We start from the raw sequence: 115,343 nt of genomic DNA, 5'->3' as shown, positions 1-115,343 counted from the left end.
TGGTGGGAAGGCCTGGAGGGCGAGCCCGATCACCTCATCGACTGGAAGGGCAACGACTGGATCCTGCGCGAGACGGAGAGCAAGGCCGCGCACCCGAACTCGCGGTACTGCACCCCTATGTCGCAGTGCCCGACGCTGGCGCCGGAGTGGGATGACCCGCAGGGCGTGCCGATCTCGGCGATCCTGTTCGGTGGGCGCCGCAAAACGACGGTGCCGCTGGTGACGGAGGCCCGCGACTGGCAGCACGGCGTCTTCATCGGTGCCACGCTGGGCTCCGAGCAGACCGCCGCCGCCGAAGGCAAGGTCGGTACCGTCCGGCGTGACCCCATGGCGATGCTGCCGTTCCTCGGCTACAACGTCGGCGACTACTTCGCGCACTGGATCGACATCGGCAAGAACGCCGACGAGTCGAAGATGCCGAAGATCTTCTTCGTCAACTGGTTCCGTCGCGGCGACGACGGCCGCTTCCTCTGGCCGGGCTTCGGTGAGAACAGCCGCGTGATGAAGTGGATCATCGACCGCGTAGAGCACAAGGCGGACGGCAAGACCACGCCGATCGGTATCGTGCCGTCGGCAGAGGATCTGGATCTGTCCGGTCTGGATGTCGACCCCGCCGATGTGGACGCCGCGCTGGCGGTCAACGTCGACGAGTGGCGCCAGGAGATTCCGTTGATCGAGGAGTGGTTCGAGTTCGTCGGCGAGAAGCTGCCGACCGGCATCAAGGACGAGTTCGACGCGCTGAAGCACCGCTTGGCCGAGGCCGAGTAGTTCTCGCGAGCTGGGCCCACTACGCGCAAGGAGGGGAACGCAAAACTGCCATTTCTCGACGAAATTGGGCAGTTTTGCGTCTTTCAATAGCCCGAGTTGGGCGCGATCTGGGTGATGGTAGGCGGATTCGTCTTACGGACGAAAGCGCTTCTGCGGACATCCGGCGGCTGGCAGGCGTCCATGCTCGGCAGCAGCGCGCACACGTTGATGGGGCTTTGCGGGGCAGGTGCGGTCAGAACGACGACCATCGCGGCAGTTGCTACGGCAGTAGCCCCGAGCATGGCGAAATATCTACGCACTCAGGCGAATTTACCGCCGTTGCCGCGCTGAAATGATCCGGCACAGACGCTTGGTGGCAGATCCACAGGGCGCTTTACGTTTGCTGTAACCGGGCTCGCGTGATGTCGATCTGCTCGAACGCGAAAGCGATCAGCGCCGCGTCGGTCTTGGCCTCCCCGATGCTCCTGAACGACTCGTAGGTGTCGTCACCCAGGACTTCACGGAGGTGGCCGATCGTCCCTTGGAGTTCGGGATAAGTGGAGACCGCAAACGGGTTGGTGCCGCATGCGCTGAGAATCGCTGCGGCTTCGTACTGTTGCAGCCGGTCGAAAAGGCCGGACAGTACTGCAAGGCCACTCGCTGCAAGCCAAAAGCTGCCGGAATTGTAGAAACGGCGGACCGCGGACGTCGCGTAGTCGAGCGCGTCGATCGGTTCGCCATGGAAGGCGGCGATCCGCGCGAGGTTGCCTGCGTGGAACGTCTCGAGTTGGCGATTGCCGGTGTCCTGAGCGATCTTCGAGCCCTTGCGATGGGCGTCATACGCCGCTTCCGGGTCGACATCCCGCTGGGCGATTCCGTAGGCAAGCAGGATGTAGCTGGCGACTTCGGGGTTACGGGCAGCCTCGGCGACCGTCGGCAGTGCCTTTGACAACTCCACCGCTTCGTCGGGCGCGCCCATTGTCGTCAAGGCCAACGTCAAACAAGCGAGCGCAAAATGGTTGTCGGGATGCCGCGCGATCATGTCGCGGCACACCTGGACGAATTGCTCCGGCCGCCCCTCGGACAGATAGACGCCACCGAGCCACGCTTCGCCCGCATACGGAATCTCATCGAAGCGGGCGTCCTCGATGAGCGCCAAAGCGGCATCGGCGTACTCGACCGCGTCAGCGGCTCGGCCTGCCGCGTAACACTGAGCTGCCATGTTGTAGAGCTGAGCCAGCCGCGGATGCTCGGCGACCTTGGCGCGGTCGAGCAGCTCCTCCGCCCACGCCACTGGCTCATACTGTTCCACGCGTGTACCGAGATGTGCTCCGCAGCTAGCGATCGCTGCAGCGGCGTCGAGGTCGTCGTGGTCGGAAGACCACCGGAACGCGACACGCAGATTCGCGAGTTCGGTGATGAACCAGTCATACGCCTCGGCCTGGCGTGGGCCGTCCCACAACGTCAGCACCTTTGCTTCCTGCCTGGCGAAATACAGCGCGTGTGCGGTGCGCGCTCGATCGGCTTGACCACCGGCCACCAGTTGTTCTTCGGCGAACTGCCGGATGGTCTCCAGCATCGTGAACCGCGTGCGCCCCGACGATTGGTCGGCGACCAGTAATGATTTGCGGACCAGCGCATCGAGCAGGTCCAGCGTGGCGAACTTGTCGTCAGATCCGGTAATGGCATGGGCGCCTGCGACATCGAAACCACCTGCGAACACCGAACAATGCGTGAGTAACGTCTTCTCGTCGGCGCCCAGCAGGTCGTAGGACCATTGAACCGCATGGCGCAGCGTCTGGTGACGTTCCAGCCCGCGCCGCGAACCCACCAATAACCGGAAGCGGTCGTCGAGATGACCACGGATTTCGGAAACCGTCATCGACAGCAGACGAGAGGCTGCCAACTCGATGGCGAGGGGGATCCCGTCGAGCCGACGACAGATGTCGGTGATCACATCGGTATCCCGATCCAGTGCCGCGGCGGGGGCCACCGACAAGGCGCGCTCCACGAACAACGTTGCGGCATTGGAGTTGACGTCGAGCGACGGTACGGGCCAAAGTTGTTCGTCGGTCAGCCGCAGCCCCTCTCGGCTGGTGGCGATGATCCTCACTTCGGTCGAGTGCGCCAGGATCGCTTCGATCACGTCGGCCGCGGCATCGATGACATGTTCGCAATTGTCGAAGATCAGCAGCCGCGAGCGACGTTCGAGAGCAGTGGCGATGCTCTCGGTCAGGGTCATCCCGGTCTGCTGAGTGATGCCGAGGACGGCTGCGACCGCTTCGGGGACCGCTGCGGGATCCCCCACCGCCGCCAACTCGATGACGAACACCCCGTCGGGATAGTCGTGGGCAGACTTGGCGCCGACTTCCAAGGCGAGCCGCGTCTTACCGACGCCGCCAACGCCGGTCAGGGTCAGCAGTCGGTGCTCCTTCAGCGCTGACACCAGCTCGGTGAGTTCGGAATCTCTTCCGATGAAACTGGTTGTCGAGCGTGGGAGGTTGCCCGGCGTGGCGTCTGACGTGTTCAACGGCGGAAAGTTCGAGGGCAAGTCGGGTGCGCGAACCTGATACAGGGCAACGGGTTTCGCGATGTCACGCAGTTGCCGCAAGCCCAAGTCGAGAAGGTCGACTCCGCCCAGCAGAGCAGCCGTCGCGGCGTCGACCAGGATCTGGCCTCCGTGGCCCGCCGCCATCACCCGCGCGGTGCGGTTCAGCACCGTGCCGAAGTAGTCGCCATCGCGCAACTCGGCCTCGCCGGTCGCGATGCCCATCCGCACCGGAAGCGCCAACAATCGCTGAGCCCCGATCGCCGCCTCGACAGCCGAACCGGGGGAGGCGAATACGGCGCACATCCCATCGCCGGTGTAATTGAACACAGTGCCGCCGTTGAGTTCAACGGCTTCACGCAACACCGTGTTGTGGGCATCGATCGCCATCCGCATCGATTCCGCGTCGGCCTCCCACCGTCGAGTGGATCCCTCGATGTCGGTGAACAGAAATGTCAGAACGTTCATCGGGACCCGTCCGCATCCAGCAGGTCGAGACGAACACGTTCGATCTGATCAAGCGCGTAAGCCGCCCTGGCGGCGTGGGTCATCTCGGCACCGGCGCGCGTGAGCGACTCGTAGGTCTCGTCACCCAGCACCTCCCGCAGATGTGCGATAGCGGTGCTGATTTCGGGGAATGTCGCTCGAGATATCGCGGGGGCGGACAGCGTGCTGATCATAGCCGCCTGCTCGTAGCGGCCCAGTCGGTCGAAAACGGCGACCAGCAGACCCAGCGGGCCTGAGATGAATGTGAGGCTGCCGGAGTCGTAATAGGACCGGATGGCGAGCGCCAGGTAGTCGAGCGCCTCTGCTGGGCTGGCGTGAACAACCGCGACGCTCGAAAGGGTAGATGCAAGAACCGATTCCATCTGCCGGATGCCGTTCGCTTGTGCGACGGCCAATGCGCGTTGAAGCGCTGCGTAGGCAACCTCGGGCTTCCGCCTGCGCTGGGTGTAGCCGTACGCGAACAGGGCACCGGTGACCAGAGCCGGATTCTGCATTTTGTCGACATCGGCGAACAATTCCTCCGAAGCCGCCAACGCCTGGTCGTGCTCGCCGGCGAAAGTGTAGGCGAACACGAGATGCGGCAGTACCCAGTCGCGGCGGTCCGGCCAGCGCGCGAGCATCCGGCGGCCCCACTCGAGACTGTGTTGGGCGCCGACGGAATAGAGCCACCCACCGCCGAGCGCGGCCTCGAGTTCGACCGGCACCGCGTCGAAGTCGCCGCACTCCATCGACTTCTCGCCGGCCACGATATACGCCAAGAAGTCATCGGTTCGGTCGGCCAAGTAACACATGGCCGCCGTCGTGTAGAGCTGGGCAAGCCGCGGGTGGTTCGCTGCCCGCGCCGGTTGCACCAATTCTTCTGCCCACGCGACCGGTTCGTACTGCTCGACGTAGTACCCGACAAAGGCCGCACACACCGCGATCGGAGCTGCGATGTCGAGCTCGTTTCGATCTGCGGCGAAGCGAAACGCGGTACGCAGGTTCGGCAACTCCACCGCGAACCATTCGTGCGCCTCACGCAGACGAGGACCCACCCAGAGCGCCATCACATCTGCCTCACACTCAGCGAAATAGCGCGCGTGTGCGAAGCGCGCCGCGTCGGCTGCGCCACTAGCGGTGAGCTGTTCAGCCGCGAACTGCCGAATGGTTTCCAGCATCACGTACCGAGTCCGGGACCTCGACTTGTCTGCGACGAGGAGGGACTTGCGAACCAACGCGTCGAGGACATCGAGGGTTTCCAACTCGTCAGCGGAGTCGCCGACGGCACATGCCCCGGACAGATCGAAACCACCGGAAAACACCGAACACCGTGCCAGTAGGGCCCTCTCGTGCTCCTCGAGCAGATCGTAGGACCATTGCACCGCGTGTCGCAGCGTTTGGTGGCGTTCCAGTGCACGCCGCGAACCGACGAGCAGACGGAACCGGTCGTCGAGCCTGTCATGCACCTCCACCGCGGTCATCGACACCATGCGCGACGCGGCAAGCTCGATGGCAAGCGGTATGCCGTCGAGTCGGCGGCAGATCTCCACGACAGCGGTTGCCTCCTCCGGCGCCGACAGTGACGCGGTGGGTGAAACGGTCTGCGCACGATCCATGAACAATGCTGCAGCGGCCGAGTCGGGACCGGTAGCAACGTCGAGTGACGGCACCGGCCATAGCTGTTCGTCGGTGAGGCCGAGACCTTCTCGGCTTGTGGCCAGAACTTTCACCGATGTCGATCGGCTGAAGATGGTCTCGATGACGTCGGCGGTGGCGTCGAGCACGTGCTCGCAGTTGTCGAACACCAGTAGTCGGGTGCGCCCCTCCAAAGCCGCTGCAAGACTTTCTGACATGTGTTGGCCTGCCTGTTGGGTGATGCCCAACGTGGCAGCGACAGCATCGGGTACAGCGGCAGGATCGTCGACGGCGGCCAACTCGATGACGAACACACCGTCGGCGAAATTGGTTGCGGTACAGGAGGCGACCTCCAAGGCCAGCCGGGTCTTACCGACCCCGCCGACCCCGGTCAGTGTCACCATGCGATGCGCCTTCAACGCCGTCTCGACCTCGGTGACGTCGGCGTCGCGCCCGATGAAACTGGTCGCAGGGAGCCGCAGGTTACCGGGGACCGAGTCGGCGGTCGTCAGTGGAGGGAAGTCGGTCCGCAGGCCGGGTGCGCTGACTTGGTAGATACCGACGGGACGTGCGATATCGCGTAACCGCTTGAGGCCAAGCGAAACGAGGTCAACGCCGGTAACGAGGTCAGCCGTGGCCGCGTCGACGAGGATCTGGCGACCGTGGCCTGCCGCCATCACGCGTGCGGTGCGGTTGAGCACAGGTCCGAAGTAGTCGTCACCGCGCAAGTCGGCTTCACCCGTCGCGATGCCCATCCGCACGGGCAGCTCCAAACGTCGCTGCGCACTTACCGCTGCGTCGACAGCCGAACGGGGAGAGGCGAATACCGCGCACATGCCGTCGCCGGTGTAGTTGAACACGCTGCCGGCATGCGCCTCGACCGCAGCCCGAAGGGTTCTGTTGTGCGCGTCGAGCGCGATCCGCATCGCATCCGCGTCGGCCTCCCACCGCCGGGTGGACCCTTCGATATCGGTGAACAGAAAAGTCAGCACGCTCATGGGTTACGCGCCCGGTCGATCTGCTCCAGTGCGTAATTCGCCATGGCACCAGCGGTCATGCCCGAACCGCGATCAGCCAACGACGCGTAGGACTCGTCGCCGAGAACCTCGCGTAAGTGGGCTATCGCGGTGGTGATCTCGGGGAAATAGATGGTGGCCCGAGACGTGGTGGCGAACCCGCTGAGCGTGGCGCCCACGTCATATCGACCGGTGCGGTCGAAGTAGTGGGCCAGCACCGCTATTGGCTGGGGCAGCAGAAAGTAGTTGCCGGATTCGAGGTAGCTGCGGATCGATGTGCCGATGAGGTCAAGCGCCTCAATCGAATCACCGTAGAGTGCGGCGAGCCGACCCACATTCCCGGTGTGATACGACTCGAGCAGCCGATTTCCGCTCGCGCGCGCAATCGCTACACCCATTCGGTGAGCTTCGAGGGCGCTCGCCGGATCTGTCCCCATCCTGACGAAGCCATACCCCATCAGTGCCCAGCAGATCAGCGCGGGATTCTCGGTGGTGCGCTCGGCGTGGCGTAGGTCCTCCGACACCGACAACGCCTCGTCGTGAACCCCCATCAGATCCAAGGTCATCGCGAGATGTACCTTCGGCAAGATATGCAGCCCGCTACGCTCGACTATCATTCTGCGGCACTGGGCAATCCAACGTTCGGGCTCGCCCTTTATGAGGTACGTGAGGCCGAATTCGCACTCGAGTTCAAACGGCACTTCGTCGAAACGTCTACTGTCGACGGCGTCGAGAGCCGCCTCGGCATATCGGACCGCGTAGTCGAACTTGCTCGCGGCAAAACATCTGGCGGCCATCGAATACAGCTGCGCCAGTCGCGGGTGCTCACAGCCACGCGCAGGTTCTATGAGTTCCTCGGCCCACGCGCCGGGTTCGTATTGTTCGACGTTCGGACCGATGACCGATGCGTAAACCGCGATCGCAGAGGCAGAGTCGAGGTCGCCGTGGTCGGCGGCCCATCGAAAGGCCGCGCGTAGGTTCGCCATCTCGATGGTGAACCACTCGTATGCCTCTCGTTGTCGAGAACTGTCCCACAGCGCCAACACGGCAGCTTCCTGCGCCGCGAAATGGTTCACGTGCGCAATACGGATCTTGTCGGCCTCGGCGGAAGCGACGAGTTGCTCTTCTGCGAACTGCCGGATGGGCTCGAGCATCGAGAAGCGAGTGCGGACCGAGGACCGGTCGGCGACGAGCAGAGACTTGCGAACCAGCGCGTCGAGGAGATCCAGCGTCGCGAACTCGTCCTCGGCACCGGTAACCGAGCAGGCACTTGCCAAATCGAATCCGCCCGCAAAGACTGAGCACCGGTTCAGCAGCGTCCGCTCATCCTCGCCAAGCAGGTCATACGACCACTGGACCGCGTGGCGCAGCGTCTGGTGGCGCTCCAGCGCTCGTCGTGAACCCACAAGCAGCCGGAACATGTCGTCGAGCCGATCGCGCACCTCCGCCACGGTCATCGACATCAGCCGCGACGCGGCCAATTCGATCGCCAGCGGAATTCCGTCGAGCCTGCGACAGATTTCGACCACCACGTCGGCGCTACCGTCGGAACTCAATGCGGTCCCGGGGGCCAGGTGTCCGGCGCGCTCGACGAACAGCGTCGCCGCGTCGGAGTCGGCTCCGTCGTCGACGTCGAGTCCCGGTACGGGCCAGAGTTGTTCGTCGGCCACGCCGAGTCCTTCGCGGCTCGTGACGAGCACGCGCACCTTCGATGAGCGCTCGATGATCGTCTCTATCAGGTCTGCGGCGGCGTCGAGGACGTGTTCGCAGTTGTCGAACACCAGCAGCCGCGACATGTCGGCGAGCACGGCGGCGATGGTCTCCGACATGGTCAGTCCGGCCTGTTGGGTGATGCCGAGCGCGGCGGCGGTCGCCTCGGGCACTGCTGCCGGGTCGCCGACCGGAGCCAACTCGACCACCCAGACCCCCTCGGGGTAATCGCCTCTCAGCCGTGCGGCGACCTCGAGAGCCAGCCGCGTCTTGCCCACACCGCCGACGCCGGTCAGCGTCACCAACCAGTTCGCTTTGACCGCGGTCTCCAACTCCGCGAGTGCCAACTCACGACCGATGAAACTCGTGGTCGGGGGTTTGAGATTGCCCGGAATCGAATCGAGGGTCTTCGGCGGCGGGAAATCGGTCCGCAGCCCGTCGGCACGCACCTGAAACAGGTTGACGGGCCGGGCGATGTCGCGCAGCCGCTTTGGTCCGAGGTCGACGAGCTCGACACCCGGCACCAGGGCGGCCGTCGCACCGTCGAGCAGTATCTGGCCGCCATGTCCCGCCGCCATCACCCGGGCGGTGTGGTTGAGCACCGTGCCGAAGTAGTCCTCACCGCGCAACTCCGCTTCGCCGGTGCCGATGCCCATTCGCACTGGCAGCGTCAGAGCAAGCTGCGCCGCGACGGCGGCATCGACGGCCGCGTGCGGAGATGTGAACACCGCGCACATACCGTCGCCGGTGTAGTTGAACACCTGACCGGCGTGGTCTTCGACGGCCTTGCGTAAGACGTCGTTGTGCGTGTCCAGCGCCGTCCGCATCGCATCCGCGTCGGCCTCCCACCGCCGCGTCGAGCCTTCGATGTCTGTGAACAAGAACGTCAGCACCGTCATGGCGGGCCGCCGACACCGAGCAGTTCTGCGCGCGCATCCTCGATCTGCTCCAGCGCGTACTGGGCCGCGCGTGCATTCGTCATGTCGCCGCCCAACGCGGCACATGATTCGAAAGCTTGATCTCCCAGTACTTCTCGTAGGTGGGTACCGGTCCTCCTGATCTCAGGGAACGTTGCCAGCGCGAACGCGTTCGCGGCGAAACCGATGAGTGTCGCGGCTGCTTCGTATCTACCGATCCTGTCGAAGTGCGCCGCAAGGACGCCCAACGGACTGACCATGTGCGAGTACGTGCCAGAGTCGTACAGGATGTTTATTGCGAGAGAGAGGAAGTCGAGGGTCTCCGCCGGTGTGGAGTCATCGGAGCCGAAGGTCGAGAGATTGACCGCCAGGTATGACTCGATCATTCGGTTGCCACTCGCCTGCGCGATATCAAGACCGCGGCGCAGGGCTTCATACGCATCGCGGGGACGGCTGGCTCGACAGGCGTATCCGTATGCAAGCAAGGCATACGCGACAGCACCCGGGTTGTCGGTGCGGTCAACCGACCTCAACAGGTCGTCGCAGGCCGCGATGGCATCGTCGTGCTTGCCGGCGGTGAGGAGTGCCATCACGAGGGAGCCTCGATTGTATGGATGCGCGCGTGCCTCGTCTGTCAAACGGTTGCGGCACAGGTCAAGCCATCGATCGGCCATCCCCTTCGTGATGTAGGTGCCCCCCAACGCAGTGGGTTCGATGTCGTGAATGATCGGGTCGTATCGCCCGGCCCGGATCAAGGCGACACCTGCTTCGGCATAGCCGAACGCATCGTCGATCCGACCGGTCCGATAGCATTCCGACGCCGCCACATACAGCTGCGCCAAGCGCGGATGGTCCACGACTCGCGCCCGCGCGACGAGCTCCTCAGCCCACGTTGAGGTCTCGTGCAGCTCTATCCATCCGCCAAGGAATGCCGTGTAGACGGCAATCGTTGCTGCGGTGTCAAGGTCGCTGTGGTCGCTTGCCCATCGAAAAGCCGTGCGCAAGTTCGCCAATTCGCTCGTGAGCCAGTCGTAGGCTTCACGCTGGCGCGAGCTGTCCCACATGGCAAGCACAGCTGCCTCACAATCCGCGAAGTAGCGGGAATGCGCCGTGCGGACTTGGTCGGCTTCGCCTGCCGTCTCCAGGTTCTCGTAGGCGAACTGTCGAATGGTCTCCAACATCGAGTAGCGTGTCTGTCGAGCCGACTTGTCGGCCATCACAAGGGATTTGCGCGTCAGCGCGTCAAGCAGTTCAAGAGTGGCGTATTCGTCGTGCTGGCCGGTCACCGCCGCAGCGGCCCGGAGATCGAAGCCGCCGGCGAACACCGAGCAACGGTTGAGTAGTACGCGCTCGCTCACGTCGAGCATGTCAAATGACCACTGGACGGCATTGTGCAATGTTTGATGCCGCTCTACCCCTCGACGGAAACCGACGAGCAGCCTGAAGCGATCATCGAGACGATCCAGCAATTCAGTTGCGGTCATGGAAAGCATTCGTGACGCGGCCAACTCGAGGGCCAGCGGGATGCCATCGAGCCGGCGGCAAATCTCCACCACGGTGTCGGCCTCGTGCGGGTCCGACAGCGAGATCTCCGGCGACACCGCCCACGCCCGATCGAGGAACAGCCTCGCCGCGGCCGAGTCCGGCCCACCCCGCACGTCGAGCGGCGCAACCGGCCATAGCTGTTCACCATTGAGCCGCAGGCCTTCCCGGCTGGTCGCAAGGACGGCGACGGTAGATGAGTGGTCCAAGATCGCCTGCACCAGGTTGGCCACAGCGTCGAGAACGTGCTCACAGTTGTCGAAAACCAGTAGCCGCGAGCGGCCTTCCAATGCGGCCGCGACACTCTGCGCCGTACTCATTCCGGGCTGCTGAACGACGCCGAGGGTCGCCGCCACTGCTTCGGGCACCGCGGCGGGATCACCAACGGGCGCCAGTTCGATTACCCATACTCCGTCGACGAAGTCGGGCGCGGTGCGGGAGGCGACTTCGAGCGCGAGTCGCGTCTTGCCAACGCCGCCGACGCCTGTCAACGTGACCAAGCGATGGGCCTTCAGCGCCGCCTGTACCTGAGCCAGTTCCGCCTCGCGACCGAGGAAGCTGGTGGTTTGAGGCGTCAAGTTGCCCACATTTGCGTCGAGCGTCCTCAGAGGGGGGAAGTCCGTCAGAAGGCCGGAACCTCGGACCTGGAACAGCTCGGTCGGCTTGGCGATATCGCGCAGGCGCCGCCTCCCCATCGGCTTCAGATCAACCCCGCTCAGTAAGCCGGCAGTCATGCCGTCGAGCAGAATCTGACCGCCATGCCCTGCTGCCATCACGCGGGCAGCCCGGTTCAAGACGGGGCCGAAGTAGTCATGTCCCGTCGCCTCGGCCTCCCCGGTCGCGATGCCCATCCGCACCGGCAACTCCAGCGCGCGCTGAGCAGCGACGGCGGCGTCGACGGCCGAGCGTGGCGAGGAGAACGCCGCACATACCCCGTCGCCTGTGTGGCTGAACAGGTGCCCTCCGTGCTCATCGACCACTCGGCCGAGGAGCTCGTCATGGACCGCCAACGCCCCCCGCATCGCTTTCGGGTCGACCTCCCAGCGCCGCGTCGACCCCTCGATGTCTGTGAAAAGGAAAGTAAGAAGCGCGGAGGAAGGGTGCGGCGCTTGGTCGACGGCCATGACGCACCCCCGTTCCCCCGGTGCCGTAATCGTAGGTTGGCGCAGCACAACCGGGGTGAACACAGGGGTCTTGACACCTGTCAAGTTGATCATCGTAAAGTCGGCGTATGCAGATTCGCGAGCACGCAGCGGCCACCCCCGACAAGCCGGCCATCATCATCCATCCGTCGGGGGCGGTGCTGACGTTCGCCGACCTCGAGGCCCGTGCCAACCGCCTGGCCCACTTCTTCCGCAAGCACGGCCTGCGCGAGGGTGACGCCGTCGCGATCCTGATGGAGAACAACGAGCACTTCCACGCCGTGATGTGGGCGGCGCGGCGCTGTGGGCTCTACTACGTCCCCATCAACACCCATCTGACCGCGGCCGAGGTCGCCTACATCATCGACAACAGCGGCGCCAAGGCCGTCGTCGGTTCGGCAGCACTGCGCAAGACGTGCGAGAACCTCGCCGAGTACACGGTGCCAGCGCTGCGGATCATCGCAGACGGAGCCGAAACGTCGGCGACATCCGCCTCCAGGTATCTGGGCGGCTGGCACCGTTATCCGGAATGCGTTGCGGACCAACCGGATACGCCGATCGACGACGAGATCGAAGGCGACCTGCTGCAGTACTCCTCCGGCACCACCGGCCGCCCGAAAGGCATCAAGCGCGAACTGCCGCACCTGCCGCCCGGCGAAGTGCCCGGCATGATGTCGATGTTGGTCAGCTTCTGGCTCGATCCTGAGGCCGTCTACCTCAGCCCCGCCCCGCTGTACCACACCGCGCCGTCGGTGTGGTCGATGCAGATCCAGGCAGGCGGCATCACCACCGTCGTGCTGGAGAAGTTCGACGCCGAGGGGTGTTTGGCCGCAATTCAGCAGCACCGCGTCACCCACGGCCAGTTCGTGCCGGTGATGTTCACCAGGATGCTGAAGCTGCCCGAAGCCGTCCGCGAGCGCTATGACCTGTCCAGCCTGAAGCGGGTGATGCACGCCGCCGCACCGTGCCCGGTCGAGATCAAGAAGCAGATGATCGACTGGTGGGGGCCCATCGTCGACGAGTACTACGCGTCCTCGGAGGCCATCGGTTCGACGTTGATCACCGCCGAGGACTGGCTGGCGCATCCCGGTTCGGTGGGCAAGCCGATGGCGGGTGCGCTGCACATCCTCGATGAGGACGGCAACGAATTGCCGCCGGGGCAGGCAGGCGAGATCTACTTCGAGGGCGGACTGGACTTCGAATACCTCAACGATCCGGAAAAGACCGCCAAGTCACGCGATCAACACGGCTGGAAAACCGTCGGCGACATCGGCTATCTCGACGAAGACGGCTACCTCTACTTGACCGACCGGCGGCACCACATGATCATCTCGGGCGGCGTCAACATCTACCCGCAAGAGGCGGAAAACATGCTGGTGACCCACCCCAAGGTGATGGACGCCGCGGTGTTCGGCATCCCTGACGACGAGATGGGCCAGCGGGTCAGGGGCGTCGTTCAGACGGTCGACCCTGCCGATGCCACCGACGAGTTCGGCGAGGAATTGCTCGGCTGGCTGCGGGATCGGTTGGCGCACTACAAGTGTCCACGGTCGATCTCATTCGAAGCACAGTTGCCGCGCACCGATACCGGCAAGCTCTACAAGCAGGAGCTGATAAACAAGTATTCGTGATCGAGCTGGCAGGAGGCGTGCTCGTCGCCGTCGGAACGCCTTCCGATGACGCGACTTTCACGCTGACCGAAGACGTCTGCGACGACCGCCGCGCGATCACCGTCTCGTCGGTGTCGTACGCGCTGGCCGAACTCACCGAACGAGCCCAGCGCTGGCCGCAATCGGCCGCCGTCTGCGACGACGTGTTGCGCTCGATCGATCCGGCTGCGTCCACTCGCTCGGGCGTCATCATCGAATCGCTGGCCTACTCGACGCTGCAGTCCGGGCCGGAGTTCGCGCGGTGGCTCGCCGAACGCGGGCCTGCCTCGGCCCCCACCACCCCGGACCCGGTGCAGGCCGACCGCACCGGCGACAGTCTGCGCGTCCGGTTCAATCGACCGCGGCGGCACAACGCATTCTCCACCGACATGCGGGGCGCACTGCTCGAGGCGCTCGACGTCGCGCGCCTCGACCCCTCGGTGACCGAGGTGCTGCTCACCGGCAATGGACCGTCCTTCTGCAGCGGCGGCGACCTCGCCGAATTCGGCTCACTGGCCGATCCGGCCAGCGCGCACTTGGCGCGCACTCGCTATAGCCCGGCGCTTGTCCTCGACGAGCTGACCGCCCGTCTCGGCCGCAACTGCCGCGCCGTGGTACACGGCCAGGTGCTCGGCAGCGGGCTGGAGATGGCCGCCTACTGCGGCTGGGTGCGGGCGCATCGCGACGCCGTGTTCGGGCTGCCCGAGCTGAGCCTAGGGCTGATCCCCGGCGCTGGCGGCACCGTGAGCATCACCCGGCGCATCGGTCGATGGCGAACGGCGTATCTGGTGTTGTCCGGCCGCCCCATCGACACGGCGACCGCCTTGCGATGGGGCCTGATCGACGAGTGTCGCAGCGGCTAGCGGCCAACAGTGGCAGGCTAACCGCCATGGGGTTGCCCAGCATGCGACCCACCGGCTGGTTCCAGGTCGCTTGGAGCGCCGACCTGGAGGTGGGCGACGTCAAGCCGCTGCGCTACTTCGGTGCCGAGTTGGTGGCGTTCCGCGACCTGGACGGCGTCGCCCGTGTGCTCGATGCGCACTGTCAGCACATGGGGGCGGACATGTCTCACGGCGGTTGCGTGGTCGAGGGCGGTATCCAATGTCCGTTCCACGGCTGGGTGTGGAGCGGCGCTGACGGACGCAATGTCCGCATCCCGTATGAGCCCAGCACGGACGACACCGGACGGGTGCGCAGTTGGCCGACCGCCGAATTCAACGAGTGCATCTACGTGTGGCACGATCTGCGGCACCACGACCCGGCATGGCCCGCGCCGCAGGCGTGGGGCGGAATGGACAACCGGATCGGCAAGCACTGGTTTCGTCCGGTCGGCCCCGATGAAAAACAGTTCTTCGCCCGGGTCACCGTGCATCCCCAGGTGGTCGCCGAAAGCTCCGTCGACCGCCAGCACTACCGGTTCGTGCACAAAGTTCCGGTCAGCCCGACCCTGCTGTCCTCGACGTCGGACAACTGCAGCTGGCATGTCACCATCGGTTTCGGTGGGGGTGACCCGGTCGAAATATGTTGGCACGGGCTCGGTTTGAGCTTCAGCTGTGAGGACCACGGCGACGGGATGCAGATCATCTCGATCTGTCCGACCCCGGTCGACGACACCACCACCGACATCTTCGCCACCTACTGGGTGTCCGAAGACCTCGACTACGAGGACCGCCTGGCCGCGGCGAAGCGGATGCTGCCCGACGACGTCGAGATCTGGGCTCACCTGCAATATCTCGACCGTCCCGCGTTGGCGCCGTCGGAGGCTGACGAACACCGCGACCTACGGGCCTGGGCCTGCGGCTTTTATCCGCCCGCTCAGCCGGATCTGCGCAGCGTCACGCGGTAGGTGTACTGCTCGGGCAGGAAATGGCTGACCGACAGCTCAACAGGCCTGCCGCCGGCATCCGAATACAGTCGGTCCACACGCAGCATCGGATGCCCCGGCTGGCAGTCCACCGCGTCGGCGACTGCGTCGTCGGCCGGTGCAACTGTAATCGACTGCGCCGCTTCGGTTATCGGCTCGCTCAGGTGGGTCTCCAGCAGGCCGATCACGGTATGGGTGCCGACCGCACGGTCGGCCAACGCCTGCGACGTCAGCACTTTCTGGGCCACCGACGGCACCAGGTGAACGGTCGTCGATACGAACGGAACTCTGTCATGAAGCCGACGGAACACCACCGAGTACACGACGTCGTCGTCGAGGCGCAGCCTGCTGGCCGCGTCGACGTCGACCCGACGCCGCAACCCCGCGAGCACCTCCATCGTGGTGTCGTCGGACAGGCTCATCAGGTCCTCGATCGACCCGAGTTGGCGTAGATACCGGCCGGGCTCGCTCGCGTAGGTGCCGCGACCAGGCACCCGGTACACCGCACCTTCTGCGACAAGATCCTGGAACGCCCGACGCACCGTCTGCCTCGACAAGCCGTGCCGCGCAACCAGTTCGGATTCGGTGGGAAGCCGAGCGCCGTCGCTGTACCGGCCCGCGGCGAGCTCGTCGCGCAGCTGTTCGCGCAGTACCTGGTACGCGGGCTTCATGTCAGACTCCGCCGCGGGCCACCAATTGACTTGCGATCACATTGCGTTGGATCTCGTTGGTGCCTTCGCCGACGATCATCAGCGGCGCGTCGCGGAAGTACCGTTCGACGTCGAATTCAGTGGAATAACCATAGCCACCGTGGATTCGGACCGCGTTCAGCGCGATCTCCATCGCCACCTCGGAAGCGAACAGCTTGGCCATACCGGCCTCCATGTCCGCGCGGTCGCCGGCGTCATAGCGGTCCGCGGCGTAGAACGTGAGTTGGCGCGCGGCGGTCAGCTTGGTGGCCATATCGGCGAGGTAGTGACCGACAGCCTGATGCTTCCAGATCGGCTGGCCGAAACTCTCGCGATCCTGCGCGTAGCGGAGCGCATCTTCCAGTGCCGCCGACGCCACCCCCAGCGCCCGCGACGCCACCTGAATACGGCCGGTCTCAAGGCCTTTCATCATCTGCGCGAAACCCTTGCCGGGTTCGCCGCCCAGTATCGCCGACGCGGGCACCCGATAGCCGTCGAAGGTCAACTCGCACGACTCGACGCCCTTGTAACCCAGCTTGGGCAGATCACGTGACACCGTCAACCCAGGTCCGTGCTTCGCGAGCACCAGCGAAATACCCCTGTGCGCAGGCGTTGCCGCGGGATCCGTCTTACACAGCAACGCGATCAACCCGGAGCGACGTGCGTTGGTGATCCACGTCTTGGAGCCGTTGACCACCAGATCGTCGCCGTCCGCGATGGCCGTGGTCTTCATGTTCTGCAGATCGCTGCCGCCGCCGGGTTCGGTCAGCGCCATCGTGGCCCGCAGGTCACCGGTCGCCATCCGCGGCAGGTACGTGCGCCGTTGTTCGTCGGTGCCGAACAGCGTCAGCAGCTTGGCGACCACGGTGTGGCCGCCCATCGCACCCGCCAGGCTCATCCAGCCGCGCGAGAGTTCCTGGGTGACCAGCACATAGCAGCGGGTCGACACCGGCACGCCGCCGTATTCCTCGGGCACCGCCAGTCCGTAGATGCCGAGGCGCTTCATCTCTTCGATCCACGCCTCGGGGTATTCGTTGGCGTGCTCGACGTCGCGGACAGTCGGTTTCACATCCCGGTCGACGAATGCCCGCACCGTGTCGACCAGCATGGTTTCTTCTGCATCCATTTGTGCGGCCATATTGACACCTTTGTCCGGCCAATGGCAACATCGGCGCCGTGAGCGGCCCATACTTCGACGATCTGGAGATCGGCCAGGTCTTCGACTCGGCCCCCTCGATGACCCTGAGCCATGGCGCCGCAGGTGTGCACCAGGCGATCCTCGGCGACCGTCTCCGCCTCGCACTGGACGCGCAGTTGTCGTACGCGGTCACCGGGGCGACGGCGCCACTCGCTCACCCCGCACTGGTGTGCGATGTGGCGATTGGGCAGAGCACGCTGGCCACGCTGCGGGTGAAAGCCAACCTGTTCTATCGGGGGCTCGAATTTCATCGGTATCCCGTCATCGGCGACAGCCTTTTCACCCGCACGGAGGTCGTGGGCCTCAAGCAGAACGCGGCCAAACCGGGTCGCGCGCCCACCGGCCTCGCGGCGCTGCGAATGACCACGGTCGACCAGGTCGGCCGGCTGGTGCTGGACTTCTACCGGTGCGCGATGCTGCCACTGAGCGCCGAGCGCGAAACCGGTCACAACGACAACCTCGCCAACATCGGCGCGGAACTCACCACGCCACCCGATCCGACCGCCGATTGGGACGCAGAGGTGTATCGGCAGAAGGTGCCGGGGGCGCACTTCGACCCTGGCTTGGCAGGTGCGGTGCTGCAGAGCACGGCCGACGTGGTCAGCAGCGCACCAGAACTCGCCAGGCTGACTCTGAATATCGCTGCGACACACCACGATTGGCGAGTCGGCGGGCAGCGGCTGGTATACGGCGGGCACACCATCGGATTGGCTCTGGCACAAACCACGCGGCTGCTGCCCAACCTGGTCACCGTGCTCGGCTGGGAGTCCTGTGACCACACCGGTCCGGTGCACGAGGGCGACACGCTGCACAGCGAGCTACACGTCGAGGCTGCGGACCCGTTGCCCGACGACCGCGGCGGCATAGTGAAGCTGCGGTCGCAGGTGTACGCGATCGGCGGCGCCGCCGGCGAACCCGATCGCAAAGTGCTGGATTGGCGGTTCACCGCACTGCAGTTCTGAGCACAATGTCGGTATGAGGATCCCGACCGCCGTGCTCAGTAGGGTGCGTCGGACCGCCGACACGTTCGGCGAATTCACCGGGGTGGTGGTCGACGAACGGGAACTGATCGCCGGCCGCGCCTCCATGCTCGGACTGTCGCCTCGAGGCGTCGTCTCCGCGGGCGGAGCCACCAGGCTGACGCCGACTGCCGACGGTTGGTGCGCGCTGACGCTTTCGCGGCAGGACGATATCGACCTGGTGCCCGCGCTGATCGAGTCCGGCGCGCCCGAACCCTGGGCCGCCGTGCAGGATTGGATGGCGGCGAACTCCTGCGCCGATGTCACCGCGCGGGCGCGCCTGCTGGGGCTTCCGGTGGCTGCCCTCGGTGAATCGGGGCCCGCGTCACCGCGAGTCACGACACTTGGTGCGCCGGTCGCATGCCGACACATCAACGGACTGTTGGTTGCCGACCTCTCGTCGATGTGGGCGGGGCCCCTGTGCGGTCGGCTGCTGGCGCAGGCTGGAGCCACGGTGGTCAAGGTGGAAACCCGGACACGACCCGATGGCACCCGTGCGGGACCGTCGGCCTTCTTCGACTGGATGAACACCGGAAAGCTTTGCTATGCCGTCGATCTCGACGAGCCCGCCGCGCTATTACGGCTCCTCGACGCCGCCGACGTCGTCATTGAGTCGTCGCGCCCCGCGGCACTGGCCAAGCGGGGGCTTGGCCCGGCGCCGCGCGAGGGCCAGGTCTGGTTGCAGATCACCGGGCACGGCGCCGACGGCGAGCGCGCCGACTGGGTGGCGTTCGGCGACGACGCCGCGGTCGCGGGCGGACTCGTCGACGGCACCGCGGACGCACCGGAGTTCTGCGGCGACGCGATCGCTGATCCGTTGACGGGCCTGCACGCTGCACTCGCGGTGGCAGAGTCACTGAGCCGTGGCGGAGGACAACTCGTCGAACTGTCGATGGCAGCCGTCGCGGCCACCTACGCGGCCGATGACCGCACACTTGAAACATCGTGCAGCGCGACACCGGCCCCGTCGCCACCGGCATCGACGCTCGGTGCGGATAACGCGACGGTCGAAAGGCTGTTGGCCGCATGCTGATTCAGCGCGCCACAATGCTCGACGGCACAGCTGTCGACATCCGCGTCGAGGAACGGATTCTCGAGGTCGGCGACCTTCGGCCCGACAAGGGTGAACAGGTACTCGACGCGGCAGGCGCGACGGTCATCCCCGGCCTGCACGACCACCACGTCCATCTGCGCTCGGCCGCCGCGGCACTGACCTCCGCCAGGGTCGGGCCCGCCGAGGTGCGTGGGCGTGAGGATCTGTCCCGCGCGCTCGCCGCCGCGCCGGTCGGTGGCGACGGGTGGATCAGGGCAGTGGGCTACCACGAGGCCGTGGCGGGACCGCTCGATCGCACCGTGCTCGACGCGGTGGCCCCGCCGGTGCCGGTGCGCGTTCAGCATCGAAGCGGTGTGCTGTGGACGCTGAACTCGGCGGGACTCGCACGCGTCGGCCTCGCCGACCATCCCGACGGCAGACTGCGCAGCGCCGACCGCAATTGGTCGGACACGTTGCAGCGCAACGAAAACGGGCTATCCGATATCAGTAACCAACTCGCTGCCTTCGGTGTCACCGGTGTCACCGACGCGACGCCGGATCTCGACGTCAGCGACATCGTCAAGTTGATGCAGGCCCACCGTCACGGTGAGCTGCTCCAGCGCGTGCATTGCCTCGCGCCGGGCAAGCGCATCCTGCACGACACCGACCTCGATCTCGACGAACTCACCACATGGATAGCCGGACGGCACGCCGAAGACGCCCCGGTCGCCGTGCACTGCGTCACTGCCGCCCAACTCGTCGTGACGCTTGCGGCGCTGCGCGTGGCGGGCGTGCATCGGCAGGACCGCATCGAACACGCGGCCGTCGTACCCGACGACACGGTGCCGGACCTGAAGGACCTCGGCATCACCGTCGTGACGCAGCCCAATTTCGTTGCCGAACGCGGCGATCAGTATCTGATCGACGTCCCAGCCGAGCAACACCACGAGTTGTGGCGGCTGCGGTCACTGCGTGAGGCAGGCGTGAAGGTCGCGCTGTCCACCGACATGCCGTTCGGCGGCGGTGACCCCTGGGCGACCATGCGCGCCGCCGTGCACCGAGCCACCGCCACAGGCCTGCAACTCGGACCGGACGAATGCGTTCGCGCGGATCAGGCCCTCACGATGTTCTTCGGCACAGCGGCCGCGCCGACCCAATTGCGAACCATTGCGGTGGGCCAACCCGGCGACCTGATCCTGTTGTCGGCGCCGCCGGCGCGTGTGCTCGACGAGCTCGACGCGCAGATGGTGGCCGCCACGGTCGTCGGGGGCCAGCTCGTCTACGAGCGGTGAATCGTCGACGCTTTCTGCACCAGGGCTGTCGAACACGCAGTTTCACGACCCTGTTGCAGAAATCGGCGTACCGCGTCGCCGTTGACTCAGCATCCCGTCGGGCTTAGAGTCTGATTTGCAGAAATACTTTCCTCAGTACGGAAGATGGTTACTCACCGCTAGGCAGGGAGACAGCAGTGCGCATCAGACACCTCGGAATCGTCGTACAAGACCTCGAGCGGACCGCCGAGTTCTACGAGAACGTGCTGGGCTTCAAGCGTCTCGGTGACGCGCGAACCCCCGGCCACTATCCAGGCAAGGCCCTGGATCTGAGCGACGGCGAGGTGAACTACTCGCTGCTGCAGCCCAATCCGGACATCGAGCGGTCCGAGTGGACCTACGGCGCGATGGGCCCCAACCACATCGGCGTGACCATCGAGGACACCGGGGCCGTGGTGCGCGCGCTCGAGGACCGCGGCATCGAGGTCTACGGCGCAGAAGCGGCGGACCCGCCGCGGTTCTTCAAGTTTCGCGATCCGGACGGTGTCGAGGTCGACGTCGCCACGCCGGAGCGTGGCTGGAAGTTCTGAGCACCAGGGGCCGCTCGCTTCCGCCGCTGTGGCTCCTCGGCACGGTCGCAGGAATCTTCCTGCTTCAGGTCGCGGTCACCCTGGCGCGGCCGGTGTCGACGTACCGCCTACTCGCCCTCGGCGCTGACGGTGCCACGGTTGGCGTGACGGCCGCATGCTTCGCCGTCCCGCCGATCGTGCTCGCCGTCGGCTTCGGCCGGTGGACAGAGCGCCACCACCCCGCGGTCATGCTCGGCTTCGGTCTTGTCATCGGGGCCGCGTCGGCCTTTGCCCTTGTTGCCGCAGAGCAGATCTGGGCCATCGCGGCCGCGACCACCGCGCTCGGTATCGGGCATACCTCAGCGACGATCGGCGGGCAGAGCATCATGGCCCAGGCCGACAGCACGATCGCGCGCATCGGCAGATTCGGCACACTCACCACCGTTTCGGCGCTCGGCCAGATCGTCGGGCCTGTGCTAGGCGGTGTCATCATCGGTCACACCGAACAGCCGAGCGTTTCCTCGACGTCCTCGGCGTTGCTGGTCGCGGCGTGGGCCTTCGTCGCCGCGTTGCCCGCCGCCGCAATCGCGTTGAGAACCCGGATCCAGTCCTCGACGGTGCGTGCCGGCAAGGCTGAACGGGTGTGGGGTCTGCTGCGCAGAAAGGGAATGACCGCGGCGCTGATGACCAGCTTCTCCGCCAAGAGCGGTGTCGACCTGTTGTTGGTCTACGTCCCGCTTCTCGGCGTCGCCGTCGGCCTCACGTCGTCGCAAGTGGGTATCCTTCTCGGGATCAGCTCCAGCGGCGCACTTCTCGCGCGGGCCGCGACACCGTTCTTCGTCCGTCGGATCCCGAACGTGCGCCTCACCGTGGCCGCCACTGCGGTCGCCGCCTGCTGTCTGCTTGTTCTCGCGGTGAGCGGCAACCTCGCACCCATGATGATTGCGATGTCGGTGCTCGGCTTCGCGCTCGGCCTTTCGCAGACCACCACCATGGACTGGGTCGTCGACCTCGTCGACGACACCAGCAGGGGATCGGCGCTCGGACTACGGGTAGCGACCAATCGCGTCGGGCAGGCATTCATCCTTGCGGTCGCGGGCGCGATATCAGGGGTATGGGGAGTCGAGGCGGCCTTCGTGCTGCTGGCCGTCGTCATGCTGGCGACCGCCGCCTCGGGCTACTCGAGTTCGCGGCGGGGCGCTCAGTCCGCGGGCGCCTGAGCGGCGGCGCCCGGCGACATCGGCGTCCGCGAGATCGTGTCGATCATCAACTCACCGATGCGTGAAATACGTTGCATGCTAAGACGACTCGTCGGTGCAGCCACCGCGATGGCGGCTGGCCGGCCCGCGAAGTCGCGGAACGCGACGGCCACCGAACCCACGTCTTCCTCGGTCTCGCCGGAGTTGACCGCATACCCACGCACCCTGGCCCTGGCCACCTCCTTCAGCAGTTTGGCCTGCGTGGTGATCGATTTGTCCGTGCGCGCGGGAAAGGGCTCGGCTGATGTCGGGTACAACCTGCACACCTGCTCGTCGGTCAACTGCGCGAGCAGAGCCTTGCCCAGCGAGGTGCAATGCGCGGGTGCCAGCGTTCCGGTCCGCGCGACGACGCGCAACGCGCGCTCAGACTCGACCCCGTCGACGTAGCGGACCTGGTTGCCCTCCAACGCGCCGAGGTGAACCGTCTCGCCGGTCTCCGCGGCAAGCTCCTCCATGGCGGGCCTGGCCTGCTCGCGAACATCGAGCGAGCCCACCACCGCGAGCCCGACCTCGACGAGGGCCGGGCCTGCCACGTACGCCCTGGTGACCGGTTCCTGCTGGACAAACCCGTGATGAGCCAGCATGGCAAGTAGCCGGTGCGCCGTGGAATGTGCCACGCCCAAGTACTTGCAGGCATCGGTGAGCCGGACCCTCGGCTGTTCCCGGAACAACAGCAGCAACAACAGTGCGTTGTTGACCGAGGCGATCGGGTAGGCCGGGCCGGTTTCGCTCTCCGGTCGCGTCTTCTGCATAGAAGAATCGTACCGTCACCCGATACCCGTGGTCGCGGATGCGACACCGCCCGCGCGACGGCCAAAAGTGATGCTTGACACAGCAGAGCGACCCTCCTAGGTTTTCTCAGAGCAGAATATCTTTCCGCGTACAAGACATCGACAAGAGGTCTGCATGGAAAAGGAGATCGTTCGGCCCGCCGAACCGCTCTCAGCGGAGCCAAGTCCCCCCGACCCCGGCGTCGAGGACCGCGAGGCGCGGCGGACTCGTCTGGTGCATGTGGTCCTCGGTCTCGTCGTCGCGGGCGTGGCGACCTGGCTGCTGTACAAGAGCCGCACCGAGTTGGAGTTCCGCGGCCCCAACAACGAACCGGGACCGGGTTATCTTCCCGTTCTGCTGACGGTCTGCCTGATCGCGCTCGGCTTGGCGCTTTCGGCCGTGTGGCTGTTCGGCCCGAAGGCGCGCAGCGGTGAGGCACCCACGCTTTCGTTGTCGCTCAAGGGCATTGGCCGGGCCCTGCTGGTATGGCTTGCGCTGGCGATCTGCGCGTTCCTGATCGAGCCGCTGGGCTTCCTGGTGGCGGGCGAGGTGCTGGTGCTGTTGGTGATCGTCGTGATCGAGCGGATTCGGTCCATCCCGCTGATCATCACGCTGCTGCTGTTGCCGCCGGCGATGTACTTCCTGTTCGACACCCTGCTCGAGGTGCAACTGCCCGGAGGAACGCTGTGGTACTGAACGACTTTGGAACTGACCAGTGAACGCCGTCGAAGGCTTGCTGCACGGTCTTCAGGCAGCGATCACCCCCACGAACCTGTTGTGGCTGATCGTCGGTTGCCTGCTCGGCACCCTCGTGGGCATCCTGCCCGGCCTGGGGCCGCCCGCGACGATCGCCATCCTGCTGCCGCTGGCCACCGGGTTCAATCCGGCAACCGGACTGATCATGATGGCCGGCATCTATTACGGCGCCAAATACGGTGGATCGACCACCTCGATCCTGTTGAACATCCCCGGTGAATCCTCGTCCGTGGTGACGTGTATCGACGGCTATGAGATGGCCAAACAGGGCCGGGCGGGTAAGGCTCTCGGCATCGCGGCCATCGGATCATTCGTCGCGGGCACCATCGGCGTGATCGGGTTGACGTTCCTCGCGCCGCTGGCGGCCGATGTCGCAGTCAACTTCGGGCCGCCGGAGTACTCGGCGCTGATGGTGTTCGCGCTCCTGCTGGTCATCATGTTGGCGGGCGATTCGATGCTCAAGGGCTTCATCGCGATGTTCATCGGGCTCTTCTTGTCCACCATCGGCACCGACTTGTTCTCCGGCGCACAGAGGTTCACCGGTGACCAGATCGAACTCGCGGGCGGCATCGAGTTCATCGCGCTGTCCGTCGGCATCTTCGCGGTCGGCGAGGTGCTGATCAACATCGAGGACAAGACCGAGAAGCAACTCTTCAAGGTGCCCAACAAGATGCGCGAGTTGCTGCCGTCCCGTCAGGACACCAAGAAGTCGACTCCTGCCATGCTGCAGGGCGGTGTCGTCGGCTTCCTGATCGGCATCCTGCCCGGGGCGGGCTCGACGGTGGCGTCGTTCGTCTCCTACATCATCGCGAAGAAGACATCGAAGACGCCTGAGGAGTTCGGCAAGGGCTCGATCGAAGGCGTCGCGGCGCCCGAGGCCGCCAACAACTCGGAGACCGGTGGCGCGATGGTGCCGCTGCTGACCATGGGCATTCCCGGATCAGGTACGGGCGCCGTGCTTCTCGGCGCGTTGGTGCTCTACGGCCTCAACCCGGGCCCGCTGTTGTTCCACGAACACGCCGACGTGGTGTGGCCGATCATCGCCAGCATGTACCTGGGCAACATCGCCCTGCTGGTGATGAATCTGCCGATGGTGCCGTTCTTCGCCAAGCTGTTGAACACCCCGTACAAGGTGCTCTACCCCGCGATCCTGTTGATCTCGGTCGTCGGGGTGTACAGCGTGAACTTCTCGATCTTCGATGTCGGCATGCTGGTGGTCTTCGGACTGCTCGGCTACGTCATGCGCAAGCTCGACATCCCGCCTGCCCCTTTGGTTCTCGCCTTCGTCCTCGGACCGATCGCGGAGAACGCGATCCGGCAGTCGCTGCTGCTGTCAGACAACAGCCCAATCATCTACCTGCAGCGGCCCATCTCGGCGACGTTGATCGGCCTCGCGGTCGTGCTGCTGTTGGTGCTGGCGTTCGGCCGTGGCCGCAAGGTTCGCGATCAAGTGGTGGAGATAGATGCGTGAGTCAACTCGACAGTTCTCAAGGAAGGGAACGGACATGATCCGAATCAGGCAACTCGTCACCGTGCTCATCGCGGTGCTGTCGTTGGTGACCCTCGCCGCCTGCGGCAGTTCGGGCGGAGGCGGAGGCAAGTCCGGTCCCGTCGAGGTCGTCACGCACAACGCCGTCGGCGGCGGCAGCGACGTCTTCACCCGGCAGATGATCAAGGTGATGTACGAGAACAAGATCATCGACACCAACTGGCCGGTCCGCAACGTTCCCGCAGGCGATTCGATAGGCGCGATGTCGTACATGGTCGACCACAAAGGCAACGCCGGCTTGATCGCCCAGGTGACGCCGACCTGGCTGGCCACCCCGATGACCGTCGCGAACGCGAAGGTCAGCCTCTCGCAGTTGACCCCAATCACGTTGGTGGCCACCGAACCCCAGGTCGTCGTGACGTATGCCAAGTCTGCGTTCAACACGTTCGCCGACTTCGTCGCCGCCGCGAAGAAGGCCCCGGACACGCTGGTGCAGGCGGGCGGCTCCAGCACCGCCAACGATGCGCTGACCCGGTTGGTGCTCCAGGACAGCCTCGGCGCCAAGTGGAAGTTTCTGTCCTTCGAGGACACCGGGTCGCGGATCACCGCACTGTTGCGCAACGACGCCAACATCATGCTCGGCAGTGCCTCCGACGTCGCAGAGCAGGTGAAGGCCGGGCAGTTGAAGGTGATCGGGGTGATCGGCGACAAGCGTCTTGACGCGTTCCCCGATGTCACCACCACTCAAGAGCAGGGCATCGATTCGTCGAAGGTGCCGGTGCAGTTCCGCGCCGTGATGGGTGCACCGGACATGCCGGCAGACGCGGTGCAGAAATATCAGGACGAGCTGTCGAAGATGGTCGACACCGACGACTGGAAGAAGCTCATCAAGGACGACGGCCTTGTGACGCAGAACCTGCAGGACGACAAGCTCGAAGCGTATCTGAAGGAACAGACCGACATCGTCGGCGGCCTGCTGCAGGGACTCGGCCTTAGGAAGGATCAGTGACGAACAGCGGCCCCACGTCGGCCCTTGCGACGTTCGTCGCCACGCGGCAACCCGAAGACATCCCCGAACCCGTCATGCACGCGGCGCGCCGCGCGCTGGTCGACCACATCGCAGTCGCGGTCGCGGGATCGGCCGACGATGCCACCCGGCGGGCGCGCGACGCCATCGCGTCCACCGAAACAGCCGGGGGCGCAACGGTTGTCGGAGCCCGGCTGCGGGTACCGCCACCGTTCGCGGCGTTCCTCAACGCGTTCGCCTCCCACGTGCTCGACCTCGACGACGTGTACAACCCGCCTGGCACGACGGTGCACGGCAGCTGCTCGGTGTGGCCTGCCATCCTTGCCGTCGCCGACGATCGGCCGGTCAACGGGCGTGACGCGCTGACCAGCTTCACGCTCGGCTTCGAAGTGGAGACCCGGGTGGCGCACGCGGCGGGCCAGACCCACTACGACGCAGGCTGGCATGTGACGGGGACGTCAGGTCATGTCGGGGCCGCCGCCGCCGCTGCGCGCACCATGGGTCTGAACCGTGACCAGATCGAGCATGCGATGGCCGCGGGCGCGACGCAGGCCGCAGGGTTGCGGATCATGGCGGGCAGCGACCTGAAGAGCATCCATCCCGGAAAGGCCGCGATGGACGGTGTGCTTGCGGCCACCCTCGCCGGGCACCAACTGACCGCAAGCGCCAAGGCGCTGGAAGGAGATTTCGGCTACCTGGCGGTGATGAGCGCGGCGCCCGCCCCCGAGAAGATCACCGCGCGACTCGGTGAGAGCTGGAATCTGACCAGCAACGGGCACAAGCTCTACCCGAGCGGTTCGCTGACCCACCCGATGGTCGACGGCGTGATTGCGTTGGTGACCGAAAACAACGTCGCCGCAGAGGATGTCCACGTCATCGATGTGCGCGTCTCGCCACCGGCGGCACGGTTCACCGACCTGCCGCAGCCGGCCACTCCGATGCAGGCCAAGTTCAGCCTGCGTCATTGCGCGGCAGCGGCGGTGGTGTTCCGCAGGCTCGGCACCGACGAGTTGGCCGCCGAAGTCTTGGTTCGGCCCGACGTGATCGACCTCCGCGATCGGGTCAAGGTCGTCGGTGACCCCGCGATCGGCAAACAGGATGCCGACGTCGAGATCACGCTGGCCTCGGGGCGCACGTTGTGCACCGAGGTGCGCGGCAACCGTGGCACCGCCGCGGCGCCCCTCGACGACGACGAACTGTGCGCCAAGTTCCGCGGGCTGGTCACGCCAGTGCTCGGTGCTGAGCGCGCCGCGCGGCTGCTGGACAACTGCTGGCATGTCGACGAGCTTGCCGACGTCTCGATACTTCTGGGGCAAACGGTCCCCGCCGATGGATGACATCGCCCTCGTCACCGGCGCGGGCAGTGGCCTGGGCGCAGTGATCGCCGAACGTCTTGCCCGCGAAGGGCTTACGGTCGCGGTGAACACCAGGGCGCGTACCGAAGAGGCGGATGCGGTGGCCGCGGCCATCCGCGCGGGCGGAGGTCGCGCCTTCGCCGTCACCGCCAACATCACCGATCCCTCGGCGGTCCGCCAAATGTATGACGTCATCGCGGCACGCGGCAGGCTGCGCGTCCTGGTCAACAATGCGTCGTACCGGCCGCGGCAGCGCGTTCAGGCCATCACCGAGGACGACTGGCACCAGGTTCGCTCGGTCACCCTCGACGGTGCGTTCCGGTGCGTACGCCACGCGCTGCCCACCCTCATCCCCGGCGGACGCATCGTGAACATCCTCGGACGCAACGCGTTGGCGGGTGATCCGGACCGTGTGCACCTCTCTGCTGCCAAACATGGTCTGCTCGGCATGACACTGGCGCTTGCCGCGGCGCTTCGCGACGACGGGGTCGCGGTCAACGCGGTGTCCCCAGGGGTGGACAGCGACGGTCCGGAGTTGGACCGGTGCAGAGCCGAAATCGCTTCTCAGGTGGCGTGGTTGGCGTTCGTGAACGCCGCCGAAGTCACCGGCACAGTTGTCCGCGTCGACTGCGACGGTTCGGTCGTCAGCGCGCCCGCGGCGTGGTGAGGTCCAGCATCGCTTCCACCGCGCCACCTTCGGCGAGCCCAAAGACAGCGTCCGCCAACCGTTCTGCCTGATCACGGCCAACCACACCGTCGACGAGGCCGTGGAACTTGTCCCGCAATTCGTCGTCGGACAGTCGATTGCCCGGCGTGCCCCGCGCGTGATCCACCCACGTTTCCACCTTGCTACCGGTGAATGCGGTGGCACCGGCCTGGGTATGCGGGACGTCGGCGTCGGGCACGACCTCGATGCGCGCCATCAGGTCGCGGACGTCCGTCCGCACGACGGCGGAGTCGGAGAACTCGCCTTCCCCGGCGCGCCCGTCCAACAGTGCGATGGCACAGGCGAACGTCACCGAGAACTTTCCCTCCAATCCCGTACGGGGATCGGTCTTTCCAGTCAGTTCCAGCACGAGCGGGTGTACGCGCAGCCGGATCTTCTCGATGGATGCGGCGGCCAGGCCGCGGCGCACGGCGAGATCGCGCACCGCGTCGATGGCGGGATGTATCACCACTCCGCACGCATATGGCTTCACTCCGTTGTCGAAGATCTGCCATCGCTGCCCGAGGCCGTCGACCAGATCATCGGCACTGCTCGCCGACGACATCACCGCGAACATGCCGCGGCGGCCCTGCAGCGGATCCGGTGCGCCGGTGAATCCGCCCGCCGCAAGCAGACCGGCCAAGACACCCGACGCCGCCGCATGGCCGGCATGGAACGGCTTTGTCATGGTGCCGAACTGCTCGCGGTGACCCGCCGCCTGCGTCGCAGCAATGCTCAGGCAATGGGTAGCCGCGATGCCGGTGAGGCCCAGCAATCTGATGGCGACCGTCGCCGACGCGAGCGCACCGGTGGTGCCGGTCATATGCCAACCGGCGTCGTAGTGCTCGGGGTACAGCGCGTTACTGGCCCTCGCGGAAAGCTCATAGCCCAGTGCATGTGCGGCCAGCAGGTCGACGCCTGCCGCCTCCCGCCATTGCGCCAGCGGCGTGCCCGCCGCGTAGAGGGGAGTGGTCGGATGCAGGATCGTCGGGACATGCGTATCGTCGAAATCCAGTGCGTGGCAAGCAATTCCATTGATCAACGCGGCATCGGTGATGCGAAATCGCTCCGCCGTGCCGAGTGCACTGGCCTGCTGCTGACCGCCGAGCAGGTGGCACTGCTCCCTGGCGATCCGCGCGGCGGGTTGCTGCGCGCCCGCGACCGCGAGGCCGACATGGTCCAGCAGGCACCTTGCGCTCTCGCGCAGCACCTCGGCGGGAATGTCGACGGCCGAGGTGTGGCAGACGAAGTCCAGTAGCGTGCGCGTCTCGAGGGAAGTGCGATCGTCGTAGCTTGGCGAGTGAGATGCCATGTAGTCTGTATAACAGAATTTCTTTCCGTAATACAGACTGGAGTCTGTCGGTGAGCGATCGAATTGCTATCAGCGGCGCACTCGCCGCGTTCGCGTCCGGCGTGCGGTTCGACACGCTTCCCCATGCCGTCGTGCACCAAGCCGTCCGCTGCCTTGTCGACTGGCTCGGCTGCGCCGTCGCGGGCGCGGCCACGCCGGAAAGCGGCCGCGTGCGCGCCGCCATCCGCGCGATGGATCCCGACGGGTCAAGGACCGCGGCCATCGTCGGCACCTCAGAGCGCGCCGCCGCGGGCCATGCCGCGCTGGCCAACGGCATCGCCGCGCACGTGCTCGACTTCGACGACACCTTCAACCCGGACCGCACCACAATCCACGGCAGTGCGCCGCTGTGGCCTGCGATCGCAGCGGCCGCCGAGTTGACGCCGGTTACCGGCACGGGCGCGGTCGAGGCGTTCGTCGCGGGTTTCGAGGTGCAGACCCGCGTCGCGGTCGCGGCCGGGGCTGGCCACTATGGCGCAGGCTGGCACGTGACGGGAACCGTGGGCCACATCGGCGCCGCGGCGGCCACCGCACGACTGCTCGGGCTGTCGCCGGAACAGACGTTGGCAGCGATCGGCACCGGCGCCACCCAGTCGGCGGGAATGAAGGTGGTCTACGGCTCGATGGGCAAGTCACTGCACGCGGGCAAGGCCGCCATGGATGGGCTGCTGTCGGGATTCCTTGCCCGTGATGGCTTCACGTCCAGCACCGAACCGATCGAGGGCCATCGCGGGTTTCTGCACCTGTTCTCACCCGACCCCGTGCCCGAGCGGGCGGTCGAGGGCATCGGCGACATCTGGTACCTGCCGCGCGACGGGTTCAAGCCCTACGCGTGCGGGTCGCTGACCCATCCACCGGCGCAGGCGCTGCTGGAGTTGCGTGCCGAGTACGGCCTGACCGCCGACGAGGTCGCGTCCGTCGACGCCTACGTACACGACTACGTGAAGACGACCACCGGACTCGCCGAGCCCCGCACCGGTCTGGAGGGGAAATTCAGCATCTACCACGTGCTTGCGGTCGCCCTCGCCGACGGCGACGCGTTTCTCGGCCAGTTCACCGACGAACGCGTCGCGGACCCAGCATTGGCGCGGTTGCGTGAACGGGTTCACGTGCACGTCGACCCGGGGCAGAGCAAGGACTCGGCGCGGGTGGTGCTGACGTTGCGCGACGGCCGCACGCTGGACCGCCACATCGCGCACAACCTCGGCACGCCCGACAACCCGATGACCGATCGCCAACTCGAGGAGAAGTTCACCGCGCTGGCGGCGCCGGTACTGGGCCGCGGCCGCACCGACGAGTTGGCACAGGCGTGCTGGAAGCTGCCGGAACACGACGACATCTGTGCCGTCCTGAACCTGACAGCGCCGCAGGGTTAGGCCGCGGCCGGGGCGAAGACCTCACGCAGCAGTGCGCACTGGCTGTCGAAAAACGACTGCGACACTTCGGCTTTGGGAACGATGCCGTCGAAGCCGTGGAACGCACCCTCGATGACCTCCACCTCACAGCGCACACCGGCGGCCCTGAGCCGCTCGGCGTACGCCAGATCCTCGTCGTGGAACAGGTCGAAGGTGCCGACGCCCAGCCATGTGGGCGGCAGGCCGGTGAGGTCCTCGTGCCTCGCGGGCACGGCGACGTTCGGGTCGGCGCCGCCGAGGTACGCCGACCAAGCGTATTTGTTGCTCGCCTGGTTCCACAGCCGCAATCCGGGATTGTCGAGTTGCCTTCCCTGCGTGCGGTCGTCGAGCATGGGGTACACCAAAAGCTGTGCGGCCAGCGGGATCTGGCCCCGGTCACGGGTGAGCAGGGCGAGTGCGGCGGCCAGCCCGCCGCCCGCACTGGCCCCACCGATCGCCACCACGGCCGGATCCACCGACGGTAGCCGGACCAGCCACTGCAGGGCCGCATAACAGTCCTCGAGCGGCGCGGGATAGGGGTGCTCGGGCGCGAGCCGGTAGTCCACGGATGCGACGATCACGCCGAGTTCGCGCGCATACCGACGGCACAGGGCGTCGTCCTGCGCTGCCTTCCCGATGACGTAGCCGCCGCCGTGGATCCACAGCAGTGCCGGCGTCGGACCGGTCACTCCCTGGGGCCGGAACAACCGGATTCCGACATCCTCCGCGATGGTGAGCACCTCGACGTCCTTCGGGGTTCGGCTCCACAGCAAACGCTCCGATGCACGAATGAATGGCACCGTGACCGGTGTGACGACCTGTTTGGGCATGTATCGAGCGACCCGGCGCAGATCAGGGTGAAAGTCGGTGAACACCCGAGAGTTATTACCATCGGGCGGCGGCAGCCAAACTTTCGTTTTAGTCAATAATTTCGTGATTCGGCTACCAGGCAGTTTGCTGGATGAGACGATTACCCGCATGGGGGCAGTTGTAGCCCGTTCGGATCACCTCCGAGTGATAGCCGACTATCTAGGGGCCGCGGGCACATGTCCATCGGCGCTGCTCATCGAGGGTGACGAGGGAATCGGCAAGACCACGCTGTGGCTGTCCGCACTGGAGCAGGCGGGCGACCGTGGCTTCCGCACGTTGTCGGCCCGCGCCGCCAAAGTGGAAGCGGGCATGGCCTTCGGCACCGTGGCTGATCTGCTGCGCGAAGTGGACGCCGAGGTGTTGACCGGCCTGCCGGACCTGCAGCAGGCGGCTGTCGATCGTGTGCTGCTGCGAGGCAACAGTGATGCCTCGACAACCGATGTGCACATGGTCGCTGCCGCACTGATGTCTGTCGTGCAGCGGCTGAGCAGCGATGCACCGGTGATGATCGGTGTCGACGACCTGCAGTGGCTCGACGCATGCAGTCGTGCGGTGCTCGCGTACGTGTCGCGGCGGTTGAAACAACAGGCTTGCCTTCTGCTGACGGAGCGGCCCGAGCAGGGTTGCGCGAGCGCGCTGTCGTGGCTCGAGCTCGGATTGCCCGACGCGATCCGCAGGCTTCACGTCGGGCCGATGGCCATGGTCGAAATCCACGAACTGCTCTCTGCCCGGTTGGGACGGTCGTTTCCCCGCCCGACAATGCGGCGAATCACCGAGATCTCGGCGGGTAACCCGTTCTTCGCCCTGGAGTTGGCGCGTGCCATGGACACGGCGTCGACTGGCACCGAACCGGAGCTTCCGCGAACCCTGGCCGATCTCGTGCGGATCCAGGTTGAGGACCTCAGCGCCGAAACATGGCAAGTGCTTCTTGCCGCCGCCTGCGTCACAGACCCGACAGTCGAAGCGCTCGCACGCGCGACGGGAACCTCTGTACGCCGGACGCTCGAACTGCTCGACGACGCGGAGCGCCATGGTGTCATCGCCGTCCACGGCAATCGGGTGGACTATCGGCATCCGCTCCTGGCCACGGGCGTGTACACCACCGCCGCACCGGCCCAGCGACGTGAGATGCACCGCATGGTGGCCAACGTCGTCACTCAGCCGGAACTGAGGGCGCGGCACATGGCGCTGGCCGCCTCGACGGCCGATCCCGAACTGTTGCGAACGCTCGACGAGGCGGCATCTTCCGCGCGTGCCAGGGGCGCACCGGCCGCGGCGGCCGAATTGCTGGATCTGGCAATCAAACTCGGTGGTGACAGCCCTTCGCGACGGATCCGCGCCGCGGAGAACCACTTCCGGGCAGGCGATACCGCGCAAGCCCGCGATCTGATCGCTCCCGTCATCGACAAACTGCCGCACGGCCCCCAACGGGCTTTCGCGCTGAACCTGCTGGCCGGAACGACGGTGTTCAACAAGGGCGTCGTCGAGGCGGCGGATCTGTTGAAGCGTGCGGCCGGTGAGGCCAATGGCAGCCCGGCGATGCTGCTGTCGACTCTGCTCGCCCTGTCGTTCGCGGAGAGCATCGCGGGCTTCTACGACGAGGCGTTGCAGATGGCCAAGCGTGCCGTCGCCGAAGCCGAGAAACTCGGTGTGCCTGCCTTGCTCAGCCAAGCCCTCGCGACCTACGCGACGATCAATGCGTTGGACGGCAACGGCATTGACGAAGCCACACTCGACCGGGCGCTGGAGTTGGAGGACGAAAGCCTCCATGTCCCTGTGGTGTTCCAGGCCAGCGCGGCCAAGGCCCAACTGTGGGCGTGGACCGGCAGGCTCGACGAGGCGCTGGCGGAATGGGAACGCGTGCGACGGCGCTGCGTCGAACATGGGGCAGACAGCGATCTGATCTTCGTCGCCGTGCACACCGCACTGGTCGAACTGTGGCGCGGCAGATTCGCCGACGCCGCGCAGGTCGCCACGGAAGCCGTCTGCCTCGCCGAGGAAATCGGTGGCGCTCAGATGGCGGCAATCGCCAAGACGATGCGCGCCGCCGCGGCCGCATACGCAGGCCGCGAAAGAGACGCACGTGCCGATATCGATGGTGCGATGGCGGCGGTGCAACGGTGCGGCGCGCCGCGGTTGGCGTATTGGCCCATGTCCGTCCTTGGGTTCCTCGAGGTTTCGCTTGGCAACCACGGGGAAGCCGCGGCGGCGATGGAGCGGTGCTGCGTCGAGTTCCTCGATATGCCCGGCACTGAGATCGTCACCGCCGGCTTCGTCCCGGACCTGGTCGAGGCGCTCATCTCGCTGGGTAGGTTGGCGGAGGCAGAGCCGATGATCAAAACGCTGGAGCACAATGGCCGACTGTTCGACCGGTCCTGGATGCTGGCGACCGGCGGTCGATGCCGGGCCATGATGTTGGCCGCCCAAGGTGATGTCGAGGCCGCGGAACAGGCGGCGCGCCAAGCTGTTGCGGTGTTCAGCAGGCTGCCGATGCCATTCGAGCGTGCCCGCACCCAGTTGTTGCTCGGTCAGCTTCAGCGGCGAAGGCGCCAGAAGATGGCGACCGAAGCGACACTTGGCGAGGCGCTGCGCGCCTTCGAGGAGTTGGGCACCGCGCTGTGGGTTCAGCGGGCCACCGCTGAGCTCGAGCGCACGAACGTCGGCCCGACCCGGGGCGCCGCGTTGACCCCCTCCGAGCGACGGGTGGCAGACCTTGTCGCAACCGGCCTGACCACCGCCGAGGTCGCGGCACACCTCTGTGTCAGCCCGAAGACGGTCGAAGCCAACCTCACCCGGATCTACCGGAAACTCGACATCCACACCCGCGCCGAACTCGGCCGGATCATGGGCATGTCAGGTCAGTAGCGTCTCGAAAGCGACGCGGTCTCCCCGATACATCGCGCGGACCAGTTCGATCGGCCGGCCATCGAGGTCGAATGACCGGCGATTGAGCAGCAGCATCGGCATCGCCGTCGTCGACTCGAGCAGCGTGGCTTCGCGGGGTGAGGGCAGCACCGTCTCTATGCGCTCGACTGCTGAGCCGAACTCCACCCCGGTGGCGCGAATTGCCGCATACAGCGATGTGGACGGGTCGAAGGTCTCGGTGAACGAGCCGAATCGGGCCGTGGGCAGGTAGGTGCTTTCGAGTCCGATGCGCTGGCCGTCGGCGAGAAGGACCCGCTCCACATGCATGACCGGATCACCAGCCGAAACCTCAAGCGCCTCAGCCATTTCGGCGGATGCCGAAATGTCCTCCCAGGTAACCGGGAGGCGCCCAGGCGCCCGGCCACGCTCGGCCGCGCCCTCGGTGTAGGACCGCAGCGACAACGGCTGGACCAGTTTTGGTCGGGATACCACGGTGCCGCGGCCGCGCCGTTCGATGCGACCCTCGACCAACAACTCGTGCAAGGCCTGCCGGACCGTTTCCCTCGACACCCCGAACCGGGCCGCCAGCTCCCGCTCCGGCGGGACAGCGTCCCCCTCTGCGAGGTCGGCCAGCAAGTCGTCGACCGCCGTGCGTACCAGGTAGGGCTTGGACAACCGCTGTGGCGAGGTCGTCACGGGAGCCGTTGATCCAGAATACGTTTCGCGACCGTCAGCACGTCGTCAATCGAAACTGCATCGCCGTCCACCACCTTGGCCCCATCGTCGTAGCGCCGGAGTCGGACGGCATCGAACCACCAGCGGTGAGCGACCAGATCGGGATCGACGTGTGCGCCGCCCTGATGACGCAGTGAGTCGACCGACGCGTCGGAAAGAATCCCGGCGTATCCGGGCTCGGTGGCGACCAGATAACGCTTCGCGGCCACATGGGCGCCGGCCAGCCAACCCACCCGATCGCCGAATCGCGGCGCCAGCCACTCCATCGCGATTCGGTCATGCTGCTCGCCGGCGATTTCACCGAACAACGGGCTGTACGCGAGATCGTGCAAGGCCGCCGCCAGCAGCAGTTCGTCGTCTGCGCCGTCGTCGCGGGCCCGCGCAGCAGCCTGCAACGCGTGGTCGAGTTGGTCCACTACTTCCTCGTCCCAGACACCCCGCAGCGAGCGCAGCACGGCATCGACTTCGTCGAGAACGGCCATGGCGCAAGCGACACCAGCAGCGACATCGAGAGTGGGCTGCGAGCCGGGGCGGCTGTCGTCGCAGGCGCGCTGACCGGCGCGCACGATGAGCAGCGCCTGCGCTCAGCAGGTGCCACCCATGTCCTCGAATCCGTCACCGAATTCGCGGACCTGATCCTGCAAATCCGAAACGAGGTCAAACCATGAAGCCAGGCAACCTGTTTCGCACCCTAGCCATTCTGGTGGTCGCGGCGGCCACCACCATGACAGCGGCTTGCGGTGGCACGGGGTCGTCGGGCTCAACCGGCCAGACACTGACCGTTTACAGCGCGGACGGCCTCGCCAGCTGGTACAAGACTCAATTCGACAGATTCGCGAAGGACACCGGCATCGCGGTCAATCTCGTCGAAGCGGGCTCAGGGGAAGTGGTGTCGCGGGTGGAGAAGGAACAGTCCAACCCGCAGGCGGATCTGTTGGTGACGCTGCCGCCGTTCATCCAGAAGGCCGACAGGTCCGGCTTGTTGGTCACCAGTGGTGTCGACACCACCGGCATCGCGGCGGATCAGGTAGGCCCCGACGGCAAATACATACCGATCGTGAACAACGCGTTGAGCTTCATCGCCAATCCGAGCGCGGACCCGCAACCGAAGACCTGGGACGACCTGTTGGGTCCCCAGTACAAGGGCAAGCTCCAGTACTCGACGCCGGGGCAGGCAGGCGACGGCACCGCGGTGCTGATCCTGCTGCAGCATTTGCGGGGCAAGCAGGGCGCGCTGGACTATCTGACCAAATTGCAACCGAACAACGTCGGACCGTCGTCGTCGACGGGCAAGCTGCAGCCCAAGGTGAGCAACGGCGAACTGCTCGTCGCCAACGGCGATGTGCAGATGAATCTCGGTTCGATCAAGGACGACGGCTCGAAGTTCAACATCTTCATCCCGGCCGACGCCGCAGGCAAGCGGACCACGATCTCGCTGCCCTACGTTGCCGGTGTCGCGAAGGGCGCGCCACACGCAGACGCGGCGAAGAGACTGCTCACGTTCCTGGTGTCCGACGACGTCCAGAAAACGGTCGAGCCCGACGCGCTCGGCATCCCGGTGCGCGATCAGATCCGCACCACCGCAGGCGGTTCGGCCGCGCCGAACACTCCGGCAGGCGTGCTCGACGGGGTCGAGGTGTGGGCGCCTGATTGGAACGCCGTCCTCGCCGACCTGGACGCCGACCTCGCCGCCTACCAGAAGGCCACCGGGAACTGACGTGAAGTCAGTCGGGGTCAGTAGGCCGCAAACGACGGCCCTGCGCGTCGAGCAGTCGCAAACCCGCACGCCGGCAATCGTGTTCGACCACGTCGGGGTCACCTACGGTCGCGGCCGCAAGGCGACCCATGCGCTGATCGACTTCAGCCTGCGGGTCGCTGCGGGCGAGACGGTCGCACTGCTCGGCCCCAGCGGGTCGGGTAAATCGACCGCACTCAACACGCTGGCCGGCTTCGTGCGGCCGACAACGGGCACGGTTCGACTGGCAGGTCGTGACGTCACCGAGTTACCACCTGCCAAGCGGGGTATCGGGGTGGTGCTGCAGTCGTACGCGTTGTTTCCGCACATGCGCGTCGATGAGAACGTCGCCTTCGGGCTGAAGGCGCACCGGGTACCGCGCGCGCAGATCGGGCCCCGGATCGCCGAGGCACTGGACATGGTCGGCATGTCGTCGTACGGAAGACGGTTGCCCCGTGAGCTTTCCGGTGGCCAGCAGCAAAGGGTCGCGATCGCACGCGCGTTGGCGATCCGGCCAAAGGTGCTGTTGCTCGACGAACCGCTGGCGGCCCTCGATGCACAATTGCGCCACTCCACCCTCACTGAACTGCAGCGGCTCAAGGAATCGTTGCCCGCCACGGCGATGCTCTACGTGACCCATGATCAGGCCGAGGCGCTGGCCCTCGCCGACCGCATCGTGGTGATGAACGACGCCAGGCTGATGGATGTCGACACCGCTGAAAATTTGTGGCGGCGGCCGCCGACGAGTTTCACGGCGGGGTTCCTCGGCGGCGCGAACCTGATTCCGTGCACGGTCGGACGTGTGATCGGCACGTCGGCGCTGGTGTCGATCGCTCACAAGACGGTCACTGCGGAGGCGCCTCAACCCGCGGTCGGCAGCGTTGACTGGGCGCCGGATTCCCAGGCGCTGCTGTGCATTCGGCCTCATGCGATGCGCATCGTCTCGCTGGGTGAGCGGGACGCGCTGCGCGCCACGGTGGTGTCCTCGGTGTGGCGCGGCGCCACCACACGGCTGACGCTGTCCGTCGGTGGCCTGCGAGATCGACTCATCGACATCGACGTCTCGGGCAACACGCAGATCGCCACCGGCACCGAGGTGGGTGTCCGGTTACCTGAACCGGCGGGCGTGTTGGTCCGAGCATCGTGACCGCGGTTCTGGACCGCCCCTCGGCGGACGCGCCGATCCGCGGGCAGCCACGACGGTTGCGCGCGGTGCTGTGGACCGTGCCACCTTTGGCCGTCGTGCTCGTCGCGGCGGCTTACCCGTTGCTGCGGGTCTGCCTCGAATCGACGAACGGCGAATCGAAGTGGTCAGAAGTCCTCGCCTCCAGAATGTTTCGGGACGCGCTGTGGCGGACGGTGACGATCGCCGCGACGTCGACCATGGGATGTCTGGTGCTCGGCACTTTCCTGGCGATCGTGCTCGCGTTCGTGCCGTTTCCCGGTTCCCGGGTTGCGGGCAGGCTCATCGACACCGTTCTCGCGCTGCCGTCGTTTCTGATCACGCTGGCCTTCACCTTTCTGTATGGCAGCGCGGGAGCGGTGAACGGCGCCATCGCCGAACTGACGGGCCGCGCATCACCGACGCTGAACTTCCTGTACACGCCTGCGGGCGTGATCGCCGCGGAAATAACCTTCTTCACACCGTTCGTGGTGCGGCCACTGCTGGCGTCCTTCGCGGTGCTGCCCCGTGCACAACTCGACGTCGCAGCCAGCCTCGGCGCGTCCCCGCTGCGAGTGCTGCGCGCGGTCGTCATGCCAGAGGCATGGCCTGCCCTGATGGCGGGTGGCAGCCTGGTACTTCTGCTGACGCTCAACGAGTTCGGCATCGTGTTGTTCACCGGCGCCAAGGGTGTGATCACCTTGCCGGTACTCATCTACACACGCGGCATCGTGACGTTCGACCTACCCGGGGCCGCGGTGATCGCCACGGTGCAAATCGCGTTGTCGCTACTGCTGTACGGGTTGTACCGGTTGTTTTTCGCGCGATTGACGAGCGGGCGAAGTGAGGAGGACACCGGTGTTGTTGTGGAGCAGGCGAAGTAGGGCGGTCGTCCTCACCGGATTCGCAGTCGTCGTGCTGGTCGTGTTCGTGGCGCCGCTCGCCACGGTGGTGGCCGCCGGCCTCGCCGGATCGTGGACCGAGGCACTCCCGTCCGATCTCGGATTCGGCCATCTCGATGCAGCGATGCGGGGGGAGAACCTGGCGAGCCTGTCGGTCAGCCTTCAGACGGCCTTCCTCGCGGGAGGCATTGCGTTGGTGGTCGGTACCTGGGCTGCGCTGGCTGCGCGCGAAGCCCCGCAATGGCTCGGCCGAATCACCGACGCGGTGTTTCATCTGCCGATCGCGTTGCCGTCGGTGGCCATCGGGCTTGGGTTGTTGATCGCATTCAATTCCCGGCCACTTCTGCTGGGCGGCACCAGGTGGATTGTCATCGCGGCGCACGCCGTGCTGGTGCTGGCGTTCGCGTTCAGTGCGGTGTCAGCAGCGCTGGAACGTGTCGACCCTGCTTATCGCCGGGCAGCGGAATCGCTTGGCGCAGGACCGGTTCGGGTGCTGTTCCGGGTCACCTTGCCGTTGTTGTTGCCCCCGCTGGGCGCGGCCGCGGGGCTGGCGGTCGCACTATCGATGGGCGAACTCGGCGCCACCGTGATGGTGTACCCGGCGACGTGGAAGACGCTGCCGGTGACCATCTTCGCGTTGACCGACCGCGGGCAGGTGTTCCAGGCCGCCGCTTGCACGACGATCCTGCTACTGGTCACGCTGGTCGCGCTGATACTGCTGGGCCGGATTCGCGGCCGCGCAGCGCTACGGTGAGCGCTCGCACTCCTGACACCGGGCTGGCCGTCGTGCCACACGAGGGACGCTCGCGACCCGTGAGCGTGCGCGAAATGCTCGCCGGTAGCGGCGTGTCGGCGGGCAGACACGCACGCTCGGCGTAGGGGGCGGGGGCGCTACTTGAGCAGCGGGTCGCGCGGCAGCCCCAGGATGCGCTCGGCGATCGTATTCCGGGTGATCTCCGACGTGCCGCCGGCGATCGTCATCGCCCGATTGCCGAGGTAGCTCCGCAACAGCTTGGGCGCCTGGCCGGTCACGGCCGCAGATCCGGACAACTCCATGCCGAGTTCGGTGATCCGCTGTCCGGCTTCGGCGACAAGAAGCTTGGTGACGTTGCCCTCCGGGCCCGGCTCCGCGCCCGCGATGGCCCTGCTGGCGCGGCGCAGGTTCAGCAACCGCAAGGTGTGCGTCTCGGCGATGCACTCGCCCGCGCGACGCACGTAGTTGGCCGCGGCGGGCGACGCGTCGAGCAGCTTGATCAGGTGGTCAGGCGTGAAGCCCGACGTGCCGCCGGAACCGCCGCCGATGGAGATGCGTTCGTTGCCCAGCGTTGCGCGGGCCACCAGCCAACCCTTGTTGACGTCCCCGACGACGTCCTCGTCGGGGACGAACACGTCGTCGAAGAAGACCTCGTTGAAGTGTGAGTCGCCGGTGATGCCGCGCAGCGGATTCACCGTCACACCGGGAGCTTTCATGTCGATGGCCATCATCGTGACACCGGCGTGCTTGGGCGCATCAGGATCCGTGCGAACCGTCGCGAGGCCCCACTGGCAGTATTGCGCCAGGCTGGTCCACACTTTCTGCCCGGTGACGCGCCAGCCGCCGTCGACCTTCTTGGCCGCCGTCCGCACGGCGGCGGCGTCGGAGCCCGCGCCCGGCTCGGAGAACAGCTGACACCACATCACCTTGCCGCGCAGCACGGGTTCGACCCAACGCTCGCGCTGGTCGTCGGTGCCTGCCTGCGCGATCGTCAACGCCACCCAGCCTGTGATGCCCATGTCGGGCCGTTCGACGCCGGTGAACTCCTCCTCGATGACCAACTGCTCCAGCACGTCGGCGGCGCGACCCCACGGCTTGGGCCAATGCGGCACCAGGTAACCGGAGTCGACGAGGTAATCACGCCGCTTGTCCTCGGCGAGGGACCGCAGTTGGGTGAGCGCCTCACGGGCCTGGCTGCGGTACGTATCGGCCTCGGGCGGCAGCGTGAACGACGCGCCGTGTGCCTGGCCGGTGCGCTGGCCCTCGACGACGTCGAGCAGCGGATCACCTACCTCCTCCATCAGCGCGGCCAGCGTTCGAGCCCGCCGCAGGTACAGATGCGCGTCGTGCTCCCAGGTGTATGCGATACCACCGTGCAGCTGAATGTTGTACTGCGCGTTGAAGATTTGAGTGCGAATAGCGTGCGCGGCCGCCACTGCCGCCGGGAACCAGGCACTGTCGAGGTCGTCGGCACGCGCCGCGTCCCACGTCGCCGCAGTGGTCTCCTCGGCGTTGACCAGCATGTTCGCGGCATGGTGCTTGACGGCCTGAAAGGTGCCGATCGTCCTGCCGAACTGCTCGCGCACCTTGGCGTACTCGACAGCCGTGTCCAACGCCGCCCAACTGACGCCGACCGCCTCGGCCGACCCCAGGATCCGGAACACGGTGCGGGCCTTGCGTGCGGCACCGCGGACGACACGGTCCTGGTCGACCACGACGCCGCGCAACGCAACCGATCCGACGCTGCGCGTGGGATCCAGCGATTCCAGCGCCGTCACGCTCACCCCGTCGGCCTTCGCGTCGAGGATCGCGACATCCTCACCGGCGGCGATCACCAGCAGGTCGGCGTCCGGTGCTCCGAGCACCGCGGGGCTCTCGCCGGTGATTACGAAGTCCGATCCGATCGCGACGTTGCCCGACAGCGCCAGCGCACCGACGGTGCTGCCGTCGGCGAGCCCTGGAAGTAGTTGCGCTCGAACGGATTCCGATGCGCATCGGTCGATGACGACCGCCGCGGAAACCGAGGGTAAGAATGGACCGGGGGACAGCTCACGACCCTGCGCCTCCACGACCACCGCCAGTTCGGCCAGCCCGAAACCCGACCCGCCGTGTTCCTCGGCGATCGCCAGCCCGTTCCACCCGAGGTCCGCCCCTGCCGACCAGATGTCGGACGGATGAGTGGCCGCGTCGTCCAGCGCTGCGCGGGCCGCCGCACGGCTGCTCAGCCGGTTGAGCTGCCCGAATACAGCCTGGGCGAGGTCGGTGTGTTCCTCGGTGATGGCAAGAGCTGACTTACTCACGGTGGAGGTCCCCTGAAACGTAGTTGACGGTCGTCAACTGAAGCTATCCCGGATGATGTCGTCGGTAGACATCTTTCGCATGTTGTCGTTTTGCGCCGTGGTGCCGGGGTACAGTCGCGCAATGACGGCACGACCGGACACCCGGTATCCCGGCCCGACGATGTGGACACGTGCCCGCTGGTTGCTGAAGGCCGGTCCGGCCGACTACATGTTGGCAATGAGTGTCGCCTCCGCCTCGCTGCCGGTGATAGGGAAACACCTTGAGCCCCTTGGCGCCGTGACGGCGATGGGCATCTGGGGATATCGGCATGCGCCTGATTTTCTCGGCGCCACCGCGCGTTCCTGGTTCGAGCCGAGCAACGCGGAACTGCGGCATCAGGAACGCGAGGCGACCAACGCGGTCACCGAGGCCGCACTGCGCGGCATCGTGGCCGCGAAAGACCTCGCGATCGAGTGGCCGGCGCCGCAGAGCGCCCCGCCACTGTGGAACTTCCGCCAGCACCGGCGCAGCGTGCACCGCACCTCGGTGCGCTACGGCAACCTGCCGTCGCAGCTGCTCGACGTCTGGCGTCCCAAGGAGCTGCCGGTCGAGCCCGCCCCTGTGCTGCTCTTCGTGCCGGGCGGCGCCTGGGTGCACGGAAGCAGGATGCTGCAGGGCTACGCGATGATGTCGCACCTGGCCGAGATGGGCTGGGTCTGCCTGTCGATCGACTACCGGGTGGCGCCACACCACCGCTGGCCCGCGCACATCACCGACGTCAAGACCGCGATCGCGTGGGCGCGCGCGAATGTCGACAAATTCGGTGGCGACCGTAATTTCGTTGCGCTGGCGGGATGTTCGGCAGGCGGACACCTCTCCGCGCTGGCAGGCCTGACCGCGAACGACCCGGAGATGCAGTCCGACCTGCCCGACGGTTCGGACACCTCCGTCGACGCGGTCGTCGGCATCTACGGCCGCTACGACTGGGAGGACAAGTCGACCGCGGAGAGAGCGCGCTTCGTCGACTTCCTGGAACGAATTGTGGTCGGCCGCAAGATCGCCAAGCATCCCGATGTGTTCCGCAAGGCGTCACCGATCGCCCGCGTGCACAAGGATGCACCACCCTTCCTCGTCATCCATGGCACCGGCGACAGCGTCATCCCCGTTGCGCAGGCGCGCAGCTTCGTCGAAGAGTTGCGCAAAACCTCGCACTCGGTGGTCAGCTATATCGAGCTTCCTGGCGCCGGCCACGCGTTCGACATGACCGACGGCGCCCGCACCGGTTCGATCGCGACGGCAATCGGCTTGTTCCTCAACCAGATTCACCGCAACCGATCGCTCACGCGGGCCAAGCAGGTGATCTAAGCTTCCCCACGAGGGAGGGTGCGCGGTGAAGAGGCTGAGCGGGTGGGACGCTGTGCTGCTGTACAGCGAGACGCCGACCGTGCACATGCACACCCTCAAGCTGGCGGTGATCGAACTCGACGATCTGGGCGATCGGACGTTCGGCATCGACGAGTTCCGCAAGGTGATTCACGGCAGGCTGCACAAGCTTGATCCGTTCCGGTATCAGCTCATCGAGGTGCCGGGCAAGATCCACCACCCGATGTGGCGGGAGAACTGCGAGGTCGACCTCACCTACCACGTTCGGCCTTATCGGGTGGACGCGCCGGGCGGTCGCCGCCAACTCGACGAGGCGGTCGGGAGAATCGCGAGTACCCCGCTTGATCGCAGCAAGCCGCTGTGGGAGATGTACTTCATCGAAGGTTTGGCCAACGGCAGGATCGCGGTGCTCGGCAAGATCCACCATGCCCTCGCCGACGGTGTCGCCTCGGCCAATCTCCTTGCGCGCGGCATGGATCTTCAGCAGGGTCCGCAGCACGACCGTGATTCGTACGCGACCGATCCGGCGCCGACCAAGGGCGAGTTGTTGCGTTCGGCGTTCACTGACCACATGCGCCACATCGGCCGCTTTCCCGGGGTGCTCCGCTACACCGCGCAGGGCATCCAGCGGGTCAGGAAGAGCTCGCGCAAGTTATCGCCCGATCTGACCCGGCCGTTCACCCCGCCGCCCTCTTTCATGAACCATCGCGTCGACGCGCAGCGCAAGTTCGCCACGGCGACGTTGGCGCTCGCTGACATCAAGCAGACCGCCAAACACCTCGGCGTGACGATCAACGACATGGTGTTGGCGATATCGGCAGGGGCATTGCGCGAGTTGTCGCTGAAGTACGACGGTCGTGCCGACCATCCGCTGTTGGCCTCTGTCCCCGTCAGTTTCGACTTCTCACCGGACCGCATCTCCGGCAACTACTTCACGGGCGTGTTGATGGTGGCGCCCATCCAACTCGCCGATCCGCTGGAGCGGGTCCAGGCCGTGCACGACGCAGCGGTGGACGCCAAGGAGGCGCATCATCTGCTCGGACCGGAACTGGTCAGCAGGTGGGCGGCGTACTTCCCACCGGCACCTGCCGAGAGGCTTTTTCACTGGCTGGCGGACAAAGACGGTCAGAACAAGGTGTTGAACATCCCGATCTCGAATGTGCCCGGCCCGCGTGAGCATGGCCGGGTGGGCGGCGCGTTGGTGACCGAGATCTACTCCGTCGGCCCGCTGACCACCGGCAGCGGGCTGAACATCACCGTGTGGAGCTACGTCGACCAGCTCAACATCTCGGTGCTCTCCGACGGCGCCACGCTGCAGGACCCACACGAGCTGACCGACGCGATGATTCGGTCGTTCGTCGAAATCCGCCGTGCCGCCGGATTTTCCGACGAATTGACCGTCGTCGAGAAGGCTATGGCGCAGTAGTGGCCGACGAGTCTTCGCGCGAGGCATGCACCCAGGACAGGAACGTCTCCACCGCTTCGGCGGTGTAGTGACCCCGCGGTGAGCCGTAGTAGAAGTCGAACGCGTGTTGGGCATGCGGGATCTCGGCATACGCGACGACGGACGTCGACGTCTCTTTCATCGCGGTCGCGAACTCGCGGCCTTCCGCCACCGGGATGATCGAGTCGTCCTCACCGTGCAGGATGAAAAACGGTGGCGCGTCGGGGCGTAACCGCATGATCGGGGAGGCATCGACATACACCTGCTTGTGCTCGGCGATGCGCTTCTTGACCACGAATTTCTGCAGGAACGCGATGAACTCTCTGCGACCGCTGCCCCTGCCGGACACCCAGTCGTAGCGGCCGTAGATCGGCACCGCGGCGGCCACCGAGGTGTCGGCATCCTCGAAACCGGGTTGGTACTGCAAATCATCAGGGGTCAACGCGGCCAGCGCGCACAGGTGACCACCCGCCGAACCACCGGTGATCGCGACGAAGTCGGGGTCGCCGCCGTAGTCGGCGATGTTCTGCTTCACCCACGCCAGTGCCCGCTTCACGTCGACGATGTGGTCGGGCCAGGTGTGTCTGGGGCTGACCCGGTAGTCGATCGACACGCACACCCAACCGCGCTCAGCCAGATGGGCCAACAGCGGATAGGCCTGCGGCCGCCGCATGCCGATGGTCCATGCTCCGCCAGGAACTTGCACCACGACCGGGGCTTTGCCGTCGCGGGGCAGATCGGACCTTCGCCAGATGTCGGCGAAATTCACCCGGGGGTGCGGACCGTATTGCACCGTGCTGGCCTTCTTGACGTAGCGGCGCCGGATCAGTTCGCTGGGCCACACGCCGATCATCCGGCGTGACTTGGCGGGCTGTGATTGCGCCGCGATCTGCTCATAGTCATCGCCCAGCGTCTGGCGCAGTGGCTCTTCGAAGAACGGTCTGGACGCCACGTCGCGGCGCTGGATGAGCAAGAGCAGCGCCCAGGCAACGATGGTGAGCAGCAGGGCGGTTCGCCCGCGGGCGCCGCGGAAGTCGCCGCGTAGACCTCGGCGGACCGCATCGAGCACGGATCCGGCCAGGTATACCGCCGACATCTCCGTGGTGGGCCAGCCAAACGCGAACACCGGCAGCGTGATGTAGCCCTCGCGCCCGATCGGCCGCACGCCGTTGGCAGCGTTGAGCAACTCTGCGCTGGCGCGCAGGAGGGGGAAACGCTTACGCACGGGCCGCGCGCTCCTGCAGGTCGCGGCGCACGATTTTGCCGGTGCTGCCGCGAGGTAGTTCGTCGAGGATCGTGATCTCCCTGGGCACTTTGTAATTGGCCAAGTTCTCTCGGACATGCTGCTTGAGTAGGTCCGGGGTAGCCGCTGCGCCTTCGGTCAAAACCACGAATGCGGCCAGCCGCTGACCGAACTGCTCGTCGTCCACCCCGATCACGGACGCCTCGGCAACGTCGGGGTGAGCGGTCAGCGTCTTCTCCACCTCGATGGGGTAGACGTTTTCGCCGCCGGAGACGATCATCTCGTCGTCGCGGCCGACGACGAACAGCCGCCCTGCCGTGTCGAGGTAACCCACGTCGCCCGACGACATGAAGCCGTCATGGAAATCCTTGGTCTTCCCGGACGTGTACCCGTCGAACTGCGAGGAGTTACGGACGTAGATGCTGCCAGTCTCACCGCGGGGCACTTCGTTGAAATCGCTGTCCAAGATTCGGATTTCGGTGCCGCCTGCGGGTTTGCCCGCGGTGTCGGGTGCGGCACGGAGGTCCTGCGGGGTGGCCGTGGCGATCATCCCGGCCTCGGTGGCGTTGTAGTTGTTGTAGATCACGTCGCCGAACTGGTCCATGAACCTGATGACGACGTCGGGGCGCATCCGCGAACCCGATGCAGCGGCGAACCGCAGCGAGCGCCCGCTGTAGGAGTTACGCACCTCGTCGGGGAGTTCCATGATGCGGTCGAACATCACCGGCACCACGCACAGACCGGTGGCGCGGTGGCGGTCGATCAGTTCGAGCGTGGCCTCCGGATCGAACTTGCGACGGGTGACCACCGTGCAGGCCATCGACGCCGCGAAGATCAACTGGGAAAAGCCCCACGCATGAAACATCGGCGCCACCACGACGACCGTCTCTTCGGCCCGCCACGGGGTGCGGTCCAGGATGGCCTTGAGAATGCCGGGGCCGCCGTCGGTGCCACCGGAATGTTTGGCGCCCTTGGGAGTTCCGGTGGTACCGGACGTCAGCAGAATCACCTTGCATTTGGTGGTCGTGCGCTTGGGCTCACGCCCGGTGTACTCGGTGATCAGCTTCTCGACCGTCAGCCCGTCCTGGGGCCCGTCGGTCCAGGCGATGATCCGCGTCGCGCCGGAGTTGTCGGCCAGCGCGCGGTCGACGGTTTCGGTGAACTCCTCGTCGTAGATGACCGCGTCGACACCTTCACGCTGCACGACCTCGGCCAGCGCCGGCCCGGCGAACGACGTGTTGAGCAGCAGCACGTCGGCACCGATCCGGTTGGCGGCGATCAGCGACTCGACGAAACCGCGGTGGTTGCGGGCCATCAAGCCGAGAACCTTAGGAGCCGCTCCGGCGGCGACATCAGACGGGGGCTGACCAGCGGGAAGCGCCTGCAGCCCCGCGGCCAATGCGTCTGCGCGCTGATCGATCTCCCGCCAGGTCAGTGTGCCGAGCTCGTCGACGAGGCCGGGGCGGTCGGGGCAGCGTTGCGCAGCTGCAGCGAATCCCGAAGTGACAGCCATGTTTTCGCGCTGCATCGCCTGAGCGATCCGCAGGTATTTATCGGGGCGCATCGGCGCGAGCAGGCGCGCGCGACTCATGGTCGCCACGATGCCGAGAGTTTCGGTGAGCCGATCGGTGATGGCCATGGTCTGTAGATGATGTCAGCCGAGCACAGGAAGCGTGCGCTGCTTGGCCAGTTCGTCGAGGGCCCGTTGCATGACGTGCCGCACGTGCGCGTCGACCTCGTCGATGTCAGGGTTCTCGCCGAACTCGGTGACGATGTTGATCGGCGACAGCACCTGCATGACGATCTTCGAAGGCAGTGGGATGTTCGGGGGGACGACGAGGCTGAGGCCGAATGGGAAGCCGAACGAGATCGGGATGACCTTCGTGCGAGCCAACCTCGCGATCGGGCCGAGGCGTTCGGCCAGCCACGTCCCGCGGGACAGGAAGATCTGTGTCTCCTGGCCGCCGATGCCGACCGTCGGCACGATCGGCACACCGGCGTTCAGGGCGGCCTTGACGTAGCCGGTGCGGCCGCCGAAGTCGATCTTGTTCTCGGAGAACGTCGGCCGGTACACGTCGTAGTCGCCACCGGGGAACACGACGACGAGACCCCCGGAGCGCAACGCCTCGTCGGCGTTCTCGTGGCTGGCGCTGATGTAGCCGACCTTCTTGAAGAACTCTCCGGTCGGCCCGGCCATCAGCATGTCGTGACTCAGCGTGTAGAGCGGACGGTCGTAGCCGTGCTTCTCGTAGTAGTGGGCCGACAGGATCGGCACGTCCATCGGCAGCATGCCCCCGGAGTGGTTGCTGACCAACAGCGCACCGCCTGCGGGCATGTTCTCCAGCCCCCGGACCTCCGAGCGGAAGTAGCGCTTGAGGAACGGCCTGGTGAGGCTCATGACGCGCTCGGTGAGTTCGGGATCCCACTTGGTGAGCTGCGACGGTTCGGTGCCGGTGGAGGCCATCCGCTTCCCCTCAGAATTAGAACGTGTTCTAGTTATCGTACATGAGCTCGGAGCCGGTTTAGAACCGCTGGGACAGGGCTACCTCGTGGACCAATGATGACGCCCGGCACGAACGTCGGTAACGGCCGCTATCGGTTGGTGGCAGCCCAGGGTGGCCGGCCGCACGCGCAGTTTTGGCAGGGCATCGACCTGGTGGCGGGGTGCGAGGTGGCGTTGACGCTGGTCGACCCCGACGGTGCCTTTCCGGAAGAATTCGTACACGAGACCCTGGCGCGGACCGTCCGGCTCAAGGGCGTCGACATGCCCGGCCTCGCGAGGGTGGTCGAGGTGTTCTACACCGGGCAGTTCGGTGTGGTGGTGGCCGAGTGGGTCCCGGGCGGCAACCTCGACGAGATCGCGGGCACCGCCCCGTCGCCCGCGGGCGTCGCCAGTGCCATGCAGTCATTGGCCGCCGCGGCGGACGCGGCCCATCGCGCGGGGTTCGTGCTGTCGATCGACTGTCCCTCGCGAGTGCGGATCGGGGTCGACGGGCATGCGGTGCTGGCCTTCCCCGCGACCATGCCCGACGCGGCGGCTGCTGCCGACCTACGGGGTATCGGCGACGCGATGTGTGCGCTGCTGGACCGCGAACCGAGGCTGCCCTATCTGATCTCCACCACGATCGCCGGCCTCCGCCAGGAGAACGGCGGAATCGCCAGTGCTGCAACGCTTCTGACACTGCTACGGGCAGCAACCGACAACGAGACACCCGCCGGCAGGGTGATGGCGCCGTTGCCGCCGCCCCCTCCTGGTCAGTACGCGGACTTCCGCAACTTCGGGCCCGAGGAGCGGGCCGTCGCTGCACGCCGCGTGTTCATGCGGGCCGGTCTGGTGACGACGGCGATGATCGCCGGTCTCGCGCTGGCGGGTTTGGGTTCGAGCCTGAACAAAATCCTCACCGACGACCGTGACGCAGCCGGCCTGAACACCGACAAGCTGGGCTTGAACACGTCCTCCGTCGCCCCGCAACCGCCTTCGACCACGACCAACCCGACGGCGCCCGGCGAACGGGTGCCGGTCGTGGCCGCGGTGGTGTTCTCGCCTGGCGGATCGCCGGACAGCCCTGGTGAGGCGGGGGCGGCGATCGACGCCAACTCGACTACCGCGTGGTCGACGGATACCTATTACGACGCAGATCCGTTCCCGAAGTTCAAGCCCGGCGTCGGCCTTGTGGTCCAACTCGCGCAGCCGACCGCGATCAGCGCGGTGACCGTCGACCTGAACAGCACCGGCACCGTCATGCAGGTGCGGTCGGCCGGGAACAATGAGCCTGCCGCACTGACCGACACCACCGAACTCACGGCGCCGACGCCAATGCAGCCGGGGCGCAACCGAATTGTGGTCAGTCAGTCGGCACCGGTGTCCAACGTGCTGGTGTGGATTTCCACTTTGGGCTCGACGGACGGTAAGAACAGTGCCGCCATATCCGACATCGAGTTGGAGGCGGCGTCCCCGCCGGCCTGATCGCTCGGGCTAGCATCACCGGCGTGACAGACAACAGCGAAAATGTAGTCCTGGTCGAGCAGCGCGACCGGATCCTCGTCATCACCATCAACCGGCCCGAAGCGAAGAACGCCGTCAACGCCGCGGTGAGCAAGGGCTTGGCGGACGCGGTCGACCGGCTCGATGGCGACCCAGGCCTTTCCGTCGGCATCGTCACCGGTGCTGGCGGTTCGTTCTGTGCGGGCATGGACCTCAAGGCCTTCGCTCGCGGCGAGAACGTAGTGGTCGAGGGCCGCGGCATGGGCTTCACCGAGCGCCCGCCGGACAAGCCGTTGATCGCGGCGGTCGAGGGCTACGGGCTGGCAGGCGGCATGGAGTTGGCCCTCGCGTGCGATCTGATCGTCGCATCGAAGGACGGGGCGTTCGGCCTTCCGGAGGTCAAGCGCGGCCTGGTCGCCGGCGGCGGCGGACTGTTGCGGCTGCCGCAGCGCATCCCGCCTGCCATCGCGATGGAGTTGGCATTGACCGGCGATCGACTGTCGGCGCAACGTGCCCTCGAACTCGGCTTGGTCAACGCGCTCGCCGAACCCGGCCGCGTCCTGGAGGCGGCGATCGAACTCGCCGAGCGAATCACCGTGAACGGGCCGCTGGCGGTCGCCGCGACCAAGCGCATCATCGTCGAGTCCCGTGGCTGGAGCCCGGAGGAGATGTGGGCAAAGCAGACCCGGATCCTGATGCCGGTGTTCAGCAGCAACGACGCGAAGGAAGGCGCGATCGCGTTCGCTGAGAAGCGCGCGCCGAAATGGACGGGCACCTGACGGTTTTCGGTGGCGGTGTGGTGGGCAACCCGTGTAGATGGATCTGCCACTGCGGGACTACGACCAGCTGCCACTGACCGAACTGCGTCACCGCATCCGCAGCCTCGACGAGGAACAGCTGCGAGGCCTCTTCGCCCACGAGGAGTCTCACGGCAACCGCATCCCAGTGCTCGAGTTGTTGCACGCCCGCCTGCGGGAGTTGACGCACGGCGCCGAGCCGTCGCCAGGCGACCCGGCCAACGCACCCGGCGCCGCGCATACGCCGCACGGCTCCTCGGTCAAGGAGTCGACCGCCGCCGAACCCGGCACCCCGTTGCGGCACGGCGTGGCGAACCAGACGCCATCGCGGGGCCGCCCTTAGTTGCTTCGTCGGCTTTACATCGAATAAGCGCATCACCGTGCCCGGCAGAGGTAAATCCTGATGCCGGTGTTCAGCAGCAACGACGTCGAGGAAGGCGTGGTCGCATTCCCCGAGAAGCGCGCGCTGAAGTGGACCTGCGCCTGACACTGGAGTCATGACTCTCGCGGGCGCCGCGGACTGCGAACGGGCGGCGATCCGCGCCTACCTGCTAGGCGCCGACGACGAGAGCGCACAACAGTGGGAGGCGGCGTTCCGCGCCGCGCTGACCGCAGGTGCGATGGCCGAGGCGGCCCGGTACGCCTTTTGGCTCGGTCTCAGCCTGATGATGCGCGGCCTCGAGGCGCCGGCCGGCGGATGGTTTACACGCGCGGAGGAGTTGAGTACCAGAGTCGGTCGGGAGTGCCCGGCGTCCGGCTACGTCCTCATCCCGCGGATCCTGGCCGGGCTCGCCGACGACCCCCAGGGTGCTCGGGACATGGCCGTGGTCGCCACCGAGGTCGGGGTCCGTTGCGGCGATGCCGACCTTCGCGCGCTCGGCACACTCGCCCATGGCCAGGCGCTGATCGCGATGGGCGAACCAGCGGCTGGTATTGCACGACTTGACGCGGCGATGGTGGCGGCCACCGCCGATGAGTTGGGACCGATCGTCACGGGCATCGTCTACTGCGCTGTGATTCTCGAGTGTATGGATCTATATGACCTGCGACGAGCCGCGGAGTGGACGAATGCCCTAGCGGCATGGTGTGATTCGCTACCCGGAATGGTGCCGTTCCGCGGCCAGTGCCTGGTGCACCGATCACAGCTCGAACAGGCGGAAGGTGACTGGCCCGCCGCGGTGTCGAGCGCGGAGAGCGCATGCAGGCGTCTCGCGGATCCGCCGCAGGTTGCCCTTGGCTTCGCCTACTACCAGCGGGGCGAATTGCAGCGGCTACTCGGCGATTTCGAGGAAGCCGAAGAGAGTTATCGCCGGGCTCGCCGCGGCGGACGCGATCCGGTGCCGGGTCTGGCCCTGCTTCAGCTCTACCGCGGTGACGGCGCGACCGCGGCCACCACCATCAGGCGGGCTCTGCAGGAGCGCAGCAATCCGGCGGAACGGACCGGAGTGCTGTTCGCCGTCGTCGAGATCTGCCGAGCCATAGGCGATTTCACCACCGCCCGTACCGCCGCTGACGAATTGGACGAGCTCGCCCTCCGGTCGCCGTCGACCTTCCTGCAGGCGATGGCCGCGCACGCCAACGGGTCCGTGCGACTGGACCAGGGCGACGTGCCAGGTGCCCTTGCAGAGTTGAGGGCCGCGGCGCGAACTTGGCAAACGCTGCACATGCCCTATGAGGCGGCGAAGACGGCCGTCCTGATCGGTCAGGCGTGTGCTGCGCTCGGCGACGGTGCCGGAGCCGTACTGGAATTCGACAGCGCCGCAGAGGTGTTCACCCGATTGGGCGCGGCGCCGGACGTCGACCGCGTGCGCTCGTTGTCGGCCGGTCTGGCTCAACGCCCGCAGGCGGTATCAACTACAGCGCTGTCCACGCGCGAACGAGAAGTGCTGTTGCACTTGACCGCGGGCCGCACCAACCGCCAGATCGCCGAGATCCTGAGGGTCAGCACGCATACCGTCGCCCGCCACGTGGAGCACATATACGCAAAGCTCGGTGTCACCAACCGCACCGCGGCGACCGCGTATGCGTACGAGCACCATCTCGTCTGACGTATAGGTCGTTTGACCCATTCCACATTGATGGGGCGTTTGAGCGATGCGGGAGGGGCATCGACCTTCATACGGTTCTGGCATGTCAACTGTCTCGTACCAACGTTTCACCGGCACGGCCGCGGAGAACTATCAGCGCGACTTCGTGCCGACCATCGCCACGGCCGCGTCCCATGAGTTGCTTCGAGCCGCCGACTTGCAACCCGGCGAACGTGTCGTCGATGTCGCGTGTGGCACCGGGCTGATCTCTCGCTTGGCGTCGGAACTCGTCGGCACCCGGGGCGCCGTGACGGGAATCGACATTGCCCCGGACATGATCGACGTCGCGAAGAAGGTTGCGGCGCCCGGCGGCGCACCGATTGAATGGCGCGTCGCGGATGCGGCGGCGATGCCGATCGAAGGCGCGTCCGTCGACGTCGTCCTGTGTCAGATGGGGCTGATGTTCATGGAGGACCGAGCCGCGGTCATTGCCGAGATGGCGCGTGTGCTCACGCCGTCCGGTCGGGTGGCAATCAACACTCCGGGCCGCATACAACCGATGTTCGCAGCGTTGGAGCGCGCGATTGTCAACCACATTTCTCCGGACCTAGGCGGCTTCGTCAACGCGGTGTTCTCCATGCATGATCCCGGGGAAGTCGCAGCCTTGCTTCGGGGCGGCGGGTTCCGCGAGGTGTCCGCCCACATTGTCACTGCGACATTCCGGTTGCCGCCTCCGGCCGAATTCCTCTGGCAGTACATCAACCTCACGCCGATGGCGGCGCTGGTGCAGCAAGCCTCCGAACATGCCAAGGCCGCTACGGAGAAGCAGTTCGTCACCGAGGCGCAAGCACATGTGGTCGATACGATGACGGTGGTCGACCAACCAATGGTGGTCGCGACCGGCCACGCCTAGTCCCGGTCGGGTAGTGGCAGCCTCTCCGGTTGTCCGGTCGCCGGGTTGGACGGCCCGGTTGCCTCCGGGGCAGCCCACGGCGACGGTTTCATCGATGCTGGTTTGGCCGTCAAAGTTATCCACAGCCCTTCGGACAGGCTAGGAGGATCCGAGCGCGCTCCGGACGGTTGCGGTGGCGACAGCGGCATCCGCGCGCGCCGACCAGACCGGATGTCGGATCAGATCGCGCACAGCGCGTGGCAGGTTCCCTTCGGCGGCATGGCCGGCAAGGAGGGTGGCGTTCCCGAGCGCGAAGACGGTGAGTCCGACTCTGGGCCTACCCGTCAACACCGCCACCGCCGCCACCGGCGCGAGAAAATTACCGACGACCGCGCACCATCGATTGAACGCCGTGAGGTGCTGGGTACGGTGGCCGGCCGCGAACTCCTCCCAGGAGGCACCCATTTCGGCAGCATCGCACACGCGCCATCGCCACGCCATCCCTGCCTTTCCATTCGCAATCAGGTCAGCGGGTCAGCGTGGCGATCTCCTCGGCGATGTTGCGGCGAGCACGGTCCTCCCACCGGTCACGGCCCGCGGCGGTGTGAAACAAGGGTCCCTCGAGCAACGATGTAAGCACTTGCGCCCGAGCGGGTTTGAATATTTCATCGGGCACGGCGGCGTACTCCTCGCGGACCGCGTGCGCGTAGGCCAAATACCGGAGCGGCTCGCTGCCGAGCACAGCGAGGTCGGCGTCGCTGAGCACCGCACCGTTCACATCGCCGTCGGTCACTTTGTGCGTCTTGGTGACGAGCACCAATCGCGCCACCTCGTCGCGGATCGGCGCCGTCGCCAACAGGTCACGCGCCAACTCCGCCGAGCGGTCCTCGTTGTCGTCGCGGCCGATCTCGTAGATCGCGTCGTGGAACCAGGCCGCCAGTTCCACGGCCTCACGGTCGAACTCGATGCCTGTGTCGGCGAGCTGACCGATCGCGTCGAGCATCTCGTGTAGATGGGCGACGTTGTGGTGCTTGCGGTGTGTCTCCGACCAACGCGCCAGCAGATCCTCGCGTAGTTCTTCGGTCAAGTGGGCGGCCACCGCATTAGTCTTTCACCGGGTTGACCTCAACGCGTATTGAGGTCGCAGGATGACGTCATGGATGTCGCTGCGTATTTCGACCGGATCGGTTACCGGGGGCCTGCGGACCCGACCATCGACACCGTGCGCGCGCTGGTGGCCGCGCACAACCGGTCCATCCCGTTCGAGAATCTCGATCCGCTCCTCGGCATCCCGGTCGTCGACCTCAGCGCCGCCGCACTCACCGACAAGCTGATACACCGCCGCCGCGGCGGCTACTGCTACGAACACAACGGACTGATGGGGTACGTGCTCGAGGAGTTGGGCTTCGGCGTCGAACGCCTGGCCGGCCGAGTGGTGTGGATGAACCCCGAGGGCCCCCTGCCCGCTCAGACCCATCAGGTGCTGGCCGTGACGGTGCCCGGCAGCGACGGACGACTCTTGGTCGACGTCGGGTTCGGCGGGCAGACACTGACGTCACCGATCCAGCTGCAGACCGGCCTTGTGCAGCGGACCCGGCACGAGCCGTATCGGCTCTGCACACGAGGAGAGGGCTACCAACTGGAGGCCCAGATCCGCGGCGAGTGGCAGCCGCTGTACATGTTCACCACCCGTCCGCATCCGCGCATCGACCTCGAAGTCGGAAGTTGGTATGTCTCAACATATCCCAAGTCGTTCTTCGTCACCGGCTTGACCGCCGCCCTCGTCACCGACGACGCCAGGTGGAACATGCGAGGCCGCCACCTTGCCATCCATCGCGCGGGGCAGAGCGAGCAGATCACCTTCGACACCGCCGCGGACGTGCTCACCGCATTGACCGATCGATTCGGCATCGACCTCGCCGACCTCGGCGACCGGGCCGACGTCGAGGCGCGCATCACCGAGGTGCTGGATAGCTGACCACCACATCCCACGGGTCGGCCGCCGTCAACGCCATCCGGCCCAAGCGGCGCGCATGAGAAGCGGTCGTGCCGAATTCGTCGACCCAGCTGCGCGCCCGCATCGTGTATGACCACAACCGGTGTTCCGCGGTGACACCGATAGCACCGTGCAATTGATGGGCGATCGTCGTCACGGGATCCACCGCGCGGCCAACCGCCACTTTCGCTGCGGTCACCGCATAGTCGGTCGCGGGGTGACCGAAACCGTAGTCGTCAGCGGCGGCAACCGCCAACGCCGTTGCGGCGCGAGCACATTCGATCTCACCGGCCATGGCGGCAAGGGAATGCTGCACCGCTTGGAACTTGTTGAGTGCACGGCCGAACTGCACCCGTTCGCCGGTGTGCGCGACAGTGAGCGCGCACGCCTCATCGAGCGCACCGATGATCTGGTTGCACCGCGCCCAGGCGCCGCGTCGGGCGAGTTCGTCGGCGACCGCGATGTCGGCTACGCGAGTCTCATCGGTCGCGATGCCAAACGAGAAGAAGCCACGCGGTTCGCCGACCAGATCGTGGTCGCTGGAGTCCGGTGTATCCGGCACCAGTGCGACGTGCAACGCGGAGGGCGTCCGCGCCGCGAGCACCACGGGACCGGCGGGCCATGGCACGTCCCGTGCGGTACCTGCGATCCGGCCGCCGGTTTCGGCGGCGTCGGCGATCGCGATGGTCAGCGGCCCCGACTCAGGCACAGACAGGCCGACAGTGTCCGCGAGCCACGCGGCCAGCAGATCTGTCTCCGCAACCGGCGCCGCCGCAGCATGTTTCGCCAAACCTGACAGCACGATCGCCGCTTCCGTGGGGCGTGCATGATGGCGAGTCGTCAGTCGGGCGAGTCCGGTCTCCTCCAGGTTGCGCCACAGTGTGTCACCGGTCGACCTGCTGCAGATGTCGTCGACCAATTGTGCCAATTCGCTCATCGCGCGCCCATACTCTTGGCCACCACGCCCCGCAACACCTCGTTCGTCCCGCCTCGCAAGGTGAACAGCGGCGAGTGCACACGCGCGGCAGACAACAACGCCCGCAACGGCTCTGGCTCCTCGACGTAGTCGATCAGGTCAGCCACCAACTCGACCGAGTCCTGTTCGAAGCGCGTCCCCAGATCCTTCACCAGCGCCGCGCGGGTGGCCGCATCACCGCCGTCGGCCAGCGTCCGCGCCACCGAGATCGAGAGTTGCCGCAGCGAAATCATCCGCGCCACAAGGTCTCCGACATCGGTGGCGACGCCGTCGTCGACGTCGCCCAACGCGCGGATGGCGCTGAAGATCAGCGTCGCTGTCGACAGGATCCGCTCTGGACCGCTTCGCTCGAACCCCAACTCGGCAGTGACCTGGTGCCACCCGTCGCCGATCTGCCCGAGCACGTCCGCATCGGGGATGAACACATCGGTGAAGAGCACCTCGTTGAAGTGGTGCTCACCGTTCATCAACCTGATCGGGCTGATCGTGATGCCCGGTGTCGAGGTCTGCACGATGAATTGGGAGAAGCCCGCATGCCGATGTTGCGGGTCCAACGGGCTGGTGCGGGCCAGCACGACGATCTGATCGGCGACATGCGCGCCGCTCGTCCACACCTTCGTCCCGTTGAGCAGCCAGCCCCCTTCGGTGCGGGTGGCCCTGGCCTGCGCCGCGGCGAGGTCCGAGCCGGCGCCGTGCTCGCTCATCCCGATCGCCGAATACAGTCGGCCCGCCGCGATCCGCGGCAGCAGGCGGCGCCGCTGCTCCTCGGTGCCGTAGGACAGCAGCGCAGGCGAGACCTGCCGGTCGGCGATCCAGTGCGCGGCGACCGGCGCGCCGTGCGCGAGCAGTTCTTCGGTGACGACGTACCGGTGCAGGTAACCGAGCCCGCGGCCGCCGTACTCCGTCGGGATCGTCAGGCCGACGAACCCGGCGTCGGCCAGCCGTCCTGAGAAATCGGGGTCCCACTTCGCCAGCCAGCAGTCCACGGAAGGTTCCCAGCCGAACTCGGCGCGATCGGCGGCCAAGAACTCGCGGACAGCGGCCCGCAGCCGGCCCAGCTCGCCGTCGTTGGCGCACAACGCATCGAATTCGCTCACTGAAGACCAGAGTCTAGTGAGCCGCGACGCAGCAGGAATTGTCATGTCCCTCCGGCGGCCCGCCGACCATACTCGGGAACTGTGACGGAGCCAGCACGCCGGGACCGACTGCGCGAACTGCTCGATGCGGTCGTCGACGCCGACAACACCGATGTCGGTGACATGGCCCGCAGCAGCTACGCGTCGGAATTCCACTTCTCCCGCGAGGTGCGACGGCTGACCGGCGAGTCGCCTGCCGCGTTGCGCCGCAGAATCATGCTCGAGCGTGCCGCATGGCGCCTGCATCGCGGTGACTCGGTGTCCGCGGTCGCCGCCGACGAGGGGTGGTCATCGGCGGAAGTGTTCTCACGAGCCTTCAGCCGCACCTTCGGTGTGCCGCCGTCGCGCGCGGCCGACATTCAGTTCCGGCTGCCGGCCCCCAACGGTCTGCACTTTCACCCACCGCAGTCTCTGTGGCTGGACAGCGACGGCCACAGCAAGGAGCCCGACATCTCGCAACTGATGGTGACGCACGACGTCGCCGATACCGCCTACCTCATCGAGCAGGCCGCGCAGCTGTCCGAAGCGCAATGGACGCAAGACATCTCGCCGGGCCAGGTGATCTTGGACTGGGACGGTCCGGAACCCAGCGTGGGTGCGGTGCTCGGCGCCATCGTCTGGACGAAGGAGGTCTGGCTGGCCACCATCGACGGCCGCGACTTTCCGAGTCGGACGGCCACCCGATCGACCACCGCGGGCGCGCTGGCCGCACACCACGATGACATCGGAACTCGCTGGACGGCAATGGTTTCCGAGTATGCCGCCGACGGCCGTCTCGGCGACACGGTGATCGACGCCCTCTGCGATCCACCCGAGTCGTTTCAGCTATACGGCATCGTCGCGCACGTGTTGACCTATTCGGCGCACCGGCGTGGACTCGCCCGCACGATGTTGGCCCGCCACGGCGTGCTGACCAACACCGGTGACCCACTCGACTGGATGAGAGGAAACTGACATGGCAACCGTCTATTTCACCGCGTCCAGCCTGGACGGCTACATCGTCGACGAGGCCGACAGCCTGGACTGGTTGACGTCGCGTGCCGTCGACGCCGGCGGGCCATTCGGATACGAAGCCTTCATCAAAAACGTTGGCGCCCTGGTGATGGGCTCGGCGACCTACGAGTGGGTCAAGAACAACCATCCCGGTGACTGGATGTACGAGCAGCCGTCCTGGGTGCTGACCCGCCGCCCACAGATCATCGCCGAAGAACATCCCGTCAAGGTGTTCGACGGTGACGTCGCGCAGTTGCACCCCGCGCTGGTGTCGGCCGCGGCAGGCAAGGACGTATGGGTTGTCGGCGGCGGCGACACGGCAGCACAGTTCGTCGCGGCAGACCTGATCGACGAAATGATCGTGACGTACGCACCCTGCTCCCTGGGCGCCGGGTCACGCGTGCTGCCCATGCGGTCGGAGTGGGCACCCGTCGAATCCGGCGTCAACGCCGACTTCGTCTGCGCGCGGTGGCGCAAGGCTTAGCCGTGGCCCGGTAGCCCGTAGCGGCGGATGAATTCCCTTGACTTGATCAGGAATTCGAGCTGCTCGGCCACCTCGCGCAGGGCGTCGACGCTGCGCGTCGACCGGCACAGCAGTACCGCGCCCTCCAGCGAGGCGATGCAGGTGATGGCAAGGGATGCGGCGCAGGGCTCGTCGAAGCCATCGGTGACGAACGCGCGGGTGAGCGCGTCGCGCCACCGGGTGAAGATACTGCCGGCGACGGTGGTGAGCTGAGGCTCGTCGGCGGTCGAGCCGATGGCCGCGGCCACGACCGGGCAACCCGCGGTGAAGTCGCTTTCGACGAGCAGGTCTTCCCAGAACGTGACGAACCGGCGGACGAGGTGCATGCCGCCCTTGGTGGCCGCCTCGTCGATGACGTCGGAGACAAGGCCGCTGGCATACTGCAGCGCCTCGGTCAGCATCTGATTGCGGCCCTCTGGGAAGTGGTAGTAGACCGATCCGCGCGGCGCACCACTGCGCGCCAGCACCTCATCGATCGTGACACCGGCGGCCCCGCGTTCGCGCAACACCTCGGCGGCGCTGATCAACATCTTGGTACGCGTCGAGCCGCGCCTGCTTCCGGTCTTCGTCACAGTGGACAGCACAAACCTCCGGCTGGTGATCAGGCCGGGCGCGGATCCCGCAGCTGCGATGGCCGCCAGCTGAAGGTGCGCGGGCTCAAGTGGAACAACCGTCGACTGGGTCCGTGCACCTCGTGCGTGAACCGACGGCCTGCGAAGTTGACCTCAACGACCCACATCGGGTGCCTCCCTGTCTATGACAAACACCATAGAAGGGTGAACGCCCGGCCGCAACGAATGTATTCCGCATCACATGAGTCCCGCGTCCCGGCAGGTAGATGGGGTGCCTGGGTGACGGAGGCCGACCATCATTATGTGCCAAAGCATAATAGGCGAGTTCGCAGCTCAGCACCGCTAACGGTACGTACGCTGGGCGACATGTCCTGGTACAAGCAGCTGCGCAGGGGGATCGCGACCGGTATCTGCGCCGCCGCGGTGCTGACCGCTCCGACTACAGGCGCGGCGCCGCTGGACCAGAACGGCTACAACGGCGCCCCCACCCCGGTGTCGGGAGGTCCGGTGCCCACGATGAACGGCGTGCCGTGTGTCGCCGGGCATCTCGGCACGTGCACCGGCTTCGCGCAGAATCAGCCCCGGCACACCCGACCGCGGGCCTGATTCCACTCGGCGAGCAGGGTCCACACCGCAGGTCGAGCAGACGTAAAACTGCCCATTTTTGGCGGTTTCAGGGCATGTTTGCGTCTGCTCGCGCGATCAGATCTCCGGTGTGTACCCGAACGGCAGCAGGATGCTCTTGGCCTCGCAGTACTGCTCGATGCCCTCCGGGCCGTTCTCGCGCCCGAGGCCCGAGTTCTTGTAGCCGCCGAAGGGCGCACCGGGGTCGAACGCGTACATGTTGACCGCGTAGGTGCCGGTGCGGATCTGCTTGGCGATCTCGACGGCCTTGGCGAAATCGGTGGTGAACACGCTGCCCGCCAACCCGTAGACCGAGTCGTTGGCGATGCGGACCGCGTCCTCCTCGGTGTCGAACGGGATGATCGCCAGCACCGGCCCGAAGATCTCCTCCTGCGCGATGGTCATCGAGTTGTCCACATCGGCGAACACCGTCGGTTGGACGAACCAGCCGCCGTCGAGCCCCTCGGGCCTGCCGCCGCCGGTGACGAGCCGGGCACCTTCGTCGACACCCTTCTTGATGTAGCCCTCGACACGTTCACGCTGCTTCTCAGAGATCAGCGGGCCGATCATCGACGCAGGATCGTCGGGCAGCCCGACCGGCATCCCCGCGACGGCGGCCGACACCTTCTCGACCACCTCGTCGTATCTCGAGCGTGGCGCCAGGATGCGGGTCTGGCCGACGCACGCCTGCCCGGAGTTCATCAGGCCGGAGAACACCAGCATCGGCAGCGTGGAATCCAGATCGGCATCCTCGAGGATGATCGCCGCGGACTTGCCACCGAGTTCCAGCGTGCACGGCTTGAGTTTCTCGGCGGCGAGCTTGCCGATCTCCTTGCCCACCGCGGAACTGCCGGTGAAGGTGAACTTGTCCAGTTCCGGACTGGCGGTCAGTGCGCGGCCGGTCTCCGCCCCGCCAGGGACGACCGAAAGCACGCCCTCGGGGAGGCCGGCCTCGGCGAACACCTCAGCCAATGCGTTGGTGGACAACGGCGTTTCGGCCGCCGGCTTGAGCACGACCGTGCAACCGGCCAGCAGTGCGGGGCCGAGCTTGTTGACGGCAAGGAAAAGCGGCACGTTCCAGGCGACGACCGCGCCGACGACGCCGACCGGCTCCTTGGTGACGAGCGTCTGACCGTAAATGCCGTCGCGGATCTCGTTCCACGTGTACTTGTCGGCGGCGCCGGCATAGAACTGCAGCGTCGACACCGAGGCGCCGTACTGCATCATGTCCACGATCGTCGGCGGCTGGCCGGTCTCCAGCTTCAGCAGATGCTTGAACAGATCGGCGCGGTCTTCGAGCAGCTTGAGCGCGCGGCCGATCACCGCGGCGCGCTCGGCGGGCGGGGTGTGGGGCCACGGGCCCTCGTCGAACGCCTTGCGCGCGGCGGCGCAGGCCGCATTCACGTCCGCCTCGGCCGCCAACGGCACCTGCCCGACCTTCGCACCCGTCGCGGGGGAGAACACCTCGATGACCTCCGCGGTTGACGGCTCGACCCACTTGCCACCGATGAACAGCTTGTCGTAGTCGGTCTTGTAGGCGGTGTCCACACTCTGTGTCATGAGCGTCACACTACCCACTGATCCGAAAAACGAGAACCTGTTCCAGTTCCCTCCCTCACGAGGGCCGCAGCACGAGCACCAGATTGCTCACCGCGAATTCCCTGAGCCCCGGCACGCCGGTCAGCCACCATGCCCATCGCGGGTGGTAGCGGGGAAATGCGGCGACGAGCGCACCGGTGCTCGCCGCCCACTCCAGCCCGTCGGCGACCGAAACCGCGAACAACGACGATCCGTAGTCATTCTTCGGTCGACGGCCGTGCCTGCGGGCGTACCGGTCGGCGGCTCGCGCCCCGCCGAGGTAGTGCATGAGGCCCATCTCGTGCCCGCCGAACGGGCCCAGCCACACGGTGTACGACAGCACCACCAGACCACCGGGCCTGGTGACTCGAAGCATCTCGCGGGCCAGTCGCCACGGCTGCGCCACATGTTCGGCGACGTTGGACGACAGGCAGACGTCGACACTGGCGTCGGCGAACGGTAACGCTGTGCCGGATGCGCGCACATAGCCAGTCCGGCGGTCCACCGCAGCAGGACCCGCATGCATCTCGGACGGATCCGGTTCCACGCCGAGGTAGCGCATTCCCGCGGCGCGGAACGCGTTCGCGAAATAGCCGGGACCGCCGCCGATGTCGAGCACGGTCAGCCCCGCAGGCGTCGTGCCGTTGACGCCGCGCCACAGGTCGGCGACCATCGCCGCGGTGTCGTCGGCCAGTGCGCTGTAGAACCGGGCCGGGTCAGGCTGCTCGTAGCGGAACTGGCTGAGCAGCCGCAGCGATCGCCTCAGCGTCGCGCGCCGGGCGAACAGGTCAGCGGCTCCCACCGAACCGACCCTAGCCAGCAGATAGTCTGGGCGGCGATGTCCGCACCTGTCCGCTCCGTGTTGCTGCTGTGCTGGCGCGACACCGGGCACCCCCAGGGCGGCGGCAGTGAGGCGTACTTGGAGCGCATCGGCGCACAACTGGCCGCATCCGGCGTGCGGGTCACCCTCCGCACTGCCCGCTATCGGGGAGCTCGACGGCGTGAGGTCAAAGACGGCGTGCAGATCAGTCGCGCGGGCGGTCCGTACTCCGTCTACATCTTGGCGGGGCTGGCGATGGTGCTCGCGCGGGTCGGCCTCGGTCCGCTCCGCAAGGCCAGGCCTGACGTCGTCATCGACACCCAGAACGGTCTGCCGTTCATGGCGCGGTGGGCGTTCGGCAGACGGGTGACGGTGCTGGTGCACCACTGTCACCGCGAGCAGTGGCCGGTGGCCGGTCCGGTGATGGGCAGGATCGGCTGGTTCGTCGAGTCGAAGCTGTCGCCGCGGGTGCACCGCCGCAATCAATACGTCACGGTGTCGCTGCCCTCGGCGCGGGACCTCACCGTTCTCGGCGTGCGTCCCTCGCAGATCGCCGTCGTGCGCAACGGTTTGGATGAGGCGCCCGCGCGGACGTTGACCATTCCGCGGTCGACCACGCCCCGGGTGGTCGTGTTGTCGCGGCTGGTCCCGCACAAGCAGATCGAGGACGCGCTGGAAGCGGTCGCCGCGCTGCGGTCGAGGCTGGCGGGTCTACACCTGGACATCCTCGGCGGCGGCTGGTGGCAGCAGCGGCTGGTCGACCATGCCGCCCTGTTGGGCATCTCGGATGCCGTGACGTTCCACGGCCATGTCGACGACGAGACCAAACACCGTGTGCTGCAACAGTCCTGGGTCCAGGTGCTGCCGTCACGCAAGGAGGGCTGGGGTCTGGCCGTTCCGGAGGCCGGCCAGCATTGCGTGCCAACGATCGGTTACCGGTCGTCGGGCGGGCTGACGGATTCGATCGTCGACGGGGTGACCGGGCTTCTGGTCGACGACCGCGACGACATGATCGACGCACTGGAAACACTGTTGACTGACCGAGTGCTTCGTGAACAGCTCGGCGCCAAGGCACAGGCGCGCAGCAGCGAATTCTCTTGGCGGCAAAGCGCCGACGCGATGCGCGCAGTGCTGGACTGCGTACACGCGAGGCGAATGATCAGCGGCGTGGTCTAACCGTTCATCAGCGTGTTGCTGGGCAGTGACACATCAAGCACCTTCTGCGCGGTTTCGGCGCCCGCGACGGGCAGGCCTTCCGCGTCGAGCAGGTCCAACTGCACAAGCACACTGGCTTGATCCCAATAGATGTGCTCGTGCTTGAGTTTGTCGCCTTCGAACTGGACGACCGCGACCATGGGAATCTGCACGCTGCGGCCCGTGGGTTCGACTTGAGGCAGCATCCAGTCGATCCGGCTGGTGTGGGTGAAACGCAGGATGAACTCATCGACGACGGAACTCTCGCCGACGGTGCGGCTCACCGGGACCAGTTCCATGTCCATGGGATTCAAGCCGATGAAGTGGTTGGCGTAGAACTCCCGCAGTTTCGCGAAGCCGACACCTCCGGTCATGGTCGGGATGTGGTTCACGTATGGTTCGGCAACCATCGTGGCCATGGTGGCGTCGACATCGCGCGTCTCGAACTCGGCCGCGCAATGGGCATCCCACAGAGCAGCAAGATCGTACCGGGCCATCGATGGCACCCTCTTTCCTCGGCTGTCCGCTTTGACTAAGCGCGCGGCCCATCAAAACTAATCCGTGGGTGCGGGCGCGGTCTCGACCCTCACGGAACGAGCATTCACTTTCCCTGCCGATATCCCGACACGCCGCTGCGCAATGACGCCGCCGTTCCGGAATCACGATTAACTTGTGTCCAAATTGGAACCGGCGATTCTCTCAGTACGGGGGCATCATGGCGGGGCGGACCGAGTCGGTGCGCGTGCCGCGGTGTGACGACGGCAGGGGTTGCGGCTGCCTTGACCACGGCTGGACTGGCGAACGCTGCGCCGGTCGGCAGGTCAGTCACGGTATTCGGCGCGGGCGTTGCCGGTTTGACCGCGGCGCGCGAACTCGCCGAACGCGGGTTCGCGGTCACGGTGTACGAGCTTAAGGCGCTGGGCGGCAAGGCCAGATCGATTCCGGTGCCCGACTCGGGTACGGAGCCGCTGCCCGCCGAACACGGGTTCGCTTCTTTCCCGGCTTCTATCGCAATGTCACCGACACGATGCGCCGGATCCCGTTCAAGGGCAATGCCCACGGCGTGTGGGAAAACCTCATGCGTGCAACGGCTTACCTGCACTCCGGGTTGGGCCGCCATGACCTCACCATTCCCTTGCCGTTTCCGCTGCCGACTCTGCCCAACCCGATCACCCCCAAGGCGTTCACCGACTCGGTGGCGACGGTGTTCGAAACGCTGTTCAGGTTGCCGCCGCTGGAGGCGCTCTATGCCGCGCAGAAACTCGCCGTCTACGTCACCAGCTGCGACGAACGAAAGCTCGGCCAGTGGGACCAGGTGACGTGGGAGGACTACATCGGCGCGAACAAGAAGTCCGCCGAGTACAACCGCTACCTCGCCGACGGAATCATCCGAAACCTCGCCGCATCGAAATCTCGTGATGTCAGCGCACATTCGATCGGGCTCGTCGGCGAGGCATCGGTGTGGTCCATCCTGCTGTTGGGCAACGACTATGACTGCAAGGGCTTCGACAGGGTCCTCGACGGCCCGACCAGTGCCCAGTGGATCGACCCCTGGGTGGCGCATCTGAACGGCCTCGGTGTGACATTCAAGCTCGGGCAGGCCCTTTCGCGGTTGTCGCCGAACGGTAAGCACATCGCGTCGGCCACCGTCGTCACGGTGCGGGTGTGCCTCACACGGTCACCGCCCGACTGGTACGTGTCGGCGGTGCCATGCGAAAAACTCGCGGCGGTGCTGACCGACGATGTCATTGCCGCCGACCCACGACTGGTCAACGTCGCGCTGCTGCGGACGAAGTGGATGAACGGGTTGATGTTCTTCCTCAAAGAGCGGGTGGACGTCACCAAGGGGCACGTCAACTACGTCGACTCCGGTTGGGCGATCACCTCCATCAGCGAGCAGCAGTTCTGGAAGAAGAGCCTGACGAGCTACGGTGACGGCACGGTGAAAGACTGTCTGTCGGCCATCATTTCGGACTGGAGCACACCAGCCAATTTCAACAACAAGAGTGGCAAGCAATGCGCGCCGCAGGAGATCGCCCGTGAGGCGTGGGCACAGATCAAGGCGCATCTCAACGACACCGACAAAGTGCTCGACGACGCGATGCTGCACTCCTGGTTCCTCGATCCGGCGATCATCGACTCCGCAACGCCCAACGTCCGCAATGACGAGCCGCTGTTCATCCAGGACCCCGGGTCGTGGGCCAGGCGGCCCGAGGCGGTCACTGCGATCGACAACCTTTTCCTCGCAGGCGAGTGGATCAGAACCGACCAGAACGTGACGACCATGGAAGGGGCCAACGAGGGCGGTCGCTACGCGGCCAACGGCGTGCTGCAGGCGGCTGGCTACAACGGGCCGATGGTGAAGATCGTGGAACTGTTCCAGGCGCCGTGGTGGGCACCGTTCAAGGCGGCCGACCGCGCGCGTTACCGCGCCAAACTGCCCAACATCCTCGACGTGGTCGACAGCCGCTGGCCTACCTGACCTGCCTGCCGCCGCGCACCCGACCAACCGCCATACCGGCCAGCCCCACGGCGATCGCTGAGAGCCAGACCCAGTGCACGGCCGTCATGACGCCCCGCCCGGCCGCCGCGGGACGGTCGCCGCCGACCCGGTACAGCGTGAGGTCCTCGTCACGATAGGCGACCGGGAGTGGTAGATCCGGCGCAGACCACCCTGTGTTCTGGATGTTCTCGACGACGACCCAGCCCACCCCCGCCGCCGCGAGCCGGTCGCGATCGGCGCCGGACAACAACAACTGCTGGACATCGCGGGCATGGTCGCCCTCGCCGGGAATGGTGCGACCGCCGATGATCAGGTCACCCGTGGCCAGCACATCGGCACCCACCCAGCGGGGCAATGGGTCGAGCACCGGGGTGTCGCCGGCCCACGCGAAGCGGCGCATGCTGTCGGGGGGCAGCACCGCGACCGGGCGGGAATCGGCGTTGATCAGCGTCGCCACCCTTGCCCAGCCCGGCTGGTACTGCACGGCGGTCATCTTGCCGCCGACGCCCCATGCAAGATCGGGCAGCGTGGCGAGCAGCGCGGCGCAACAGACCAGCGCCGTGACCGCGGCCGGAAGCCGGTGTCGCACCGCCACCACGGCGGCGGCACCCGCCAGCGAGTAGGCGGGCACGGCGAGTGCGACCCACTTCTGGGCGTCGCGTACAACGCCGAGGCCGGGCAGCGCGCGGATGGTCGCCTCGGCGACGGCCATCCCAGGACCGGTTGCCATTGCGGCGGGTACGACGACGGCCACCGCCGCGAGGATCAACAGCGGCACCGCTTGTGGTCGACGCATGATGGTGCGAAGCCCGAGCGCAACCACACCCAGCAGCACCACTGCCGATACAATCGCGAAAGTTGTTGTGCGCGAAGCGGGTACGGCATCGGCATTCCACATACCGCCGAGGCTCGCGAGGCTGCCCAACGTGCCGAGCCCGGGTTCCGCGCGCGCGGCGAACGCGCCGACGCCTTCCGCCTGGGTGGACGACAATGATCCGGCCATCGCCGCCGCGGTCAGCCACGGCAGGGCCACCAGTACCGAGGCGCCCAACGCCACCGCCGCGCACCACCGCCGTGACCGGCCTGCGCCTGGGGCGAACACGCACGCCAGCGCCACGGTCGCGGCCAGTAACAGGCCGGTCGGGGTCAATCCCGCGACGCCGATCCAGAACAGCAGCGCGCACGCCTCGAACCACGGTGCGACGCCTGTCGTTCGCAGCCGCAGCATCGTCGTCGCCACCCACGGCAGGCAGCCGTAGCCCACCATCAAGCTCCAATGGCCCTGCAGAAGCCGTTCGGCCACATACGGATTCCAGATGACGATTGTCGCCGCGACTGCCTGGCCCGCGAGGCCCGCCTCCGGCACCACGGCCGCCGCCAGCCGGGCCGCGCCCCACCCCGCCAGGAACAGCCCGCCCACCAGAAGCGCCTTGACCAGCACGCCGCCGTCGACCAGCTTGGTGGCGAGCGCGATGGCGAAATCCTGGGGCAGCGCCCGCGGCGCCGCTTCTGAGAGCCCCAGCGCCGCATCGGACACATAGGACCGCGGCGTCGACACCGCGTCGCGCAGTAAGAGATATCCGGGTGCCAGCAGCGGGGCCGTCACCACAAGAGCGAGCACCAGCGCGTAGGCAGGCGCGAGAAGCGTCCGCGCCGCAGAAGACGCGAGAGACCGCGCGATCAGACCGGTCTGTCCGGAGGCAGGTCCGACGGTCTGGGCGCAGGCAGCTTCTCGGTCTTTGCCTCGGCGCCCGGCACGCGGTCGCTTTCGGCGCCACGCGGCCCGAAGAACCGGTGATCCGCCTCGTCGAGTCCGGGATCGATCAAGGCAGACTCCGCGCGCAGGCTGAACGATCCGAGCAACACGCCGCCGACGACGGTGACCACACCGATTGCGGCAAAGGTGATCGGCAGGATGCGGCCCCACAATCCGAGTTTGTCGCGCTCGTCGCGGGCGCTGGCCACCTGCGACTCCACGGTTTCGTCGGTGGAGGTGACGGTGTAGTCGACGAACGTCACCTCGGGCTTGAGCGGCTCGCGTGCGTAGTAATGGAAGCCGTGCTCCTTCTTCTTGACGATCGTCCCGGACACCGGGTCGACCCAGAAGGTGCGCTGCGCCGCGTAGTACCGCGTCATCGTGATCGATTCGTCGGGGTTACCCGGAAGGCCCCACAGTGCTGCCCGCGCAGTGACCTCCGCGTCGGCGTCGTCGTCGTACAGCGACGAGTACTTGATCGGTTCGACCAGCTTGCCGTCGGCGTCGTATCCGACGTTCTGGCTGAACTTGTAGGTGGTCAGCCCGTTGACGTCTTCCTCGCCGTCGTAATTGGCGTCGAACGCCTTCTGCGCGATCGGATCGAACACCGGGTACGTGCGCTTCTCCGTGTCGAACGGGAACCGGTAGGCCAGCCCGTCGTGCGGCAGGGCGATGTTGGTCGGCGGCACAGTGTCGTCGACGGCGCGGGGCTTCTGCACGGCGCCACCAGGATTGCTTTCACTGGAGACCGCGGTCGCGGTCCGGCGGTTGACGGTCACCGTGTCGACGAGCGCCAGCAACAGGCCCGCGTCCTGCTGTTTGTCGGTGCGGCGCAGCGTGTTGCCCACCTGCAGCGTGACGACGTCGGCGTTCGACGGCGCCTCGACGCTGATCTGCTCCTGCTGGGCGACCGGCACGTTCTTGTTGATCACGAACTTGTCGGAGTTCAATGACTCGGGATCGAACGCGGTGCCGGTCCCGTCGGCGACCAGGGTGGCGTCCAGGTTGAGTGGGATCTTGGCGATCTTGCCCTTGGTGTACGTGGTCAGCAGCAGCGAGGCAATCAGCAGGGCGGCTCCCAGCCCCAAGATTCCGCAGGCTGCGATGCGCATCGCCACGGTGCGGTTCAAGCCGCCCCTCCTTCGTTTCCGGACAGACCCTTTGGCCGCCGCCCCGACCAGGGACCGGCGGCAAACCCGTTCGACCCTAACAGCCCAAACTAAAGCCGATCCTTACTACGAATGCATCAGCCAACGGCCGCTTGACTACCCGTTTTTCCGTCGGGCGATCAGCACGGCACACTGGTCGTCGTGACGCAAGCCCCGGCGGTCGGTGGGACGCGTGGCTTCCTGCCCGCGCTCGAGGGCATGCGCGCCTGCGCCGCGGTGGGGGTCGTGCTCACCCACGTCGCATTTCAGACTGGACACACCGGCGGGATCGCCGGCCGGCTGTTCGGGCGGTTCGACCTGGCCGTCGCGGTGTTCTTCGCGTTGTCGGGCTTCCTGTTGTGGCGCGGTCACGCCGCGGCAGCGCGCGGGCTGCGGTCGAGGCCGCCGACGGGGCACTATCTGCGGTCGCGCCTTGTCCGGATCATGCCGGGCTATCTGGTCGCGGTCGTGGTGATCCTCACATTGCTGCCCGATGCGAAGGCCGACCTCACGGTGTGGTTGGCGAATCTGTCGCTGACGCAGATATACGTGCCGCTGACGCTGACCGCCGGGCTGACCCAGATGTGGAGCCTGTCCGTCGAGGTCGCGTTCTACCTGGCGTTGCCGTTCCTCGCATTGCTGGCGCGGCGCCTGCCAGTGCGGGCGAGAATTCCCGTGATCGTGGCCGTGGCCGTGGCGAGCCTCGGGTGGGCGTTGCTGCCGATTCATGCGCCGTTCGGGGTGAACCCGTTGAACTGGCCGCCCGCGTTCTTCTCGTGGTTCGCCGCGGGCATGGTGCTCGCCGAGTTGACTGTCACCGAGATCGGATGGCCGCACCGGTTGGCGCGCCGACGGGTGCTGATGGCGGCCGTCGCGGTGGCCGCGTTTGTGATCGCGGCGTCGCCGGTGGCCGGTCCGGAGGGATTGACGCCGGGCACGGTGAGCCAGTTCATCATGAAGACGGCGATGGGAGCGGTGGTCGCCGGGGCGCTGATCGCCCCGCTGGTGCTGGACCGGCCCGAGACCCCGCACCGGATGCTCGGCAACACCACGATGGTGACGCTGGGACGGTGGTCGTACGGGTTGTTCGTGTGGCACCTGGCGGCGCTGACGATGGTGTTCCCCGTCATCGGCGAGTTCGCCTTCAACGGTCACATGCCGGTGGTGCTGGTGCTCACCGTGGTGTTCGGCTTCGCGATCGCGGCGGTGAGTTACGCCCTGATCGAGTCACCGTGCCGAAACGCGTTGCGGCGGTGGGAGAGGCGAAACGACCCGGCGCCGCTGGATAGTTCGGTCACTGATGTGCCTGAACCCGCTGTCGCGCACTAGCTGGATTGCGCGGCCTGCCGCGTGATGATCTCGTCGCGCACCGCCGACCGTCGCGCCTTGCCCGCATCGTCACGCAGCGGGGTGTCACTGAACTCGACGGTGGTCGGCACCTTGTAGGGCGCGATGCGCTCGGACAGGAACGCGATCACCTCGGCCTCGTCGAGTCCGTCTGCCTCCACGATGGCGTATGGCACCTGGCCAAGGTCCTCGTGGGGCACTCCAACCACCAAGCAGGACAACACCTTCGGATGCGCGGACAGCGCCGACTCGATCTCGGCGGGGTAGACGTTGCGGCCGCCAACGGTGAACATGTCCACCCGCCGGTCGTTGAGGTAGAGGAACCCGTCGGCGTCGAAGTAGCCCAGATCGCCCAGCGAGTCCCACCCGTCGCGGCTTTTCGCGGTGGCGCCGACATAGCGATATGTGGGCGAACTGCCGGGTGAGGGCCGCATGTAGATCTCACCGACAACGCCGGGCGGACATTCGTTGCCGTCGTCGTCGAGCACCTTCATCTCGCCGGCGACCACGACCCCGACCGAGCCGCGGTGCTCAAGCCACTGGGTCCCGCTGACGAATGTCAATGCCTGAAGTTCGGTGCCGCCGTACAACTCCCACACGGTCTCCGGGCCTAGTATCTCGATCCACGCCTCCTTGACCGCGGGCGGGCAGGCCGCCCCGACGTGCCACAACCGCCGGATCGACGACAGGTCGTACGCGTCCGGGTTGGCCCGATACACCGGGAGCAGTCGCTGCATGATCGTCGGCACCACCACCATGAAGCTGACGCGGTGCTCGGCGATCAGCCGCATGAACTCCGCGGCGTCGAACCGAGGCATCAACACCAGATGATGACGCATCAACAGGCCGATGGTCGCGGTGGTCATGCCGGTGTTGTGGCTCAACGGCACGGCGATCAGTTGAGTGTCGCCGTCGGCCGCACCCATTCCGTAGCCTGCCAGCGCCCCGGGGAACCGGCTGTCGCCGCCTGCCTCGATGAGTTTTGGCCTGCCCGTGCTGCCACCCGACCCCAGCGCCTTCCATGACGGTGACACAGCCTCGGGCAGCGGCGCATCCGACAGGCCGGTGTCACCCGTGAAATCACCGGGCACACTGGGGATTACGCCGCGGGGATCGTCGCGGCCAACGAGCAGCGCCCGTGGCTTCAGTTCGAGCAGGCCCTCGAGTTCGGCGTCGGGCAACCGCGCCGACAGCGGCTGGGGCACCGCGCCGAGTTTCCACGCCGCCAGCGCCGCCTGGATCCACTCGACCGAGTTGGGCAGCACGATCGTCACATAATCCCCTTGGCGCACTCCGAGTTCGGCATAGGCGCGCGCCAGCCGGTTGGTCGAACTGTCGAGTTCGCCTCGGGTCATGGTTCGGCCGCCGCACGTGACAGCCGGTTCGTCGGGCGCCAGTGAAGCCAGCCGGGAGAACTCGGCGGCGATCGGCGGGACGGGTGCGGTCATCGGTACCCGCCCTGGTTCTCGAAGATCTTGCGCGGGTTGTCGACGAGCATGGTGGTGAGCTGTTCGTCGGTGACGCCGCGGTCCTTGAGCGCGGGGATGACGTCGTTGTGGATGTGCAGGTAGTGCCAGTTCGGCAGCGCGATGGGCAGCGTCTCCTCCGGAAGCGCGTCGAAGTAGCACGACGCGTCGTGGGAGAGCACCATCTTGTCGGCGTGTCCTCGCTCGCACATCTTGGCGACGGTGGCGACCCGGTCCTCGAACGGCAGATAGACGTCCACGCCGAATCGGTCCATGCCGATGTAGGAGCCGTTGCCGATGAGTTCCTCGAGATAGTCGAGATCGGTGGTGTCGCCGGAGTGGCCGATCACGACGCGGGACAGGTCCACCCCTTCCTCGGCGAAGATGCGCTGCTGTTCGAGCCCGCGCCGGGTGGCCGCATGGGTGTGGGTGGAGATCGGCACCCCGGTCCGGCGGTGTGCCTGCGCGACGGCGCGCAGCACCCGTTCGACGCCGGGCGTCACCCCTGGTTCGTCGGTCGCGCACTTGAGGACGGCGGCCTTGATACCGGTGTCGGCGATGCCCTGCTCGATGTCGCGGACGAACATGTCGGTCATGATCTCGGGACCATCGAGCGGCGTGCCCGGGCCGAGGTAGTGGAAGTAGAACGGCACGTCGTTGTACGTGTACAGGCCTGTCGCGACGACGATGTTGAGGTCTGTTTGCGCCGCGACGCGGACAATGCGCGGGATGTAGCGGCCCAGGCCCACCACTGTGAGGTCGACGATGGTGTCGACGCCGCGGGACTTCAGTTCGTTCAGTCGGGTGACCGCGTCATCGATGCGCTTGGACTCGTCGCCCCAGGCTTCCGGATAGTTCTGCAGTATCTCGGTGGTCATGATGAACACGTGTTCGTGCATCAGCGTGACGCCTAGGTCTGCGGTATCGATTGCTCCGCGTGCGGTGTTGAGGTTGGGCACCGGACCGATGCTAGGTCGCCGGTCTGTGGAGCGGGCGGCTTTCTCTCAGCGCTGACGCTCACCGTCGACGCCGCCAGCATCGCCACCGAGGCCAGGGCCAGTAGCTGAATGCCCCACGAGTGGCCGACATAGCCGTCGACGGAGCGCCACGGATTCTGGCTGAGCACGGCGCCCGCCAGAATGAGACCGCCCGCCGTCAGGCCGATTGTGGTTGCATCACAGAGCTTTTCGCGTCGTCGCAGAAGGTATCGCAAACTCAGCGCGCCAGCGGCAACGACCACGCCCGCGAAACCTGAGATGGCGGCGGCGGTTGCCATCACCGCGACGCTTGTCGTCAACCGGCCTGGTTGCCACGGCCGTGCGGGCGGATCGTCAGGCCGGGGCCGACGCGCGGGAAGCAACGCCAGCAGCGCAATTATCGGCAGCAGGGCCAGCCCACCGATCAAGCCTCCACGGTACGGCGTGTTCGAGTCGAAGCTGAGCGTGACGGGCCCAGTGACCTCAGGCGGAAGCACCCAGCCCTGTTGCCAGCCGTTGACGGTGACCGGTGTGAGCGCGGCGCCGTCCGCCGCGCGCGCCGTCCAACCGGGGTTGATGCTTTCGGGCACGACCAGGATCCGTGACGCCGCTGAGCCCGTCACCTCCATCGTGCGATGGTCCGCGGTCCAGTCCTGTGTGGTCGCGGGAGTCGTTGCCGCGGTGCGGAGTTGGGTGGCCAGCGGGCCCGCCAGCTGGATCCCGTCCACCACGAACGCGGCCCCGGGGCTGACCACGAGTTCCTGCTCGCCTTCCGGCAGCGGGATCGGCTCGGACCGGCACGGTTCGGCGGCCACCGGATCGCCGTCGAGCAGTGCGCCGACTGTGGTGGTGACGGAGGTCTGGATGAACTGTCCGGCAACGCCGATGATCGGCCCTTTCCCACACGGCACATCAATGGCCCTGGCCCGGTTGCGCGCGGCGTCCGCGGCGGCGATCGGGGTGCCCCTCGCGTCCAGCGCCGTCACCTCGGCCAGCCCAGGCGGTTTGAGCTGATCGAAGCCGAGCGCCGTGCGGTCGATGACGTCCTTCCAACTCAGCAGGGACACCTTGATCGTGTCGGTGACCACCGGACGCAGGCTGACCTTCTGTGTTCCGCCATCGCCTGACAGCGAACGCACTTCGGGACCGTCGCCGAGGTCGACGGCCACCAGCGTCGGATGTGCAGGCAGCACAGCGGAACTCGGCGTGATTCGGAGTCCGGCCACCTCGGTGCGGGTGGGTAACTTCAGCGTCAAGGTGGGCGGCGTCCTGTGCTGCACGACGCTTTGCGGTGCGGTCCACGCAGTGCCGGGATCGCCGTCGGCGGCGGCGTACGCCGAGCCAAGCACGTCGATCGGGTCGGCGTCGCCGAACGCACGCGCCGTTCGGGGCTCGCTGATCAGGTCGGTCAGGTTCGGGCCCTGCCGGGCGCGCACCCATACCGTCGGCGTGACCGCGGTCGGCGACGGCACGCGCAGCGTTCGGCTGAGGTTGACAGGCTCCTCCGGCGAGAGCGCCATCGATGCGGCGCATCGCGTGCCGGTGGGACCTTGTGCGCAGCCGGGCCTGCCGAGTAGCTCCGAACCCAGATCCCATTGTGCTACAGCGGAATTCGGCGGTGGCGCGGGCACCACGACGGTATGGCGCAGGTTGACCGGATGGGCGAACCCGCTGGCGTCGTACTGGGTGACGGTGAAGTCGGTGATGCCGAACTGCACCCCGGCGGAGCCGTCGTCGGTGGCCGCGGCCGTGATCCGCACCCATGGCGTCTCGCCGTACGGCAGCGCGATCGTCAACGGCTTGCCCGCCTGGTCGAAGCGCAACGTGCTGCTGCCGTTGACAGTGGACACCTCGATGCGTCGGACCTGAGCGCCGACGGCGGTGGCACTCGGCGTGATCGTGATGGTGGCATTGGTGACCGGATGGTCGAAATCGACCTGCAGCCACTGACCAACGGCCGCCTGCAACGCATTGGACACCCAACTCGTCGACGGATCGGCGTCGATGGCCGCCGCCGGTCCTGTCGCAGGGGCGACGTTGGGCAGCGCAGTCGAATCCGCCGCCGAACTCGACACCGAGATGCGCCCTCCGTTCCACCGCCCGGAAACGGAATCGGCGTCAACCGCGGGATAGTCGGGCACCCGATTGAACGTGTGTCGCTGATCCTCGGGGCTCCGGATCGCCGAGGAGTGGTCATCGACGCGGCCGTAGTCGGTCTCACGGGCCAGCGGGGTGTCGGTCACGGTGACCGCCGGTGCGGCCAGCCCCGCGCGTTGCGCGTCGCCGGTGAGCAGCATCGGTCCCAGCGGTCGCTGGCCCAGCAGCCGGCGGCGCTCGTTGAGCCGCAGCAGCGCCTCGGGGCCGCCGTCGACGCGTGCCATCGCGTCGGTGTCGACGAGGTACGGATGCATGCCCGGGGAGTTGTCGACCTTGTAGATCTCCACTGCGGGGAAGCGTGGCCGCAGGCCACTGTCGGTGATGAACCCGGCCAGCGTGCCGGGGCCGACGGGCTCACCGAACTGAGCGACCTTCGTCAGGCCTGGTGATCCTTCGATGGCCCGGTGCACCAGGAGAGGCCGCGCCGACCGCGACGTCTCGGGATCGAGGTCATTGCGCACCACCACATACACAATCCCTTGCTGGGCGAGGGTATCGGCCAGCCCGGCGGACGGTCGGCCCGCGGCGAACAGTCGCTGCACCGAATCGAGCGCCCTGATGGTGGCGGGCGGTGTCAGCGGAATCGAGTCGCGAACCCCCCACGGGCTGTTGCCGAGCACCTGCAGGGGTTCGTCGTGGCTGTTGCCCCACACCTGGGTCGCGAACGGAGCCCCGGGCGCCACCAGCACGCGGCCTCGATCGGTGTTGTGTTCGTCGAGCCAGTCGGCGGTGTCGTGCCAGTACTGCGGGATGGCGTCGAACGCACCGGGCGGGGTCAGCCTGCCGGTCCACGCCAGCGACGTCGCTGCCGCGAGCGCCACCAACACCACCACGCCGACCGCGACCCGCTTGTCGCGCTCGGGGTGCGCGAGCGCCTGCGCCCATTGCTGTCGAGGCGCACTGCCGGGCAGGGGAATTCGGCCGAGCAGATGGGCGAGGCCGAGCCCGAGCGGCAGTCGAAGCAGGGGCTCGAGTTTGTGGATGTTGCGCAGCGGGGTGCCGCCCGCGTCCAGGAAGGCCTGAACCTGGTGCGCGACAGGTGATCCCAGTCCACCTGAGTAGCCGAGCGCCAGCAGCACGACACCGGTGAGCATGATCAGGATGAGCCTGCCGCGCGCGGGCATCGTGCGCATCGAAAGGCCTGCCATGCCTGCGGCGGCGACCAACGTTGTGGCCAGCACCGCAACCGACCCCGTCACCAACGACGTGCCCGCTGTCGCGTTCGGCGCCACGTACGGTGTCCATGCGTCGGTGCCGCGCAGCATCTCGGTCAGCGACATCCACTGCGTGGTGACGCCGGAGGACTCGATGAAGTCGAGGAACGGCGGGCTGATCCGGCCGAGCATGACCAGCGCGACCACCCACCACAGCACGGCCAGCACGATGCACACCGTCCACCAGGCCGCGAAGCGCCACCACAACCGGTTCGGCCGGTGACAGGCCAGCCAGATCGCGGCGGCCAGACAGGCCGTCAGCGTCGCGACCGCGTTCACCGCGCCCATCAGCGCGATGGCCCCCGCGGAGCGCGCCGCCAGCACCCGCACCGAGCCTTGCCCGCGCAGAGCGAGGATCACGGGCAGCAGAACCCATGGCGCCAGCATCATCGGCAGCGTCTCCGACGAGATCGCGCCGATCGTGGTCAGCACGCGGGGGGACAGAGCGAAGGCCGTCGCAGCGATCACTCGTGAAGTCGGGCTGCCGATGCCAAGGGCCTCGGCCACCCGCAGCAGCCCCCAGAAGCCGACCGTCAGCAGCAGCGCCCACCACAGTCGCTGGGTCACCCAGCCCGGCACGCCCAGCACGTCGCCTGCCAAGAAGAAGGCGCCGTGCGGAAACAGGTAGCCGTACGCCTGGTTCTGCGCCTGGCCGAACGGCAACTCGCTGTTCCACAGGTTGAATGCGCGGGCAAGAAAGCGCAGCGGGTTTGCGGTCAGGTCGAGCTTGGTGTCGGGTGAGATCTTCCCCGGCGACTGGGCGAACGACAGAATCAGCGCCGCCGCCGCGGTCACCCACAGCCAGCGCCGCGACAACGGCTGCTGCGATCTACCGTCCGAGGACAGCGAAGCTGTCCACAACTCAGGTGCGGTCGCCGTACTCGACCCTGTTGAGCACCGACGACGCCGGGTCGCCCGGTTGCAGCGGCGGCTTGGTGTCCTGCTGCACCATCAGCGTCACACCGAAGACGGCGGCCGCTCCCAGCAGCAGACCCACAACGACGCTGGCTGCGGCGGGAACGATGAACCGGTCCATGCGGCCAAAGTAGCAGACAAGGTCGCGCGTCCCCGCCGGCGAACCCGTCATCCGGCAGCCGCGCCTAGCCGGTGACGTGGCCGGCCACCCACGCGTCGACCTGGCTCCACGTCCGCTCCAGCCAGGGACCCAGTTGGCCCGGCTCAGGCACCTCGGCGACAGGCACGACAACCGTGCGGACCAACAACTGCCGGTTCATCGGCAGGCGCCACCATGCGCGCGCGCGCCCGTCGGGCGAGAAACCCGTGTGGGTGAGCACCATCACGTTGGCGCGAGGTGCGCCTGACAGCGCCGCCGCGGTGCCGCCGGTGCGTGGAGGCAGCGTGTACGTCTGACGCCATGCCCGCCGCGCTTCGCGTAACCGGCCGGTCGACCGAAGCCGCACGATCGCCTCGCGCCACCGCGCCCACGTGAAGTTCCCGCCCTCGGGGAACAAAAGCAGCGCCTGGCCACCGACCAAAGAGCCGGCGAGATCACGAATTTGCTTGCGCGCCTTGCTCCCTCGGTGACTCAGAAAGCACAGGCAACCAAGGTCGCCGACGAAATCGAGAACGGGTTCACATGACAGCAGGGCCTTGAGCACGATGCGTAGCCGCAGCCCGTAATGGACACTGAGCAGCCAGGCCACCAGCAGGGTGTCCCCCGGTCCGCAATGCCGAGACAGCACGATCACCGGCTCGGCGCGCGGAATCTGCTCTGGCGTGGGTGAGGCGTCGTCCAGTTGCACGTCGAGATGAAGCGTGCGGCGCCCGACCGTGTGGGTCCGCTCCAACACGTCGCGCATGAACTCATCGCACTCCAGACCGCCGCGCATCAACTGCCACAACGCCCGAAGCTCGAGCAGCGCATACGCCATCAGCACGCCGAGTGTTCGCACCGGAAGACTCGACCGGGTGATCAGTCCGGCGACGCCGCCGACGACCAGCAGGAGCGGCCACACCACGAGGATGCCGATCATCACGACGGTGGCCAACGGCACTGTCACCGCTCGGCGCAGCAGCTTCATCACAATGCCTCCAGATAGTCGCTGGTCGCCTGGTAGGCCAGCTCGGCCCGCCGGGCGATGCGCCGGGTGTCGCGGTAGCGCAGGTTCGACCAGGTGGCGGCTTGCCGTTGCGGTAAACCGCTGGGCAATACATGGACGGCGACGTCGGGCCCGACCCGTTCGAGATCGCTGTGGAACCGATGCCTGCGGGAAATCTCGAATGCCGTGAAGCCGACCTCCCACAGAAATCGCGGCGGCGCGAGGTCTTCCTCCAACCGGCCGACGTGCAGCACCCAGATGGTGTCCGCGCCGTGTTGCACCGCTCGATCCAGCGGGATGCTGTTGACCAGGCCGCCGTCGAAATAGTGCTGATCGCCGATCCGGACGGGCGGGAAGACCCCGGGCAGCGCACAGGAGGCCAGCACCGGTTCGATTAGGTCGCCGGTGTTGAACCAGCGCTCGCGGGCCTGCTCGATGCTGGCGGCGACACATTCGAACGGGACGGCGAGCTCTTCGAAGGTTCGGGCAGGCAGATACTCGCGCAACATCCGGCGAAGCTCGCCGTTGCCGTGCAGCGACGTTCTGCGGCGCACCACCTCGGCGGCCCGCCTGAACACCGAGCCGTCCAGGGCGCCCTCGTCCGGCAATGCATCCCAGAACGCCAGCAGCTGTCGTCCGCCGGCCGGTGTCGGATCCGCGGCGAGCGCCGCGCCGTTGATCGCGCCGACCGAGGTACCGCACACCACGTCGGGCCGCACACCGGCATCCAGCAGGGCGCTGGCCATCCCTGCTTCGGCGGCTCCGAGCAGCCCACCCCCGCCCAGAACAAAGGCATGGCATGACATGCACCGTGAATACCCACGACGCGGCCGCTTGCCGCGCATGACAGCATGGCCAGATGGCTTTGCCTCGTCGACTGATGGTCCTGGCCGCGCTGTCGTCCCTTGTGGCGGCCTGCTCGGCGCCCGCTCAGCAGCCCGCCAAGCCGTCGTCGACCTCCGCCCCGACCATGGCTGCCACCGCCGCCCCCGCGCCCGCCGCCGAACCCGTGCCGCCTGCCTGTGGCGACGGGGCCGCGCTGCTGGCGAGCATGACGACCCGCGACAAGCTCGCCCAGCTGCTGATGGTCGGCGTCACCGGTGCCGCGGACGCACGCGCGGTGGTCGAGAACCATCACGTCGGCGGCATCTTCATCGGCAGCTGGACCGACCTGTCGATGTTGTCCGACGGAACGCTGCCCAGCATCACCGAGACGGGTCCGCTGCCGCTCGCCGTCAGCGTCGACGAGGAGGGTGGCCGCGTGTCCCGGCTTTCGTCGCTGATCGGCACCCAGCCGTCGGCCCGGGTCCTGGCGGCCAGCCACACCCCCGACGAGGTGTACAAGATCGCCCTCGAGCGCGGCCAGGCGATGCGCAAGCTCGGCATCACCATCGACTTCGCGCCGGTCGCCGACGTCACCAACGCCCCGGACGACACCGTGATCGGCGACCGCTCGTTCGGCGCCGACCCCACCGCAGTGACCGACTACGCGGGCGCCTACGCCCGGGGCCTGCGCGATGCGGGCCTGCTGCCGGTGCTCAAGCACTTCCCCGGCCACGGCCACGGCTCGGGTGATACGCACACCGGAAGCGTGGTCACCCCGCCGATCGCGGACCTGCAGGCCAACGACCTGATCCCGTACCGCACGCTGACCACGCAGGGCCCGGTCGGCGTCATGGTGGGCCATATCGAGGTGCCCGGCCTGACCGGCAGTGATCCGGCCAGCCTGAGCCCGGCGGCGTACGCGCTTCTGCGGTCGGGGGACTACGGCGGCCCAGCGTTCAACGGCCCGGTGTTCACCGACGACCTGTCGAGCATGCAGGCGATCAGCGACCGGATGGGTGTGGCCGAGGCGGCCCTTCGCGGGTTACAGGCCGGCGCCGACGTCGCGTTGTGGGTGACCACCGACGAAGTTCCTGCGGTGCTGGACCGGTTGGAGAAGGCGCTGGCCGCGGGCGAGTTGACGCTGCCGCGGGTCGATGCGTCGGTCTTGCGGATGGCGGCGCTCAAGGGCCCCAACCAGCGCTGCTGACGCCGATTCGGCATCGATTGCTTACTCTTGAGTAATGGCCGGAGGCACCAAGCGTTTGCCACGCGCCGTGCGCGAACAGCAGATGCTCGACGCCGCGGTGCAGATCTTCTCTGTCAACGGCTATCACGAGACGTCGATGGACGCCATCGCCGCCGAGGCAGAGATCTCCAAGCCGATGCTTTACCTGTATTACGGCTCGAAGGAAGAACTGTTCGGCGCTTGCCTTGACCGCGAATTGACCCGGTTCGTCGAAGACGTGCGTAGCAAGATCGACTTCTCGCAGAGCCCAAAGGACTTGCTACGCAATGCCGTTCTGGCGTTCTTGACCTACATCGACTCGAACCGGGCGTCGTGGATGGTGCTCTACAACCAGGCGACCAGTTCGCAGGCGTTCGCCCATACTGTGCGCGAGGGTCGCGAGCGCATCATCGATCTGGTCGGCAGGCTGCTGCGGTCGGGCACCCGCCATCCCGAACCGGACACCGATTTCGACATGATGGCTGTCGCGTTGGTGGGTGCGGGCGAGGCGGTGGCCACCAGGGTCAGCACCGGTGACGCCGACGTCGACGAGGCCGCCGAGTTGATGATCAACCTGTTCTGGCGCGGCCTGAAGGGCACGCCGTTGGATACCGGCGGCCAGGAGCGATGGGGGCACCCCCCGCCCGACGGGCAGGGCGACGACCCGGGGATCGATAAAGACACGCAGGCGGTGGCGTCAAACTAGGCTCGCCGTGTGCTGAGGCGCAGTCTGGGCCTACTACGGTCCGTGCGTGGCCTGATTGAGGCCCTGTTGGTTCTCGGTGTGATCGCGTCGGCGCTGCCCTACGTCACGGCCGCCGTGTTCGGGCCCATGATGCAGGTTGTCGCGGACGCTGGTGTGAGCGGAAACCTCAGTGGCGTATGGGATTTGCGTGGCCCACTCGTTGCGCGACAGGACGGTGTGCTCGCCTCTGTCGCGGGTCCGGTGCCGTTCGCGGTGCTACTCGCGACGTGGGGTGTCTCGCTGTTGTTGACGCAATTGATGTACCTGGTGAACGCGGCGGTCAGGGTGAAGGCCCAGCGGATACTCGTCACCGATATTCAGCAACGGGTGCACGACCACATTCAGACGCTGTCGCTGGACTTCTTCACCGCGTCGAAAAGCGGCGCACTGATACCCCGCGTGACGGTGGAATCCGCAAGTGTGCAGCGGCTTTTGATGGACTGCATGATCGCTCCGCTGATTGACGCGGCGGTGCTGGCGGTGGCGGTCGCCCATCTACTCGCCATCTCGTGGCAGATGACGATCGCCGCGCTCGCCCTTACGCCGTTGGCGCTGTTGACCTTGAGAGTGGCCGGGCGCCGGGTGCAGAGTGCAATACAGCGCGTGATCAATGCGGACCGCCTGATGGCCGCGGAACTCGAACAGACCGTGAACGGGATCGCCGAGATCCAGACCTTCAATGCCGAGGCCATTCGCAGCAAACGATTTCACGAGGCGTCGGATGCCGCGGCGAAGAGTGATGCGTCCAGCGTGGTGTGGATGCAGGCGACTGCCAACGGGTCTCAGGTATTCGTCGCACTCAGCACGGTGGTGGTGTTGCTCGTCGGTGTGGGCTTTTCTGCCAGCTTCGGCCTCACGTTCGCGGGGCTCATGGTGTTCGCGGGGATGGTGCCGACGATGTTCGGTGCGGCGCAACGGGTGATGGGCGCCTACACCACCTATAAGTCGGTGCTGCCCGGTGCGACGTCGACGTACGAGTTGCTCGACACCCGCCCGACGGTTTACGACCGGGCAGGCGCCACGCCGATCGGCGAGGTACACGGCAATGTCGTTTTCGAGGATGTGACATTCGGCTATGCCCCCGAACATCCTGTGCTCGATGGGCTGTCGTTTTCCATCGCAGAGGGCGAGACGGTGGCCCTTGTCGGCGGCATCGGGTCGGGCAAGTCAACGGTGTTCAACCTGCTGTTGCGATTCCTGGACCCGCAGCGTGGCGGATCCTGCTCGACGGCCACGACGTCACGGGTGTCACGATCGCGTCGCTGCGCGCCCAGGTGTCCAAGCTCGCCCAGTTTCCGTTCTTCACCAAAGACACGATCCGAGAGAACATCCGACTGGCGTGCCCGACCGCCAGCGATTCCGACGTCGAGGAAGCCTGCAAGCAGGCGCATGTGCACGCCGTCATCACCGATCCGATGAAGATGAGCCACGGCTATGACACGGTGATGGACGTGCAGGTGCCGTCGGGCGGACAGAAACGGCTGATCGCGTTGGCGCGCTGCTTGTTACGCAAACCCGAGGTGTTGCTGCTCGACGAACCGACCGAGAACCTCGACGCCGACCAGCGGGCCAGGCTGACCGGTGTGATCCGGGATTACGCGCGCGACCGTACCTGCATGGTGATCAGCCACGACATGGATTTCGTTGCCGCGGTTGCGGATCGAATCCTGGTTCTCGAGAACGGACGTATCGCGCAGGTCGGCGATCATCACACGCTGATGGCTGCGGGTGGTCTGTACAAGCGGTTGTACGAGGCGCAGAACGTCGACCCCGATTTGGTGTACCGATGAACGTCATCACATCTGTCGTCTGCATGGGTGCCCACATTCTCGACGTGCTTGTTCGTCCGGTCACCGACATTCCGCCGGGGCAAGACACGGCGTTGGTCGAACAGATGCGCATGACGGCGGCGGGTACCGCCGCCGGTACGGCACTGACATTCGCCAAACTCGGTGCGGCGGTGAGCACAGCAGGAGCGATAGGCGAGGACGCGGCGGGCGACGTGCTGCTGTCGCTGCTTGACCGAGCGGATGTCGACACCCGCCTGGTGGTGCGCAAACCCGATGTGCCGACGTCGATGTCGGTCCTACCGATCAGGCCGAATGGCGAGCGACCGGCCCTGCATCTGCTGGGAGCCAACCTGGCATACGGCCTGGACGACGTCGACTGGGATGCCATCGCCGCTGCGGACCATATCCACCTCGGCGGTGTGGAGATGCTCGGCCCCGACTTCGCCGCGCGAATTCTCGAACACGCCAAGGGCAATGGGGTCACGACGTCTGTCGACTTGATCGCCCCGGGCGGCATGGGGACGTTTGACCTGATTGCCCCCGCGTTGGCCCACACCGATTACCTGTTGCCGAACACGGACCAGGTGATCGGGTTCACCGGTGCCGCTGAATTGGACGAGGGCTGCCGGCGATTACTCGACGCGGGCGCGGGATTGTTGGCCGTGACATGTGGCGCCGACGGAGCCCTGGTGGTCGATACGGCAGGCACCCAGCATGTTCCGGCTTTCGCGGTCGAGGTGGTCGACACGACGGGCTGCGGAGATGCGTTTTCGGCGGGCTTCGTCTGCGGTATCCGCCTCGGCAGGCAACCGGGCCAGGCGGCGGTGCTCGGCAATGCGGTCGCGGCACTCGTCGCGCAGGGCCTTGGCAGCGACCACGGCGAGTTCGACCTGGCCTCTGCCGACGCCATTGCCGCGCAGGCGTTGCGGGGATAGCCCGCAGGCCCTGCCGTCGAATCGTTACCGGAGCTTGGCTTCGACGACACGTCCCGCCGCAAGAATGCGACGGAAGCACCATGGCGGACGGAAGGAAGCAGTGAGCGAGAAGGACCTGTACTCGGCGATCCTGACCGTGTTGCAGTCGCATTTCGACAGCACCGGAGCGCCAAGGTCGGCATCACACGCCGTGCAGGCTCACCAGGTCGGCCAAGACGCCCTGAACGACTGGTTGTCGGCGAAACTGCCGCCCCTGTGAGACCGGCCAAGGCAGTCCTGCTCGGGTGGGCACTGCTGAGCCTGTCCGTTGCCGCACCGGCGGCAGCGAGTCCCGCGGGCCAACCCGCCCAGTGGATCGTCGTCGGGGTGCCCGCAGCGCAGTCCACCACGGGCACCTTGACCGCATTCCAGCGGATCGGTCAGCAGTGGAAGGTGGTGCTGGGCCCGGTGCCCGCCAAGGTAGGCGAGCTGGGCGTCGGCGCTCCCGCCGACGGCGTTCGCCGCACTCCGGTAGGAACGTTCACCTTTGACCAAGCCTTCGGCCGCCAGCCCAACCCTGGCACCAAGATGCCCTATTTTCAGGCCACTCAACAGGATTGGTGGGACGAGGACGCCCGATCACCCAGTTACAACACCCACGTGCGTCGCTCGGGCAGCCCGTCGTCCATCGCGGAGAACCTCTACGATTCCGGACCTGTCTACGATTACGCGGTCAACATCGCGGTGAATCCCCAACGCATTCCGGGTCGGGTGGCAGGCATCTTCCTCCACGTCTCCGACGGCAGCCCCACCTGGGGGTGTATCGCCATCGGCCGCGACGACATGCGCTCCGTGCTGAACTGGCTCGATCCCTCCGCGTCACCGGTGATCACCGTCGGCGTCGCGACGCCGTCGCTGACCGCGGCGTCCACGTCGTGACCCACCCGGATTAGAGCGCGGTCACCGTTCCCGTCAGGTGTGGATCGCCCTTCTTCAGGTTGCGCAGGGTCAACTGCCAACCATCGGAGATGCGGTCGACATACAGGCCGGCCTGCGCGGGCAGCACCACCGGCTTCGCGAACCGCACAGAGTACTTGACGGCGTCCGGCAGCTGACCCTCGATGTTCGACAGAACCGCTGCGGCACTGAACATTCCGTGTGCGATCACGGTCGGGAACCCGAACAGCTTCGCGGCTATCGGGTTGGTGTGGATGGGGTTGTGGTCCCCACCGACCGAGGCGTAGTGCCGGATCTGCCCCGGCGTGATGCGCAGCACCGCATTCGGCGGGCCGGGCTTCGGCTGCTTCTGCGGTGGCGGCTTCGGCTCATCGGACAGGCTCGTCCTCTGTTGATGCAAGAACGTCGTCACCTGATGCCAGGCCTGCTCGTTGCCGACCTTCACGTCGGTGACAACGTCGACCAGCAGGCCGCGCCGGTGCTCGCGCAAGTTCTCCGCGTGCACCTGCGCCGAAACGGTGTCGGTCACCAGGATCGGCCGGTACTGCGTGATGTGGTTTTCGATGTGCACCGAACCCATTGCGGCGAAAGGGAAGTCGAACCCGGTCACCAACGACATCACGGTCGGGAACGTCAAGGCGAACGGATACGTCAGCGGCACCTCGTCGCCGAACTGCAACCCCGTCACATTGGCGTACGCCGCAACGTTGGCCGGATCGATACTCAGCTCGTCGACACCCAACGTGCGCTCGGGCAGTGTGTCGCCGCGCGGCACGAACGGCAGTGCGCCCGTCGCGGCGCGCACCAGATTCATCAACCCCGACGGTTGCGTCACGTCACGCTCCCAACCACGCCTGGCCGCACACCCGGATGGTGTTGCCCGTGACGGCATTCGACGCCGGGCTGGCGAAGTACGCGATGGTTTCGGCGACGTCGACGGGTTGCCCGCCCTGGTACAGCGAGTTGAGCCGACGACCCACCTCACGGGTGGCCAACGGAATCGCCTCGGTCATCTTCGTTTCGATGAAACCGGGCGCCACCGCGTTGACGGTGATTCCCTTGTCCGCGTACTCCGCCGACAGCGTGTCCGTCAGCCCGATCATGCCCGCCTTGGTGGCCGCATAGTTGGTCTGCCCGCGGTTGCCCGCGATCCCGGCCATCGACGACAGCCCGATCACCCGGCCACCCTCGGCGAGGCTTCCGTTGGCCACCATGCCCTCGGTAAGCCGAAGCGGCGCAAGTAGGTTCACGGCAACAACGGAATCCCAGCGGGCTTCGTCCATGTTGGCCAGCAGCTTGTCGCGCGTGATGCCTGCGTTGTTGACCAGGATGTCGGCGCGACCGTCATGCACCTCGCGCAGATGCTCGGTGATCTTGTCGACGGCGTCGTCCGCGGTGACGTCCAGCGTCAGCGCGGTGCCGCCCACCTTCGACGCCGTGATCCCCAGCGGCTCCGCCGCCTGCTCGACGTCGATGCACACCACCTTCGCCCCGTCGCGGGCAAACACCTCCGCGATCGTCGCACCGATGCCGCGCGCGGCCCCCGTCACGATCGCCACCTTGCCGTCCAGCGGCTTGTCCCAATCGGCGGGCGGTGCCGAGTCGGCGGCGCCCACCCGGAAGACCTGGCCGTCGACGTAGGCCGACTTGCCGGACAGCAGGAACCGCACGGTCGACTCGAGCCCGGTGGCCGCGGGCTTGGCCTCCGGCGACAGGTACACCAGGTTCACCGTGGCGCCGCGCCGCATCTCCTTGGCCAGCGACCGGGTGAACCCCTCGAGCGCCCGCTGCGCCACCCGCTCGTGCCCGTTGTCGACGTCCTCGGGCGTCGTGCCGATCACGACGATGCGCCCGGAGGCCCCGAGGTTGCGAAGAAGCGGTGTGAAGAATTCGTACAACGCCTTGAGCCCAGCCGGTTCGGTGATGCCGGTGGCGTCGAACACCAGCCCGCCGAACGAGTCGGCCCAGCGCCCGCCGAGGTTGTCGGACACCAGGTCGTAGTCCTCGGCCAGCGCGAGGCGCAGCGGCTCGACGACGCGGCCGCCGGCTGAGCCGGCAATCGAGCCGGAGTCGCCGATCAGCAGCGTGCCCGCCAGCGGCTGGTCACCGGGCTGGTACCGGCGCAGCGTCTCCGGCTGCGGAATACCGAGCCTGTTGGCGAGGAACGATCCGGGCGCCGAGTGGACGATTTGCGAATACAGATCGGAAGCCATGGGGAGAACTTACTCCAGAGTAAGAAGGGTGCGTAGTATGGGGTTCATGGCTAGTGATACCCACCGACGCGTCGCCATCCTCGGCGGCAACCGAGTCCCCTTCGCGCGGTCCGACGGCGCGTATGCCAACGCCTCCAATCAGGACATGTTCACCGCGGCGCTCGGTGGGCTCATCGACCGCTTCAACCTCGACGGCGAGACGCTCGGCGCGGTGATTGGCGGTGCGGTGCTCAAGCACAGCCGCGACTTCAACCTGATGCGTGAGTGCGTGCTCGGCAGCTCGCTGTCGTCGTACACGCCCGCATTTGACATCCAGCAGGCGTGCGGCACCGGCCTGCAGGCGACCATCGCCGCGGCCGACGGCATTGCCGCGGGTCGCTATGACGTTGCGGCCGCAGGCGGGGTGGACACCGCATCGGACGCGCCGATCGCGTTCGGCGACGACCTGCGCCGCGTGCTGCTCGGACTGCGCCGCTCGAAGTCCAACATCGAGCGGCTCAGGCTGGTCGGCAAACTACCCGCGTCGCTCGGCATCCAGATCCCGGTCAACAGCGAACCGCGCACCGGCCTGTCGATGGGTGAGCACCAGGCCGTCACGGCCAAGCAGATGGGCATCAAGCGCGTCGACCAGGACGAGCTGGCCGCCGCCAGCCACCGCAACATGGCCGCCGCTTACGACCGCGGATTCTTCGACGATCTGGTCACCCCGTTCCTCGGGCTGTACCGGGACAACAACCTGCGCGCCGACTCGTCAGCGGAGAAGCTCGCCAAGCTGAAGCCGGTGTTCGGGGTTCGCAACGGCGACGCGACCATGACGGCGGGCAACTCGACGCCGCTCACCGACGGCGCGTCGGTGGCACTGCTCGCCACGCCGGAGTGGGCCGCGCAGCGCGGCATCGAGCCGCTGGCGTACTACGTGGACGCCGAGACCGCAGCGGTCGACTACGTCAACGGCAAGGATGGCCTGCTGATGGCGCCCACCTACGCCGTGCCGCGGCTGCTGGCGCGAAACGGCTTGAGCCTGGGCGACTTCGACTTCTACGAGATCCACGAGGCGTTCGCCTCGGTGGTGCTGGCTCACCTGCAGGCGTGGGAGTCCGAGGAGTACTGCAAGGAGCGGCTCGGCCTCGACGCCGCGCTCGGCAGCATCGATCGGTCGAAGCTCAACGTCAACGGCTCGTCGTTGGCCGCGGGCCACCCGTTCGCCGCGACGGGTGGGCGCATCGTGGCTCAACTGGCCAAGCAACTTGCCGAAAAGAAGAAGGAGACCGGTCAGCCGGTCCGCGGCCTGATCTCGATCTGCGCGGCAGGCGGACAGGGCGTCGCCGCAATTCTCGAGGCCTAGAAAAAACTTCCACAGCGTTGTAACGGGCCGGTGGGGGCACTCGATAGACCTGATAGCTCCGTGTTGCCGTCTGACCCCCCGACCCGACGGCAACACGGGGCTCTTACTTTTCGACACAGAGTGCTTCGATGGTGCTCATGAAGATCAGCCTGACCCTCGTCGGATTACTCAATGACACGGCGGGCGGCTCGCCCGTCGACGCCACGATCAAGACCCTCACCGCGCTTCGGGACGAGGGATTTCGACGGGTGTGGATGGCCCAGCTGCCCTACGACCCGGACCTGACCACCATCCTCGCCGTCGCGCTGCACGAGGTGGACACCATCGAGGTGGGCTCTGGCGTCATCCCGATCCAGGTGCAGCATCCGACGCAGCTGGCCCAGCGCGCGCTGACCTTGAACGCCATCTCCGGCGGGCGCTTCACGCTGGGCATCGGCATGAGCCACCGGATGATCACCGAACAGATGTGGGGGGTGTCCTGGGACAAGCCGGTGCGGCAGATGCGCGAATACCTCGACGGACTGCAGCCGCTGCTTGCCGGGCAGGCCGCCGACGCCACCGGGGAGTTCTGGACCACGCGAGGCGCCCTGCAGATTCCCGGGGTGCCGACGCCACAGCTGTACATCGCCGCGCTCGGCCCGCAGATGCTGCGGCTGGCCGGACGCCGCACGTCGGGCACGCTGACCTGGATGACCGGACCAAGGACGCTCGCCGAACACGTCGGCCCCGCCCTGCGTCAGGCCGCCGGCGAGGCGGGCAGGCCGGAGAGCGCGGTTGCCGTCGCCGCATCGCTGCCGGTGGCCGTTACCGATGATGTCGCGGGTCTGCGGGCGCGGGCGGCCGAGGAGTTCGCCCTCTACGGTCAGCTGCCGTCGTACCGGGCGATGCTCGACCGCGAGGGCTACGCCGGCCCCGAGGACGCCGCGATCATCGGCGACGAGAACACCGTTTCCGACCGCCTCGACGAACTGGCCGCTGCGGGCGTCAACGAGTTCGCGGCGGTCACGTTCGACCCCTCCGCTGAGGGGCGTGCGCGCACCCGTGCGCTGCTGCGAACCAGGGACGAATAGACCCAAAATCGACCCTGGTGTGGCCGGGCTCACAAGCGTACGATCGATCGCACGACGGGTTCGGGAGTGACCGATCCAAAGTGCCGGTGAGAGGCGAAAGCCGGACGCGCGAGATTAATGAGACGCCCTCAAATGTCCTCCCGAACCCGCCCTATTTGTCTGTGAGGGTGTGCGGGAGTTGCGGTTCCGCTAGGCCAGCATCGACGCCAATTCGCTTCGTGGTACCGAGATTTGATGTGGTCCGTTGTTGTCGGCGACGACTTCGTCCTCGGCGAAGAAGAAGATCACCGCATCGTCGGTGATCGCGAAGTTGCGGTACGTGGTGGCGTCGAGATCGTCGCGCACCGGTACGTCCGAGTGCTTGGCTAATTCGCGTTGGACAATGGTGTTGAGCACCTCTGTCGGGTCGGTCCCTGGCTTGAACAGCGTGTCGATGGTGATCGGTGCGTGCCTGCCCTCGTCGTAGTTGAACGCCTGGTATGAGGTGCCAGGTGATCCTCGTGCGCGAAACCGGTGTCGTCGATGACCGTGAGCACCAGGCTTCGGGTACCGGAGGACTGGTAGGTCTTGGCGGTGACGTCGTGCATATATTGGCGACTGTCGCCGCCGAACTTGGTGACCCAGTTCAGGAAATCCGCACGGCCCTGCTTCAGGTGATCGGCAACGGCCTGCTGGTCGGGGTAGCCCAGCGGAAAACTGATGTCGATCGCATACGCCGTCGTGGTGGATTGCACGTGGCACACCTGGTCGACGTCGACCGTTCCGCCCAGGCCCTCACACGTCGATTGCGCAGTGGCCGACGGCATTCCGGCTACCAACGCCACGACGGCGGCCGCTGTGATCAGCATGCTCTTCACAGTCGTTCACTCCTGACCGGGGTAGAGTCGCGCGCCGCTCACCCCGCCGCCGTTGACCGGCGGACCGAGTAGCACGGTCGAGGTGTTGGCCGCCGGGTCGTAGGTCAGCAGCGACGTCGTGCCACCACAGCCCACCTTCGCGAGCAACAGCAGCTTGTCTGCGCTCGCGCCTGCCATTTCGATGCTGTTGGAAACCCCTGGTACGTCGACCCGCTTGGTGTGCATGTCAGGTGTCAAGCGGGACAAGAAGATTGAACCGCAAGCACCCTGCGACTGAAGAAACGTCCCACTGGGAAGTTGGAAGGCGACCCCGTCGTCGAGGTCACCGCCGAAGCCGGGGTCGTCCTGCTGGCTCGAGTTGACGGCGGTAAGGGCAGTCGCAGCCCCGCCGTCGACGGGCACTTTCCACAACTGCTTTCCCGCATCGTTTCCGCAATGCGCGAGGAGCACGGTCGCAGTCCACCACCGCACCGGTTCGCACTCGGCACCGGACATCGGTGAGGGCAGCCTGCGGATGAGCTTGCCGTCGCTGCTGTTCATGACGACCATGTCGCTGGCCGACGGCGTGGCGCCGCGACTGCCGATGGTCGTGGTCCCGAGAACGAGCCGCGTCCCATCCGGCGACTGGAGATAGTGACCGTTGAAGTGACTTGCGCCTCCCAACGAAGCCGTCGGATACGACTGCTGCTCGTGTCCGGACAGGTCGATGCGCGTCAACGTCGCCGGTTCGTCAACGCCATTGTCGGTCGACACCAGCAACGCCTTGCCGTCGGGACGCGCATATCGCGCATATCCCTTGACCGCCGGTCGGGTCCGAGAGGCCGTCCGAGGGAAGCGGAGTCGGCGCGGTGGCGCCGGCCGCGAGCTTCATCAGCTGGCGGGAGGAATGGTCGGCGAGGTAGAGATTTCCCACCCGGTCGACGGCCGCACCCCAGGGCTGACCGAGGTGTGTGAACGGCAGCACCACCTGCGGGGTGTACGACACGACCGAATTCCGCGCAGGGCGGTTGGTAACCATCGCCTTGATGCTGACGCCTGCCGCGACCGTGAGGATCACGAGTAGGCCGAGCATTATCGGAATCGTCACGCCGCGGCCGGCGCGCCCCGTTGTCGACGAGACAGCTGTCATTGCAAGGGCCTTCCATCACTGACGCGTTGTTGCGACAAGCGTGCGGAAGCGGCCTTGGTGAATTCTTGGTCACCCAACGCAAAAGGCCCCGGGAAGAGACCGGGGCCTTTTGCGTACGAAGCGGCTTAGAAGGCTGCCTCGTCCAGTTCCATCACCTCGTTGTCGAGGTTCTCGATGATGCTGCGGGTGCTGGTGAGCAGCGGCAGGAAGTTCTTCGCGAAGAACGATGCCACCGCGACCTTGCCCTCGTAGAAGGCGTGATCGGCACCGGACGCCCCGGCGTCGAGCGCCTCGATGGCCACCGCGGCCTGCTGCTGCAGCAGCCAACCGATGACCAGGTCGCCGACGCTCATCAGGAAGCGCACCGAACCCAGGCCCACCTTGTAGAGCTCGGCCGGGTTCTCCTGCGCGGCCATCAGGTAGCCGGTCAGGGTGGCGGCCATGCCCTGGACGTCCTCGAGTGCCGTGGCCAGCAGTGCGCGCTCGGCCTTGAGCCTGCCGTTGCCCTCCTCGTTCTTGACGAAGGACTCGACCTGGCCTGCCACGTAGGCCAACGCCTGACCCTTGTCCCTGACGATCTTCCGGAAGAAGAAGTCCTGCGCCTGGATGGCCGTGGTGCCCTCGTACAGCGAGTCGATCTTGGCGTCACGGATGTACTGCTCGATCGGGTAGTCCTGCAGGAAGCCAGAGCCGCCGAAGGTCTGCAGGCTCTCGGTCAGCTTGGCGTACGCCTGCTCCGAGCCGACGCCCTTGACGATCGGCAGCATCAGGTCGTTGACCCGGACGGCGAGTTCGGCGTCCACATCGTGCAGCGCCTTGGCGACCGCCGAGTCCTGGAACGTGGCGGTGTACAGGTACAGCGCGCGCAGCCCCTCGGCGTAAGCCTTCTGGGTCATCAGCGAACGACGCACATCGGGGTGGTGCGTGATGGTCACCCGTGGCGCGGTCTTGTCGGTCATCTGAGTCAGATCGGCACCCTGCACACGCTCTTTGGCGTACTCCAACGCGTTCAGGTAGCCGGTCGACAGCGTGGCGATGGCCTTGGTACCCACCATCATTCGAGCCTGCTCGATCACGTCGAACATCTGGGCGATGCCGTCGTGCACCTCGCCGACCAGCCAGCCGACGGCGGGAACGCCGTGCTGACCCAGCGACAGCTCGCACGTGGCCGAGACCTTCAGGCCCATCTTGTGCTCGACGTTGGTGACGAAGACGCCGTTGCGCTCGCCCGGCTCACCGGTCTCGGGGTCGAAGTGGAACTTCGGCACGAAGAACAGCGAAAGACCCTTGGTGCCCGGGCCTGCGCCCTCGGGGCGGGCCAGCACCAGGTGCATGATGTTCTCGCCGAGGTCATCGGCGTCACCGGAGGTGATGAAGCGCTTCACGCCGTCGATGTGCCAGGTGCCGTCGGGCTGTTGCACGGCCTTGGTGCGGCCCGCGCCGACGTCAGAGCCCGCGTCGGGCTCGGTGAGCACCATGGTCGCGGTCCAACCGCGCTCCGAGGCCAGCACGGCCCACTTCTTCTGCTCCTCGGTGCCGAGGTTGTACATGATCTGCGCCATGCCCGGACCCATCGCATACATGTAGGCGGCGGGGTTGGCGCCGAGGACATGCTCGATCAGTGCCCACTGCAGCGCGCGAGGCATCGGCATGCCGCCGAGCTCCTCGGCGAGGCCGATCTTGTCCCAGCCACCGTCGAACAGCGCACGCATGGACTTCTTGAAGGGCTCCGGCAGAGTCACCGAATGCGTCTTGGGGTCGAACACCGGCGGGTTGCGGTCGGAGTCGGCGAAGGACTCTGCGATCGGGCCCTCGGCCAGCCGGGCGATCTCGCCCAGCATCTCCTTGGCCGTGTCGGTGTCCAGTTCGGCGTATGCACCCTCACCGAAGGCCTTGTCCACGCCGAATACCTCGAACAGGTTGAATGCCTGGTCGCGGACGTTGCTCTTGTAGTGGCTCACGGTTCCTCCTCGTCGAGTTAGCCACATGTGGTTGGGTACTTTGGGCTAAGTTACCCACCAGTAACTCGCCCGAACTATACCCATCAGTAACTACAACTCAAACCCTCCGCCAGTAATTTCCCCCGGCTAAGTAACCAGCCGGTTGGTCGGGCTGCCATAACCGCAGTTGACAGGTGTCTGAGCAGGCGGTTTGCCGCATTGTGAGGTTGGTCACGGAGGCCCTCGATAGGGTGTCCGGATGCTTCGGGTCGCGGTGTGGGGAACAGGAAACATGGGGTCGACGGCGATCCGGTCAGCAGTGGCATTTCCGGGCGTGCAACTGGTCGGCGTCATCACCTCGTCGGCTGACAAAGACGGTAGGGACGCGGGCGCGTTCGCGGGTCTGGAGGCCGACACCGGCGTGACCGCCAGCACCGACGTCGACGCGGTGTTGGCGCGCTGCGACGCGGTGGCCTACATGGCGTCCGGCGACATCCGGCCCGACGACGCCGTCGCCGACATCGTCCGGTGTCTGTGCGCAGGCAAGCACGTCGTCACCCCGTCGCTGTACTCGCTCTACGACCCGCGTTCGGCGCCACCCGAATGGGTGCAGCGGCTGACCGAGGCCGCCGAGGATGGCGGCGGCTCGCTACTGGTCAGCGGGGTGGACCCGGGCTGGGGCAACGACGCGCTGGCCATCATCGCCGCGGGACTGTGCACCCGGATCAACGCCATCCATTGCCAGGAGATCTTCGACTACTCCACCTACGACCAGCCTGAGGCGGTGCGGCTGCGCTGTGGTTTTGGGGGCACTATGGACGACACCCCGATGATGCTGCTTCCTTCGATCCCGACCATGGTATGGGGCGGCAACATCCGACTGATCGCCCGCGGCCTCGGCTTGGAGATCGACGAGATCACCGAGGAAGTCGAGCGGCTGCCGCTGGAAGCGTCCGTCGACACCGTCATGGGCCGCTTCGAGAAGGGCACCCAGGGCGCCTTCCGGCTCAAGGTGATCGGCAAGGCGAAGGGCCGCGAACGAGTCATCATCGACCACATCACCCGCATTCACCGGTCGTGTGCCCCGGACTGGCCCTACCCGGACGAGGGCGTCGGCGACCACCGGGTCATCGTCGACGGCGACCCGCGGCTGACCATCGTCAGTCGCGCCGACGTTCCCGGCGGTACGCGCGCCGACGGCGGCAACACCACCGCCGCCAACCGCCTGCTCGGCGCCCTCAACTGGTTGGCCGAACAGAAGCCGGGCATCTACGACGGCCTCGATGTGCCGATGCAGTCCGTGCTGCCGCCCGAGGTGGAAGCTGGTCGGTGGGCTGACTGACAGCGGCCAACTCCGCCAGCGGCCAACTATGCCGAAACTGCGAACAGATCGCGCTTTTCTGGAAATAGACGATCTGTCCGCAGTCTCGACGACTCGATGTCATTCAGTCTTCCGCGTCGGGCAGCTGATTCACCAGATACTCGGCCAGCCCGCCGATGGTGGGGTAGTCGAACACCGCGGTCGCATTGATCGTGAACGCGCCGCCGAACTGGCTGTGCAGCCGGTTGCGGAGTTCGATCGCCATCAGCGAGTCCGTGCCGAGGTCGAGGAACCGACTGCTGGCAGCGGGCGGTTGCGCCAGCCGCAGGAAGTGCTGCACCTCTCGTTGAAGGAACTCGGTGACGAACGCGGCCCGCTGAGGCACCGGGATCTCCTGCAGCTGTTTGAGCAACTCGCTGTCACCGCTCACCTCACCGGCCGCGCTCGGCAACACGAGGTCGAGGATCGGCGGCCGCGAACTGCCGAGCAGCTTGGCGGCGCGCTGCCAGTTGGCCTTGAGCACCGCAGCCTGCCCGGTGCCGTTGGCCACCACCTCGGCGAGCGCGCCCAGCGCGGCCGACGGGTCAAGCGGAACCAGGCCTTGGGCACTGATATTGGCGATCGCGGCGTCCGATGAAGCCATGCCCCCCTTCGCCCATGGACCGAAGTTGACGCCGGTGGCAGCCAGACCCTGCGCCCGCCTCTGCGCGACCAGACCGTCGAGCAACGCATTGGCGGCCGCGTAGTTGGCCTGCCCTGGCGAACCGAACAGGCTCGACACCGATGAGGACACGATGAAGAAGTCCAGCTCGTCGCTCTTCGTCAAGCGGTCCAAGTGGAGCGCGCCAAACGCTTTGGGCGCCAACGTTGTCCGGAATCGCTCGACGCTCTGTGTAGACAGCAGCGCGTCGTCGAGCACGCCTGCCAGGTGGACGACTCCGGCGAGTGGCGGCAACTCCGCCCGAATCTTCTCCAGCAGCGCCGCCACCTCGGACTCGTCGCCGACATCGGCCGCGTGAACGTGGATTCGGCACTTGTAGCGCTCGGTGATGTCGTCGATCGTGCGTTGCGCATCCGCGTCGGGTGCGCGTCTGCTCGCCAACACGATGTCGCCGGCGCCGAGCTGGGCGAGGTACGACGCCGTGTGCAAGCCGATCGCACCCAGGCCGCCGGTGATCAGATAACTGCGGTCCGCTCGCGGCTGAAGAGGATTCGGTATCTGCACCACGATCTTCCCGATGTGCCGCGCCTGCTGCATGCGGCGGAATGCGTTCCTCGCCTCCGTCAGCGGGTAGATCTCGGCGGGCAGCGGCGTCCACTGGCCCTCGGCCAAGCCCTGCGACACCTCCGTCAACAGGGCACGAATGCGCTCGGGCTCTTGGAGGGTCACCGTGTCCAGCGCCACGATTTCGTAGGCGATGTCCGGACGGACGGCGGCCATCTGCTCCGGCGTCCAGATGTCGCGCTTGGCGATCTCCGCGAAGCGGCCGTTCTGCGCGGTGGCCCGAACGGTCGCCTCGAGGAAGCCCTCGTTGGTCAGGCTGTTGAGCACCACATCGACGCCCGCACCATCGGTGTCCGCCAGGATCTGATCGGCGAAATCCGTTGTGCGCGAGTCATACACGTACTCGACACCCATCTTGCGTAGCGTCGCGCGCTTGAAGGTGCTCGCAGTGGCGAAGACCGTGGCGCCGCACCGCTTGGCCATCTGGATAGCGGCAAGGCCGACACCGCCGCTGGCCGCGTGCACCAGCACTTTCTCGCCGGGCTTGAGCTGCGCCCAGTCGAATGCCAGTCGAACCGTCAGCGCCGCAGCGGGTATCGTCGCGGCCTCCACCGCACTCACCCCGTCCGGAATCGGCGCCAGCAGTTGCGCGGGCACGTTGAACCGGCTGGAGAAGGCGCCCTGCATGAAGCCGTAGACGCGCTGACCCACCTCGAGCTCGACACCATCGCCCACTTGCGTGACTACACCGGCGAAGTCGCCACCGATCGGGCCGGGGTCACCCGGATACAGCCCGAGGACGTTGAGCACGTCACGGAAGTTCAGGCCGGCGGCCTCGACGCGGACCTGCACGTAGCCCTCGTTCGGCGGCGCGACGTCGCGTTCGGTCAGCCGAAGGTTGTCAATCGCACCGCGTTCGGTGGGGGCAAGGGCGAAGTCGCCTGCCCGCGGCACGCTGAGGTTGCCGCTGCGAGCCCACGGCAACAATCGGGAAGCAAGCAGCTTGCCTTGCCGCAGAGCCAGTTCCGGTTCCTCGACAGGTGTGCCGAGCAGGTTGGAAAGCAGTTCTACGGCCTCCGGTGACCCGTCGCAGTCGACGAGTTTGGCGCGCAGCGCCGGTTCCTCGTTGATCGTGGTGCGCCCGAATCCCCACAGCGCCGCCTGCACCGCATCGACCGACTCGCCAGACTCGGTGGCCACCGCCCGCTCGGTGACGATCCACAGCCCGTTTGGCAGTTTCAGGCCGCCCTGCACCGCGTGCACGGCGCTGAGCAGGTTGGCGATCTCCGTTTCCAGCCGCGTGGCGGCATCGGTGGCCGACTCGTCTGCGCGCAACGCGCTGCTTCGCCAAACCACGCCGGAGAATCCCATCCCGCGCTCGTGCGCCTGCGCCAGCACCTGGCCCAACGGTTCCGGGTCGATGTTGCGGTCGAACGGGATGCAGCCGGGCACCTTGGCGGCCAAGTCGTCGAACCCGGCGATCAGCCACGTGCCGTTCGCCGCCGCGGGCTCGTCGCTGGCCACTGGCACCTCATGCCAGCCCACGGTGTAAAGCAGCCGGGCGGCGTCGCCGCCGAGACCGCGCAACAACGCCTCACGGGGCGCTCGTTTGACGGTGAATTCACGGATCCCGCCCAGGTGCTTGCCATTTCGGTCCAGATAATCGATATCGAAGACCTGTGTTTCGTTGTCCAGCGGGCTCTCGTGCCATTTCGCACGGCAGTAGAACCGCCGCGGCATCTTCTCCAGCAGTGACACCTGTCCGTACCGCAACGGCAGGAATAGATCGCTGACGCCCTGTTCGGCCGCGAGCAGCGCGGGGAAAGCCGGGAAGGCGACACCGGTGCACAGATCCATCAGCACCGGATGCATCGGCTCGGTTCCGAGCTGTTCTGCGAGTTCTTCACCGACCATGATGTCGCCGATGGCCTCGCCGTCACCGAGCCACAGCGACTTCAGTGAACCGGACCACGTCGGTCCCCACGCCAGCTCGAGGTCGGCGAACGTCTCGAACAGCTGCTGCGGACGCATGCGTTCCATGCGCTCGACGGCGTCGTCGACCGAGTCGCTGGCGGGTCCCGCCTCGTCAGTGCCGTCGCTGACGCCACTCACGACGGTGCCTTCGGCGTTCAGCGCCCACTCGGCGCCGCGTTCGCCGTACGGTCGGCTGTGCACCTGGAAGCGCAACTCGCCGTCAGCCTCCAACGGATGCAGTGAAAGCTGTACCTCGCGGGAACTCTTCTCCGGCAGAATGATCGGCTCGTAGAAGAAAACGTCCTTCGCACGCGCCGGGGTACCGAGCGCGGCCAGCGCCATCGCTGCGTACGTGGCGCCGGGGACGACGACAGTTCCGTAGATGACGTGGTCGGCAAGCCACGGCTGGGATTTGACCGACAACCTGCTGCTGTAGACGGAGTCGCCGGACGCGAGTTCCTTTCCGCTGCCGAGGATTCCTGAGGTGACTGGACCGTCGACCGTGATCGCGGACGTCTTGGGCCAGAACCGCCGACGCTGGAATGGATAGGTGGGCAGTTCGAGAACCCGGCGCGAACGACCATGCAGTGCAGCGAAATCGGGTTGGTGGCCGCCGACATAGGCCGTGGCCAGCGCCTCGGCGATCTGGCGTCGGTCGCCGACTCCCTTGCGCAGCGAGACGATCGCCCTCGGCGCGGCCAGATGCTCAGGCCACACCTGCACCGCCGCCCCGGTCAGGACCGGCTGAGGACCGATCTCCATCAGGATCGTGCAGCCAAGCCCCGCTGCGGTGCGCACACTCTCGGCGAACTGCACTGGTTGACGGGAATGCCGCCGCCAGTACTGCGCGTCCATCGGGGTCTGCGGGGTGAGCACCGCGCCGGTTCGGTTGCAGACCAGCGGCAGCGTCGGCGTGGCGAATCGGAATTGTGCTGCGTACGACTCGAATTCGTCGAGCACCGGATCCAGCAGTTCCGAGTGGAAGGCATGGCTGGTCTGCAGCCATGTGCAACGTATCGCGTCCTCCTCGAACCGGGTGACGACCTTCTCGAGGTCCTCGCCGGGACCCGAAAGCACGGTGTTGGGCCCGTTGTAGGCGCCGACCGAGATTCGCGGGAACTCGCCTGCGACCTCTTCCACCTGCTTGGGGTCGGCGAAGACCGCCACCATCCGGCCGCCACCGGGCAGGCTGCCGAACAACCTGCCGCGCTGGGCGATCAACCGGGCGCCGTCTTCCAGGCTGAAGACTCCAGCCACGCATGCCGCCGCATACTGGCCGACGCTGTGGCCGAGCACCACGTCGGGCTCGATACCCCAGGACTGCCAGAGTCGAGCAAGGCCCATCTCGACGGCGAACAGGGCGGGCTGCGCAAACGATGTGTCCCGCAACGCTTCCGAAGCCTTGCCGGCGGTCTCGCGATCGGTTGCGAACATCACGTCGAGCAACGGACGCGGCAGGATGTCCTTGACTGCCTCCGCGCAGCGGGTCACGGTGTCGGCGAACACCGGCTCCGCGGCGAAAAGCTCGCGGGCCATGCCGGGATACTGGCTGCCCTGCCCGGTGAACAACCACGCCGTCGTCGGGCGGTTCGTGTGCTCACCGCGCAGCACGCCGGACCGCACCCGGTGCTCGGCCAGATCGGCGAGGCCCCCGCACGCGCCATCGATCGACTCCACCACCAACGCGGCGCGATGTTCGAAGTGCGAACGGCCCGTCCCTGCCGTCAGGCACACCTCGGTGAGGTCGACGTCAGGATGGGCGGTCAGCCACGTCTGGTAACGACGCGCCAACTCTGCCAGCGCTTCCGGTGAGCGGGCGGACAGCGCAAGCACGTTGAAAGGCTGCTGATCGGTGTCCCCTTCGGCGAGTGCCGGTTGTGGTGGTGCCTCCTCGATCAGCACGTGCGCGTTGGTGCCGGTGAACCCGAAGGAGCTCACGCCGGCGCGCCGCGGTCTACCGTTGGAGCGCCACGGTGTCGGCTCACCGACGACCTGCACTGGCAGCGAGTCCCACGGAATGTGTGGCGACGGCGTATCGAAGTGCAGGCTCTTCGGCAACAGCTCATGCTGCAGCGAAAGCACGACCTTGATCAGTCCCGCTGCCCCCGAGGCGGATTCGGTATGGCCGATGTTGGTCTTCACCGAACCCATCAGCAGCGGCCGTTCGGCGTCACGCGATTCGCCGTACGCGGCAGCTGCCGCCTGCACCTCGATCGGATCGCCGAGCGGGGTACCCGTCCCGTGCGCCTCCAGATAGTCGACGTCCCCGCCGGTGAGACCGGCGCGAGCTAGCGCGGTCCCGATCAGCCGTTGCTGTGCACCGCCGTTGGGAACCGTCAAGCCACTCGAAGCGCCGTCCTGGTTGACCGCGCTGGCGGAGATGACCGCGCAGATCCGGTCGCCGTCTCGCTGCGCATCGCTGAGCCTCTTGAGCACGAGGACACCGCAGCCTTCGCTGCGCACATAGCCGTCGGCGGAGGCGTCGAAGGTCTTGCACCGTCCGACAGGAGAAAGCATTCTGGCCCGCGACGCGGCGATGACCGTCACCGGGGAAAGCAAGACGTTCACCCCGCCTGCCAACGCCATGTCGCAGTCCCCCGCGTGCAGCGCTTGGCAGGCCTGATGGACGGCGACCAGTGCTGAACTGCACGCGGTGTCGACCGCCACCGCGGGACCTTCGAGTCCGAGCGCGAAGGCGACGCGACCGGAGATCGCGTTGAGCGCATTGCCGGTGATGAAGTAGGGCTCGATCTTGTCGACCGACTCCGACGACAGCAGATGGGCATACTCGTTGGCCGCCACGCCGGCGAAGACGCCGGTTCGACTGCCGCGCAGTTCGGCAGGTGAGTACCCGGCCCGTTCCAATGCCTCCCATACGGTTTCGAGCATCAGCCGCTGTTGCGGCTCGATCCAGACGGCCTCACGAGGGGAGATGCCGAAGAATTCGGGGTCGAATCCGTCGACTCCGTCGAGGAACCCGCCGAAGCGGGTGTAGGTCTTGCCTACGGTCTCCGGGTCCGGGTCGTAGAATTCGTCGATGTCGAAACGGTCTTCGGGGACTTCGGAGATCGCATCGATGCCCCCAGACAGCAAGTCCCAGAACGCATCTGGGTCGGGCGCTCCCGGGAATCGGCACGACACCGCCACAATGGCGATGGGTTCGTCCGTGCGTGTGGTCACCATCGACGTCCGCGCGGGTGCTGATGCCTGCTCGCCGAGGTCGAGCACATCGTGCAGCAGATAGTCGGCCGCATCGGACAATCGCGGATGATCCATCACCAGGGTGACGGGTATCTCCTTGCCGACCGCTTGTTCGATGCGCCGCCGCAACTCCACGGCCATCAGCGAGTCCATGCCAAGGTCGAAGAATCCGGCGTCCTCCCGGATCTCGGCCGCATCGACGCGCGTCACCTCTGCCACCGCATCACGCAGGTGGTCGGTCAGCAGCCTCTTGCGTTGCTGCACAGGCGCATTGGTGAGCCGCTGGACGAACTCGGTCTTCCCCGACGGTGTCACAGCCGGGGAGGCATCGGGGACCTCACGTTCCAACTCGACAAGGAACGCCCGCCTACCTGCCTGTTGGTACAACGGCAGGAAGCGCGCCCAGTCAACCCGTGCCACCACGCCTTGCGCCGACGAAGCCGCCACCACATCGGCCAGCCCGGCCAGCGCGTCGGCCGGTGGCAGCGTGCGGATTCCGCGCTGGTCCAACCGCGCACGAGAGTCCGCATCGGCCATGCCCGCGGACCACGGACCGAAGTTGACGCTGATGCCGGCGATGCCCTGTTCGCGCAGCCGCCAGGCCAGCCCGTCCAGGAATGCGTTGGCTGCGCTGTAGGCCGTCTGACCGAACCCACCCCATACCGAGGCGATCGACGATGTGGTGACGAAGAAGTCCAACTGCAGATCATTGGCCGCTTCGGCTAGATGCCAAGCGCCCCAGACTTTTCCAGCGAAAACTCGATCCAGTTCGCTGTCGTCCAGATCGTTGAGCACGGTGGTGCTGACCTCGCCCGCGGCGTGCACGATACCGGCCAGCGGTGGTAGCTCGGCCTGCACGATGGTCAACAGGCGGGCGACATGATGCGCGTCGGCCACATCTGCGGTGACAACGCGGAATTCGCAACCGTGCTGGTCGGCCAGCGCGTCGATGCGCTGCTGTGCGGCGTCGCTGGGTTCCCTTCGGCTGGTCAGCACCAGATGCCGGGCGCCGTGCGCGGCCAGGTACCCGGCGATCTCGAGGCCCACCGCGCCGAGGCCGCCGGTCACCAGATACGTTGCGTCATGCCGCAGTTTCATCGGGGTGCCGCTGGGTGCCCCGTCCCGACGGACCAACCGGGGCACATAGACCGCCTCACCACGAAGTGCGATCTGGTCCTCTCTGGCCGTCGAGTCGTGCGGCGTGGTGACCAGGTCGACGAACTGTGACCATTCGTCGGTGCTGCCGTCCGCCACATCGACCAGTCCGCCCCATAACTGCGGAAGCTCCAGCGACGCGGCGCGACCGAATCCCCACAGGCAACTCTGCTCCGGTGCCACCGTGTCGGTGTCGGTGACTCGAAGTGCACCGCGGGTCACCACCCAGATGGGCACTTTCGATTCGGCGGCGGTCGCGGCGCGCAGCAGCCGCCGGGTACCACCCAGGATCCGATGTTGCATTCGCAGCAGTGACCGCATCGACGGCGCGGTCCCGCCGTCGAGCGCCGAGAGGTGCACGATGCGAAGCATCGAATCCTCCACCGCCGCAGCGCGCAACGCGTCGGCAAGCTTCTCCTCATCGGGGTCCGACATCGGCAGCGCTAGGACCCGATGCGTGTGGCCCCGTGCCGTCAGCACGTCGACCAGAGGCCCAACCGCCTGGGTGTTCTCACCGATCAGGATCCAGGTGGATTCGGCGGGGCCGCCCGCGCCCGCGACCGGCGCAGCCGACTTCTGCCAGCGGAACTCGTAACGGTCGTTGGTGATCGACTGGGTTGTACGCTGCTGATTGTGTTGTGCAGCAAGCCTATTCAGTACATCGACGGTCTGGCTGTCAGCATCGGCACCGTCGAGTAGGCTGGCGAGTTCCTCGATTCGGCCGTCCTCGAGTAGGCGGACGGCATGCGTGCGGGTGGCATCGCGGAGTTGTTGGTCGGGGCGCTGCCGGTCGGCTGCCAAATTGTCGCGGAACCAGTACTGACGTCGCTCGAACGGATAGGTGGGCAGGTCCACCTTCTGCGCGTGCGCGTGACCGAGAGCGGCGAAGTCGGGCAGATGGCCAAGGACATACGCGTCCGCGAGGGCCTCGGTGATCTGCCGTTGGTCGGCGGTGGTCGGTCGCAGGGAGGTGATCACGCGCGGCGCGCTGGCCGGGTCCGGCCATGTGCCGAGGGCCGCGGCGGTCAGCACGGGTCGAGGACCGATCTCGAGCAGCACCTTGCAGTTCAGGTCAGCAAGGGTGCGCACACTCTTGGCGAATTGCACTGGTTGGCGCGCGTGGCGACGCCAATAGGCGCCGTCGAGTTTCACGCTCCTGCCGAGCGGGGCGCCCGTGCGGTTGTCGATCAACAGCTTCTGCGGCGCACGGAAGTCGAATCGATCCGCGTACGACTCGAATTCGTCGAGGATCGGTTCCAACAACGCGGAGTGGAACGCGTGGCTGGTCTCCAACCAGTCACACCGCACTCCGTCGGCGGCCAGCGCGGCGACGGCCTTCTCCAAATCCTGTGCGGGCCCAGACAATACGGTGTTGGCCCCGTTGTAGGCGGCCACCGACAGGTTGGGGAACTCGTCGGTCAGACGCTCCACACGGTCTGCGGCGGTGAACGCGGCGACCATCCGGCCACCCGTGGGCAAGCTACCGAACAGGCGGCCCCGCTCGGCCATCAGCAGCGCGCCGTCCTCGAGCGTGAACATGCCCGCCACGCAGGCCGCGGAATACTGGCCGACGCTGTGGCCGAGCACGACGTCAGGCTCGAGCCCCCACGACTGCCAGAGCCGGGCCAAGCCCATCTCCACGGCGAACAGCGCGGGCTGTGCGTGGGAGGTCTGCCGCAGCGCGGCCTCGCCGTCCTGGCCGTCCGCCTCGAAAATCAGGTCAGTCAACGGCTTTTCGAGGACATCGGCGACCGCGGCCGCGCACCGATCAACTGTCGCGGCGAACACGGGCTCGGTGTCGTACAACTCCCTGGCCATGCCGGGGTATTGGCTGCCCTGGCCGGTGAACAGCCACGCCGTCTTCGGTGTGTCGTGGACTTCACCGCGTACCAGACCGGGCGCTGGACGATCGTCCGCGAGCGCACCGAGTAGCTCGATGGCAGCGTCTCTGGAACTGACCACCAACGCCGCCCGGTGCTCCAGATGAGCGCGTCCCGCTCCGGCCGTGAAGCACACGTCGGCCAGCGTTGCCTGGGGGTGTGCGTCCAACCAGTCGCGGTACTCGTCGGCGAGTTGCACCAGTGCAACGGGGGTGCGGGCCGAAATCGGCAGGATGCTGAACCGGCGCTGGACGGGCGCCGGGGCTTCCTGCGCAGGTTGTTCGGGTGCCTCTTCGAGGATCACGTGAGCATTCGTCCCGGCGAACCCGAAGGAGCTGACGCCCGCAATCCGCGGTCGGCCGTTGCGTTCCCACGGTGTGGGCTGTCTGACCACCTCGACCGGGAGCCGATCCCAGGGGATGTGGGGCGACGGGTTCTGGAAGTGCAGGTGCCGCGGCAGCAACTCGTGTTCCAGCGACAGCACGACCTTGATGACACCCGCGATGCCGGCTGCGGCTTCCAGGTGTCCGATATTGGTCTTGACCGAGCCCATCAGCAGCGGCTGGCCCGGTTCACGCCCGGCGCCGAGCACCTCACCCGCCGCCTGCGCTTCGATCGGGTCGCCAAGCGATGTTCCGGTGCCGTGCGCTTCCAGGTAATCGACGTCGCTGGGTCGCAGGCCGGCTCGCTTCAACGCGTCGGCGATGACTCGTTGCTGCGCAACGCCGTTCGGCACCGTCAAGCCGCCCGATGCGCCGTCTTGGTTGATCGCGCTTCCGCGGATCACAGCTCGGATCCGGTCGCCGTCGCGGACCGCGTCCTCGAGGCGCTTGATGACGACGACACCGCATCCCTCGCCGCGCACATAGCCGTCGGCGGCCGCGTCAAAGGTCTTGCACCGGCCGTCGGGTGACAGCATCTGCGCACTCGAGAACGTGATCATGGTCGCCGGGGTCAGCAGGACGTTGGCACCACCTGCCAGCGCGAGGTCACATTCGCCCAACCGCAGCGCTTGGCAGGCCTGGTGAATGGCCACCAGCGACGAACTGCACGCCGTGTCGACGGCGACCGCGGGCCCCTGTAGCCCCAACCGGTAGCTGATCCGGCCCGCGGCGGCGGCGTTCGACGTCCCGATGGCCATATAGGCCTCGATCTCGGGATAGGACAGCTCGTCCGAGGCCATGCCGAGGTAGTCGTGGGTGGCCAGGCCGACGAACACTCCGGTGTTCGTATTGGCCAGCGCCGTCGGTGCGGTGCCCGAATGCTCGACGGCCCGCCACGCCGTCTCCAGCAAAATACGATGCTGCGGGTCCATCAGTCTGACCTCGCGTGTCGACATGCCGAAGAACGGCGCATCGAAGCCGGTGACGTCGTCGACGAAACCCGCGCGACGGGTCACCACCTTGCCGGGCGCACCGGGTTCGGGGTCGAAGAACTCGTCGACATCCCAGCGGTCTTCTGGAACCTCCGATATCGCGTCGCGACCCTCGCGCAGCACGTCCCAGAACTCATCGGTGTCCCTGGCACCCGGCAAACGAGCTGCATAGCCGACGATTGCGAAACGCGTGGCCGGCTCGAACGGATGTTCGGCAGCTCCCATGCAGCTGTCCTCCTTGCATTGGCGATCAAAAGGGACTCACACGGGACGCCTGTCCCGCAGGAAAACGGCCTCTCCCCAACAGGGCAGTGATCCCCTCGACCGACCACTATTGCATGCGCGTCCGTCACATGCGCGGCGTCGATGGTCGTGTGGCAACCGGCGCGAGGCGTCGTTGTCGGGCCGCGGGGTATGTTGGCGCAGCAACGGGTGGTGCCGGACCCAAACCTGTCCAAGTGAGAGGACCAAGTTTTGCGAATCGGGAAAGTCACGGTTGGCGCACTCGATGAATGGTCGTTGAATTCGGGCTCAGTCACCTCATGGCATCCGACGGCCGAGGCCGCCGAAAAGGCGCGACGAGCACCGGTGAGTTCGGTGCCCGTCAGTTACATGCAGCGCCAGCACCTTCGCAACTACTGCGAACGGACCGAGGCGGGGCTGACCTTTTCCCGGCAAATCATTGCCAGCTGTGACGTGCCGGGACACTGCGATATCGCGGCCATGGACCACGCCGTCAACGCCTACCTACGCAGGCACGACACCTTCCGCAGTTGGTTCGAGCGATCCGCCGACGGCGACTTCATCCGCCACGCCATCGGCGATCCCGCCGACATCGAATTCACGCCGATCGATCAAGGCCACATGACGGTCGAGCAGATACGCGCACACGTCGTCGACATCCCCAATCCGTTGGAGTGGGGATGCTTCACGTTCGGCATCATCCAGAACGATGACCACTTCACGTTCTTCGCCGCCATGGATCACGTGCACGGCGACGCGACGTTGATCGGCACCACGATGCTGGAAGCCAACGGAATGTACTCGGCACTCAGCGGGGGAGGTTTGGCGCTCACGCTGCCCGATGCAGGCAGCTTCGACGATTTCTGCGTCCGCGAGCGCGAGCACACCTCGGCGTTGACGCTGGATTCGCCGGGAGTGCGCGCATGGATTGACTTCGCCGAAAACAACATGGACGGTTTTCCCGAATTTCCGCTGCCCCTCGGCAATCCGCAAGAGTCCAGCACCAGCGGCATGACGTCAGAAATTCTGATGGATGCGGCACAGACGGAACGCTTTGAATCGGCGTGCACGGCGGCGGGCGCGCGCTTCGTCGGCGGCCTGTTCGCCTGTCTCGGCCTGGTGGAGTACGAGTTCACGGGCGCCCTCACCTACTACGGGCTCACGCCGCGGGATTCCCGAACCGCCAGCGACAATTTCATGACGCAGGGCTGGTTCACCGGGCTGATCCCGATCACCGTCCCGATTGCGGCGACCTCGTTCAGCGACGCCGCCTCGGCGGCACAGGCCTCGTTCGATTCCGGGCTCGATATGGCAAGGGTGCCGTATTACCGCGTGTTGGAGTTGGCGCCGTGGCTGAACTGGCCGCAACCGAATTTCCCGGTGTCGAATTTCCTGCACGGTGGTGCCGCGCCCCTGAACGCCATTCTCGCTGCCGCCGATATGGGGCTCGCGAACAACATCGGGATGTATCCCGACGGGCGGTTCTCATACCAATTGACGATTTACATATTCCGGTACGGCGAGGGCACGGTCATGGCGATCATGCATCCCGACAATCCCGTTGCCGACAAGTCAGTGACTCGCTACATGGAGGCGATGAAGTCGGTGACGGTACGCGTCGCCGACAGCGGGGACTGGGGACGCGTCGCATAACGATGCGCATGTTCGGGGCGAGGATGAGGACGATATGCGACGGCTAGCCGATCTCGTGGTGCGGTGGCCATGGATGGTGATCGGGGTGTGGATCGCGATCGCGGTCGCCCTCCCGTTGACGTTTCCGAGCCTGAACGAGATGGCCGAGCGCCATCCGCTCGCCATCCTGCCGAGTGACGCCCCGTCGAGCGTCGCGGCTCGGCAGATGACCGAGGCGTTTCACGAATCGGGCTCGGAAAACCTTCTCGTCGTCGCCTTCACCAATGACTCGGGACTCAAGCCCGCCGACGAAGCCGCCTACCGCAAGGTAGTGGACGCGCTGCGCGACGACGTGACCGATGTCGTGATGGTTCAGGACTTCTTCACCACGCCCCAGCTGCGCCCATTTTTGACCAGTAAGGACAAGACCACGTGGGTGCTGCCCGCCGGCCTTGCCGGCGAGTTGGGCACGCCGCGCGCTTACGACGCCTACAACCGGGTCGCCGACATCGTCAAGCACAACGCCGCAGGCGCTTCGCTCGACATCTACGTCACCGGGCCTGCGGCCACCGTGGCCGACCTGACCGTCGCCGGCCAACACGATCGACTCCCGATCGAGATCGCGATCGGGGTCCTGGTCGTTCTCGTCCTGCTCGTGGTGTATCGCAACCCGATCACGATGCTGCTGCCGCTCGCAGCAATCGGCGCGTCGTTGGTGACGGCGCAGGCAGTGGTGGCCGGGGTCTCCGATCTGTTCGGAATCGGTGTCTCCAACCAATCGGTGATCTTCCTGAGCGCGATGATCGCCGGCGCAGGCACCGATTACGCGGTCTTCCTGATCAGCCGCTATCACGACTATCTGCGCCAAGGTGATGACCTCGACGATGCGGTGCGGCGGGCGTTGATCTCGATCGGCAAGGTGATCACCGCATCCGCCGCCACGGTCGGAATCACATTCCTCGGAATCAGTTTCGCCAAGATGGGGGTGTTCTCCACGGTCGGCGTGGCGTGTGCGATCGGGGTCGGGGTGGCATACCTCGCCGCGGTCACCCTGCTGCCTGCCATCCTGGTGCTCGCCGGGCCCCGTGGCTGGGTCAAGCCGAGGCGCGAGCTGACGACTCGGCTGTGGCGGCGGTCGGGGGCACGCATCGTGCGGCGGCCCAAGACCCACCTGGTCGGCAGCCTGCTCGTGCTGATCCTTCTCGCCAGCTGTGCGGCGTTCGCGCGGTACAACTACGACGATCGCAAAGCCCTCGGGTCCTCGGCGCCGAGTTCGATCGGATACGCGGCGCTCGAGCGCCATTTCCCGATCAGCCAGGCCGTACCCGAATACATCCTCGTCAAGTCGCCGCGCGATCTGCGTACCCCGCAGGCCCTCGCCGATCTCGAGCAGATGGCGCAGCGGGTGAGCCAACTACCGAACATCGGTCTGGTCAGCGGGTTGACCCGACCCACCGGGGTGGTCCCACAGGAGTTCAGGGCCACCTACCAAGCGGGCATCGTCGGTGATCGAATGGCCACCGGTTCGGCCGTAATCAGCGACAACACCAAGGATCTCAACCGGCTGACGGACGGGGCAGGCACGCTGGCCGCAAGCCTCGGCGAGGTGCGAACCCAGATCAACAAGATCGCGCCCAGCATGCAGCGCGTGATCGACTCCTTCAACGCGATGCGAAGCCAATTCGGTGGGGACAAGTTGGTCAAGCAGGTCGAGACCGCGGCCCAACTCGTACAGAGCGTCAACGCGCTCGGCAATTCCATGGGCATGAACTTCTCGAGCGTCAGGGACATGTTCGGTTGGATAGGGCCGGTGCTGGCGGCGCTCAACGGTAATGCCGTCTGTGACGCCAACCCCTCGTGCAGCGATACCCGCGCCCAGTTCCAGAAGCTGATGACCGCGCGCGACGACGGACGCCTCGATGAGATCAATTCTCTGGCGGGCCAACTCGAGGGATTCGGGGACAAACAGACGCTCAACGCAACCGTCAAACAACTCAACGACGCGATGTCGCAATTCAGTTCGGCGATACGAACCATGGGTCTAGACCGGCCCGGCGGCCTGCAGGCGGGCCTGACGAAGGCCAGGCAGGACGCCAATCGTCTGGCGGATGGAAGCCAACAGGTGGCAGGCGGGGTGGATCAACTCGTCGATCAGGTCAAGCTGATGGGCGCCGGACTCGATGAGGCGGCCGCGTTCCTGCTTGCGATGCGGCAGAACGCAGCGGACCCCTCGATGGCCGGATTCAACCTGCCCGCCCAGATCCTGCAACTCGACGACTTCAAGAAGGCCGCGAAGATCTTCATCTCACCCGACGGGCACACCGCGCGCTATCTGGTGCAGACCACACTGAATCCGTTCAGCGCCGAAGCGATGGATCAGGTGAATCAGATCCTCGACACCGCCAAGGGCGCGCAACCCAACACCCAACTGGCCGATGCGAAGATATCGATGGGTGGATTCCCGGCCGCGCTTCGGGATACCCGCGATTACTACGAACACGACATCCGCTTCATCATCATCATGACCCTGGTGGTGGTGTTGCTGATCCTGATGACGCTGCTTCGGGCGATCATCGCGCCGCTTTATCTGGTCGGCTCCGTGGTCGTGTCGTACTTCGCCGCGCTCGGGATCACTGTGCTGACATTCCAATACCTGCTCGGACAGCCCTTGCATTGGAGTGTGCCCCCGCTCGCCTTCGTCGTGTTGGTCGCGGTGGGCGCGGACTACAACCTGCTCTTCGTATCGCGAATGCGCGACGAGTCTCCGCACGGCATGCGGTACGGCGTCATCCGCACCCTGACGTCGACGGGCGGGGTGATCACCGCGGCCGGGGTGATCTTCGCCGCCTCGATGTGCGGTCTGTTGTTCTCCAGCATCACCACCGTCGTCCAGGGCGGCTTCCTGATCGGAGTCGGCGTCCTGATGGACACTTTCCTGGTGCGTACGGTCACGGTGCCTGCCATGGCCACGCTGGTGGGCCGGGCCAACTGGTGGCCGTCGCGGCTGAGCGCGCCACCGGTGGCACGGGCAACCGCCGGGAAGGCGGAGTAATGTCGCCGCAGTACGGGCGCGCAGCGAGCGAGGTGGGAGTCGGAATGCGGAGGCTACTCGCGGTGCTCACTGCGCTGGTATCCGTCGGGGCCACAGGGTATTTCGGATCCGGTGTCGCGGCAGCCGACGACACACAGGCCGGCTGGACGCCGGATCACGGCGCTCCGAGCGACGGGCCACCGCCGCTGGGCACGCCAGGCAGGGGATACGCGCTCGGCGGCGCACACGTGCTGGGCATACCGTATGACGAGTACATCAAACGGACGGGGGCTGACTGGTTTCCCGGACTGAACCGCCAGATCGTGGACTATCCCGCCGGTCAGGTGCAGGGGCACACCCTGGAACGGTTGTTCCCAGGCATCGGCAGGCTGGATGACGGCTTTCCCGGCCTCGGTCTCGACGGCCCCAGCATCGGCGAGTCGGTCGACGAGGGTGAGGGCAATCTGGAATCGGCCATTCGCGCCGGCGGGCCCGGCACCGCGATCGGATTGTCCGAGGGTGCGATGGTGCTCGACGCCGTCCAGGCAAAGCTGGCGAACGATCCGACCGCACCGCCGCCGAATACCCTCAGCTTCGCCACGTATGGCGATCCGCTGGCCAAGCACGCGTTCGGTGAGAGCTTCCTGACGCAGATGTTCCCCGTTGGCAGCGTCGTGCCCTCGCTCGACTTCCGCATGCCCGCCCCTGTGGAAAGTCAATACGACACTTATCAATTCGTTTCCGCATACGACAGCATCGCGGACTGGCCGGACAGACCGGACAACTGGATGTCGCTGCTGAACGCGGTGGTCGGTCTGGCCACCGGCCACACCGCGGTGGCGTTCACGAATCCCCGCAACGTGCCTCCGCAGAACATCAGGACGACCGTCAACTCGCGGGGTGCGAAGACCACCACGTATCTGATTCCAGAGCAACACCTCCCCTTGGTGTTGCCGTTCAAGTACCTCGGGGTGGACGAGGGCACGCTGAATCGGCTTGACGGGGTGCTGAAACCGATGGTGGACGCGGGATACTCGCGCAACGACGATCCGCTCACGGCGCCGATCACGGTGGACCCGGTGCACGGCTACGACCCTGCGGCCGTCACCGCTCCGGCCACCCAAGCCGCCTTCGGTGGCGGCGCCGACCCGGTGTCGCAGCTTCTGTCCGGCTTCCAGTACGTGCTGAACCACAGCGCAGGGTGAAATCCACAAGTTGTTACGGACGTGATGTGACGGCTCAGTCGACCCTTCTCTCGATGCTGCATGGGCGCGCCAGCATGCGCCCCGACGACACCGCGTTCACGTTCACCGATTACGCGGACGACTGGGCCGGAGTTCCCGAAACTCTGACATGGTCTCAATTGTCCCGGCGGACAATGAATGTGGCGGGCGAACTCAGTCGGCACGGGTCGGCGGCAGACAGGGCCGTGATCCTGGCTCCCCAGGGCTTCGACTACATCGCGGCGTTCCTTGGCGCGATGCAGGCCGGCTTGATCGCGGTGCCGCTCCCGCTACCGCATCGCGGTTCTACCGACGAGCGGGTGAGCGCCGTGCTCGCCGACACGTCGCCGTCTGTCGTCCTCACCACCGCTTCGGCCGCTGCAGATGTCGCCGAATACGTTGACAAAGCGGCACTGGAGGCAGTGCCGAAGGTCGTCGAGATCGATTCGCTGAACTTGGACGACGCGAGTGAAACAGTCTCTTGGACAACGGAACTGCCCAACACTGCGTACCTGCAGTACAGCTCTGGCTCGACGCGAACACCGACCGGGGTGATGATCTCGCACCGCAACCTGCAGGCCAACTTCGAACAGTTGATGCGCAGTTACTTCGCGGAGTCGCACCTCAAGGGTCAAACGCCCGACACGATTGTGTCGTGGCTGCCGTTCTACCACGACATGGGTTTGGTGCTGGGTGTCTGCGCACCGATCCTCGGTGGCTTCCGCGGCGAACTGAGCAGTCCGGTCGCATTTTTGGAGCGGCCGGCCCGATGGGTTCGGGCGCTCGCCGAGAACCCACGGGTGTGGTCGGCCGCGCCCAACTTCGCGTTCGACCTGGCGGCCAGGAAGACGACCGACAACGACCTGGCCGGGCTGGACCTCGGCGGGGTGCTCGGCATCATCAGCGGTGCCGAACGCGTCCAGCCCGCTACTCTGCAGCGTTTCGTGGATCGGTTCGCACACTTCAACTTTCGCGACAACATGCTCCGCCCGTCCTACGGCCTGGCGGAAGCAACGGTCTTCGTCGCGAGCGGCACGTGGAGCGAGGAATCGGAAGCCGTTCGCTTCGATTCGGAAGAACTGTCGGCGGGCCGGGTTCAAAGACGTTCGGCGGGCACAGAGTTGGTGAAATACAAAGTGCCGCAGTCACCGACGTTGCGGATCGTCGATTCGGACACCGGCCGCGAGTGCCCCGCCGACCGGGTTGGCGAAATCTGGGTGCATGGCGCCAATGTAGCCGACGGTTACTGGCGCAAACCGCCAGAGGACCAGGGTGTCTTCGGCGCGGTACTGGTCGAACCGTCCCCTGGTACGCCCGAGGGTCCATGGCTGAGAACCGGTGACCTCGGCTTCATTTCCGGCGGAGAGCTTTTCATCGTCGGACGCATCAAGGACCTGCTGATCATCCGCGGCCGCAACCATTATCCCGAGGACATCGAAGCGACCGTCCAACAGATCACCGGTGGCCGGGTTGCGGCGATTTCGGTGCAGGTGAACAGCACTGAGGAGTTGGTCACCGTCATCGAGCTGAAATCGGACGAAGGCTGGCTCAGCGGCATGAAGAGCGACGTCACGTCGGCGATATCCAATGCGCATGGCTTGAGTGCCGCCGACCTTGTCGTTGTCGCACCAGGGTCGATTCCCACCACCACGAGCGGCAAGATCCGGCGCGCGATGTGTGTGGAGCAGTATCGGCAGAACCAATTCGCCCGGCTGGACGGCTGATCCGGCCGGTGCGCGCTTTTGGGAGTTACCAGTGTTGGTAACCGTCCTGGCGATGGCCATTGCGGTCAGCGTCGAACCATTCCGCGTCGGAATGACGGTGCTGATGCTCAACCGGCCTCGGCCCGCGTTGCAACTGTTCGTGTTTCTGTGCGGTGGTTTCGCGATGGGGCTGACGGTGGGTCTGGTCATCCTGTTCGTGTTCCGACGAGTATTGCTGGGTGCCAGTCACTTCACCTTGCCGAATGTTCAGATACTGATCGGAGTCGTGGCGCTACTGGCCGCGGTCTTCGTCGCGGTGCCCGGTCTGTGGGACCTACGCCCGACACGACTGGCGAGACCGGCCAAACAGCTGCTGAGCGGGCCCTCGCTCACGGTGGCCGGCGTCGCCGGTCTCGGAATCGCGTTGCCGTCGATCGACTATCTCGCGGCGCTGGCGGTCATTGTGGCCTCCCGGGCAGAGGCCCTTACCCAAATCGCGGTGTTGTTGATGTTCAACGTCGTCGCGTTTGCGTTCGTCGAGATTCCGTTGCTGGCCTATCTGCTGGCCCCGGAGGCGACCGTCAGATGGGTGGCGGCGTTGAACACCTGGATCCGGGCCCGCCGCCGCGGTGAAGTCGCGATCCTGCTCGCCGCGGTCGGCTGTGTGGCTCTTGTCGCGGGCCTTGCTGGGCGCTGACCAGTTGTCCCCAACCGCGTGTTCATCCACAGGTTGTTTGAGTGTGCAAGGTGAATCGGGTGCGGTGGCTGACCGGGTGGTGAGGATGGGGTCATGTCTTCAACCGCGGCGCCGTCGGTGGTGAGCAGTACCAGTGATCGTCTTGAGGTGTTGTTCGCCGAGTTGGCGGAGCTGGCGGGGCAGCGCAACGCCATCGACGGGCGCATCGTGCAGATCGCCGCGCAGATCGACCGCGACCAGCTGTGGGGCGTGACCGGGGCCCAGTCATTGGCGAGCGTTGATGGGCTGGCGGCTGGGGTTATCGACGGGCACTGCGCACACCATCACCACGATCGCCGACCGGATCGAGGAGTTTCCGCGCTGTGTGGCGGGGATGGGTGAGGGCCGGTTGTCACTCGATCAGGTGGCGGTGATCG

Annotated in this window: 88 protein-coding genes and 3 pseudogenes (1 of these 91 running past the window's edge); 51 read left to right on the top strand and 40 right to left on the bottom strand. The window is 66.4% G+C overall.

Annotation, left to right across the window (positions count from 1 at the left end):
* Positions 1 to 768, top strand: partial view of a phosphoenolpyruvate carboxykinase (GTP) gene (locus tag ACGFK1_RS26495; RefSeq protein WP_393436527.1) — the end only. Its footprint begins 1,062 nt before the window's first position; only the last 768 of its 1,830 coding nucleotides appear in the window; the start codon falls outside the window, past its left edge; the stop codon is at positions 766 to 768.
* A gap of 83 nt (positions 769 to 851) precedes the next feature.
* Here the strand turns inward: ACGFK1_RS26495 and ACGFK1_RS26490 are convergent, their stop codons facing one another.
* The 5 genes from ACGFK1_RS26490 to ACGFK1_RS26470 all read right to left on the bottom strand — a co-directional run bounded on the left by ACGFK1_RS26490 (position 852) and on the right by ACGFK1_RS26470 (position 11,725).
* The gene (locus ACGFK1_RS26490; RefSeq protein ID WP_393436524.1) at positions 852 to 1,067 is read right to left on the bottom strand and encodes a hypothetical protein; all 216 of its coding nucleotides are present in this window, start codon (positions 1,065 to 1,067) and stop codon (positions 852 to 854) included.
* A gap of 74 nt (positions 1,068 to 1,141) precedes the next feature.
* Positions 1,142 to 3,763, bottom strand: coding sequence for an ATP-binding protein (locus ACGFK1_RS26485; protein WP_393436521.1), 2,622 nt, complete (start codon positions 3,761 to 3,763; stop codon positions 1,142 to 1,144).
* Entirely contained in the window at positions 3,760 to 6,414 is a 2,655-nt protein-coding gene (locus ACGFK1_RS26480; protein WP_393436518.1) for an ATP-binding protein, read from the bottom strand. Before ACGFK1_RS26480 ends, ACGFK1_RS26485 begins: the two co-directional genes overlap by 4 nt.
* Positions 6,411 to 9,041, bottom strand: coding sequence for an NB-ARC domain-containing protein (locus tag ACGFK1_RS26475; protein WP_393436515.1), 2,631 nt, complete (start codon positions 9,039 to 9,041; stop codon positions 6,411 to 6,413). Before ACGFK1_RS26475 ends, ACGFK1_RS26480 begins: the two co-directional genes overlap by 4 nt.
* Positions 9,038 to 11,725, bottom strand: coding sequence for an ATP-binding protein (locus ACGFK1_RS26470; protein ID WP_393436512.1), 2,688 nt, complete (start codon positions 11,723 to 11,725; stop codon positions 9,038 to 9,040). Before ACGFK1_RS26470 ends, ACGFK1_RS26475 begins: the two co-directional genes overlap by 4 nt.
* Before the next feature lie 107 nt (positions 11,726 to 11,832).
* Between ACGFK1_RS26470 and fadD4 the strand changes: the two genes are divergently transcribed.
* Genes fadD4 through ACGFK1_RS26455 form a run of 3 tightly spaced genes read left to right on the top strand, consistent with a single transcriptional unit; the run spans position 11,833 to position 15,238 of the window.
* Positions 11,833 to 13,374: a fatty-acid--CoA ligase FadD4 gene (gene fadD4, locus ACGFK1_RS26465; RefSeq protein WP_393436510.1), complete on the top strand. Its 1,542-nt coding sequence runs from the start codon at positions 11,833 to 11,835 to the stop codon at positions 13,372 to 13,374.
* Complete coding sequence (locus ACGFK1_RS26460) at positions 13,371 to 14,255, top strand: enoyl-CoA hydratase/isomerase family protein (protein ID WP_393436508.1); 885 nt, start codon at positions 13,371 to 13,373, stop codon at positions 14,253 to 14,255. Before fadD4 ends, ACGFK1_RS26460 begins: the two co-directional genes overlap by 4 nt.
* 26 nt (positions 14,256 to 14,281) lie before the next feature.
* Positions 14,282 to 15,238, top strand: a complete 957-nt coding sequence (locus tag ACGFK1_RS26455) for an aromatic ring-hydroxylating dioxygenase subunit alpha (RefSeq protein WP_393436506.1) — start codon at positions 14,282 to 14,284, stop codon at positions 15,236 to 15,238.
* Here the strand turns inward: ACGFK1_RS26455 and ACGFK1_RS26450 are convergent.
* Both ACGFK1_RS26450 and ACGFK1_RS26445 read right to left on the bottom strand, forming a co-directional pair.
* Positions 15,208 to 15,927, bottom strand: coding sequence for a GntR family transcriptional regulator (locus tag ACGFK1_RS26450; RefSeq protein WP_393436503.1), 720 nt, complete (start codon positions 15,925 to 15,927; stop codon positions 15,208 to 15,210). The two genes, ACGFK1_RS26455 and ACGFK1_RS26450, sit on opposite strands and share 31 nt — an antisense overlap.
* Position 15,928: 1 nt before the next feature.
* Positions 15,929 to 17,083: an acyl-CoA dehydrogenase family protein gene (locus ACGFK1_RS26445; RefSeq protein ID WP_393436500.1), complete on the bottom strand. Its 1,155-nt coding sequence runs from the start codon at positions 17,081 to 17,083 to the stop codon at positions 15,929 to 15,931.
* Positions 17,084 to 17,121: 38 nt separating this feature from the next.
* On the opposite strand from ACGFK1_RS26445, the gene ACGFK1_RS26440 reads away from it, so the two are divergent.
* From ACGFK1_RS26440 to ACGFK1_RS26420, 5 genes are all read left to right on the top strand, one after another.
* Positions 17,122 to 18,105: a MaoC family dehydratase gene (locus tag ACGFK1_RS26440; RefSeq protein WP_393436497.1), complete on the top strand. Its 984-nt coding sequence runs from the start codon at positions 17,122 to 17,124 to the stop codon at positions 18,103 to 18,105.
* A 13-nt stretch (positions 18,106 to 18,118) separates the two neighbouring features.
* Complete coding sequence (locus ACGFK1_RS26435) at positions 18,119 to 19,195, top strand: CoA transferase (RefSeq protein ID WP_393436494.1); 1,077 nt, start codon at positions 18,119 to 18,121, stop codon at positions 19,193 to 19,195.
* Positions 19,189 to 20,487 carry an amidohydrolase family protein gene (locus ACGFK1_RS26430; RefSeq protein ID WP_393436491.1) on the top strand — a complete coding sequence of 433 codons (1,299 nt, stop codon included), beginning with the start codon at positions 19,189 to 19,191 and terminating at the stop codon, positions 20,485 to 20,487. Before ACGFK1_RS26435 ends, ACGFK1_RS26430 begins: the two co-directional genes overlap by 7 nt.
* 176 nt (positions 20,488 to 20,663) lie before the next feature.
* The gene (locus ACGFK1_RS26425) at positions 20,664 to 21,056 is read left to right on the top strand and encodes a VOC family protein (RefSeq protein ID WP_393436488.1); all 393 of its coding nucleotides are present in this window, start codon (positions 20,664 to 20,666) and stop codon (positions 21,054 to 21,056) included.
* Positions 21,044 to 22,255, top strand: coding sequence for an MFS transporter (locus ACGFK1_RS26420; protein WP_393436638.1), 1,212 nt, complete (start codon positions 21,044 to 21,046; stop codon positions 22,253 to 22,255). The genes ACGFK1_RS26425 and ACGFK1_RS26420 overlap by 13 nt, the downstream gene beginning before the upstream one ends.
* Here the strand turns inward: ACGFK1_RS26420 and ACGFK1_RS26415 are convergent.
* The gene (locus tag ACGFK1_RS26415; protein ID WP_393436486.1) at positions 22,237 to 23,046 is read right to left on the bottom strand and encodes an IclR family transcriptional regulator; all 810 of its coding nucleotides are present in this window, start codon (positions 23,044 to 23,046) and stop codon (positions 22,237 to 22,239) included. The two genes, ACGFK1_RS26420 and ACGFK1_RS26415, sit on opposite strands and share 19 nt — an antisense overlap.
* A 154-nt stretch (positions 23,047 to 23,200) precedes the next feature.
* Between ACGFK1_RS26415 and ACGFK1_RS26410 the strand changes: the two genes are divergently transcribed.
* From ACGFK1_RS26410 to ACGFK1_RS26390, 5 genes are read left to right on the top strand one after another with little or no spacing between them, the layout of a single operon-like run.
* Entirely contained in the window at positions 23,201 to 23,761 is a 561-nt protein-coding gene (locus tag ACGFK1_RS26410) for a tripartite tricarboxylate transporter TctB family protein (protein WP_393436483.1), read from the top strand.
* 19 nt (positions 23,762 to 23,780) lie between these two features.
* Positions 23,781 to 25,292 (top strand): tripartite tricarboxylate transporter permease, encoded by a 1,512-nt coding sequence (locus ACGFK1_RS26405; RefSeq protein ID WP_393436480.1) that lies wholly within the window; start codon positions 23,781 to 23,783, stop codon positions 25,290 to 25,292.
* A 34-nt stretch (positions 25,293 to 25,326) separates the two neighbouring features.
* A complete protein-coding gene (locus tag ACGFK1_RS26400; protein WP_393436477.1) occupies positions 25,327 to 26,319 on the top strand; it encodes a tripartite tricarboxylate transporter substrate binding protein in 993 nt (330 codons plus the stop codon).
* Complete coding sequence (locus ACGFK1_RS26395) at positions 26,316 to 27,674, top strand: MmgE/PrpD family protein (protein WP_393436474.1); 1,359 nt, start codon at positions 26,316 to 26,318, stop codon at positions 27,672 to 27,674. The genes ACGFK1_RS26400 and ACGFK1_RS26395 overlap by 4 nt, the downstream gene beginning before the upstream one ends.
* Positions 27,667 to 28,359, top strand: a complete 693-nt coding sequence (locus tag ACGFK1_RS26390) for an SDR family NAD(P)-dependent oxidoreductase (RefSeq protein WP_393436471.1) — start codon at positions 27,667 to 27,669, stop codon at positions 28,357 to 28,359. The genes ACGFK1_RS26395 and ACGFK1_RS26390 overlap by 8 nt, the downstream gene beginning before the upstream one ends.
* On the opposite strand, the gene ACGFK1_RS26385 is transcribed toward ACGFK1_RS26390, so the two are convergent.
* Positions 28,337 to 29,710 carry an MmgE/PrpD family protein gene (locus ACGFK1_RS26385; RefSeq protein WP_393436468.1) on the bottom strand — a complete coding sequence of 458 codons (1,374 nt, stop codon included), beginning with the start codon at positions 29,708 to 29,710 and terminating at the stop codon, positions 28,337 to 28,339. The two genes, ACGFK1_RS26390 and ACGFK1_RS26385, sit on opposite strands and share 23 nt — an antisense overlap.
* 50 nt (positions 29,711 to 29,760) lie before the next feature.
* On the opposite strand from ACGFK1_RS26385, the gene ACGFK1_RS26380 reads away from it, so the two are divergent.
* A complete protein-coding gene (locus ACGFK1_RS26380; protein WP_393436465.1) occupies positions 29,761 to 31,125 on the top strand; it encodes an MmgE/PrpD family protein in 1,365 nt (454 codons plus the stop codon).
* Here ACGFK1_RS26380 and ACGFK1_RS26375 read toward each other — a convergent pair.
* On the bottom strand, positions 31,122 to 31,973 hold the full coding sequence (locus tag ACGFK1_RS26375; RefSeq protein WP_393436635.1) for an alpha/beta hydrolase: 852 nt from the start codon (positions 31,971 to 31,973) through the stop codon (positions 31,122 to 31,124). The genes ACGFK1_RS26380 and ACGFK1_RS26375 overlap by 4 nt on opposite strands.
* 148 nt (positions 31,974 to 32,121) lie before the next feature.
* Here ACGFK1_RS26375 and ACGFK1_RS26370 point away from each other — a divergent pair, with 148 nt between their 5' ends.
* Positions 32,122 to 34,878: an AAA family ATPase gene (locus tag ACGFK1_RS26370; RefSeq protein ID WP_393436463.1), complete on the top strand. Its 2,757-nt coding sequence runs from the start codon at positions 32,122 to 32,124 to the stop codon at positions 34,876 to 34,878.
* On the opposite strand, the gene ACGFK1_RS26365 is transcribed toward ACGFK1_RS26370, so the two are convergent.
* Positions 34,867 to 35,574: a GntR family transcriptional regulator gene (locus ACGFK1_RS26365; protein WP_393436462.1), complete on the bottom strand. Its 708-nt coding sequence runs from the start codon at positions 35,572 to 35,574 to the stop codon at positions 34,867 to 34,869. The two genes, ACGFK1_RS26370 and ACGFK1_RS26365, sit on opposite strands and share 12 nt — an antisense overlap.
* Complete coding sequence (locus ACGFK1_RS26360; protein WP_393436459.1) at positions 35,571 to 36,095, bottom strand: HD family phosphohydrolase; 525 nt, start codon at positions 36,093 to 36,095, stop codon at positions 35,571 to 35,573. Before ACGFK1_RS26360 ends, ACGFK1_RS26365 begins: the two co-directional genes overlap by 4 nt.
* Here ACGFK1_RS26360 and ACGFK1_RS26355 point away from each other — a divergent pair.
* From ACGFK1_RS26355 to ACGFK1_RS26335, 5 genes are read left to right on the top strand one after another with little or no spacing between them, the layout of a single operon-like run.
* The gene (locus ACGFK1_RS26355; protein ID WP_393436643.1) at positions 36,012 to 36,281 is read left to right on the top strand and encodes a hypothetical protein; all 270 of its coding nucleotides are present in this window, start codon (positions 36,012 to 36,014) and stop codon (positions 36,279 to 36,281) included. The two genes, ACGFK1_RS26360 and ACGFK1_RS26355, sit on opposite strands and share 84 nt — an antisense overlap.
* The gene (locus ACGFK1_RS26350) at positions 36,278 to 37,330 is read left to right on the top strand and encodes a 2-aminoethylphosphonate ABC transporter substrate-binding protein (protein WP_393436457.1); all 1,053 of its coding nucleotides are present in this window, start codon (positions 36,278 to 36,280) and stop codon (positions 37,328 to 37,330) included. Before ACGFK1_RS26355 ends, ACGFK1_RS26350 begins: the two co-directional genes overlap by 4 nt.
* 40 nt (positions 37,331 to 37,370) lie before the next feature.
* The gene (locus tag ACGFK1_RS26345; RefSeq protein WP_393436633.1) at positions 37,371 to 38,495 is read left to right on the top strand and encodes an ABC transporter ATP-binding protein; all 1,125 of its coding nucleotides are present in this window, start codon (positions 37,371 to 37,373) and stop codon (positions 38,493 to 38,495) included.
* Positions 38,492 to 39,394, top strand: a complete 903-nt coding sequence (locus ACGFK1_RS26340) for a 2-aminoethylphosphonate ABC transporter permease subunit (RefSeq protein ID WP_393436455.1) — start codon at positions 38,492 to 38,494, stop codon at positions 39,392 to 39,394. Before ACGFK1_RS26345 ends, ACGFK1_RS26340 begins: the two co-directional genes overlap by 4 nt.
* Positions 39,369 to 40,166, top strand: a complete 798-nt coding sequence (locus ACGFK1_RS26335; protein WP_393436630.1) for an ABC transporter permease — start codon at positions 39,369 to 39,371, stop codon at positions 40,164 to 40,166. Before ACGFK1_RS26340 ends, ACGFK1_RS26335 begins: the two co-directional genes overlap by 26 nt.
* A gap of 137 nt (positions 40,167 to 40,303) precedes the next feature.
* Here ACGFK1_RS26335 and ACGFK1_RS26330 read toward each other — a convergent pair whose 3' ends face one another.
* Positions 40,304 to 42,466, bottom strand: coding sequence for an acyl-CoA dehydrogenase (locus ACGFK1_RS26330; protein ID WP_393436452.1), 2,163 nt, complete (start codon positions 42,464 to 42,466; stop codon positions 40,304 to 40,306).
* A gap of 121 nt (positions 42,467 to 42,587) precedes the next feature.
* On the opposite strand from ACGFK1_RS26330, the gene ACGFK1_RS26325 reads away from it, so the two are divergent.
* Together ACGFK1_RS26325 and ACGFK1_RS26320 are read left to right on the top strand one after the other, a co-directional pair.
* The gene (locus ACGFK1_RS26325) at positions 42,588 to 43,811 is read left to right on the top strand and encodes an alpha/beta hydrolase fold domain-containing protein (protein WP_393436449.1); all 1,224 of its coding nucleotides are present in this window, start codon (positions 42,588 to 42,590) and stop codon (positions 43,809 to 43,811) included.
* 25 nt (positions 43,812 to 43,836) lie between these two features.
* Complete coding sequence (locus ACGFK1_RS26320) at positions 43,837 to 45,255, top strand: wax ester/triacylglycerol synthase family O-acyltransferase (RefSeq protein WP_393436447.1); 1,419 nt, start codon at positions 43,837 to 43,839, stop codon at positions 45,253 to 45,255.
* Here the strand turns inward: ACGFK1_RS26320 and ACGFK1_RS26315 are convergent.
* The 3 genes from ACGFK1_RS26315 to ACGFK1_RS26305 are packed head-to-tail and all read right to left on the bottom strand — an operon-like array spanning position 45,242 to position 48,980.
* Positions 45,242 to 46,498 carry an alpha/beta hydrolase gene (locus tag ACGFK1_RS26315; protein WP_393436444.1) on the bottom strand — a complete coding sequence of 419 codons (1,257 nt, stop codon included), beginning with the start codon at positions 46,496 to 46,498 and terminating at the stop codon, positions 45,242 to 45,244. The genes ACGFK1_RS26320 and ACGFK1_RS26315 overlap by 14 nt on opposite strands.
* Complete coding sequence (gene fadD12 / locus ACGFK1_RS26310) at positions 46,491 to 48,155, bottom strand: acyl-CoA ligase FadD12 (RefSeq protein WP_393436441.1); 1,665 nt, start codon at positions 48,153 to 48,155, stop codon at positions 46,491 to 46,493. The genes ACGFK1_RS26315 and fadD12 overlap by 8 nt, the downstream gene beginning before the upstream one ends.
* A 15-nt stretch (positions 48,156 to 48,170) precedes the next feature.
* Entirely contained in the window at positions 48,171 to 48,980 is an 810-nt protein-coding gene (locus ACGFK1_RS26305) for a lysophospholipid acyltransferase family protein (protein ID WP_393436439.1), read from the bottom strand.
* 96 nt (positions 48,981 to 49,076) lie between these two features.
* Between ACGFK1_RS26305 and ACGFK1_RS26300 the strand changes: the two genes are divergently transcribed.
* From ACGFK1_RS26300 to ACGFK1_RS26280, 5 genes are all read left to right on the top strand, one after another.
* Positions 49,077 to 50,483: a hypothetical protein gene (locus tag ACGFK1_RS26300; RefSeq protein ID WP_393436436.1), complete on the top strand. Its 1,407-nt coding sequence runs from the start codon at positions 49,077 to 49,079 to the stop codon at positions 50,481 to 50,483.
* A 14-nt stretch (positions 50,484 to 50,497) separates the two neighbouring features.
* Positions 50,498 to 51,280, top strand: coding sequence for a crotonase/enoyl-CoA hydratase family protein (locus tag ACGFK1_RS26295; RefSeq protein WP_393436627.1), 783 nt, complete (start codon positions 50,498 to 50,500; stop codon positions 51,278 to 51,280).
* A 37-nt stretch (positions 51,281 to 51,317) separates the two neighbouring features.
* A complete protein-coding gene (locus ACGFK1_RS26290; protein WP_393436433.1) occupies positions 51,318 to 51,641 on the top strand; it encodes a hypothetical protein in 324 nt (107 codons plus the stop codon).
* A 154-nt stretch (positions 51,642 to 51,795) separates the two neighbouring features.
* Positions 51,796 to 53,346 carry a LuxR C-terminal-related transcriptional regulator gene (locus tag ACGFK1_RS26285; RefSeq protein WP_393436431.1) on the top strand — a complete coding sequence of 517 codons (1,551 nt, stop codon included), beginning with the start codon at positions 51,796 to 51,798 and terminating at the stop codon, positions 53,344 to 53,346.
* 82 nt (positions 53,347 to 53,428) lie between these two features.
* Positions 53,429 to 54,238 (top strand): class I SAM-dependent methyltransferase, encoded by an 810-nt coding sequence (locus tag ACGFK1_RS26280; RefSeq protein WP_393436428.1) that lies wholly within the window; start codon positions 53,429 to 53,431, stop codon positions 54,236 to 54,238.
* Positions 54,239 to 54,376: 138 nt separating this feature from the next.
* On the opposite strand, the gene ACGFK1_RS26275 is transcribed toward ACGFK1_RS26280, so the two are convergent.
* Together ACGFK1_RS26275 and ACGFK1_RS26270 are read right to left on the bottom strand one after the other, a co-directional pair.
* The gene (locus ACGFK1_RS26275; protein ID WP_393436425.1) at positions 54,377 to 54,682 is read right to left on the bottom strand and encodes an Mpo1-like protein; all 306 of its coding nucleotides are present in this window, start codon (positions 54,680 to 54,682) and stop codon (positions 54,377 to 54,379) included.
* Between the two features lie 61 nt (positions 54,683 to 54,743).
* Complete coding sequence (locus ACGFK1_RS26270; RefSeq protein ID WP_393436422.1) at positions 54,744 to 55,316, bottom strand: hypothetical protein; 573 nt, start codon at positions 55,314 to 55,316, stop codon at positions 54,744 to 54,746.
* Between the two features lie 57 nt (positions 55,317 to 55,373).
* Between ACGFK1_RS26270 and ACGFK1_RS26265 the strand changes: the two genes are divergently transcribed.
* Positions 55,374 to 56,195 carry an arylamine N-acetyltransferase gene (locus tag ACGFK1_RS26265; RefSeq protein ID WP_393436420.1) on the top strand — a complete coding sequence of 274 codons (822 nt, stop codon included), beginning with the start codon at positions 55,374 to 55,376 and terminating at the stop codon, positions 56,193 to 56,195.
* On the opposite strand, the gene ACGFK1_RS26260 is transcribed toward ACGFK1_RS26265, so the two are convergent.
* The gene (locus ACGFK1_RS26260; RefSeq protein ID WP_393436417.1) at positions 56,173 to 57,150 is read right to left on the bottom strand and encodes an acyl-CoA dehydrogenase family protein; all 978 of its coding nucleotides are present in this window, start codon (positions 57,148 to 57,150) and stop codon (positions 56,173 to 56,175) included. The genes ACGFK1_RS26265 and ACGFK1_RS26260 overlap by 23 nt on opposite strands.
* Positions 57,147 to 58,286, bottom strand: coding sequence for an acyl-CoA dehydrogenase family protein (locus ACGFK1_RS26255; protein ID WP_393436414.1), 1,140 nt, complete (start codon positions 58,284 to 58,286; stop codon positions 57,147 to 57,149). The genes ACGFK1_RS26260 and ACGFK1_RS26255 overlap by 4 nt, the downstream gene beginning before the upstream one ends.
* A gap of 81 nt (positions 58,287 to 58,367) precedes the next feature.
* On the opposite strand from ACGFK1_RS26255, the gene ACGFK1_RS26250 reads away from it, so the two are divergent.
* Complete coding sequence (locus ACGFK1_RS26250; RefSeq protein ID WP_393436411.1) at positions 58,368 to 59,279, top strand: helix-turn-helix domain-containing protein; 912 nt, start codon at positions 58,368 to 58,370, stop codon at positions 59,277 to 59,279.
* Position 59,280: 1 nt separating this feature from the next.
* Positions 59,281 to 59,802 carry a dihydrofolate reductase family protein gene (locus ACGFK1_RS26245; protein ID WP_393436408.1) on the top strand — a complete coding sequence of 174 codons (522 nt, stop codon included), beginning with the start codon at positions 59,281 to 59,283 and terminating at the stop codon, positions 59,800 to 59,802.
* On the opposite strand, the gene ACGFK1_RS26240 is transcribed toward ACGFK1_RS26245, so the two are convergent.
* Positions 59,799 to 60,371, bottom strand: a complete 573-nt coding sequence (locus ACGFK1_RS26240) for a TetR/AcrR family transcriptional regulator (protein ID WP_393436625.1) — start codon at positions 60,369 to 60,371, stop codon at positions 59,799 to 59,801. The two genes, ACGFK1_RS26245 and ACGFK1_RS26240, sit on opposite strands and share 4 nt — an antisense overlap.
* A 408-nt stretch (positions 60,372 to 60,779) precedes the next feature.
* On the opposite strand from ACGFK1_RS26240, the gene ACGFK1_RS26235 reads away from it, so the two are divergent.
* Complete coding sequence (locus ACGFK1_RS26235; RefSeq protein ID WP_393436406.1) at positions 60,780 to 61,019, top strand: hypothetical protein; 240 nt, start codon at positions 60,780 to 60,782, stop codon at positions 61,017 to 61,019.
* Between the two features lie 96 nt (positions 61,020 to 61,115).
* On the opposite strand, the gene ACGFK1_RS26230 is transcribed toward ACGFK1_RS26235, so the two are convergent.
* The gene (locus ACGFK1_RS26230; protein ID WP_393436403.1) at positions 61,116 to 62,597 is read right to left on the bottom strand and encodes an aldehyde dehydrogenase; all 1,482 of its coding nucleotides are present in this window, start codon (positions 62,595 to 62,597) and stop codon (positions 61,116 to 61,118) included.
* A 55-nt stretch (positions 62,598 to 62,652) separates the two neighbouring features.
* The gene (locus ACGFK1_RS26225; protein ID WP_393436400.1) at positions 62,653 to 63,417 is read right to left on the bottom strand and encodes a class I SAM-dependent methyltransferase; all 765 of its coding nucleotides are present in this window, start codon (positions 63,415 to 63,417) and stop codon (positions 62,653 to 62,655) included.
* A 36-nt stretch (positions 63,418 to 63,453) separates the two neighbouring features.
* Here ACGFK1_RS26225 and ACGFK1_RS26220 point away from each other — a divergent pair, with 36 nt between their 5' ends.
* Positions 63,454 to 64,611, top strand: coding sequence for a glycosyltransferase family 4 protein (locus tag ACGFK1_RS26220; RefSeq protein ID WP_393436397.1), 1,158 nt, complete (start codon positions 63,454 to 63,456; stop codon positions 64,609 to 64,611).
* Here the strand turns inward: ACGFK1_RS26220 and ACGFK1_RS26215 are convergent.
* On the bottom strand, positions 64,608 to 65,126 hold the full coding sequence (locus ACGFK1_RS26215; protein ID WP_393436395.1) for a nuclear transport factor 2 family protein: 519 nt from the start codon (positions 65,124 to 65,126) through the stop codon (positions 64,608 to 64,610). The two genes, ACGFK1_RS26220 and ACGFK1_RS26215, sit on opposite strands and share 4 nt — an antisense overlap.
* Before the next feature lie 255 nt (positions 65,127 to 65,381).
* Between ACGFK1_RS26215 and ACGFK1_RS26210 the strand changes: the two are divergent.
* Both ACGFK1_RS26210 and ACGFK1_RS26205 read left to right on the top strand, forming a co-directional pair.
* Positions 65,382 to 65,573, top strand: a pseudogene (locus ACGFK1_RS26210) (FAD-dependent oxidoreductase); the annotation flags it as partial.
* Positions 65,574 to 65,707: 134 nt separating this feature from the next.
* Complete coding sequence (locus tag ACGFK1_RS26205) at positions 65,708 to 67,111, top strand: FAD-dependent oxidoreductase (RefSeq protein ID WP_393436393.1); 1,404 nt, start codon at positions 65,708 to 65,710, stop codon at positions 67,109 to 67,111.
* Here ACGFK1_RS26205 and ACGFK1_RS26200 read toward each other — a convergent pair.
* Positions 67,104 to 68,738 (bottom strand): hypothetical protein, encoded by a 1,635-nt coding sequence (locus ACGFK1_RS26200; protein ID WP_393436390.1) that lies wholly within the window; start codon positions 68,736 to 68,738, stop codon positions 67,104 to 67,106. The genes ACGFK1_RS26205 and ACGFK1_RS26200 overlap by 8 nt on opposite strands.
* Before the next feature lie 74 nt (positions 68,739 to 68,812).
* Complete coding sequence (locus ACGFK1_RS26195) at positions 68,813 to 70,018, bottom strand: DUF3068 domain-containing protein (protein ID WP_393436387.1); 1,206 nt, start codon at positions 70,016 to 70,018, stop codon at positions 68,813 to 68,815.
* Between the two features lie 237 nt (positions 70,019 to 70,255).
* Between ACGFK1_RS26195 and ACGFK1_RS26190 the strand changes: the two genes are divergently transcribed.
* Positions 70,256 to 71,365 (top strand): acyltransferase family protein, encoded by a 1,110-nt coding sequence (locus ACGFK1_RS26190; RefSeq protein ID WP_393436622.1) that lies wholly within the window; start codon positions 70,256 to 70,258, stop codon positions 71,363 to 71,365.
* On the opposite strand, the gene ACGFK1_RS26185 is transcribed toward ACGFK1_RS26190, so the two are convergent.
* The 6 genes from ACGFK1_RS26185 to ACGFK1_RS26160 form a co-directional block, all read right to left on the bottom strand.
* Entirely contained in the window at positions 71,362 to 72,831 is a 1,470-nt protein-coding gene (locus tag ACGFK1_RS26185) for an AMP-binding protein (RefSeq protein WP_393436384.1), read from the bottom strand. The two genes, ACGFK1_RS26190 and ACGFK1_RS26185, sit on opposite strands and share 4 nt — an antisense overlap.
* Positions 72,828 to 73,808 carry a phosphotriesterase-related protein gene (locus ACGFK1_RS26180; protein WP_393436381.1) on the bottom strand — a complete coding sequence of 327 codons (981 nt, stop codon included), beginning with the start codon at positions 73,806 to 73,808 and terminating at the stop codon, positions 72,828 to 72,830. The genes ACGFK1_RS26185 and ACGFK1_RS26180 overlap by 4 nt, the downstream gene beginning before the upstream one ends.
* Positions 73,760 to 78,013 carry an alpha-(1->3)-arabinofuranosyltransferase gene (locus tag ACGFK1_RS26175; RefSeq protein ID WP_393436378.1) on the bottom strand — a complete coding sequence of 1,418 codons (4,254 nt, stop codon included), beginning with the start codon at positions 78,011 to 78,013 and terminating at the stop codon, positions 73,760 to 73,762. Before ACGFK1_RS26175 ends, ACGFK1_RS26180 begins: the two co-directional genes overlap by 49 nt.
* 46 nt (positions 78,014 to 78,059) lie before the next feature.
* A complete protein-coding gene (locus tag ACGFK1_RS26170; protein ID WP_393436375.1) occupies positions 78,060 to 78,233 on the bottom strand; it encodes a DUF2613 domain-containing protein in 174 nt (57 codons plus the stop codon).
* A 64-nt stretch (positions 78,234 to 78,297) separates the two neighbouring features.
* Entirely contained in the window at positions 78,298 to 79,239 is a 942-nt protein-coding gene (locus tag ACGFK1_RS26165; protein ID WP_393436372.1) for a lysophospholipid acyltransferase family protein, read from the bottom strand.
* Complete coding sequence (locus ACGFK1_RS26160; protein WP_393436369.1) at positions 79,239 to 80,063, bottom strand: patatin-like phospholipase family protein; 825 nt, start codon at positions 80,061 to 80,063, stop codon at positions 79,239 to 79,241. Before ACGFK1_RS26160 ends, ACGFK1_RS26165 begins: the two co-directional genes overlap by 1 nt.
* A gap of 53 nt (positions 80,064 to 80,116) precedes the next feature.
* Here ACGFK1_RS26160 and ACGFK1_RS26155 point away from each other — a divergent pair, with 53 nt between their 5' ends.
* The 6 genes and pseudogenes from ACGFK1_RS26155 to ACGFK1_RS26130 all read left to right on the top strand — a co-directional run bounded on the left by ACGFK1_RS26155 (position 80,117) and on the right by ACGFK1_RS26130 (position 85,695).
* Positions 80,117 to 81,289: a glycoside hydrolase family 3 N-terminal domain-containing protein gene (locus ACGFK1_RS26155; RefSeq protein WP_393436366.1), complete on the top strand. Its 1,173-nt coding sequence runs from the start codon at positions 80,117 to 80,119 to the stop codon at positions 81,287 to 81,289.
* A 34-nt stretch (positions 81,290 to 81,323) separates the two neighbouring features.
* The gene (locus tag ACGFK1_RS26150; RefSeq protein WP_393436363.1) at positions 81,324 to 82,013 is read left to right on the top strand and encodes a TetR/AcrR family transcriptional regulator; all 690 of its coding nucleotides are present in this window, start codon (positions 81,324 to 81,326) and stop codon (positions 82,011 to 82,013) included.
* Between the two features lie 126 nt (positions 82,014 to 82,139).
* Positions 82,140 to 83,842: pseudogene (locus ACGFK1_RS26145) on the top strand (ABC transporter ATP-binding protein).
* On the top strand, positions 83,839 to 84,777 hold the full coding sequence (locus tag ACGFK1_RS26140) for a carbohydrate kinase family protein (RefSeq protein WP_393436360.1): 939 nt from the start codon (positions 83,839 to 83,841) through the stop codon (positions 84,775 to 84,777). The pseudogene ACGFK1_RS26145 and the gene ACGFK1_RS26140 overlap by 4 nt, the downstream one beginning before the upstream one ends.
* Positions 84,778 to 84,877: 100 nt before the next feature.
* Entirely contained in the window at positions 84,878 to 85,036 is a 159-nt protein-coding gene (locus ACGFK1_RS26135; RefSeq protein WP_393436357.1) for a hypothetical protein, read from the top strand.
* Complete coding sequence (locus tag ACGFK1_RS26130; protein ID WP_393436354.1) at positions 85,033 to 85,695, top strand: L,D-transpeptidase; 663 nt, start codon at positions 85,033 to 85,035, stop codon at positions 85,693 to 85,695. The genes ACGFK1_RS26135 and ACGFK1_RS26130 overlap by 4 nt, the downstream gene beginning before the upstream one ends.
* Before the next feature lie 10 nt (positions 85,696 to 85,705).
* On the opposite strand, the gene ACGFK1_RS26125 is transcribed toward ACGFK1_RS26130, so the two are convergent.
* Positions 85,706 to 86,548, bottom strand: a complete 843-nt coding sequence (locus ACGFK1_RS26125) for a MaoC/PaaZ C-terminal domain-containing protein (RefSeq protein WP_393436351.1) — start codon at positions 86,546 to 86,548, stop codon at positions 85,706 to 85,708.
* A 1-nt stretch (position 86,549) separates the two neighbouring features.
* Positions 86,550 to 87,926: a 3-oxoacyl-ACP reductase gene (locus ACGFK1_RS26120; RefSeq protein ID WP_393436348.1), complete on the bottom strand. Its 1,377-nt coding sequence runs from the start codon at positions 87,924 to 87,926 to the stop codon at positions 86,550 to 86,552.
* Between the two features lie 37 nt (positions 87,927 to 87,963).
* On the opposite strand from ACGFK1_RS26120, the gene ACGFK1_RS26115 reads away from it, so the two are divergent.
* The gene (locus tag ACGFK1_RS26115; RefSeq protein WP_393436345.1) at positions 87,964 to 89,271 is read left to right on the top strand and encodes an acetyl-CoA C-acetyltransferase; all 1,308 of its coding nucleotides are present in this window, start codon (positions 87,964 to 87,966) and stop codon (positions 89,269 to 89,271) included.
* 137 nt (positions 89,272 to 89,408) lie between these two features.
* On the top strand, positions 89,409 to 90,341 hold the full coding sequence (locus ACGFK1_RS26110) for a TIGR03564 family F420-dependent LLM class oxidoreductase (RefSeq protein WP_393436619.1): 933 nt from the start codon (positions 89,409 to 89,411) through the stop codon (positions 90,339 to 90,341).
* A 189-nt stretch (positions 90,342 to 90,530) separates the two neighbouring features.
* On the opposite strand, the gene ACGFK1_RS26105 is transcribed toward ACGFK1_RS26110, so the two are convergent.
* The 5 genes from ACGFK1_RS26105 to ACGFK1_RS26085 all read right to left on the bottom strand — a co-directional run bounded on the left by ACGFK1_RS26105 (position 90,531) and on the right by ACGFK1_RS26085 (position 94,288).
* Complete coding sequence (locus ACGFK1_RS26105) at positions 90,531 to 90,737, bottom strand: RsiV family protein (RefSeq protein ID WP_393436342.1); 207 nt, start codon at positions 90,735 to 90,737, stop codon at positions 90,531 to 90,533.
* Entirely contained in the window at positions 90,707 to 91,189 is a 483-nt protein-coding gene (locus ACGFK1_RS26100; protein WP_393436339.1) for a hypothetical protein, read from the bottom strand. Before ACGFK1_RS26100 ends, ACGFK1_RS26105 begins: the two co-directional genes overlap by 31 nt.
* Positions 91,190 to 91,204: 15 nt before the next feature.
* Positions 91,205 to 91,951 carry a hypothetical protein gene (locus ACGFK1_RS26095; RefSeq protein WP_393436336.1) on the bottom strand — a complete coding sequence of 249 codons (747 nt, stop codon included), beginning with the start codon at positions 91,949 to 91,951 and terminating at the stop codon, positions 91,205 to 91,207.
* Entirely contained in the window at positions 91,929 to 92,270 is a 342-nt protein-coding gene (locus ACGFK1_RS26090; protein ID WP_393436333.1) for a hypothetical protein, read from the bottom strand. Before ACGFK1_RS26090 ends, ACGFK1_RS26095 begins: the two co-directional genes overlap by 23 nt.
* Positions 92,271 to 92,452: 182 nt before the next feature.
* Positions 92,453 to 94,288 (bottom strand): acyl-CoA dehydrogenase, encoded by a 1,836-nt coding sequence (locus ACGFK1_RS26085; protein ID WP_393436331.1) that lies wholly within the window; start codon positions 94,286 to 94,288, stop codon positions 92,453 to 92,455.
* 238 nt (positions 94,289 to 94,526) lie between these two features.
* Between ACGFK1_RS26085 and ACGFK1_RS26080 the strand changes: the two genes are divergently transcribed.
* Positions 94,527 to 95,609: a dihydrodipicolinate reductase gene (locus ACGFK1_RS26080; RefSeq protein ID WP_393436328.1), complete on the top strand. Its 1,083-nt coding sequence runs from the start codon at positions 94,527 to 94,529 to the stop codon at positions 95,607 to 95,609.
* 103 nt (positions 95,610 to 95,712) lie between these two features.
* On the opposite strand, the gene ACGFK1_RS26075 is transcribed toward ACGFK1_RS26080, so the two are convergent.
* Complete coding sequence (locus ACGFK1_RS26075) at positions 95,713 to 106,623, bottom strand: type I polyketide synthase (RefSeq protein WP_393436325.1); 10,911 nt, start codon at positions 106,621 to 106,623, stop codon at positions 95,713 to 95,715.
* A 249-nt stretch (positions 106,624 to 106,872) separates the two neighbouring features.
* Here ACGFK1_RS26075 and ACGFK1_RS26070 point away from each other — a divergent pair, with 249 nt between their 5' ends.
* The 6 genes and pseudogenes from ACGFK1_RS26070 to ACGFK1_RS26045 form a co-directional block, all read left to right on the top strand.
* Complete coding sequence (locus tag ACGFK1_RS26070; protein ID WP_393436322.1) at positions 106,873 to 108,294, top strand: condensation domain-containing protein; 1,422 nt, start codon at positions 106,873 to 106,875, stop codon at positions 108,292 to 108,294.
* Between the two features lie 34 nt (positions 108,295 to 108,328).
* Complete coding sequence (locus ACGFK1_RS26065; RefSeq protein ID WP_393436319.1) at positions 108,329 to 111,325, top strand: RND family transporter; 2,997 nt, start codon at positions 108,329 to 108,331, stop codon at positions 111,323 to 111,325.
* A gap of 44 nt (positions 111,326 to 111,369) precedes the next feature.
* Entirely contained in the window at positions 111,370 to 112,509 is a 1,140-nt protein-coding gene (gene pe, locus ACGFK1_RS26060; protein WP_393436316.1) for an acyltransferase PE, read from the top strand.
* A gap of 26 nt (positions 112,510 to 112,535) precedes the next feature.
* Complete coding sequence (locus ACGFK1_RS26055; protein ID WP_393436313.1) at positions 112,536 to 114,251, top strand: AMP-binding protein; 1,716 nt, start codon at positions 112,536 to 112,538, stop codon at positions 114,249 to 114,251.
* Positions 114,252 to 114,303: 52 nt separating this feature from the next.
* Positions 114,304 to 114,927: a GAP family protein gene (locus ACGFK1_RS26050; RefSeq protein ID WP_393436616.1), complete on the top strand. Its 624-nt coding sequence runs from the start codon at positions 114,304 to 114,306 to the stop codon at positions 114,925 to 114,927.
* 93 nt (positions 114,928 to 115,020) lie between these two features.
* A pseudogene (locus ACGFK1_RS26045) lies at positions 115,021 to 115,343 on the top strand (DUF222 domain-containing protein); the annotation flags it as partial.

Source organism: Mycobacterium sp. NPDC048908 (assembly GCF_043197955.1).
GTDB lineage: Bacteria > Actinomycetota > Actinomycetes > Mycobacteriales > Mycobacteriaceae > Mycobacterium.
Note: the sequence above shows the minus strand (reverse complement) of the source record. Positions and strands in the feature narration are given on the sequence as shown.

Coding starts and splice junctions, on each gene's coding strand:
- ACGFK1_RS26485 (WP_393436521.1), bottom strand. CDS start 3,763: ATGAACGTTCTGACATTTCTGTTCACCGACATCGAGGGATCCACTCGA.
- ACGFK1_RS26480 (WP_393436518.1), bottom strand. CDS start 6,414: ATGAGCGTGCTGACTTTTCTGTTCACCGATATCGAAGGGTCCACCCGG.
- ACGFK1_RS26475 (WP_393436515.1), bottom strand. CDS start 9,041: ATGACGGTGCTGACGTTCTTGTTCACAGACATCGAAGGCTCGACGCGG.
- ACGFK1_RS26470 (WP_393436512.1), bottom strand. CDS start 11,725: ATGGCCGTCGACCAAGCGCCGCACCCTTCCTCCGCGCTTCTTACTTTC.
- fadD4 (WP_393436510.1), top strand. CDS start 11,833: ATGCAGATTCGCGAGCACGCAGCGGCCACCCCCGACAAGCCGGCCATC.
- ACGFK1_RS26455 (WP_393436506.1), top strand. CDS start 14,282: ATGGGGTTGCCCAGCATGCGACCCACCGGCTGGTTCCAGGTCGCTTGG.
- ACGFK1_RS26450 (WP_393436503.1), bottom strand. CDS start 15,927: ATGAAGCCCGCGTACCAGGTACTGCGCGAACAGCTGCGCGACGAGCTC.
- ACGFK1_RS26445 (WP_393436500.1), bottom strand. CDS start 17,083: ATGGCCGCACAAATGGATGCAGAAGAAACCATGCTGGTCGACACGGTG.
- ACGFK1_RS26435 (WP_393436494.1), top strand. CDS start 18,119: ATGAGGATCCCGACCGCCGTGCTCAGTAGGGTGCGTCGGACCGCCGAC.
- ACGFK1_RS26430 (WP_393436491.1), top strand. CDS start 19,189: ATGCTGATTCAGCGCGCCACAATGCTCGACGGCACAGCTGTCGACATC.
- ACGFK1_RS26415 (WP_393436486.1), bottom strand. CDS start 23,046: ATGCAGAAGACGCGACCGGAGAGCGAAACCGGCCCGGCCTACCCGATC.
- ACGFK1_RS26410 (WP_393436483.1), top strand. CDS start 23,201: ATGGAAAAGGAGATCGTTCGGCCCGCCGAACCGCTCTCAGCGGAGCCA.
- ACGFK1_RS26400 (WP_393436477.1), top strand. CDS start 25,327: ATGATCCGAATCAGGCAACTCGTCACCGTGCTCATCGCGGTGCTGTCG.
- ACGFK1_RS26390 (WP_393436471.1), top strand. CDS start 27,667: ATGGATGACATCGCCCTCGTCACCGGCGCGGGCAGTGGCCTGGGCGCA.
- ACGFK1_RS26385 (WP_393436468.1), bottom strand. CDS start 29,710: ATGGCATCTCACTCGCCAAGCTACGACGATCGCACTTCCCTCGAGACG.
- ACGFK1_RS26375 (WP_393436635.1), bottom strand. CDS start 31,973: ATGCCCAAACAGGTCGTCACACCGGTCACGGTGCCATTCATTCGTGCA.
- ACGFK1_RS26370 (WP_393436463.1), top strand. CDS start 32,122: ATGGGGGCAGTTGTAGCCCGTTCGGATCACCTCCGAGTGATAGCCGAC.
- ACGFK1_RS26360 (WP_393436459.1), bottom strand. CDS start 36,095: ATGGCCGTTCTCGACGAAGTCGATGCCGTGCTGCGCTCGCTGCGGGGT.
- ACGFK1_RS26350 (WP_393436457.1), top strand. CDS start 36,278: ATGAAGCCAGGCAACCTGTTTCGCACCCTAGCCATTCTGGTGGTCGCG.
- ACGFK1_RS26325 (WP_393436449.1), top strand. CDS start 42,588: ATGACGGCACGACCGGACACCCGGTATCCCGGCCCGACGATGTGGACA.
- fadD12 (WP_393436441.1), bottom strand. CDS start 48,155: ATGGCCATCACCGATCGGCTCACCGAAACTCTCGGCATCGTGGCGACC.
- ACGFK1_RS26305 (WP_393436439.1), bottom strand. CDS start 48,980: ATGGCCTCCACCGGCACCGAACCGTCGCAGCTCACCAAGTGGGATCCC.
- ACGFK1_RS26300 (WP_393436436.1), top strand. CDS start 49,077: ATGACGCCCGGCACGAACGTCGGTAACGGCCGCTATCGGTTGGTGGCA.
- ACGFK1_RS26290 (WP_393436433.1), top strand. CDS start 51,318: ATGGATCTGCCACTGCGGGACTACGACCAGCTGCCACTGACCGAACTG.
- ACGFK1_RS26285 (WP_393436431.1), top strand. CDS start 51,796: ATGACTCTCGCGGGCGCCGCGGACTGCGAACGGGCGGCGATCCGCGCC.
- ACGFK1_RS26280 (WP_393436428.1), top strand. CDS start 53,429: ATGTCAACTGTCTCGTACCAACGTTTCACCGGCACGGCCGCGGAGAAC.
- ACGFK1_RS26275 (WP_393436425.1), bottom strand. CDS start 54,682: ATGGGTGCCTCCTGGGAGGAGTTCGCGGCCGGCCACCGTACCCAGCAC.
- ACGFK1_RS26265 (WP_393436420.1), top strand. CDS start 55,374: ATGGATGTCGCTGCGTATTTCGACCGGATCGGTTACCGGGGGCCTGCG.
- ACGFK1_RS26260 (WP_393436417.1), bottom strand. CDS start 57,150: ATGAGCGAATTGGCACAATTGGTCGACGACATCTGCAGCAGGTCGACC.
- ACGFK1_RS26245 (WP_393436408.1), top strand. CDS start 59,281: ATGGCAACCGTCTATTTCACCGCGTCCAGCCTGGACGGCTACATCGTC.
- ACGFK1_RS26240 (WP_393436625.1), bottom strand. CDS start 60,371: ATGTTGATCAGCGCCGCCGAGGTGTTGCGCGAACGCGGGGCCGCCGGT.
- ACGFK1_RS26235 (WP_393436406.1), top strand. CDS start 60,780: ATGTCCTGGTACAAGCAGCTGCGCAGGGGGATCGCGACCGGTATCTGC.
- ACGFK1_RS26230 (WP_393436403.1), bottom strand. CDS start 62,597: ATGACACAGAGTGTGGACACCGCCTACAAGACCGACTACGACAAGCTG.
- ACGFK1_RS26220 (WP_393436397.1), top strand. CDS start 63,454: ATGTCCGCACCTGTCCGCTCCGTGTTGCTGCTGTGCTGGCGCGACACC.
- ACGFK1_RS26215 (WP_393436395.1), bottom strand. CDS start 65,126: ATGGCCCGGTACGATCTTGCTGCTCTGTGGGATGCCCATTGCGCGGCC.
- ACGFK1_RS26205 (WP_393436393.1), top strand. CDS start 65,708: ATGCGTGCAACGGCTTACCTGCACTCCGGGTTGGGCCGCCATGACCTC.
- ACGFK1_RS26190 (WP_393436622.1), top strand. CDS start 70,256: ATGCGCGCCTGCGCCGCGGTGGGGGTCGTGCTCACCCACGTCGCATTT.
- ACGFK1_RS26185 (WP_393436384.1), bottom strand. CDS start 72,831: ATGACCGCACCCGTCCCGCCGATCGCCGCCGAGTTCTCCCGGCTGGCT.
- ACGFK1_RS26170 (WP_393436375.1), bottom strand. CDS start 78,233: ATGGACCGGTTCATCGTTCCCGCCGCAGCCAGCGTCGTTGTGGGTCTG.
- ACGFK1_RS26165 (WP_393436372.1), bottom strand. CDS start 79,239: ATGAAGCTGCTGCGCCGAGCGGTGACAGTGCCGTTGGCCACCGTCGTG.
- ACGFK1_RS26160 (WP_393436369.1), bottom strand. CDS start 80,063: ATGTCATGCCATGCCTTTGTTCTGGGCGGGGGTGGGCTGCTCGGAGCC.
- ACGFK1_RS26155 (WP_393436366.1), top strand. CDS start 80,117: ATGGCTTTGCCTCGTCGACTGATGGTCCTGGCCGCGCTGTCGTCCCTT.
- ACGFK1_RS26150 (WP_393436363.1), top strand. CDS start 81,324: ATGGCCGGAGGCACCAAGCGTTTGCCACGCGCCGTGCGCGAACAGCAG.
- ACGFK1_RS26140 (WP_393436360.1), top strand. CDS start 83,839: ATGAACGTCATCACATCTGTCGTCTGCATGGGTGCCCACATTCTCGAC.
- ACGFK1_RS26120 (WP_393436348.1), bottom strand. CDS start 87,926: ATGGCTTCCGATCTGTATTCGCAAATCGTCCACTCGGCGCCCGGATCG.
- ACGFK1_RS26115 (WP_393436345.1), top strand. CDS start 87,964: ATGGGGTTCATGGCTAGTGATACCCACCGACGCGTCGCCATCCTCGGC.
- ACGFK1_RS26110 (WP_393436619.1), top strand. CDS start 89,409: ATGAAGATCAGCCTGACCCTCGTCGGATTACTCAATGACACGGCGGGC.
- ACGFK1_RS26100 (WP_393436339.1), bottom strand. CDS start 91,189: ATGCTGATCACAGCGGCCGCCGTCGTGGCGTTGGTAGCCGGAATGCCG.
- ACGFK1_RS26090 (WP_393436333.1), bottom strand. CDS start 92,270: ATGCTCGGCCTACTCGTGATCCTCACGGTCGCGGCAGGCGTCAGCATC.
- ACGFK1_RS26080 (WP_393436328.1), top strand. CDS start 94,527: ATGCTTCGGGTCGCGGTGTGGGGAACAGGAAACATGGGGTCGACGGCG.
- ACGFK1_RS26075 (WP_393436325.1), bottom strand. CDS start 106,623: ATGGGAGCTGCCGAACATCCGTTCGAGCCGGCCACGCGTTTCGCAATC.
- ACGFK1_RS26065 (WP_393436319.1), top strand. CDS start 108,329: ATGCGACGGCTAGCCGATCTCGTGGTGCGGTGGCCATGGATGGTGATC.
- pe (WP_393436316.1), top strand. CDS start 111,370: ATGCGGAGGCTACTCGCGGTGCTCACTGCGCTGGTATCCGTCGGGGCC.
- ACGFK1_RS26050 (WP_393436616.1), top strand. CDS start 114,304: ATGGCCATTGCGGTCAGCGTCGAACCATTCCGCGTCGGAATGACGGTG.